This window comes from Streptomyces montanus (assembly GCF_005786655.1).
GTDB classification, from domain to species: Bacteria; Actinomycetota; Actinomycetes; order Streptomycetales; family Streptomycetaceae; genus Streptomyces; species Streptomyces sporangiiformans.
On the sequence record NZ_VBZC01000006.1, the window covers coordinates 1 to 112,210 of the forward strand.

At 70.1% G+C, this 112,210-nt stretch carries 108 protein-coding genes and 5 pseudogenes (1 of these 113 cut by a window edge); 47 read left to right on the plus strand and 66 right to left on the minus strand.

Annotation, left to right across the window (positions count from 1 at the left end):
* The 6 genes and pseudogenes from FE633_RS06425 to FE633_RS06450 all read right to left on the minus strand — a co-directional run.
* A pseudogene (locus FE633_RS06425) lies at positions 1-492 on the minus strand (beta-ketoacyl-[acyl-carrier-protein] synthase family protein); the annotation flags it as partial.
* Positions 482-802: an acyl carrier protein gene (locus FE633_RS06430; protein WP_138044128.1), complete on the minus strand. Its 321-nt coding sequence runs from the start codon at positions 800-802 to the stop codon at positions 482-484. The pseudogene FE633_RS06425 and the gene FE633_RS06430, both read right to left, overlap by 11 nt.
* Positions 799-1,074: an acyl carrier protein gene (locus FE633_RS06435; RefSeq protein ID WP_138044129.1), complete on the minus strand. Its 276-nt coding sequence runs from the start codon at positions 1,072-1,074 to the stop codon at positions 799-801. Before FE633_RS06435 ends, FE633_RS06430 begins: the two co-directional genes overlap by 4 nt.
* A 96-nt stretch (positions 1,075-1,170) precedes the next feature.
* Positions 1,171-2,580, minus strand: a complete 1,410-nt coding sequence (locus tag FE633_RS06440) for a class I adenylate-forming enzyme family protein (protein ID WP_138044130.1) — start codon at positions 2,578-2,580, stop codon at positions 1,171-1,173.
* Positions 2,580-3,806: a 3-dehydroquinate synthase II family protein gene (locus FE633_RS06445; RefSeq protein WP_138044131.1), complete on the minus strand. Its 1,227-nt coding sequence runs from the start codon at positions 3,804-3,806 to the stop codon at positions 2,580-2,582. Before FE633_RS06445 ends, FE633_RS06440 begins: the two co-directional genes overlap by 1 nt.
* On the minus strand, positions 3,803-4,639 hold the full coding sequence (locus FE633_RS06450; RefSeq protein ID WP_138044306.1) for a class I fructose-bisphosphate aldolase family protein: 837 nt from the start codon (positions 4,637-4,639) through the stop codon (positions 3,803-3,805). The genes FE633_RS06445 and FE633_RS06450 overlap by 4 nt, the downstream gene beginning before the upstream one ends.
* 593 nt (positions 4,640-5,232) lie before the next feature.
* Here FE633_RS06450 and FE633_RS06455 point away from each other — a divergent pair.
* Entirely contained in the window at positions 5,233-6,591 is a 1,359-nt protein-coding gene (locus FE633_RS06455; protein ID WP_138044132.1) for an MFS transporter, read from the plus strand.
* 166 nt (positions 6,592-6,757) lie between these two features.
* Here FE633_RS06455 and FE633_RS06460 read toward each other — a convergent pair whose 3' ends face one another.
* The 5 genes and pseudogenes from FE633_RS06460 to FE633_RS06480 all read right to left on the minus strand — a co-directional run bounded on the left by FE633_RS06460 (position 6,758) and on the right by FE633_RS06480 (position 9,604).
* The gene (locus FE633_RS06460) at positions 6,758-6,997 is read right to left on the minus strand and encodes a hypothetical protein (protein ID WP_138044133.1); all 240 of its coding nucleotides are present in this window, start codon (positions 6,995-6,997) and stop codon (positions 6,758-6,760) included.
* Between the two features lie 88 nt (positions 6,998-7,085).
* A complete protein-coding gene (locus tag FE633_RS06465) occupies positions 7,086-8,018 on the minus strand; it encodes a hypothetical protein (RefSeq protein ID WP_138044134.1) in 933 nt (310 codons plus the stop codon).
* Complete coding sequence (locus tag FE633_RS06470) at positions 8,015-8,524, minus strand: DUF6932 family protein (protein ID WP_246113462.1); 510 nt, start codon at positions 8,522-8,524, stop codon at positions 8,015-8,017. Before FE633_RS06470 ends, FE633_RS06465 begins: the two co-directional genes overlap by 4 nt.
* Positions 8,525-8,576: 52 nt before the next feature.
* A pseudogene (locus FE633_RS48110) lies at positions 8,577-8,906 on the minus strand (helix-turn-helix domain-containing protein); the annotation flags it as partial.
* A 143-nt stretch (positions 8,907-9,049) separates the two neighbouring features.
* A complete protein-coding gene (locus FE633_RS06480) occupies positions 9,050-9,604 on the minus strand; it encodes an ATP-binding protein (RefSeq protein ID WP_138044136.1) in 555 nt (184 codons plus the stop codon).
* A 154-nt stretch (positions 9,605-9,758) separates the two neighbouring features.
* On the opposite strand from FE633_RS06480, the gene FE633_RS06485 reads away from it, so the two are divergent.
* Positions 9,759-10,634, plus strand: coding sequence for a helix-turn-helix domain-containing protein (locus FE633_RS06485; protein WP_138044137.1), 876 nt, complete (start codon positions 9,759-9,761; stop codon positions 10,632-10,634).
* Complete coding sequence (locus FE633_RS06490) at positions 10,631-10,843, plus strand: DUF397 domain-containing protein (protein ID WP_138044138.1); 213 nt, start codon at positions 10,631-10,633, stop codon at positions 10,841-10,843. Before FE633_RS06485 ends, FE633_RS06490 begins: the two co-directional genes overlap by 4 nt.
* Here the strand turns inward: FE633_RS06490 and FE633_RS06495 are convergent.
* From FE633_RS06495 to FE633_RS06505, 3 genes are all read right to left on the minus strand, one after another.
* Complete coding sequence (locus tag FE633_RS06495; protein ID WP_138044139.1) at positions 10,830-11,651, minus strand: MerR family transcriptional regulator; 822 nt, start codon at positions 11,649-11,651, stop codon at positions 10,830-10,832. The genes FE633_RS06490 and FE633_RS06495 overlap by 14 nt on opposite strands.
* A gap of 116 nt (positions 11,652-11,767) precedes the next feature.
* Positions 11,768-13,483 carry a methionine--tRNA ligase gene (metG, locus tag FE633_RS06500; RefSeq protein ID WP_138044140.1) on the minus strand — a complete coding sequence of 572 codons (1,716 nt, stop codon included), beginning with the start codon at positions 13,481-13,483 and terminating at the stop codon, positions 11,768-11,770.
* Between the two features lie 192 nt (positions 13,484-13,675).
* Positions 13,676-15,232, minus strand: a complete 1,557-nt coding sequence (locus tag FE633_RS06505; RefSeq protein WP_138044141.1) for a VWA domain-containing protein — start codon at positions 15,230-15,232, stop codon at positions 13,676-13,678.
* A gap of 236 nt (positions 15,233-15,468) precedes the next feature.
* Between FE633_RS06505 and FE633_RS06510 the strand changes: the two genes are divergently transcribed.
* Complete coding sequence (locus FE633_RS06510; protein ID WP_138044142.1) at positions 15,469-17,550, plus strand: PhoX family protein; 2,082 nt, start codon at positions 15,469-15,471, stop codon at positions 17,548-17,550.
* Between the two features lie 31 nt (positions 17,551-17,581).
* On the opposite strand, the gene FE633_RS06515 is transcribed toward FE633_RS06510, so the two are convergent.
* Positions 17,582-18,541 (minus strand): LysR family transcriptional regulator, encoded by a 960-nt coding sequence (locus FE633_RS06515; RefSeq protein ID WP_138044143.1) that lies wholly within the window; start codon positions 18,539-18,541, stop codon positions 17,582-17,584.
* 250 nt (positions 18,542-18,791) lie between these two features.
* Between FE633_RS06515 and snpA the strand changes: the two genes are divergently transcribed.
* Complete coding sequence (gene snpA / locus FE633_RS06520; RefSeq protein WP_138044144.1) at positions 18,792-19,457, plus strand: snapalysin; 666 nt, start codon at positions 18,792-18,794, stop codon at positions 19,455-19,457.
* Between the two features lie 131 nt (positions 19,458-19,588).
* Here the strand turns inward: snpA and FE633_RS06525 are convergent, their stop codons facing one another.
* The 5 genes from FE633_RS06525 to FE633_RS06545 form a co-directional block, all read right to left on the minus strand.
* Positions 19,589-20,689: an endonuclease/exonuclease/phosphatase family protein gene (locus FE633_RS06525; RefSeq protein WP_138044145.1), complete on the minus strand. Its 1,101-nt coding sequence runs from the start codon at positions 20,687-20,689 to the stop codon at positions 19,589-19,591.
* 86 nt (positions 20,690-20,775) lie between these two features.
* Positions 20,776-21,402, minus strand: a complete 627-nt coding sequence (locus FE633_RS06530; RefSeq protein WP_138044146.1) for a hypothetical protein — start codon at positions 21,400-21,402, stop codon at positions 20,776-20,778.
* Positions 21,378-21,695 (minus strand): hypothetical protein, encoded by a 318-nt coding sequence (locus FE633_RS06535; protein ID WP_138044147.1) that lies wholly within the window; start codon positions 21,693-21,695, stop codon positions 21,378-21,380. The genes FE633_RS06530 and FE633_RS06535 overlap by 25 nt, the downstream gene beginning before the upstream one ends.
* Positions 21,696-21,711: 16 nt before the next feature.
* Positions 21,712-22,050 carry a hypothetical protein gene (locus FE633_RS06540; protein ID WP_138044148.1) on the minus strand — a complete coding sequence of 113 codons (339 nt, stop codon included), beginning with the start codon at positions 22,048-22,050 and terminating at the stop codon, positions 21,712-21,714.
* A 318-nt stretch (positions 22,051-22,368) separates the two neighbouring features.
* The gene (locus tag FE633_RS06545; protein ID WP_138044149.1) at positions 22,369-23,157 is read right to left on the minus strand and encodes an alpha/beta fold hydrolase; all 789 of its coding nucleotides are present in this window, start codon (positions 23,155-23,157) and stop codon (positions 22,369-22,371) included.
* A gap of 78 nt (positions 23,158-23,235) precedes the next feature.
* On the opposite strand from FE633_RS06545, the gene FE633_RS06550 reads away from it, so the two are divergent.
* Positions 23,236-24,780, plus strand: a complete 1,545-nt coding sequence (locus FE633_RS06550; RefSeq protein WP_138044150.1) for an aminotransferase-like domain-containing protein — start codon at positions 23,236-23,238, stop codon at positions 24,778-24,780.
* Here FE633_RS06550 and FE633_RS06555 read toward each other — a convergent pair.
* The 6 genes from FE633_RS06555 to FE633_RS06580 all read right to left on the minus strand — a co-directional run bounded on the left by FE633_RS06555 (position 24,695) and on the right by FE633_RS06580 (position 29,933).
* Positions 24,695-25,579: a hypothetical protein gene (locus FE633_RS06555; RefSeq protein ID WP_246113463.1), complete on the minus strand. Its 885-nt coding sequence runs from the start codon at positions 25,577-25,579 to the stop codon at positions 24,695-24,697. The two genes, FE633_RS06550 and FE633_RS06555, sit on opposite strands and share 86 nt — an antisense overlap.
* Before the next feature lie 124 nt (positions 25,580-25,703).
* Complete coding sequence (locus tag FE633_RS06560; RefSeq protein WP_138044152.1) at positions 25,704-26,564, minus strand: ABC transporter permease; 861 nt, start codon at positions 26,562-26,564, stop codon at positions 25,704-25,706.
* Positions 26,561-27,568 (minus strand): ATP-binding cassette domain-containing protein, encoded by a 1,008-nt coding sequence (locus FE633_RS06565; RefSeq protein ID WP_138044153.1) that lies wholly within the window; start codon positions 27,566-27,568, stop codon positions 26,561-26,563. Before FE633_RS06565 ends, FE633_RS06560 begins: the two co-directional genes overlap by 4 nt.
* A 379-nt stretch (positions 27,569-27,947) precedes the next feature.
* Positions 27,948-28,361 carry a hypothetical protein gene (locus FE633_RS06570; RefSeq protein ID WP_246113464.1) on the minus strand — a complete coding sequence of 138 codons (414 nt, stop codon included), beginning with the start codon at positions 28,359-28,361 and terminating at the stop codon, positions 27,948-27,950.
* Between the two features lie 124 nt (positions 28,362-28,485).
* The gene (locus FE633_RS06575) at positions 28,486-29,094 is read right to left on the minus strand and encodes a hypothetical protein (RefSeq protein WP_138044154.1); all 609 of its coding nucleotides are present in this window, start codon (positions 29,092-29,094) and stop codon (positions 28,486-28,488) included.
* A 95-nt stretch (positions 29,095-29,189) separates the two neighbouring features.
* Positions 29,190-29,933, minus strand: coding sequence for a response regulator transcription factor (locus tag FE633_RS06580; RefSeq protein WP_171059832.1), 744 nt, complete (start codon positions 29,931-29,933; stop codon positions 29,190-29,192).
* A gap of 199 nt (positions 29,934-30,132) precedes the next feature.
* Here FE633_RS06580 and FE633_RS06585 point away from each other — a divergent pair, with 199 nt between their 5' ends.
* Complete coding sequence (locus FE633_RS06585) at positions 30,133-31,233, plus strand: hypothetical protein (protein WP_138044155.1); 1,101 nt, start codon at positions 30,133-30,135, stop codon at positions 31,231-31,233.
* On the opposite strand, the gene FE633_RS06590 is transcribed toward FE633_RS06585, so the two are convergent.
* The 6 genes from FE633_RS06590 to FE633_RS47035 form a co-directional block, all read right to left on the minus strand.
* Positions 31,205-31,636 (minus strand): hypothetical protein, encoded by a 432-nt coding sequence (locus FE633_RS06590; protein ID WP_246113465.1) that lies wholly within the window; start codon positions 31,634-31,636, stop codon positions 31,205-31,207. The two genes, FE633_RS06585 and FE633_RS06590, sit on opposite strands and share 29 nt — an antisense overlap.
* A 17-nt stretch (positions 31,637-31,653) precedes the next feature.
* Positions 31,654-36,156: an RHS repeat-associated core domain-containing protein gene (locus FE633_RS06595; RefSeq protein WP_138044157.1), complete on the minus strand. Its 4,503-nt coding sequence runs from the start codon at positions 36,154-36,156 to the stop codon at positions 31,654-31,656.
* 94 nt (positions 36,157-36,250) lie between these two features.
* Positions 36,251-37,492, minus strand: coding sequence for an amidohydrolase (locus FE633_RS06600; protein ID WP_138044158.1), 1,242 nt, complete (start codon positions 37,490-37,492; stop codon positions 36,251-36,253).
* A 48-nt stretch (positions 37,493-37,540) separates the two neighbouring features.
* Positions 37,541-38,041 carry a cupin domain-containing protein gene (locus FE633_RS06605; protein ID WP_138044159.1) on the minus strand — a complete coding sequence of 167 codons (501 nt, stop codon included), beginning with the start codon at positions 38,039-38,041 and terminating at the stop codon, positions 37,541-37,543.
* A gap of 124 nt (positions 38,042-38,165) precedes the next feature.
* On the minus strand, positions 38,166-38,783 hold the full coding sequence (locus tag FE633_RS06610) for a dihydrofolate reductase family protein (RefSeq protein WP_138044160.1): 618 nt from the start codon (positions 38,781-38,783) through the stop codon (positions 38,166-38,168).
* Between the two features lie 159 nt (positions 38,784-38,942).
* A complete protein-coding gene (locus FE633_RS47035; protein WP_171059833.1) occupies positions 38,943-39,116 on the minus strand; it encodes a hypothetical protein in 174 nt (57 codons plus the stop codon).
* Positions 39,117-39,315: 199 nt separating this feature from the next.
* Between FE633_RS47035 and FE633_RS06615 the strand changes: the two genes are divergently transcribed.
* The 6 genes from FE633_RS06615 (at position 39,316) to nicT (ending at position 45,372) form a co-directional block, all read left to right on the plus strand.
* A complete protein-coding gene (locus FE633_RS06615) occupies positions 39,316-40,659 on the plus strand; it encodes a helix-turn-helix domain-containing protein (protein ID WP_138044161.1) in 1,344 nt (447 codons plus the stop codon).
* Positions 40,660-40,863: 204 nt separating this feature from the next.
* A complete protein-coding gene (locus tag FE633_RS06620) occupies positions 40,864-41,871 on the plus strand; it encodes a permease (protein ID WP_246113466.1) in 1,008 nt (335 codons plus the stop codon).
* Between the two features lie 20 nt (positions 41,872-41,891).
* Entirely contained in the window at positions 41,892-42,674 is a 783-nt protein-coding gene (locus FE633_RS06625) for a TIGR03943 family putative permease subunit (protein ID WP_425473157.1), read from the plus strand.
* A gap of 168 nt (positions 42,675-42,842) precedes the next feature.
* Positions 42,843-43,352 (plus strand): SigE family RNA polymerase sigma factor, encoded by a 510-nt coding sequence (locus tag FE633_RS06630; RefSeq protein WP_138044163.1) that lies wholly within the window; start codon positions 42,843-42,845, stop codon positions 43,350-43,352.
* 79 nt (positions 43,353-43,431) lie between these two features.
* Positions 43,432-44,178 (plus strand): L,D-transpeptidase, encoded by a 747-nt coding sequence (locus FE633_RS06635; protein WP_138044164.1) that lies wholly within the window; start codon positions 43,432-43,434, stop codon positions 44,176-44,178.
* Positions 44,179-44,295: 117 nt separating this feature from the next.
* On the plus strand, positions 44,296-45,372 hold the full coding sequence (gene nicT / locus FE633_RS06640; protein WP_138044165.1) for a Nickel transporter NicT: 1,077 nt from the start codon (positions 44,296-44,298) through the stop codon (positions 45,370-45,372).
* Here the strand turns inward: nicT and FE633_RS06645 are convergent.
* Positions 45,353-45,787, minus strand: a complete 435-nt coding sequence (locus tag FE633_RS06645) for a luciferase domain-containing protein (protein ID WP_171059834.1) — start codon at positions 45,785-45,787, stop codon at positions 45,353-45,355. The genes nicT and FE633_RS06645 overlap by 20 nt on opposite strands.
* Positions 45,788-46,019: 232 nt before the next feature.
* On the opposite strand from FE633_RS06645, the gene FE633_RS06650 reads away from it, so the two are divergent.
* Entirely contained in the window at positions 46,020-46,421 is a 402-nt protein-coding gene (locus FE633_RS06650) for a YybH family protein (protein ID WP_138044166.1), read from the plus strand.
* Positions 46,422-46,462: 41 nt separating this feature from the next.
* On the opposite strand, the gene FE633_RS06655 is transcribed toward FE633_RS06650, so the two are convergent.
* The 3 genes from FE633_RS06655 to FE633_RS06665 all read right to left on the minus strand — a co-directional run bounded on the left by FE633_RS06655 (position 46,463) and on the right by FE633_RS06665 (position 48,718).
* Complete coding sequence (locus FE633_RS06655) at positions 46,463-46,876, minus strand: ArsR/SmtB family transcription factor (protein ID WP_246113467.1); 414 nt, start codon at positions 46,874-46,876, stop codon at positions 46,463-46,465.
* Positions 46,877-46,937: 61 nt separating this feature from the next.
* A complete protein-coding gene (locus FE633_RS06660) occupies positions 46,938-47,882 on the minus strand; it encodes a C45 family autoproteolytic acyltransferase/hydrolase (RefSeq protein WP_138044167.1) in 945 nt (314 codons plus the stop codon).
* 131 nt (positions 47,883-48,013) lie between these two features.
* Positions 48,014-48,718, minus strand: coding sequence for a response regulator transcription factor (locus tag FE633_RS06665; protein WP_138044168.1), 705 nt, complete (start codon positions 48,716-48,718; stop codon positions 48,014-48,016).
* Positions 48,719-48,886: 168 nt separating this feature from the next.
* On the opposite strand from FE633_RS06665, the gene FE633_RS06670 reads away from it, so the two are divergent.
* The 4 genes from FE633_RS06670 to FE633_RS06685 all read left to right on the plus strand — a co-directional run bounded on the left by FE633_RS06670 (position 48,887) and on the right by FE633_RS06685 (position 52,979).
* Positions 48,887-49,402, plus strand: a complete 516-nt coding sequence (locus tag FE633_RS06670; protein ID WP_138044169.1) for a hypothetical protein — start codon at positions 48,887-48,889, stop codon at positions 49,400-49,402.
* Between the two features lie 174 nt (positions 49,403-49,576).
* On the plus strand, positions 49,577-50,992 hold the full coding sequence (locus tag FE633_RS06675) for a flotillin family protein (protein ID WP_138044170.1): 1,416 nt from the start codon (positions 49,577-49,579) through the stop codon (positions 50,990-50,992).
* A 246-nt stretch (positions 50,993-51,238) separates the two neighbouring features.
* Positions 51,239-51,724, plus strand: coding sequence for a cation:proton antiporter regulatory subunit (locus tag FE633_RS06680; RefSeq protein ID WP_138044171.1), 486 nt, complete (start codon positions 51,239-51,241; stop codon positions 51,722-51,724).
* Positions 51,725-51,731: 7 nt separating this feature from the next.
* Positions 51,732-52,979, plus strand: coding sequence for a cation:proton antiporter (locus FE633_RS06685; RefSeq protein WP_138044172.1), 1,248 nt, complete (start codon positions 51,732-51,734; stop codon positions 52,977-52,979).
* A 22-nt stretch (positions 52,980-53,001) separates the two neighbouring features.
* Here FE633_RS06685 and FE633_RS06690 read toward each other — a convergent pair whose 3' ends face one another.
* A complete protein-coding gene (locus tag FE633_RS06690) occupies positions 53,002-54,249 on the minus strand; it encodes an RNA-guided endonuclease InsQ/TnpB family protein (RefSeq protein ID WP_138044311.1) in 1,248 nt (415 codons plus the stop codon).
* Between the two features lie 75 nt (positions 54,250-54,324).
* Between FE633_RS06690 and tnpA the strand changes: the two are divergent.
* Together tnpA and FE633_RS06700 are read left to right on the plus strand one after the other, a co-directional pair.
* A pseudogene (gene tnpA / locus FE633_RS49695) lies at positions 54,325-54,631 on the plus strand (IS200/IS605 family transposase); the annotation flags it as partial.
* A 215-nt stretch (positions 54,632-54,846) separates the two neighbouring features.
* Positions 54,847-55,914, plus strand: a complete 1,068-nt coding sequence (locus FE633_RS06700; RefSeq protein ID WP_138044173.1) for an FkbM family methyltransferase — start codon at positions 54,847-54,849, stop codon at positions 55,912-55,914.
* A 583-nt stretch (positions 55,915-56,497) separates the two neighbouring features.
* Here the strand turns inward: FE633_RS06700 and FE633_RS06705 are convergent.
* Together FE633_RS06705 and FE633_RS06710 are read right to left on the minus strand one after the other, a co-directional pair.
* Entirely contained in the window at positions 56,498-57,709 is a 1,212-nt protein-coding gene (locus FE633_RS06705; protein WP_138044174.1) for a CaiB/BaiF CoA transferase family protein, read from the minus strand.
* A 93-nt stretch (positions 57,710-57,802) separates the two neighbouring features.
* On the minus strand, positions 57,803-58,318 hold the full coding sequence (locus FE633_RS06710) for a MarR family winged helix-turn-helix transcriptional regulator (protein WP_138044175.1): 516 nt from the start codon (positions 58,316-58,318) through the stop codon (positions 57,803-57,805).
* A 149-nt stretch (positions 58,319-58,467) separates the two neighbouring features.
* Between FE633_RS06710 and FE633_RS06715 the strand changes: the two genes are divergently transcribed.
* The 3 genes from FE633_RS06715 to FE633_RS06725 all read left to right on the plus strand — a co-directional run bounded on the left by FE633_RS06715 (position 58,468) and on the right by FE633_RS06725 (position 61,847).
* Entirely contained in the window at positions 58,468-58,983 is a 516-nt protein-coding gene (locus FE633_RS06715) for a YceI family protein (protein ID WP_138044176.1), read from the plus strand.
* A gap of 193 nt (positions 58,984-59,176) precedes the next feature.
* Positions 59,177-60,019 carry a hypothetical protein gene (locus FE633_RS06720; protein ID WP_138044177.1) on the plus strand — a complete coding sequence of 281 codons (843 nt, stop codon included), beginning with the start codon at positions 59,177-59,179 and terminating at the stop codon, positions 60,017-60,019.
* Between the two features lie 334 nt (positions 60,020-60,353).
* Entirely contained in the window at positions 60,354-61,847 is a 1,494-nt protein-coding gene (locus FE633_RS06725) for a hypothetical protein (RefSeq protein WP_246113468.1), read from the plus strand.
* 23 nt (positions 61,848-61,870) lie between these two features.
* On the opposite strand, the gene FE633_RS06730 is transcribed toward FE633_RS06725, so the two are convergent.
* Positions 61,871-62,281, minus strand: a complete 411-nt coding sequence (locus FE633_RS06730; RefSeq protein ID WP_138044178.1) for an arsenate reductase ArsC — start codon at positions 62,279-62,281, stop codon at positions 61,871-61,873.
* Between the two features lie 58 nt (positions 62,282-62,339).
* Between FE633_RS06730 and FE633_RS06735 the strand changes: the two genes are divergently transcribed.
* Both FE633_RS06735 and FE633_RS06740 read left to right on the plus strand, forming a co-directional pair.
* Positions 62,340-62,648, plus strand: coding sequence for an ArsR/SmtB family transcription factor (locus FE633_RS06735; RefSeq protein WP_138044179.1), 309 nt, complete (start codon positions 62,340-62,342; stop codon positions 62,646-62,648).
* Positions 62,645-63,412 carry an aquaporin gene (locus FE633_RS06740; RefSeq protein ID WP_138044180.1) on the plus strand — a complete coding sequence of 256 codons (768 nt, stop codon included), beginning with the start codon at positions 62,645-62,647 and terminating at the stop codon, positions 63,410-63,412. Before FE633_RS06735 ends, FE633_RS06740 begins: the two co-directional genes overlap by 4 nt.
* Before the next feature lie 131 nt (positions 63,413-63,543).
* Here FE633_RS06740 and FE633_RS06745 read toward each other — a convergent pair whose 3' ends face one another.
* From FE633_RS06745 to FE633_RS47040, 4 genes are all read right to left on the minus strand, one after another.
* The gene (locus FE633_RS06745) at positions 63,544-65,949 is read right to left on the minus strand and encodes an MFS transporter (RefSeq protein WP_138044181.1); all 2,406 of its coding nucleotides are present in this window, start codon (positions 65,947-65,949) and stop codon (positions 63,544-63,546) included.
* Between the two features lie 645 nt (positions 65,950-66,594).
* A complete protein-coding gene (locus FE633_RS06750; RefSeq protein WP_138044182.1) occupies positions 66,595-68,841 on the minus strand; it encodes an MMPL family transporter in 2,247 nt (748 codons plus the stop codon).
* Between the two features lie 209 nt (positions 68,842-69,050).
* Positions 69,051-69,443, minus strand: coding sequence for a VOC family protein (locus FE633_RS06755; RefSeq protein WP_138044183.1), 393 nt, complete (start codon positions 69,441-69,443; stop codon positions 69,051-69,053).
* A gap of 84 nt (positions 69,444-69,527) precedes the next feature.
* Entirely contained in the window at positions 69,528-69,689 is a 162-nt protein-coding gene (locus FE633_RS47040; RefSeq protein WP_171059835.1) for a hypothetical protein, read from the minus strand.
* 100 nt (positions 69,690-69,789) lie between these two features.
* Here FE633_RS47040 and FE633_RS06760 point away from each other — a divergent pair, with 100 nt between their 5' ends.
* The gene (locus FE633_RS06760) at positions 69,790-70,467 is read left to right on the plus strand and encodes a TetR/AcrR family transcriptional regulator (protein ID WP_138044184.1); all 678 of its coding nucleotides are present in this window, start codon (positions 69,790-69,792) and stop codon (positions 70,465-70,467) included.
* A 116-nt stretch (positions 70,468-70,583) separates the two neighbouring features.
* Positions 70,584-71,942 (plus strand): hypothetical protein, encoded by a 1,359-nt coding sequence (locus FE633_RS06765; protein ID WP_246113469.1) that lies wholly within the window; start codon positions 70,584-70,586, stop codon positions 71,940-71,942.
* Positions 71,943-71,998: 56 nt separating this feature from the next.
* Here FE633_RS06765 and FE633_RS06770 read toward each other — a convergent pair whose 3' ends face one another.
* Positions 71,999-72,463 (minus strand): potassium channel family protein, encoded by a 465-nt coding sequence (locus FE633_RS06770; RefSeq protein WP_138044314.1) that lies wholly within the window; start codon positions 72,461-72,463, stop codon positions 71,999-72,001.
* Between the two features lie 360 nt (positions 72,464-72,823).
* Here FE633_RS06770 and FE633_RS06775 point away from each other — a divergent pair, with 360 nt between their 5' ends.
* On the plus strand, positions 72,824-73,261 hold the full coding sequence (locus FE633_RS06775; protein ID WP_171059836.1) for a DUF7144 family membrane protein: 438 nt from the start codon (positions 72,824-72,826) through the stop codon (positions 73,259-73,261).
* Between the two features lie 18 nt (positions 73,262-73,279).
* On the opposite strand, the gene FE633_RS06780 is transcribed toward FE633_RS06775, so the two are convergent.
* Positions 73,280-73,915, minus strand: a complete 636-nt coding sequence (locus FE633_RS06780; RefSeq protein ID WP_171059837.1) for a TetR/AcrR family transcriptional regulator — start codon at positions 73,913-73,915, stop codon at positions 73,280-73,282.
* A 75-nt stretch (positions 73,916-73,990) separates the two neighbouring features.
* Between FE633_RS06780 and FE633_RS06785 the strand changes: the two genes are divergently transcribed.
* Positions 73,991-75,844 carry an ABC transporter ATP-binding protein gene (locus tag FE633_RS06785; RefSeq protein WP_246113470.1) on the plus strand — a complete coding sequence of 618 codons (1,854 nt, stop codon included), beginning with the start codon at positions 73,991-73,993 and terminating at the stop codon, positions 75,842-75,844.
* Between the two features lie 49 nt (positions 75,845-75,893).
* On the opposite strand, the gene FE633_RS06790 is transcribed toward FE633_RS06785, so the two are convergent.
* The 5 genes from FE633_RS06790 to FE633_RS06810 all read right to left on the minus strand — a co-directional run bounded on the left by FE633_RS06790 (position 75,894) and on the right by FE633_RS06810 (position 80,184).
* Positions 75,894-76,688, minus strand: coding sequence for an SCO2400 family protein (locus FE633_RS06790; RefSeq protein WP_138044185.1), 795 nt, complete (start codon positions 76,686-76,688; stop codon positions 75,894-75,896).
* Positions 76,689-76,953: 265 nt separating this feature from the next.
* Complete coding sequence (locus FE633_RS06795; RefSeq protein WP_138044186.1) at positions 76,954-77,298, minus strand: helix-turn-helix domain-containing protein; 345 nt, start codon at positions 77,296-77,298, stop codon at positions 76,954-76,956.
* Positions 77,299-77,732: 434 nt separating this feature from the next.
* Positions 77,733-78,047 carry an SCO5918 family protein gene (locus FE633_RS06800; RefSeq protein WP_138044187.1) on the minus strand — a complete coding sequence of 105 codons (315 nt, stop codon included), beginning with the start codon at positions 78,045-78,047 and terminating at the stop codon, positions 77,733-77,735.
* Positions 78,048-78,125: 78 nt separating this feature from the next.
* On the minus strand, positions 78,126-79,661 hold the full coding sequence (locus FE633_RS06805; protein ID WP_138044188.1) for a DEAD/DEAH box helicase: 1,536 nt from the start codon (positions 79,659-79,661) through the stop codon (positions 78,126-78,128).
* Positions 79,662-79,980: 319 nt separating this feature from the next.
* Positions 79,981-80,184 (minus strand): cold-shock protein, encoded by a 204-nt coding sequence (locus FE633_RS06810; protein WP_138044189.1) that lies wholly within the window; start codon positions 80,182-80,184, stop codon positions 79,981-79,983.
* 808 nt (positions 80,185-80,992) lie between these two features.
* On the opposite strand from FE633_RS06810, the gene FE633_RS06815 reads away from it, so the two are divergent.
* Both FE633_RS06815 and FE633_RS06820 read left to right on the plus strand, forming a co-directional pair.
* Positions 80,993-81,829, plus strand: coding sequence for a LuxR C-terminal-related transcriptional regulator (locus FE633_RS06815; RefSeq protein WP_138044318.1), 837 nt, complete (start codon positions 80,993-80,995; stop codon positions 81,827-81,829).
* A gap of 337 nt (positions 81,830-82,166) precedes the next feature.
* Positions 82,167-82,772, plus strand: a complete 606-nt coding sequence (locus tag FE633_RS06820; protein WP_138044190.1) for a TIGR03086 family metal-binding protein — start codon at positions 82,167-82,169, stop codon at positions 82,770-82,772.
* A gap of 246 nt (positions 82,773-83,018) precedes the next feature.
* On the opposite strand, the gene FE633_RS06825 is transcribed toward FE633_RS06820, so the two are convergent.
* Positions 83,019-83,897 (minus strand): helix-turn-helix transcriptional regulator, encoded by an 879-nt coding sequence (locus tag FE633_RS06825; RefSeq protein WP_138044191.1) that lies wholly within the window; start codon positions 83,895-83,897, stop codon positions 83,019-83,021.
* A 102-nt stretch (positions 83,898-83,999) separates the two neighbouring features.
* Here FE633_RS06825 and FE633_RS06830 point away from each other — a divergent pair, with 102 nt between their 5' ends.
* Positions 84,000-84,695: an SDR family NAD(P)-dependent oxidoreductase gene (locus FE633_RS06830; protein ID WP_138044192.1), complete on the plus strand. Its 696-nt coding sequence runs from the start codon at positions 84,000-84,002 to the stop codon at positions 84,693-84,695.
* Between the two features lie 244 nt (positions 84,696-84,939).
* Here the strand turns inward: FE633_RS06830 and FE633_RS06835 are convergent, their stop codons facing one another.
* The 5 genes from FE633_RS06835 to FE633_RS06850 form a co-directional block, all read right to left on the minus strand.
* Positions 84,940-86,178 carry a sensor histidine kinase gene (locus FE633_RS06835; protein ID WP_138044193.1) on the minus strand — a complete coding sequence of 413 codons (1,239 nt, stop codon included), beginning with the start codon at positions 86,176-86,178 and terminating at the stop codon, positions 84,940-84,942.
* Between the two features lie 169 nt (positions 86,179-86,347).
* Complete coding sequence (locus FE633_RS06840; protein ID WP_138044319.1) at positions 86,348-87,397, minus strand: zinc-dependent alcohol dehydrogenase; 1,050 nt, start codon at positions 87,395-87,397, stop codon at positions 86,348-86,350.
* Positions 87,398-87,512: 115 nt separating this feature from the next.
* Positions 87,513-88,052: a GtrA domain-containing protein gene (locus tag FE633_RS06845; RefSeq protein WP_246113471.1), complete on the minus strand. Its 540-nt coding sequence runs from the start codon at positions 88,050-88,052 to the stop codon at positions 87,513-87,515.
* 152 nt (positions 88,053-88,204) lie between these two features.
* Complete coding sequence (locus FE633_RS47045) at positions 88,205-88,375, minus strand: hypothetical protein (protein WP_171059838.1); 171 nt, start codon at positions 88,373-88,375, stop codon at positions 88,205-88,207.
* A 36-nt stretch (positions 88,376-88,411) separates the two neighbouring features.
* Positions 88,412-88,768 (minus strand): PRC-barrel domain-containing protein, encoded by a 357-nt coding sequence (locus FE633_RS06850; RefSeq protein WP_138044194.1) that lies wholly within the window; start codon positions 88,766-88,768, stop codon positions 88,412-88,414.
* A gap of 181 nt (positions 88,769-88,949) precedes the next feature.
* Here FE633_RS06850 and FE633_RS06855 point away from each other — a divergent pair.
* From FE633_RS06855 to FE633_RS06865, 3 genes and pseudogenes are all read left to right on the plus strand, one after another.
* A pseudogene (locus FE633_RS06855) lies at positions 88,950-89,141 on the plus strand (hypothetical protein); the annotation flags it as partial.
* Positions 89,138-89,566 (plus strand): annotated as a pseudogene (locus FE633_RS06860) (PIN domain-containing protein); the annotation flags it as partial. The pseudogenes FE633_RS06855 and FE633_RS06860, both read left to right, overlap by 4 nt.
* A gap of 182 nt (positions 89,567-89,748) precedes the next feature.
* Entirely contained in the window at positions 89,749-91,245 is a 1,497-nt protein-coding gene (locus FE633_RS06865; protein WP_138044196.1) for an FG-GAP-like repeat-containing protein, read from the plus strand.
* 55 nt (positions 91,246-91,300) lie between these two features.
* On the opposite strand, the gene tgmB is transcribed toward FE633_RS06865, so the two are convergent.
* Positions 91,301-92,257, minus strand: a complete 957-nt coding sequence (gene tgmB / locus FE633_RS06870; RefSeq protein WP_138044197.1) for an ATP-grasp ribosomal peptide maturase — start codon at positions 92,255-92,257, stop codon at positions 91,301-91,303.
* A 14-nt stretch (positions 92,258-92,271) separates the two neighbouring features.
* On the minus strand, positions 92,272-92,463 hold the full coding sequence (gene tgmA, locus FE633_RS06875; protein ID WP_138044198.1) for a putative ATP-grasp-modified RiPP: 192 nt from the start codon (positions 92,461-92,463) through the stop codon (positions 92,272-92,274).
* A 501-nt stretch (positions 92,464-92,964) separates the two neighbouring features.
* On the opposite strand from tgmA, the gene FE633_RS06880 reads away from it, so the two are divergent.
* The gene (locus FE633_RS06880) at positions 92,965-94,497 is read left to right on the plus strand and encodes a glycosyl hydrolase family 28 protein (RefSeq protein ID WP_138044199.1); all 1,533 of its coding nucleotides are present in this window, start codon (positions 92,965-92,967) and stop codon (positions 94,495-94,497) included.
* A 54-nt stretch (positions 94,498-94,551) separates the two neighbouring features.
* Positions 94,552-94,923, plus strand: coding sequence for a DUF952 domain-containing protein (locus FE633_RS06885; protein WP_138044200.1), 372 nt, complete (start codon positions 94,552-94,554; stop codon positions 94,921-94,923).
* Positions 94,924-95,031: 108 nt separating this feature from the next.
* On the opposite strand, the gene FE633_RS06890 is transcribed toward FE633_RS06885, so the two are convergent.
* The 3 genes from FE633_RS06890 to FE633_RS06900 form a co-directional block, all read right to left on the minus strand.
* Positions 95,032-95,463: a DUF7144 family membrane protein gene (locus FE633_RS06890; RefSeq protein ID WP_138044201.1), complete on the minus strand. Its 432-nt coding sequence runs from the start codon at positions 95,461-95,463 to the stop codon at positions 95,032-95,034.
* 40 nt (positions 95,464-95,503) lie between these two features.
* Positions 95,504-95,974, minus strand: coding sequence for an SHOCT domain-containing protein (locus FE633_RS06895; RefSeq protein ID WP_138044202.1), 471 nt, complete (start codon positions 95,972-95,974; stop codon positions 95,504-95,506).
* Between the two features lie 133 nt (positions 95,975-96,107).
* On the minus strand, positions 96,108-96,740 hold the full coding sequence (locus FE633_RS06900; RefSeq protein WP_138044203.1) for an HdeD family acid-resistance protein: 633 nt from the start codon (positions 96,738-96,740) through the stop codon (positions 96,108-96,110).
* 230 nt (positions 96,741-96,970) lie between these two features.
* Here FE633_RS06900 and FE633_RS06905 point away from each other — a divergent pair, with 230 nt between their 5' ends.
* The 3 genes from FE633_RS06905 to FE633_RS06915 all read left to right on the plus strand — a co-directional run bounded on the left by FE633_RS06905 (position 96,971) and on the right by FE633_RS06915 (position 99,427).
* Complete coding sequence (locus tag FE633_RS06905; RefSeq protein WP_138044204.1) at positions 96,971-97,588, plus strand: GAP family protein; 618 nt, start codon at positions 96,971-96,973, stop codon at positions 97,586-97,588.
* A 79-nt stretch (positions 97,589-97,667) separates the two neighbouring features.
* Positions 97,668-99,053, plus strand: a complete 1,386-nt coding sequence (locus tag FE633_RS06910; protein ID WP_138044205.1) for a hypothetical protein — start codon at positions 97,668-97,670, stop codon at positions 99,051-99,053.
* A gap of 35 nt (positions 99,054-99,088) precedes the next feature.
* Complete coding sequence (locus FE633_RS06915; RefSeq protein WP_138044206.1) at positions 99,089-99,427, plus strand: carboxymuconolactone decarboxylase family protein; 339 nt, start codon at positions 99,089-99,091, stop codon at positions 99,425-99,427.
* A 101-nt stretch (positions 99,428-99,528) separates the two neighbouring features.
* Here the strand turns inward: FE633_RS06915 and FE633_RS06920 are convergent, their stop codons facing one another.
* The gene (locus FE633_RS06920) at positions 99,529-99,726 is read right to left on the minus strand and encodes a hypothetical protein (protein ID WP_138044207.1); all 198 of its coding nucleotides are present in this window, start codon (positions 99,724-99,726) and stop codon (positions 99,529-99,531) included.
* A 146-nt stretch (positions 99,727-99,872) separates the two neighbouring features.
* The gene (locus FE633_RS06925) at positions 99,873-102,590 is read right to left on the minus strand and encodes a winged helix-turn-helix domain-containing protein (RefSeq protein ID WP_138044321.1); all 2,718 of its coding nucleotides are present in this window, start codon (positions 102,588-102,590) and stop codon (positions 99,873-99,875) included.
* A gap of 283 nt (positions 102,591-102,873) precedes the next feature.
* Here FE633_RS06925 and FE633_RS06930 point away from each other — a divergent pair, with 283 nt between their 5' ends.
* From FE633_RS06930 to FE633_RS06940, 3 genes are all read left to right on the plus strand, one after another.
* A complete protein-coding gene (locus FE633_RS06930; RefSeq protein ID WP_138044208.1) occupies positions 102,874-103,716 on the plus strand; it encodes a PP2C family protein-serine/threonine phosphatase in 843 nt (280 codons plus the stop codon).
* 70 nt (positions 103,717-103,786) lie between these two features.
* Complete coding sequence (locus FE633_RS06935) at positions 103,787-104,791, plus strand: MASE1 domain-containing protein (protein ID WP_138044209.1); 1,005 nt, start codon at positions 103,787-103,789, stop codon at positions 104,789-104,791.
* A 127-nt stretch (positions 104,792-104,918) separates the two neighbouring features.
* Entirely contained in the window at positions 104,919-105,479 is a 561-nt protein-coding gene (locus FE633_RS06940; RefSeq protein ID WP_138044210.1) for an NAD(P)H-dependent oxidoreductase, read from the plus strand.
* A gap of 134 nt (positions 105,480-105,613) precedes the next feature.
* On the opposite strand, the gene FE633_RS06945 is transcribed toward FE633_RS06940, so the two are convergent.
* Entirely contained in the window at positions 105,614-106,237 is a 624-nt protein-coding gene (locus FE633_RS06945; protein ID WP_138044211.1) for a hypothetical protein, read from the minus strand.
* Positions 106,238-107,546: 1,309 nt separating this feature from the next.
* On the opposite strand from FE633_RS06945, the gene FE633_RS06950 reads away from it, so the two are divergent.
* The 3 genes from FE633_RS06950 (at position 107,547) to FE633_RS06965 (ending at position 109,875) form a co-directional block, all read left to right on the plus strand.
* Entirely contained in the window at positions 107,547-107,927 is a 381-nt protein-coding gene (locus FE633_RS06950) for an STAS domain-containing protein (RefSeq protein WP_138044212.1), read from the plus strand.
* A gap of 56 nt (positions 107,928-107,983) precedes the next feature.
* Positions 107,984-108,583: a GNAT family N-acetyltransferase gene (locus FE633_RS06955; protein ID WP_246113472.1), complete on the plus strand. Its 600-nt coding sequence runs from the start codon at positions 107,984-107,986 to the stop codon at positions 108,581-108,583.
* A 575-nt stretch (positions 108,584-109,158) separates the two neighbouring features.
* On the plus strand, positions 109,159-109,875 hold the full coding sequence (locus FE633_RS06965; RefSeq protein WP_138044213.1) for a GAF and ANTAR domain-containing protein: 717 nt from the start codon (positions 109,159-109,161) through the stop codon (positions 109,873-109,875).
* 262 nt (positions 109,876-110,137) lie between these two features.
* Here FE633_RS06965 and FE633_RS06970 read toward each other — a convergent pair whose 3' ends face one another.
* Positions 110,138-110,716, minus strand: a complete 579-nt coding sequence (locus FE633_RS06970) for an AMIN-like domain-containing (lipo)protein (protein WP_138044323.1) — start codon at positions 110,714-110,716, stop codon at positions 110,138-110,140.
* A 226-nt stretch (positions 110,717-110,942) separates the two neighbouring features.
* Between FE633_RS06970 and FE633_RS06975 the strand changes: the two genes are divergently transcribed.
* On the plus strand, positions 110,943-112,210 hold the 5' portion of the coding sequence (locus tag FE633_RS06975) for a serine/threonine-protein kinase (protein ID WP_138044214.1). The gene runs 433 nt beyond the window's last position; 1,268 of the gene's 1,701 nt are visible here — the first part of the coding sequence; its start codon is at positions 110,943-110,945; its stop codon lies off the right edge, out of view.

Below are 112,210 nucleotides of genomic sequence, written 5' to 3' on the forward strand. Positions count from 1 at the left end.
GAGCCGCCCGGCCAGCACCTCGGTGAGCCGCGCGGGCACGGCGTCGGCGGTCCGCGCGGGCACGGCGTCCGCGGGCCGCTCCGCCGCCGCCTCTGTTGCGTCCGCCGCGCCTGTTGCGCTCGCCGCGTCGGCGGCCCGCCAGTAGCGGGTGATGCTGGTGCTGTCGCCCGCGATGCCGAGCAGGACCGCCGTACCGCCGCCTGCCGTACCGCTGCCCGGCGTACCGCCGCGCTCCGTGTCCGAGGGCAGGCCGGCCATGTCGACGGCTTCCGCCCCGCACTGGGCGAGCGCGTGGCGCAGCGCCCAGTCCTCGACCGCGTCGGGCCCGTCCGGGGCGGCGGCCGCCATCGGCGTACGGTACGGGCCGGTGTCGAACCTCGTGGTGGCCGTGAACGAGGGGGTTCCGGTGAAGACCCCGCGCCGCAGGGCCCCGGCGCCCGTGCCGAAAGCGGTGCGTACACCGAATCCGGTCACCGTCACCTCACCGCTCATCGCCGGCGCCCCCTTCCGCCCGGTCCGCCTGGGCGGCGCGCAGGAACTCGGTGAGCCGCCGGAGCGAGGTCAGCCCGGCGATGTCCTCGTCGGTGGGCTCCACGACCAGGCCGTGGCGCTCCTCCAGCGTGTGCAGCAGCCACACCAACCCGAGGGAGTCCAGCACCAGTTCGGCGTCCTCGCCGAGGTCGTCGGGCACCCCCGGGAAGATCTTGCGGTCCGACAGCAGCTCGCGCACGGTGTCGGTGGTGAGGGGTGCCGGCGCGGGAGTACGGCCGGCCGTGTCGCTCGCTGTGGCTCCCGTGCTCATGCCTTCGCACCGCGCCGGACCACCTCGGCGACGAGTCCGCCGAGGGTCAGGGAGGCCAGGGGCTCGATGTCGGTATCCGGTATCTCCACGCCGAACCGCGTCTCCAGCCGCAGAGTGAGCTCGATCAGGCTCAGTGAGTCCAGCTCCAGCCCGCTGACCGTCACCGGGCTCTCGTCCGTGATGCCGTCACGGCTCATCAGGATGTTCATCTCGTCGATGACCGTGGTCAGGACGAACTCGCGAATCTCGTCTTCCAGGGTTGACGTACTCATGAAAGGAAATCTCCTGTGAAAGGGGCATGCGAAGGGGAGAGGAGAAGGGGGAGGGAGAGGAGAAGGGAGGGGGACGAGGGGGACAGACCGCCCGGGCTACCGACCGCCCGCCGCGGCCGCCTGTATCGCGGCCGCCTGAGTCGCCGCCGCCCGCAGCGGGGCCGCCTGGCGCAGCAGCTTCCCGTTGGACGTGCGGGGCAGGGACTCCATCAGCCGGATCACCCGCGGCAGCTTGTAGTCGGCCAGCCGCTCCCGGCACCAGCGCAGCAGCTCCTCGGCGGACGGGCACTCGCCCTCGGCGGCCACCACGACATACGCCTCGGTCACGTCCTCGTGGACGAGGACCGCCTGCTCGACCGCCGGATGCCCGCGCAGCACGTTCTCGACCTCGGTGAGATCCACCTTGAGGCCGCCGATCACGACGAGGGAGTCGGCGCGGCCGTGCACCCGGACCGCCCCGGTGTCGTCCACCGTGGCCCGGTCCCGGGTGTGCAGCCAGCCGTCCGCGTACTGGGTGCCGCCCGAGTCGAAGAGATACGGCGACTCCTCCAGCGCGACGTCCAGTTCGCCCTTGTGCTCCCGTACGACCACTCCCGGTGCGGCCGGGCCGACCGAAGGACGGAGCGCGCCGCCGGCGTCCATGGCGACCACACCGGTCTCCGTGGTCCCGTAGGACTCGCCGACCGGCACGCCGTACCGTTCGGCGAACCGCGCCGCGACGTCCGGGGGCATCATCTCGCCGCCCGACACCGCGACCCGCAGCTCGGGCAGTTCGGGGGGATCGATGGCGGCGGCGAGCAGTTCGTAGTGCATCGGCACCCCGAACAGGGCGGTGATCCGGTGGTCCACCGCGGTCCGCAGGATGTCGCGGGCCGAGACGCGGGGCGCGAAGACCACGGAGACACCGGCCGCCAGCGAGTGCAGCAGCCCGCCGATCAGACCGAAGCTGTGCGCCGTCGAACTGAGCAGCAGCACCCGGTCGCCCTCGCCGGGCATGCCGGGGATCAGGGTGAACCGTTCCACCTCGGCGGCGAGCGACCGGGCGGTCCTGCCGATCACTTTCGGCCGCCCCGTGGAGCCCGAGCTGAACTGGACCAGCCGGTGGTCGGTGGTGGCCGGGGCGCCGGTTCTGCGGCACTCGGTGACGACCTCGTACTCGGGCTGGAAACCGAACGCCGCCCGGACATTGGAACCGGCCCGGACCATGAACTGCGGTCGGCAGGAGGCGCAGAGCGCCTCCACCTCGGCCGGTTTGAGCCGGAAGTCGAAGAGCATCACCTGGGCGCCGAGCCGCCACAGCGCGAGCAGCACCTCGACCTGGGTGAAGCTGGGCGGAGTGCGCAGGCCCACGGTGCTGCCCGGACCGATGCCGAATCCGGCGAACACCTCGGCCTGCTTGCCGACCCGTTCCCGCAACTCTCCCCGGGTGATGGTCTCCTGGCGGTGCGTCAGATAGGGAAGTTCGTCGTCCCGCCCGTCGAACAGCGCCTGGACCAGGGTGTCCATCAGACCTCCTTGCAGAACTCGCCGATCGGCAGGCCCACATGGCGCTTGTCCGTGGCCAGATAGCCGAGCAGCTCGTCGCCGGTCTGCAGTTCGGTGACGTTGAGGACCTTCCCGCCCGGCCCGAGCACGCGTACGTGCCAGTCGTCCTGCACGGTCAGACTGACCAGCTGTCCGTCCTCGGCGTGCGTGCGGATCTCAAGGAGCGGCCGGGACTCGAGTTTCGCCCGGCCGACCACGACCCGCCGGGTGCGGCCGTCGGCGCCGACCGCCAGCAGGGCGGTTCCGGAGCCGACCTCGCTCAGGTAGCTGGTGCGGTTCTCGGGTCCGAGCGTGTACGAGTGCAGGGCACCGGCGTTGACCCGGAACGGCCGGGTCGGCATGTACGGCAGCGGGTGGGTCTCGCTGCAGCAGAGTATGAACCCGGAGGAGTACGAGCCGACGAGGATGCCCTCGTCCTCCTCGAAGTGCGAGCAGGTGTCCACGCAGACCCGGTCGCCGAGACCGACGTGCCGGATGCTCTCCACGGTCAGTGTGGACAGCTCCAGTTGGGGTGTGGTGGCTTCCAGCAGCCGTGCCAGCGCGAACACTTCGTCGGCGCTGCGGGGTGCGTACAGGATGCCGTCCGAGCCGCGCTCAAGCACGTCGAAGACGATGGCCGCCTCTTCCAGGTCGGCGACGACGGTCACCAGCTTGCCCTCGGCGGACTCGGCCGCGGCGAGCACGATCTCCAGAGGGATCTTGGTCGGGTCGGCGAAGTGGATGACGGTGTACGGCAGCACCATGGCGCCCCCGTACGACAGCCGCAGGGTGCGGTCGTCCCGTACGTCGATGAAGCCGGCGGCGGGTGTGCCACCGGCGGCGGCACGGTTGTCCGCGGCGAGGGCGTCCAGCTCCTCCTGGGTGGTGAACTTCCGCAGAAGCAGGTCGATTCCGGCGTCGGCCGGGGACTTGGCGCCGGCCGCGGACTTGCCTTCCTTGGCGTCCTTGCCGTCCTTGGCTTCCTTGCCCTCCCTCGCTTCCCTGGCCTCCTTGTCGCCGGGCTTCTGTGCGGTGCCCGTGGCCGGGCCGCCGGGGGCCAGTACCCGGGTGAGGGTCGGGGGCAGCGTCCCGAGCAGTTCGGCATCGGTGGCCAGCACCCCGGCCATCCGGGTGTGGACAGCCGCGTCCACCACCGCCTGGAGCTGCGGCCTGGGGACTTCACGGAGATCGATCCATGCGAATCTCATGCGATACCTGCCACGATCGTCGAGTACTGAGCCATGTCATCGGTCATTCCGTTGGTGCTGTTGGTGCTTTTGCCGCTGTCGCCGTGCACGACCTCGGAGAGCCGGGACACCAGCGAGGCGGGTGAGGGGTCCGAGAAGATCCGGCGCCCGATGGCAAGCCCCCGGCAGCCGGCGGACATCGCGGCGGTTCCGTACTCGATGAGGTCGGAGCCGTCCGGCGGGCCTCCGGCCGCCAGGATGGGGATGGGGCTGTGCGCCACCACCTCGGCCATGCGCTCCAGCGGCAGGGCGACGGAGGTCTTCACCATGTCGGCGCCCAGGTCCGCGGCGACGTTGACCAGGTGCGCGAGGAGGGCGGGATCGTGCGGGTCCTCGATCCGGGGGCCCCGGGGGTAGACCATCGCGATCAGCGGCATGCCCCACGCGTCGCAGGAGCGGGCCACCGCCCCCAGATCGGCGAGCTGTTGCCCCTCGGTGTCCGATCCGATGTTCACATGGACGCTGACCGCGTCCGCGCCGAGCCGCAGCGCCTCCTCGACATCGCCGACGAGCACCTTGGCGTTGACATCGGCGGAGCAGGCGGTGCTGGCGCTGAGGTGCATCACGAGGGCGCAGCTCTTGAGGATGTCCGGTGCCAGGGCGCGGGCACGTCCCTTGTGGACGATGATCCCGTCGGCCCCGCCGGCCACGAGCGCTCGCACCAGATCGTCCCACTGGCCGGGCGGGACGATGGGGCCGTCCGAGACGCTGTGGTCGAGTGGCACGAGCAGGTGCCTGTCGTCACCCGCCAATGACAGTCGTCTCAAACGAAATAGCTTGCCAGTTTTCAGCATGGAAAATGCGCCTTCCCAGCCCAAAGGGCTGCGTGGCAAAGGTCCGGCAGCGACTTCTGGTGAACATTTCGGAATGTCGAACAGCACCACCCCGTGTGGGTCCCCGTGTCCGAAAAGCGATGGTCGTAGAACTTTCAAATTCGTCTACGCGTCAGCATTTCGTGCGTGATTACGGTTGGCAAGGCGTGATCACCCGCAAATTTTTATGTCGTCCCTTGCATGATTATTGACAGCGAATCGACAGGAATGACGGGGTTGACGGCGTCGAACGGTGATGTTCGTGGGGGGTTATGCGGTAAATGGCGAGGTGGCGTGTGCGGTGTGCTCTATGTGTATTGAGGCGATCTGTCCCTGTCCATAGCCGCATCAAGTGCTTTATTGCTGTTGCTCGTGTAACCAGGTGCTTATTGTTTCGCCGGCCTGTGCGGCCGCGTTCGGTTTATCGGACGAGGTCAACCGACGCTTCTTCCTTGTCGAAAACGAATTTCCGGGTTTAGGGTGACAGGCGCACTCCGGTTCCTGTTACATGCGTGGCCGTCCCCAAGCTGGCCCCGGACCCGTTCGGTCCCGGGCGTACCGGAAGTGAACCCCCCATGCCTGATTCACCGTCCAAGACCGTGCCCGAGACCGTCGGCTCCAGACCGGCCGCGTCACCACCGCCGGAAGCGAAGAGCAAGGCGCCGCGGGTCGCCGTGGCGAGCCTGGTCGGCACCACGATCGAGTACTACGACTTCGCCGTGTACGGCACCGCCTCCGCGCTCGTCCTCGGTCCCGCCTTCTTCCCCTCCGGCAACGCCACCGTCTCCTCCCTGGCGGCGTTCCTCACCTTCGCCGCGGCCTTCCTGGCCCGGCCGCTCGGTGTCGTCCTGTTCGGGACGATCGGTGACCGGCTGGGCCGCCGGCAGGCCCTGGTCATCTCCCTCTTACTGATGGGCGTGGCAACGGTGGGCGTCGGACTGCTGCCGACGTACGAAACCGCCGGACTCCTCGCTCCCGTACTGCTGGTGACGCTCCGTCTGCTGCAGGGCGTGAGCATGGGGGGCGAGTGGGGCGGGGCGGTGCTGCTCGCCACCGAGCACGCGCCGCCCGGACGCCGCGCGCTGTACGCGTCGATCCCGAACGCCGGCCCTTCGCTCGGCTTCCTTCTCTCCACCGCCGTCATCCTGCCCACCCTCAACATCGCGGGCCGGGACGGCTTCACGGACGGCGCCTGGCGGATCCCGTTCCTGCTCAGCGCGGTGCTCGTGGTGATCGGCCTGTGGGTGCGTGCGACGGTCTCCGAGTCGCCGGTGTTCAGCTCAGCGGCGCGCCGTACGGCACAGGCGCCGACACCGGTGTCCCGCTTCCCGCTCGGCACGCTGGTCAAGGAGTACCCGGGCCGGCTGCTGCTCGGCATCGGAGCGGCGATCGGCGGCTCGGCCGTCTACTACCTGACGATCGTCTACAGCCTCTCGTACGCACCGAAGGCGCTCGGCATCCCCCAGAACACGATGCTCACCGCCGCGAGCATCGGCGCGGCGGCCGGAATCGCCGTCACCCTCCCGGTCGCGCATCTGGCCGACCGGATCGGCCGCCGCCCGCTGATGCTGACCGGAGCTGCCGGCTCCGTCCTGTGGGCGGTACCCATGTACGCCTCCCTGAGCTCGCGCAACGCCGTACTGATCACAGGGGCGTACACCGTCGGGCTCATGTTGCTCGCGCTGATGTTCTCTCCGGCGGCGGCCTTCCTCGCGGAGCTCTTCCCCGCCCGGCTGCGCTACACCGGTGCCTCCGCGGCGTTCATCCTGGCCAACACGCTCGGTGGCGGCTTCGCCCCGTCCATCGCCACCTGGCTGAACAGCCGGTGGGAATCGCCGCTGGTGCTCGGCTTCTACACCGGCAGCCTCTGCTTGCTGAGCCTCCTGTGCCTGCTGGCCCTACCGGAGACGCGCGACGACGAGTTCGACATCTGAGGGTTGGTGTTTCCTTGGGCAACCGCGGGCTCGGAGCGGGCTGGAGTCCGACGCTCTCCGCCGGACTCCAGCCCGCGGGGAAGCAATCACTCACCCAGGTGTGGCGCAACGCCAGGTCGCTGCCCTCAGAAAGACGGGCCGGCAGTCCCGCCTTTCCCGGCAGCGGCTATTCGTTCCGGATGACCTCTACGGCGGAGGTGGCGGTGAGGGCGCGAATGAGCCAGGTGCGCAGGATGTCGGGGTCGAGGCAGTGGCTGATCCGCTGGCTGACGAAAAAGGGGACCTCGATGCCGCGGTGCTCCAAGACGATCATGATGGATTCGACGCGGACTTCGTGACGGCCTTGGTTACGGACCGACTCCAGGTTCTCCTGCAGGGCGTGCACCGTGAAAAAGGAGGCGTCCATGGCTGCGGCTACTCGCTTTCGAAGAGAGAGATGTGCACCGTCGGCCCGATGGCCAGGAGCGACCGGTCGGGGCGCGTGGTGGGCGCGTCTACGGTTCGAGGGGAAGCGACGTCTGTTGCGCCGCCGGGCCCAGATAGGTGTACTCGGCGGACCGGGCGATGCCCATGGAATCCAGCTGCTGCCGGAACCGGACGCGGAAGTGGACGTTGTCCCCCAAGCCGGGGCGCATGCGCAGCAGTTCCTCGGGATCCTCGAAGCGGACATCGTAGGCAGGCGCGTTCTTCGCGGTGCCCGTCTTCACTTTCACCAAGCCGCTCTCCCGCAGCTCGGTGACCCTGCCGGAGATGGTGATCTCCTGGTCGCGGTCCCTTGTCTCCCGGAGCCGCTTCACATAGCGCCTGCCCCGCTCGGTCAGCCGGGCGCGGCGCAACCCACCTTCGGCGTCGTACCAGGTCACTCCGAGGTTCAGTTCGTATCGGCTCAGCGCCCGGGACACCGCTTCGATCGCGTCGAAGAGCTTCACCCATTCGCGGATGTCGCGCTCCGATTCCAGAGCGTCGAGCAGTGTGGTGAGAGTGCCGAGCCTCGTGGCAGCGGCCGATGTGGCAGGGACGTCCAGGCCGTCGGGTTCGGCTGAGTCGACGGGAACGGTGACGGGTCGTGCGTGCACGACGGTACTGCCGGCGGAGATGCCGGTGAGTTCCAGCTGTACCGGAGTACCTGCAGCCACGGAGACCATGTGCTCCACGGGTTCGAGCAGCGCGTCACCCCACTCGAAGCGGAGAGCACCGCCGGCAGTGGCCGGTCCGGTCAATCGGAGCTGGAGTTCCTCTTCGAGCCGGGCGTCCGGAGCGTACTCGCGTGCCGCTGCCAGGCGGCTCGCGCGGTGTTCAGCCTCGATCTCCTCGTCGTCCCGGTCCTCGGTGCCCAATGCGTCGAGCAGCCGCGCGGCACGCTCCGTTTCGGCGGGGTCGTCCCCCAGGAGCGCGCGCCTGTCCTCGCGCCAGCTGTCGCCGGTCACAGTCGCACCTCCAGATAACCGCGTGCCGGGGCGGCACTCTCTTCGGACGGTGAGCGGTCGTTCTGATCGCGCAGCCGGCAGCGCTGCCACCAGTCATCCCACACACCCCGTTGTGTGAAGTATGTCCGTTCATCGAGAGTGAAGCGGTCTGTCTCGAAGATATGCGCAACGGGTTGGTACCCGATGCGAAGCGGCGAGACGCCGAACTTCTCTTTCATTCTGGCCCGGCTCTGGAAGGCGGTGGTCAGCCACTTCGAGCCCGGCTTTCCACGTATGGCACGTTCGGCGCGCGTGTCGATCAGGAGTGTGGCGTCGATGTTCCCGGGGTCGAGTTTGGTGCTGACGAAGCTGCCGCCGAGCCACAGCCTGTGGATCAGGGGAAGGCCTCCGAGGGCTCCCGCGTAGGTGTCCTCAAGCGTGAGGAAGGGGTCGAGATAGTTGTGGAGGCCGTCCCACAACTCTGTGCGAGTTGAGGAGTCCTCGAACTCGGTGGCACTGACCAGCATCTCCTCTGCCTCGTCGAAAGAGATGGAGTACCGGCCCAGCGGAAGAAAGGGTGCGGCGCAGGTAGCCGTGGGTCTCCAGTTCGCGCAGGGCGGCGGCGATACGGGTCGGGCCTTCGGGGAAGCGGGCGGCGAGGGTCTTGATGTCGGCGCGGGCGCCGGTGGGGAGCGACTGGATGTGGACGGCGAGTCCGATGGCCAGTCCGGACAGCTCCGGGTGCTGGGCGAGATGGTTGCCGATCACCGTGAAGCGGGTGGTGTGGCGGGAGTTGTCGTGGATGACGCCGCCCGGGTGAGTGTTCGCACGGGCGGCCTGGCGCGGGTGGTTTTTGCCCGTGGTACGGGTCTGGGCGTGCGGGTGCACGCTAGGGTTCTGCGTATCCATCGGGAAGCCTCTTCTTCCTCGGTGGTCAGGCCCTCGCTTTGGGATTGCAGTCCCGGCGGGGGCCGTCGCATGTCTGCGGTTGTGTGGGCCGCGCTGAGCGTAGAGCAGCCAACCTGTCCCGAAGCCAGCCGAGTTGGTGATGTTCACTCGCCCGAGTGAGCGTGCGCCGTGGGCGGGAGGGGTGGGGCTTGGTGAGGGGTCTTTCCCTCTCGTGGTTCTTTGGGAAGAGCGCCAGGCCCACCGGAACACACGGCGTCAGGCTCCGGTGGGTGCGGTGCCAGGTCGAGTTCGGCCCATACGGTTTTGCGAGGGACGGGGCCCAGTTCGACGCCCCAGCGGTCCGCGAGAGCCTCGACGAGGAGCAGGCCGCGTCCGGACTCGGTGTCGGGGGACGCCGGTCGGTGACACGGGAGGTCGTCACCGCGTGTGTCCGTCACCTCGATGCGGAGGGTCTCGCTGCTGGCCAGGAGGGCGAGGCGGAAGTCCCGCCCGGGGAGGCGGCCGTGGCTGGCGGCGTTCGCGGCGAGCTCGGCGACCAGCTGCTCGGCGGCCTCGGTGACGCCGTACGGCAGGTCCCAGTTGCGCAGCCACTCTGTGCCGAGGAGCCGGGCGAGACGGGCGCCGCGTGGCGTAGGCGACAGCAGGACGCTGAAGTGACGGGTCGGAGTGTCGAGTTGGGTGGACTTTTCCTTGTTCACGTCACTGAGCGTGGCGGTGCGTGCTTACCGTGAACAGTGACGACGCCGATGCGTACGGAGACTGTCCGGAGCTTGTCCACTGTTGTCCGGGCTGTCGGAACCGGCCGTAGGAGTACGGGCGTTGCGGCACGGACGTACGACGGAGGGGTGCGGGATGTCGGTGGACGGCGAGGTACGACGGCTCAAGAGCGAGGCGGACGAGCCGGGTTGGGAGGTGGACCCGGACGACGACTGGGGCGTGGCGGTCGTCGCGACTGTGGGGCGACAGCTGAAGTTGCGGCGGGAGGCGGCGGGCATGCGCGCCGCCGAGTTCGGGGCGGCGGTGGGGTACGGGGAGGACCTCGTCTACAAGATCGAGGGAGGCAAGCGGATTCCCCGGGCCGAGTATCTGGACAACGTGGACGAGGTGTTGGGGGCGGGTGGGTTGCTCTCGGCGATGAAGGAGGATGTGGCGAAGGTCCGGTATCCGAAGAAGGTTCGGGATCTGGCGCAGATGGAGGCCAAGGCGGTCGAGATCGGCGTGTACGAGTGCATCAGCGTCAACGGCCTGTTGCAGACCCCTGAGCACGCGCGAGCCTTGTTCGAGGTGTGGCAGCCCGCGTATTCGCAGGACGACTTGGAGCGCGTGTTGGCTGCTCGCATGGCCCGGCAGTCCGTCTTCGAGCGATCACCAGCGCCTTCGCTCAGCTTCGTACAGGAAGAGGCGACGCTACGACGCCGTGTTGGAGGCACAATGGTGTGGCGTCAGCAGCTCGAACGTCTGCTGGAGGTGGGCCGGTTGCGCAACGTCACGCTTCAGGTGATGCCGACGAGCGGCGGAGCTCACCCAGGACTCAGTGGAAGGATCGAGGTCCTCAAGTTCGCTGACGGAACGGCTGTGGGGCGATCCGAAGGCGCCTACAACGGCCGCCCCACTTCCGATCTTAAGCAGCTCCGCATCCTTGAGCTGCGGTATGGCACCATCCGGGCTCAGGCTCTTCCACCGGGGGAGTCACTGGCCCTCATTGAGCAACTGCTTGGAGAATCATGATCCGCAAGGCTTCTGCCGGAGACTCCTCCGAGCTGAAGTGGTTCAAGAGCAGCTACAGCAGCGGCCCTGACGGCGACTCCTGCATCGAAGTCGCCAGCGCCCCCGGCACCGTCCACGTCCGCGACTCCAAGAACATAGGCGGCCCTGAACTCGCTCTGACGCCGGAGGCGTGGGCAGACTTCGTGGCGTATTCCGTCAGGCCTTGGTGACCGGGGCCTGCAATTCCGTCACCCACTCCTCGCGGTTCTCGGGGCACTCCAGGTTGATCTCCCGGGGATAGCCGGCCGATCGGTAGCCGTGGCCGTCGATCCAGCGGGCCAAGGCCTGGGCCGTGGGCAGCACGGTGTCCATCGAGCCGCGGTGGACGATCGTCGCGGCCTGCTCGATGGACGGCAGATCGAGTACGCGGACGTCACCGTCCTGGACAGGGGCCGAGACCTCCATGGCGGCATGGACGTGGATGGCGCCGCCGCCTTCCGGGGCGTCCTCGTAGTAGGCCACGCCGGGGCCCGACGGGGTGATACCGGCCGCTTCGAGGCGGCGGAACAACTCCTGGTAGAGAGGTCCGATGACAGGTCCGATGTCCTCCGGCTCGTAACTGGCGGCGGTCGCGGTCAGTTCCGCCACCCGGACAGCCGGGACCTGCTTGATGACGACGTCGTTCGTGGGCATGCGGCCCTCGCTTTCGATCGACCGGAGCCTTGCCTCGACCTGGATTAGACGTGCCGCCTCGGCGGCCATCGTGGCTTCCAGTTCGGCCCTCCGCAGCCGCAGCATGCCGCGCAGTTCCTCGGTACCGACCCTCTCGTCCACGATGTCCTGCACCTGCTGGAGGGTGAAACCGAGTTCTTTGAGTGCGATGACGCGGTTCAGGCGGGTGAGCTGAGCGGCCGAGTAGTACCGGTAGCCGGTCGTGGGGTCGACATGAGCCGGGCGCAGCAGTCCGGTCGCGTCATAGTGGCGCAGCATCCGGACCGAGACACGACCGTGTCGGGCGAAGTCTCCGATGGTGAACATGACGTCTCCGAGTTCAGCGCCTGACACCGTGTGAGGGTCAAGGCATCGGCAACGACGCAGGGGGCCCGGTCACGTCGTACGACGTCACCGGGCCCCGTGCACTGAACGTTCGTGAGTTACTCCGGCTCGCCGCCGAAGCGCTCCTTGTAGGCCGCCAGGTCGTCGTCCGTGATCTTGGCGAAGAGGACCGGGGGCACGGTGAAGGGCGTACCGGCCGGGACGGAGGACAGGGCGCGGGCCTCGTCCGCCGTGACCCAGGCCGCCGTGTCGTCCGTCAGCGTGAAGGCCGAGCGCATCGCCTTGGAGGAGGCCGGGATGAAGGGCTCCGACACCACCGAGTAGAGGTGGATCAGGTTCATCGCGGTGCGCAGGGTGAGGGCCGCGCCCTCGGGGTTCGTCTTGATCTCCAGCCAGGGGGCCTTCTCCTCCAGGTAGGAGTTGCCGGCCGACCACAGGGCGCGCAGCGCGGCCGCCGCCTTGCGGAACTGGATGGCCTCCATGTGCTCCTCGTACTCGGCGAGGAGACGGGCGATCTCCGCGCCCAGCTTCGCCTCCGCCTCGCCCGGCTCGCCGCCCGCCGGGACGTCGTCGCCGAAGCGCTTGCGCGAGAAGGACAGGACGCGGTTGACGAAGTTGCCGAGCGTGTCCGCCAGGTCCTTGTTCACCGTGGCGGTGAAGTGCTCCCAGGTGAAGGACGAGTCGTCGGACTCGGGGGCGTTGGCCATCATGAAGTAACGCCAGTAGTCGGCGGGCAGGATCTCCAGCGCGTCGTGCGTGAAGACACCGCGCTTCTGGGACGTGGAGAACTTGCCGCCGTAGTAGTTGAGCCAGTTGAAGGCCTTGATGACGTCGACCTTCTTCCACGGCGCCCGCGTGCCCAGCAGGGTCGCCGGGAACATCACGCTGTGGAAGGGCACGTTGTCCTTGCCCATGAACTGCGTGTAGTGGACGTCGGCGTCCGACTCCCACCACCACGAGCGCCAGTCCCGGTTCTCCGGGTCCTGGTCCGCCCACTCCTTCGTCGAGCCGATGTACTCGATCGGCGCGTCGAACCAGACGTAGAAGACCTTGCCCTCGGCGGCCAGATCCGGCCAGGTGTCGGCCGGCACCGGGACGCCCCAGTCCAAGTCTCGGGTGATCGCGCGGTCGTGCAGACCCTCGGTCAGCCACTTGCGGGCGATCGAGGAAGCGAGGATCGGCCAGTTGTCGGCGCGCTCGTCGACCCACGACTCGACCTCGCCGGCCAGCGCGGACTGGAGGAGGAAGAGGTGCTTGGTCTCGCGGATCTCCAGGTCGCTGCTGCCGCTGATCGCCGAGCGCGCGTCGATCAGGTCCGTCGGGTCCAGGACGCGCGTGCAGTTCTCGCACTGGTCGCCGCGGGCCTTGTCGTAGCCGCAGTGCGGGCACGTGCCGATGATGTAGCGGTCCGGCAGGAAGCGCCCGTCGGCATTCGAGTACACCTGGCGGATGGCCCGCTCCTCGATGAACCCGTTGGCCTTGAGCTCGCGCGCGATCTCCTGCGTGATGTCGCGGTTCTGCGGGGACGAGCTGCGGCCGAAGTAGTCGAAGGCCAGCTCGAAGCCGTCGTACACCGCCTTCTGCGCGTCGTGCGCCTGGGCGCAGAACTCGTCGACCGGGAGCCCCTGCTCCTTCGCGCCCAGCTCGGCCGGGGTGCCGTGTTCGTCCGTCGCGCAGATGTAGAGGACGTCGTGGCCGCGCTGGCGGAGGTACCGGGAGTACACGTCCGCCGGGAGCATGGACCCCACCATGTTGCCCAGGTGCTTGATCCCGTTGATGTACGGAAGGGCGCTGGTGATGAGGTGTCGAGCCATCGCGGGCTGCTCCCAAGTCGCTACGCGGGGTGACGGTTCTCTGGTGCTTCGACCGTCTACGAACCTTGAAATCGTAGCCGACTGGTATGGGCCGCCCGCTCCCCGTTTTTCGGGGTGAGAAGCGGGCGGCCCGGGGGTGGAGCGGGAGGTGCGCTCACGGGTGCCAGGTACCTACAGGTGCCTACCGGTGGCCTACGGGCGCCAGGCCGCCAGTACGCCCTCGTAGAACTCCTGGTCCGTCAGCTCTAGCGGGGTCGGGCCCGCGTGGAAGAAGGCCGTGTTCTCGGTCTTCAGCTTGCGGAGGTAGTCGAAGGCCTTGTTGTCGTGCTCTCCGAAGGCGACGAAGGAGAAGAAGACGCCCGGGTGGTTCTTCGCCGCGTCCGTGAGGGACTGGGTGGCCGGGGTCTTGGCGTCCGGGGCGCCGTCCGTCTGGAAGATCACGAGGGCGGGGGCCGTCGGGTCCTCCGACTTCTGCTGTTGCGCGATCACTTCCTGTACGGCCGCGTGGTAGCTCGTACGGCCCATGCGGCCGAGGGAGGCGTGCAGCTCGTCGATCTTGTTCTCGTGGTCGGTGAGGGTGAGCTCGCCGGTGCCGTCCAGCTCCGTGGAGAAGAAGACGACGTGGACGGTTGCCTTGGGGTCGAGGTGGGCGGCGAGGGCGAGGGACTGTTCGCCGATGGCCTGGGCGGAGCCGTCCTTGTAGTACGGGCGCATGGAGGCGGAGCGGTCCAGGACGAGGTAGACCTTGGCGCGGGCCTTGGTGAGGTCGTGCTTCTTGAGGGCTGTGGCGGCGGCGGTGTACGCCGTGGCGAGGGCGGGGGGCAGGTCGGCCCCGGGTCCGGCCTCGGCTTCGCCTTCGGCCGGGTTGTTTTTCCCGCCCGCACTACCCGTGCGGCTCTCGTCGTCGGGTGCGGGTGGCCCCTGTGGGGCCTCGGCGCCGTCGGCGGCCGCCGGCTCGTCCGCCTGCGCGGCGATGGGCTCGGGCGCGGGGGCGGGTTCCGGAGTCACCTCGGCGGCGACCGGCTCGGGCTCCACCACGGGCTCAGGCTTCGCCTCGGGCTCGGCGGCCGGGGCCTCGGCGGCGACCGGCTCGGGCTCCACGACCGGCTCCGGCTCCGGGACCACCTCGGCCACAGGCTCGGGCTCCACCACGGGCTCAGGCTTCGCCTCGGGCTCGGCGGCCGGGGCCTCGGCGGCGACCGGCTCGGGCTCCACGACCGGCTCCGGCTCCGGGACCACCTCGGCCACAGGCTCGGTCTCCACGACCGGCTCGGGCTCCGGCTCAGGAGCCACCTCGGCCGCAGGCTTGGCCTCCGGTTCCGGCTTCGCCTCCGGCTCCGGCTCCGGCTCGGGTTCCGGCTCCGGTGCCGCAGGCGTGCGCTCGGCCGCCTCCGCAGGCTTCGCCTCGGGCTCGGGTTCCGGCTGCTCCGCCGGAGGCGTCTGCTTCGGGACCGACACGTTGTCGAACGCCGCCGATACCAGGTCGTCCAGGCCGGACGCCTTGGTTTCGGCCGCCGGGGTCGAGGCCGAGGCCTCGGACTCGCGGACATCGGCCTCGGAGGCCGTGGCGGTCGTGGCGGTCGGTGCGGTCGCTGCCGAGGGTGCAGCCGGTGCCGCCGGTGCCGGTTCGGCGGCCGGTTCCGGTGCCGTCTCCTGACGTGCCTCCGGCACGACGGGCTCGGCACCCTCGGACGGACGCCCCTTGCGTGACTTTCCGAACGCGTTTCGCAGGAGGTCGAGAATGCCCATTGCGCAACCCTTCGCATGAGTTGGTTCCGTCAATCCCTGGCCAGGACGGATACGTAAGGTTAGCCGCCACGTTTGAAGATCTTCGTCAGGCCCGGACCTGGGACCGCACCCGGCGTCGGCGCCGACTCCAACTCCCCGTCGGATCCCTCGCGTTCACTCCTCGTTCACTCGGCGGCTGTGTCCCCGAGCCCGTCTGCCCCTAGCGTCACGCTCGATCCAGAAATAGGGGAGAGACCGTGCGCAACCTGCTGCCTCTGATCGGCTCGACCGGCTCGCACCCGGGCGGCCGTTCCGCGATGACCTGTCGATTCCGCTGTGGTGACGCCTGCTTTCACGAGGTGCCCAACACCAGCGCCAACGAGTACGTCGGCGACATCATCGCCGGTGCGCTCAGCCGCCGCTCCATGATGCGGGCCGCCGCCGTGGTGACGGTCACCGCCGCGGCAGGGGGTGCGGCCGTCGGCTCCGCCGCCGCGCAGGCCCCCGCTCAGACGACCGACGCGGTTCCGGCGGTTCCGGAGACGTACAAGAGCGGCAAGGGGGCGCGCGGTCTGCGGTTCACTCCGGTCGCGCCGAACACGGCCGATGCCGTGTCCGTTCCCGAGGGCTACGGCCAGAACGTGGTCATCCGCTGGGGCGAGCCCATCCTCCGCGGCGCCCCGGCCTTCGACCCGGACCAGCAGACCGCCAAGGCGCAGGCGGGCCAGTTCGGCTACAACAACGACTTCCTCGCCCTGATCCCGCTGCCGGGCGAGCGCGGCCGCCAGCTGCTGGTGGCGAACCACGAGTACACGGACGAGATCCTGATGTTCAAGGGATACGACGCCGCGAACCCGACGCGCGAGCAGGCCGAGATCGCCTGGGCGGCCCACGGCCTGTCCGTCGTCGTGGTGGAGGAGGAGCGGAAGAGCGGCAAGCTCACTGCCGTCCCGCGCCACCCCCTCAACCGCCGTGTCACCGCGACCACCGAGTTCCGGATCACCGGCCCGGCCGCCGGCTCCGACCTCCTCAAGACCTCCGCCGACCCGACCGGCACCAAGGTCCTCGGCACGCTCAACAACTGCGCGGGCGGCGAGACCCCCTGGGGCACCACGCTGCACGGCGAGGAGAACTTCAACCAGTACTTCGCCAACAGCAGCCGGGCGACGGACAAGCGGTACGGCATCGGCACCGGCGCCTCCGAGCGCAAGTGGGAGCGTTTCGACAAGCGGTTCGACGTGGCCCAGGAGCCGAACGAGGTCCACCGCTTCGGCTACGTCGTCGAGCTCGACCCGTACGACCCCACCTCCACTCCCCGCAAGCACACCGCTCTCGGCCGCTTCAAGCACGAGGGCGCGACCATCCGCCTCACGGCGGACGGCCGTCCCGTCGCCTACACCGGTGACGACGAGCGCTTCGACTACTTCTACAAGTTCGTCGGCAGCAAGCGGATGAAGACGGGCCACTCCCGGGCCGTACGCGAGCACAACCTCTCCCTCCTCGACGAGGGCACCCTCTACGTCGCCAAGCTGACCGGAGACTCTCCGGCCGCCGAGATCGACGGCACCGGGAAGCTCCCGTCCGACGGCGAGTTCGACGGCAGCGGCGAGTGGATTCCGCTGGCCACAGCCACCGCCGACGGCGCCGTCTCACACGTGGACGGTATGACGGCGGAGGAGGTCTTCGTCTTCACGCGGCTCGCCGGTGACAAGGTCGGCGCGACCAAGATGGACCGGCCCGAGGACATCCAGCCGTCCCCGCACACCGGCAAGGTCTACGTCGCCCTGACCAACAACAGCAACCGCGGTGTCGGTACGAACGCCAAGGCGGACGAGGCCAACCCGCGCAACGCCAACAAGCACGGCCACATCCTGGAGCTCACCGAGGGCCGCAACCGCCCGGAGAGCAAGACCTTCGGCTGGTCGCTGTTCCTCGTCGCGGGCGACCCGGCGGACCCGGCCACGTACTTCGCGGGCTTCCCGAAGGACAAGGTCAGCCCGATCTCCTGCCCGGACAACGTGAACTTCGACTCGTACGGCAACCTGTGGATCTCCACCGACGGCAACCAGCTCGGCTCGCACGACGGTCTGTTCGGCGTCGCGACGCGCGGCGAGCGGCGCGGTGAGCTGAAGCAGTTCCTGACCATGCCGAACGGTGCGGAGACCTGCGGTCCGATCGTCCAGGACCGCCGGGTCGTGGTCTCCGTCCAGCACCCGGGTGAGATCGACGGCGCGACCGTCGAGAAGCCCGCGAGTGCCTGGCCCGACGGGAAGGGCAAGATCGTCCGCCCGTCCGTGGTCGCGGTGTGGCGCAAGGACGGGTCCGACGTGGGCGTGTGAGGCGCGAGGCGTAAGCGGCGTCAGCCGTACGTCATGTGCTGACGTGTACGTACATGGGGGCGTCCCTCTCCGGAGGGGCGCCTCTCTTTTTCAGCCACTCCCGATAGCCGGGCGACTGCCGTGCCGTCTCCCAGTACGCCTCCTCCAGGTCCGGGTAGACGGAGTCCAGGTCCGCCTGCGTACGCGCCGCGAGGAGCAGGCGTACGCCGAGGGGGTCGCCCTGGATGCGGCGTACCGCCATCTCGGAACGGGACAGACAGGTCGGCTGGCAGACCGTGACGACCTCGCCGGTGGCGACGAGTGAGGCGGCGGTGTGGTAGTCGCCGTGCAGGATGCGGGGGCTGAGGCCGGCCGAGCGGAGCATCCGGTGGACGGCGTCCCACTCGCCGTCGACGGTCGGGTCGACCATCCAGCGGTCATGGGCCAGCTCGGCGAGGCGGACCACGGGGCGCGCGGCCGCCGGGTGGTCCGTCGGCAGTGAGACGAACTGGGGCTCCCGTTCGACCAGGACGCGCAGCCGCAACCCGTCCGGGATGCGCAGCGGGCTGCCCTCCACCTCGTGCACGAAGGCGATGTCGAGCTGGCCGTCGGCGAGCATGCGGAGCAGCGCGTTCGCGGAGACGTCCATCTGGAGGATCGGCTCCTGGCTGCGGGCGCGCAGGCGGCGCAGCCAGCCCGCGAGGGCCCGGCTCGCGGTGGAGCCGATGCGCAGCTGGGGTCCGTCCGCGGCGGCGGCCCTGGCCTCGGAGACCAGCGAGCGCATTTCGGCCACCAGGGGGCGGGCCCGGCCGAGGACGACGCGGCCGAGCGCGGTCGGGCGGCAGCCGGTGCGTTCACGGGTGAACAGCGCCCCGCCCAGCTCCTGTTCGATCCGGCGCAGCTGGGTGCTCAACGAAGGCTGGGCGACGCCGAGTTGGCGTGCGGCGCGGTGCAGGCTGCCGGTGTCGGCTATGGCGCACAGCGCACGGAGGTGCCTGACCTCAAGCTCCATGCGGTGAGCCTAGGACGGCCTGTCCGGCCACACCAGACGCACAAATCCCATCCGAAGTGGGCGAGTTGGTGCAGAGGAGCGACCGATTCCGACTGACCGGTAACCACGGACGGGCGGAGTGGTGCCTGACTGATGACCGATCTGTGCCCGAGTGATAGCCGCGTCCTATCGCCGGTTGCCATCATCACAGCCGCCGCACAGGCGTCGACACTCACCGATGACGACTTCACCCCCCACACGAGGAGTCATCATGCGACTGTCCCTGCCCAAGTCCCGGGCTGTGGTGTCGACCGCGATAGGTCTCGGCCTCGCGGCCGGCGCTTTCGGCGCGGTACCGGCCTCGGCCGCCCCAGCGGCTCCGGCCGCCGCTCCGGTGGCCGGCTACCACGGCTCGTCCGAGGAGGCCAAGGCCAACAAGGCGTTCTTCGAGGCCGTGCTGAAGTCCGTGGCCGAGAAGCGGGCCGCGAACCCGCGCGCCGCCGCGGTCACCGTCACCTACGACGCGTCCGACGCGCCCACCTTCAGCGCGCAGATAGCCCGTTCCACCGAGATCTGGAACGGCGCGGTGGCGAACGTGCAGCTCCAGTCGGGCTCCAACGCGGACTTCGAGTACCGCGAGGGCGACGACGCGCGCGGCTCGTACGCCTCCACGGACGGCCACGGCGGCGGCTACATCTTCCTCGACTACGCGCAGAACAAGGAGTACGACTCCAACCGCGTGACCGCCCACGAGACCGGCCATGTGCTCGGTCTGCCGGACCACTACGAGGGCCCGTGCAGCGAGCTCATGTCGGGCGGCGGCCCCGGCCCGTCCTGCACCAACGCGAACCCCGACGCCAGCGAGCGCTCCGAGGTCGAGCGGCTGTGGGCCAACGGTCTCGCGAAGGCCCTGCAGAAGGTGAACCAGGCCGGGTAGTTCCCGAAGTCCGAAGTCCGCAGTTCGAAGTCCGAAGTTCGAATCCGTGGTCCGTAGTCCTGGTTCGCCACGCGCCACCCCCCACTGACGTGGGCCGTCCCTCCTGCACAGGGGCGGCCCATGTCGCGTTCTCAGGTGCGTTCGTGGAGGGTCAGGTCCACGATGAGGGAGCGGTGGTCCGTGTTCTCGAGGTCCAGGAAGCGGGCGCTGTTGGCCGAGAAGTCCCGCGAGACGAGGACGTGGTCGATCTGGGCGCCCAGGGCCGGGGCCGTTCTGGCCGGCCAGCTCGGTGTGCGGGCGTGTCCGGCGAGGCGGGCGCCGTCGCGCAGGCCCGTGTCCAGGATGCGGCGGAACGCGGCGTGGTCCTGGGAGGCGTTGAAGTCGCCCGCGAGGATGGTGGGGCGGGTCCGGTCGGCGGCCGCGTAGTCGCGCAGCGCGCCGAGTTCCTTGCGCCAGTCGTCCAGGTGGGCCGGGAGCGGGGGCATGGGGTGGGCGAGTTGGAGGCGGATCTCGTTGCCCTTCACATCCGCTGTCGCGCCCGGCATCCCCATGGTGCCCTTCACGCCGGCGGCGGGCTTGAGGGGGTACCGGCTGAGGATGAGGGACCCGTCGGAGCCGTTGCCCGGCACGGCCTGCCGGTAGGGGTACGTGTCCTTCGCGCTCTCCGTGTCCTGCGCGTTTTGGGTGTCCTGCGTGTCCCGCGTGTCCCGCGTGTCCCGCGTGTCCCGCGTGTCCTGCGCGTCCTTCGGTCCGAAGGCCTGCCTCAGCTTGTCCGCGCAGAGTTCCTCGCACTCCTCGACGAAGACGAGGTCCGGGCGTTCGCTCCGGACGGCCTTGATCAGGTCATCGGTGGCCTGCCCGAACTCCACGTTCGACGTGAGCACGCGCAGTTCCACGAGTGGGGTGCCCTTCGCCTCGGCCGTCTTGCCGTACGGCTCGATGAACCAGGCGATCGCCGCGAGTGCGGCCACGGCCCAGACCAGTCCGAGGCGCCAGCGGGTGAGGGCGGCGAGGAGGAGGGCGGCTGTGGTGGGGGCGAGCAGCCAGGGCAGGAACGCGAGGAGTTGAGGTACGGGGGTGATGCCGTCGGTGTCGGCGATCCGGCACCCCACGACGGCGCTGACGCCGAGCAGCAGGAGCCCGGCGAACCAGGCGCCTCCCCTCTGGCCGGGGCGCCGGGTCGCCGGGTCGTCGTCGATCCACTCGTCCGTCTCTGCCGTAGCACTGCCCAAAGTCCATGCCTTCCGTTCACCCGGATCCTCCCTCAAAGACGGGGCAGGCGGTGGGACGGTTGCCGATCGACGGCGCCGACGACGCTTCAGGGATGGACCGCGGCGGCCTCGGCGGCCTTCTCCTCCGTCGCGCCGATACCCGCGTCGCTGCTCATGACGCGTATCAGCCGTCCGCCGGAATCCGTGTTCACGCCGGTCACGATCATGTCGACCACCCGCTCACCCTGCTGTCCGCCGATCTGCTCGGCTCCGTTGAGGCGTATCTCGGTCCTGCCCGACCGGAGGTCGGCCACCGAGACGTCATACGCCAGCGACGTCGAGTCATATCCCATGGTGAGACGAGGGCAGGCTTCCGCGGCTTCCCTCAGGTGGGACGAGAGGCTGCCCGGGTCCGGGACATCAGGGTGATCGATGGCCAAAAGATAGGACCCGGTTTTGGAATTACGGAATCCGAAGGAGCGCGCCTCGGCGCCGTCGGCCCTGTCGAGCAGGTCGAACAGGTCCTGGCATGCCGTCGGGCGAATGTCCCGGATTTGGGATTCCATACCGTCGACCACTGGCTCTTCGACCCACCCGGTCGCCTTCAATTCCTCGGCCATTGACCGTTTGGTGGATTCGGCTGATGCTGCGGAGCATCCCGCGACCGCAACCGAAACCGAAACCGCACAGAGCGACAGGGCGAGCGAAGTCAGTAACCTTTTATTGCCCGCCATACGGGTCCCAAGTACTCGGAGAATTCGGACTCTTCGCGCCGCGCGAGTTCGACCAGGTCAAGACTTCGGAGATCGCCGTCTCCGGTCGTCATGATCTCCCGCACTTCATCGGTCATCGGCAACTGCTCCGGTGAGAGCGACGCCGTGCCCGAGTCCTCCACTTCCTCCGGAGCGCGGAGGAAGTGGAGGACCAGTGCGGCCAACGCGACATCTCTGACTTCGAGTTCCACTGCGTCTCGAAGCCTGGCGACCTCCTGAGCTGTGACCATGAGGTCGCGCGCATCGGCCGTCATGTGTCTCATCGCGTTCCTAGTGGTGTCGTGTCAGCGTGCGGACCGGAGAGTAGTAGGTGGGAAGCGTCCATATGTTGCCGTGCTGCCCGAAGTGTGTGCCCTTGGTGCGGTACTTCCAGGTCCCCGGCCGCTTCAGGGTGTCGTCGTTCACGTGGATGCGGGGACCTGTGTTGTGGCTGACGATCGGGTCGCCGCGGTCCTTCCACGAGCCGTCGTAAATCTGAATGTGCGCCTGTGTGTTGGCGTCGTCCAGCTTGTCCGAGCAGTCGACCTGGACGAAACCCTTCACCGTCACGCTGTTCGGAGCCCAAGGCGTTCCGACCCGCTTCACCCACGAGCAAGTGATGTGGTGCATCGGGCCGACCTCGTCGGCCGAAGCCACCGGTGCCGGTCCCAAAAGGACGACGCCTAGAGCGAGCGGCGAAAGCAGCGCGGCAGATCTCTTCCATGCACGCATGAATGTGTTCCCCGTTTCCCCGTTTCGAGACGAGGGGAATGGTCGCGCCCCTGGCCGGGCGGGCCCCTCGTTGACTCGCGAGCTTATGGCCAGTTCTCGACGGTCACAAGCGATTACCGAAATTCGCAGATGATCGGCAGGTGAACAAAATGAGGCCAAAAATGAAACGGGGCTCGCGATCCGCCCCGCTCGCCCCGGCTCGTCCCAACTCGGCTCTCAGGATGACGAGTCGGCCTGCTTCAAGAAGGCGGCCAGCGCCTCGTTGAACTCGTCCGGGCGTTCCAGGTTCGGCATATGGGCTGCCCGGGCGATGATCCGGAGCGTCGAGCCGGGGAGTGCCTCGTGCATGGCCCGTGCGTCCGACACCGGGGTGTAGGCGTCGTCCTCGCCGACCACGACCAGGGAAGGGACCCCGACCCGGGTCAGGAGATCGCGGTAGTCGGGGCGTTCCGCGCGGCCGCGGAGGGCGGCGGCCGCGCCCTCGGGGGGCGTGCCGGTCATCATGCGGTGGACGTGCGCGGCCACGTCGGCATCGGCGTACGGCGCGACCATCTTGTGGAGGACCTCGTCCGCGTACCCCCGCATGCCTTCCCGAAGGAGCCGGTCCGCCATCTCGCCCCGGGACTTCTTGCCGGCCGGGGTCTCCGGGGCGGGGAAGGTGTCGGCCAGGATCAGGCCGTGGATGCGCTCCGGGAACTGGCGGTAGCACTCCATGACGATCTGGCCGCCCATCGACAGCCCGCCGAGGATGAAGCGGTCCACGCCCAGGCTGTCCAGGAGGGCCGCGATGTCCTCGGCGAACGTGGAGAGCGGGGTCACCCCCGGGACGACCGGCGACGCGCCGTAGCCGCGCAGGTCAGGGGTGATCACCCGGCGGGCCGGGGAGAAGGCGGCCATCTGGGGCACCCACATCGTGTGGTCGAAGGGGTGGCCATGGATCAGGACAAGAGGCAGGGGCGTTGAGGCTTTCGTGCCTTTGTCCTCGTATGCGAGGAAGGGTGCCATGAGTGGACACTAAAGTGACTCGGCTCCTCGGTGCAATAAAATCTTTGCCCTCGGTGCAATGCAAGGAGAGATGTTCGCGTGGAGGACTATCGGCGGATCGCCGACCGGCTGGCCGAGGAGATCCTCTCCGGGCGGCTCAAGCCCGGTGAACGCCTGCCGCCGCAGCGCGTGTTCGCGCGACGGCGCCGTATCGCCGGGTCCACGGCCGGGCGCGTGTACGCGGAGTTGGTGCGGCGCGGGCTGGTGGTCGGCGAGGTCGGGCGGGGGACGTTCGTACGGGCGTCGCCCGTGCCGTCGGGGCGGGCCCTGGCGGAGGCGGGGGCCGAAGGAGAGGGAGAGGGCGAGGACGGGCTTGCCGAGCCCCGTATCAATCTGGAGCTCAACTATCCCGTCGCGGAGGGGCAGTCCGAACTGCTCGCAGCGGGGCTCGCGCCGCTGCTGCGGCCCGATGTGCTGGCGGAGGCCACGCGTACGGCTCCCGCCACCGGCACGGCCGCCGCGCGCGAGGCGGTCGCCGGGCTGCTGGGCGGTCCGGGGTGGCGGCCCGCCCCGGAGCGGCTTCTCTTCGCGGGCAACGCGCGCCAGGCCATCGCCGGCGTGCTCGCCGCGATCGTACGGCCGGGAGGCCGGGTGGGCGTCGAGGCGCTGACGTATCCGCTGGTCAAGGAGATCGCGCGGCGGATCGGGGTCACACTCGTACCGCTCCCGATGGATGGGGAGGGGGTGAAGCCCGCTGCCGTGGTCGCCGCCCATCGTGCGGCGCCGCTGTCCGCCGTGTACGTCCAGCCGACCCTCCACAATCCCACCTCCGTGACCATGGGGGACGGGAGACGGCGCGAACTGGCGGGGGTGGTGCGGGCGTTGGACCTGCCCGTCGTCGAGGACCGGATCTGGTCCTTTCTGCGGGACGGCAAGGAGGGCCCCACCCCCTTCGCTTCCTACGCTCCCGAGCGCACGTTTCTCGTCGACGGCCTGTCCAAGCGGGTCGCCCCCGGGCTCACCGTCGGTTTCCTCGTCGTGCCGAAGGGGCGGGTGGACGCGGTCGCCGAGGCCCTGCGCTCCGGGGGCTGGACCGCGGGGCGGTTCGCGTTGGAGGCCGCTGTGCGGTGGATCGGGGACGGAACCGTCGAGAGGCTCGTCGCGGCCAAGCGGGCGGACGCGCACGCGCGGCAGCGGGTCGTCGAGGAGTGGCTGGGCGAGTTCGCCGTACGGGCCGATCCGTACGCGTACTACGTCTGGTGGGAGCTGCCGCAGCCGTGGCGCGCGGACACGTTCGCGGCGGCGGCAGCGGCGCGCGGGGTCGCGGTCACGCCGGGTCCGGCGTTCGCCGTGGAACCGAGGCGCAGGGCGGGCTCGGGAAGAAGCTGCCCGCCCATGTCCCCGCCCATGTCCCCACCCTTGTCACCACCGTCACCGCCCCTGTCTCCGCCCATCTCCCCACCCCTGTCCCCCGGCGCGGAGCCCCCGGGAGACCGGCCCTTGTCCCCGCGCACGGCGACCCCGGGAGACCGCCCCTCCGTGTCCCCGGCGGACGCCGTCAGGCTTGGGCTCGCGTCTGTTCCGGTGCCGGAGCTGAGGGTGGCCCTGCGGATCCTCCGCGATGTCGCACGTAGCGGCCCATGAGCCATGTCGTCGCCGCCACCGTGAGGCCCAGCGCGAGGATGACCCAGGTCGCCGTACGGAGCGTGGACGTGAGGGCGTCGTAGACCGCGCCCGCCGCGGTGCGGGAGACGTGCGGCGGGAGGTCGCCGAGGGCCAGCTCGCGGCCGACCGCGGTCGCCAGCGCGAGCAGCGCGGCGCCCAGGGCCAGGCCCAGCGCCGTCGCCATGACGGCCCGGCGGCGGCGTACCGCGAGAAGGATGCCGCCGACGGCCAGCGCGACCGCCGCGACCGGGAGCCAGAAACCCGTGATCTCCAGCACGTCGAACCCTTTCCGGAGCGTGGCGACTTCCCGGGCCTCGATGACCGTGATCTTGGCGCGCGCGACGGGGATGCTGTGCGCCAGCGGCACGTGGTCGTCGGCCAGCCGGTCCTTGAGCCGCTCGGTGAGGGGGGCCAGGTCGAGGGTGACGGCGGTATCGCGGTCGCCGCGCAGGGCGCGCAGTACGGCGTCGTGGGTGGCGCGGTTCGCGGAGTCCCAGGCGGTGCGGAAGGCCGGCGTGCCGGTGAAGGACCGCACCGCCTTGCGCACGAAGACGCGGACCTCGTCCTCGAGGGGCCCGGCCTCGACCTCCGACATGATCCCGTCGGTGACCGTGTCCGTGACCGCGCGCCGCACGTCGGGCCCGGCGGCGAGGGGTCCCATCGTGGCGACGTACCGCCCGGTGTCGCCGATCTCGTACGTCGCCCACGCCGAGAGCCCGCCGAGCGGCAGGAGGAGGCAGCCGAGGACGATCAGCACCGCCGAGAGGACTTTCCGCACCCTTCCAGCAGGAGCCCCGGCCGCGCGCTCCGCCAGCGGAGGACGGCCGGGGTGACTGCATCCGGACGTGGATTACGTTCTTCCGGGGGGCGAGCAGGCGGTGCGGAGCCGCGCCGCCTGGCGCCTACTTGCGGTTGTAGAGCCGCATCGTCACCGGGCCGAAGACCGCCACGAACAGCCCGGCCCAGCCCAGCGACCACGCGATCTCCCCGCCCGGCCAGGAGCCGGCCATCAGGTCGCGGACCGCCGAGGCGACATGCGTGACCGGGTTGTTGTTGACGAAGGCCTGGAGCCAGCCCGGCATTGTCTCGGGGCGGACGAAGATGTCGCTGAGGAAGGTCAGCGGGAACAGCACCATCATGCTGACGCTCATCACGGCCTTTTCCGTGCGCAGCAGCAGACCGAGCATCGTCCACACCCAGGAGAAGGCGAAGCAGAAGACGATCAGCAGCGCCACGCCCGCCACGACTCCCGAGAAGCCGCCGTCCGGACGGAAGCCCATGATCAGGCCGACCGTGAGCATCACGATCGACGCGATCGTGTAGCGCAGGGCGTCACCGAGCAGATAGCCGACCATCGTCGACGGGCGCCAGATGGGGAGGGAGCGGAAGCGGTCGAAGACGCCCTTCTCGATGTCGATGTTGACCGCGAGGCCCGTGTACATCGTGATCATGGTGACGGACATGACGAGGATGCCGGGCAGCAGGTACTGGATGTACTCGCGCGGCGAGCCCGCGAGGGCGCCACCGAACAGGTACGTGTACATCAGCACCATCATGATCGGGAACGCCGTCACATCGAAGAGCTGTTCGGGTACGTGCTTGATCTTGAGCATCGCCCGCCAGCCGAACGTCAGGGACGTCCGCAGCGCGTTCGGGCGGGGCGGCCGCTCCCGGGAGACGAGCAGCTCGGCCAGGCTTTCGGTGCGGACCGGGGCGAGCTCGCCGGTCTCCCTGGTCTCCGTGGTCGGCGTCGCGGTGCTCATGCCGTGGCCTCCTTCGCCTGCTCGTGCTCGGTCGTGCTGCCGGTGAGGGCCAGGAACACCTCGTCCAGACTCGGCTGTCCCAGCGAGAAGTTGTCGACGGTGATGCCCGCGTGGGCGAGTTCGGCGAGAGCGCGGGAGGCCTTCTCGGACGCGCCCTGGCTGTTCGCCACTCCGTTGCCCACCCGGGCCGTGAGGGCCACCGGGTCCGCTTCCAGCTGTACGTCTGCGTCCAGGGTCTGCCGGAGCAGCCGCTCGGCCTCGGGGCGCCGGTGCGCGTCCCGCAGCCGTACGTGCACGGCGCCCGCGCCGACCGAGGCCTTCAACTCGCCCTTGGTGCCCTCGGCGATGACCCTGCCGTTGTCGATGACGGCGATCCGGGATGCCAACTGGTCGGCCTCGTCGAGGTACTGGGTCGTGAGCAGGACCGTCGTGCCCTGGGCGACGACCGCTCGTACGATCTCCCAGACCTGGTTGCGGCTGCGCGGGTCCAGGCCCGTCGTCGGCTCGTCCAGGAACAGCAGGTCCGGGGTGTTGAGGATGGACGCGGCGATGTCGATACGGCGCCGCATACCGCCCGAGTAGTTCTTCACCTGGCGGCCCGCCGCGTCCGACAGGCCGAAGGCGTCGAGGAGCTGGGCCGCGCGGTCGTACGAGGCCTTCTTGGCGTGGCCCGTCAGGCGGGCCAGCAGGACGAGGTTCTCGGTGCCGGTCAGGTCCTCGTCGACCGAGGCGTACTGCCCGGTGAGGCTGACCCGGCTGCGGACCGCGTCCGCCTCGCGCACGACGTCATGACCGAAGACGTGGGCCTCGCCGCCGTCGGGGCGCAGCAGGGTCGCCAGCATGCGCACGGTGGTGGTCTTGCCCGCGCCGTTCGGCCCGAGCAGGCCGTACACCGTGCCGGCCTCGATCCGCAGGTCCACGCCGTCGACGGCGCGGTTGTCGCCGAAGGTCTTCACCAGGCCTGCGGTCTCGATGGCCGGTCCGGCCAGATGTTCGCTTTTCATGTCCGCCCCATCCAGTCCTTGCGAATGCTTGTGCGACGTCGCTGTGCGGTAGCTCGGATTCGGTGCGAGCTGGCTGAGAGGTAGACCCCGGCCGGGGAGCAAACTCATCGTAGGTTTCGGCGGCGGCCGCGTCCTGGGCTTTTTGTCCTAGTTCTGTGGTCGCTGCGGCCGCGGCTCCCGCCTCCAGTGGAGGGTTCACCCGAACGGGTGTTTCCTGGTTCTGGGGGCACAGGTCGATCATCCCGGGAGGGAGCGGGCAGGCCCGGACGGGGAACCGTGGGTGAACCGGGTCGCCCGCACGAACCTGAGGCCCCGGCTTGGGAGAGCCGGGGCCTCAGGCATGCCGCGCGGGCGCCGCTGGACGCTCGCCCCGGCGCGGTCAGTCCTCCGTCGTGTAGAGCCGGTAGAACACGGCCCCGAACACCGCCGCCGCGACCACGCACGCGATGACCGAGGACTTGAGGACGCTCTCGCCGGTGAGGCTGTAGAGGAAGCCGAGGGAGATGCCCGCGAACGCCGCCCACGCGCAGGCGCGCGGCTCACGGCGCAGGCGCGGGCCGATCACGCGCAGACCGAGGTAGACCGCGATGAAGGCGATCCCCGACACCACGCCCAGCAGGACGTTCCAGCCGGTGATGGGGCCCGAGTCGCGTCCGATCGCACAGGCCCACAGCCCGTAGACGACGCCGCCGAGTACGGGTGCCGCGAGCCGCAGGGGGCTGACGTGCGGCCGTCCGGTGCTCGGTCGCGGGGCGCGGGGGAGTTCGCGTCGTGCGGGTGCCGCTTGAGCCATGAGAGCACTCCTCTCTCCTCGCCCCTGCCTCCAGGGCACACCTGGGGGCCCCGGCCGGCAAGTCGGGGTGCGGCCGGGCCCGCCGGCGGTCGCGGCGGACGCCGCGACCGCCGTGCCGCGTGTCTCAGCAGCCGCCGGAGCCCACGGCGCGCTCGCGGAACACCGGGCTCTCGCCGTACGTGTTGTCGGGGTCGATGCCGGTCATCGTCACGTCGTTGACGTACCAGATGTAGTGGCCGTAGAAGCGCTCGCCGAAGTTGAGCTGGTAGTAGCCGTGCGCCTTGACCTTGTGCGCCCGGTGGGTGAGCCAGCCCTTCTTGCGCGGGGCGATCCACAGGCTCTCGGTGCGCGACTCGGTGTGGGACTTCTCCCAGGTCTTGCCGGTGGCGCTGCTGAATCCGGCGGTGAAGGCCTCGAAGGCCCCGCCGAACTCGATGGTCTGCGTCGTCGAGGTGCCGGTCGTCGTGGTGTCCGACCACGTCTTGGAGATGTTCTGGTCGACGCTGGTGCAGTTGAAGGCGTCGGAGGTGACGCGCTGCTCGGGGCCGAGATACTTGTCGACCGACTCGACGTGGAACTCGCACCTGTCCGTGCCGTTGTTGCACTTCTCGAGGAGCTGGGCGACGGTCGGACTCTCCTCGGCCATGGCGGTGCCGGGGGTGGCGACGACGGCGGCGGCCAGGACGACCGCGGAGCCGAGGGCGGCGGCGACTTTGTTCCTTAAGGACGACATGCGCTCAGTAAATCGAGCGCGGATCCGGAATCGCTCCGAACAACATCAGGATTTCCTCAGGGTTCCTCACTCTGCGGGGGTGGCGTCGACGGCGTTCAGTCCGCGCACAGCAGATAGCCCACACCCCGGACGGTCCGTATGAGCGACTGGCCCCGGTCGTCCAGCTTCCGGCGCAGGTAGTAGACGCCGGTGTCCACGATGCCGGAGCTCTCGTCGCGGTGGTTCCAGACGCGTTCCTGGATCTGGGCGCGGGACAGCACCCGGCCGGAGTTCTCCATCAGATAGCGCAGCAGGGCGAACTCGGTGGGGGTGAGCCGGACGGGCTTCCCGTCCGCCCAGACCTGGTGCGCGTCGGGGTCGAGCCGTATACGCCCGGCGCTCAAGTGGCGGCGCTGCACGGGCCGTTCGGCGGTGCGGCGCAGCAGGGCACGGACCCGGGCCGCCACCTCCTTCAGTTCGAACGGCTTGGTGACGAAGTCGTCGCCGCCCAGATCGAGTCCGCGCACCCGGTCGTCGACGTCGCTGCGGCCGGTGATGAACAGCACCGGCACGGTGAGGCCCCGTTGGCGCAGGGTCCGGCAGACCTCGAAGCCGTCGACGTCGGGGAGGTTGACGTCGAGCAGTACGAGATCGGGGGCGCGGCGCGTGACGGCCCGGAGGGCCTGCCGGCCGGTGGCGGCGCAGGTCACCTCGAAGCCGAGGAATTCCATGGCCATCGTGAGCATGCCACGGACCCCGTCTTCGTCGTCCACCACGAGGAGATGGGCGGCGGAGGGGGTGGTGTCGGTGGTGGGGGCGTCGGCAGCGGTGGCGGGGGTGTGGGGGACAGGGTGGGTCATGTCCTGTTCCTTTGCTGACCTTCTGATACCTCAAGTACCTCATGCGTCACAGGCACACCCATGGTCACACGTACCGACAGGTAGGGGGTGGGCTTTCGGCGGGCTCCGTTCGCACGCCCGGGGGCATCCCGTGACCCCGCTTTGCACGCGCAGCGGTTACGGTGCTGCAGTGGCGAACGATGGGGAGGGGGCGGGAACGATGCCTGGAACCGTGCTGTTGCTCGCGGCTTCGCCGGTGGGCAAGGGATGTCTCGTGGACGCGGCATCGGTGCTTCCCGTGCTCGCGGCGGTGGCGCCCGCCGTGCTCTCCGGGGCGGACACCGCGAACGTGGTCGAACTGGCAGACCCGTTGGAGCCCCAGGCGGTCCTGACGCGGCTGCGCGCCGCGGCGACGGCCCCCGGCCCGCTCACGGTCTTCCTCACCGGCCAGCTCCAACTCGACCGCCGCCAGCGGCTTCCGCACCTGGCGCTGGCCCGTACGACCCCGTCGACCGTCCGCTACACCGGTTTCCCCTGGCACTGGATCCGCGAGGAGCTGCGGCTGCGCGCGCCGGGCGGCACCACGGTGTTCGTCGACCTGCACGCCGACGCGGAGACGTGGCAGCACCTGGGCACCCAGCCGCTCGACGTCGGGCCGGGGGTCCGGCTGTACGGCCGGATCGCACCGCCTCCGCCGAGACGTACGGTCGCGACACCGACGTATATGAAGTCCCTCGCCACGATCCTGCGCAGCGGCCACCGTCCGCCGCCGGCGCAGCTTCATCATCAGGCGCTCACGCGGGCGATCGGTGAGGAACCGCGAAGCGCACAGCGGGACTTGGTGCTGGCGGTCGATCCGGTGGTGTCCACGCCGGCCGACCCCCATGCCGGGATCACCGCCGCCGTCCAGGCAGGGCGGCACGACGAGGCGTCCGCGCTGGCCGCGCAGTGGGAGCAGGCCGCGTTGCGTACGTTCGGGCCGGGCAGTGACGAGGTCATTCACTGGATGGAAGTACGAGCGGACCTGGCCATGTTCGCCGGCGACGCCGTACGCAGCTGCCGGACCTGGCTGACGGTGGCCGACGTACGGCTCCGCGCGGGCCAGGCGCCCGACGCCCCCGCCGTCGAGGCGGCCGTCGACCGGGCCCACCACCAGTGGGGCCGCGTCACCGACGCGGGCCTGGCCCGCGAACTGGGCTCCGCCCTGGCCGAGTTGCGCGCCCGCGTGCCGGGCCGCCGCGCGGGCGCGCTCCAGGACGTCCACACGCGGCTGGCGCGGCTGGCGGGATCCGTCAGTCCAGTTGGTCCAGGAATCTCCTGAACTCGGCCAGCGACTGCTCCAGATCCGTTCGGCCCGCGTCGTCGGCCGGGAGCTCGCCCAGGTGGGTCCGCGCGAATTCCTCGGCGGCGTCGAAGACCGCCGCGGCGACATCTTCGGCGGACGACCGGTCCACGGGCGATCCCTGGTGGCTCGTGGAGATCGTCCCGCGCTTCTCGCGCCTGAAGTCCAGCGAGAACGACGAGTCGACGGCCGAGGACGCGTAGGTGCGGGCCCGACCGGAGAGAAACCGCCGCAGGCCGTCCAGGAGCAAGGTCACGGACAGGTAGATCATCATGGCCTGGTCGGGGGTGTGGTCCCGGGAGCTCGCCTGCCCCTCGCTGCCCGAGACGTCCACGTGCCCCAGGTCGAAACCGGACGGCGGCGGAAGTTCGTTCGCGTCCACAGAGAACCTGAACTCCATTAAACGAAACTCTTTCCCACGGGGAAGAACGTGATGATGTTGTTCGAGTCGTGCGAGTCGACGGTAACGCTGAAGCGGCCCCTCATCCCGTTGACCTTCGTTCTCATCTCGTACGTCTGAATCCGCTTGCTCGGATCGGAGATCCTGGTCCCCTTCTTGACGATCTTCGCCGCGGCCTCGTGCACCTGGGCACGGGTCGTCGTGGGCGGGAGCATGTCGGCGTGCTTCGTCGACGGGTTGGTCCCCGTGATGTGCCTGCCCTCGATATGGATCCAGCCCTTCTTCAGGTCGCCGTCGTCCAGACGGGGCGGCTTGCGGCACAGGGCAAGCCCGAAGGGGTCGATCCACACGGTGGGGTTGGGCGTGTACCAGCCCGGGTTCGGTCCGCCGCCGAGGCCGAGCGGGTCCAGACTGCAGTAGCGGCCGAGGGCCGGGTCGTAGTAGCGGAAGTAGTTGTAGTGCAGTCCGGTCTCGTCGTCGCGGTACTGCCCGGGAAAGCGCAGGGGGCAGTCGGTCTCACCGCCGGGCGTGGGGGCGGGGGCGGAGGACGGAACGCCCCAGAGTGTCGTGCGGAGCCGCCAGCCCGTCCGCCCGTCCGGGGCGATCAGTTCGGTGGGGGCGCCGACGAGGTCCGTGACGATGGCGTAGAAGCGGGCGTCGATCTCATCCTGGGCCGTGTCGGCCGTGACCTGCCGCTCGGTCTGGGCGACGGGTCGGCCGGTCTCCGACGACCAGTCCCAGCTGACGACGCGGCCGTCGAGGGAACTCGTCTGTTCCGCGAGATCGGTGCCGTCCCAGGTGAAGTCGGTCTGGGCGGTCACTGTGCCGTCGTCGCCGAGCAGCTGCTTCGCGATACGCCTGCCGAACGGGTCGTAGAGGTAGCGCCAGTGGCGGCCGTCCGGAGTGATCACCTCGCGGAGCTGGTCCTGGTCGTTCCAGTGATAGCGCCAGGTGCGCGATCCGCCCGACAGCGACTTGCTGCCGCGCCGGGTGATCCTGCCCTGCGCGTCGTGCTCGTACGTGGTCCGGCCGGCCTGCCGAACGCCCAGCGGGCCGTAGCTTCGGCCCCCCATCGCATCAGCGGCGTCCGCACCGGCGACGACGGCATCAGCGGCGTCGGACCGGGCCGCGGGCGAGGCCGGCCAGGTGGTGTGAGTGAGGTCGCCGGCCGCGTCGTAGGCGTACTGCTCGGTCCAGGACTCGGCATGGACCGCGGTGACGCGGGCGGCGGCATCGAGTTCGAGCCGCCGGTGGCCCGCCACGTTGTCGGCGATCTCGGTGGGGTGGTCGTCCGCGCGGTAGGTGTACTGGCGACGGAGGGCGGACTGCTCGGGAACGCCCGTGAGGGCCTGTGCGACCAGGCGGTGATCGCCGTCCCAGCCCTGAGTCAGGACCGCGGCTCCGACACGGAGTTCCGTCTCCCGGCCGGCCCCGTCATAGCCCATCGACAGCAGCTGACCCGCGGTGCGCAGCAGTGTCGGCCGGTCGTTGGCGTCGTACTCCCAGGTACTCAGTGCGCCGGTCGGGGTGCGCCGGTGGGTGCGCCGGCCGAGGGCGTCGTAAGCGCTGTGCAGCGTACGGCCGTTGCAGGTCTCCTCGGTGATCCGGCCCATCGCGTCGTAGGCGCGGATCACGACGGCGTCGGGGTTCTCCGCCCGGACCGGCCGGCCGAGCGCGTCATAGGCGAACCTGGCCACCGCGTCCTCGTCGCGCTGCTCGACGATGTTGCCGAGCGCGTCGCGGAGGTAGTGGGTGGTCTGTCCCAGTGCGTTCGTGCGTGCGGCGAGCTGGTTCGCCGCGTCGTACACGTAGGTGAGTACGCGGCCGGAGAAGTCCGTCTCCCGCACGGTGTTGCCCACCGCGTCGTACTCATAGCGCCACGTGCGCCCCCGTGCGTCGGTCACACTGGTCAGCCGCAGCTCTGTGTCATGACCGAACTCGACTCGGGTGCCGTCGGGACGCGTACAGGCCGCGAGCAGGTCGAAGTGCGTGTACTCGAACCGGGTGACTGCGCCGGCCGCGTCCCGGTGTTCCGTCTCGTTGCCCTCGGCGTCATGGGCCCATCGCTCGGTCGCGCCGCTGGGAGTGGTGCGCCACGCCATCTGCCCTTCCGGCGTCCAGCCGAACCGGGTGACACCGGTGGTCGAGTCGGTGACCGAAGCGAGTCGTCCGAAGGCGTTGTAGGTGAACCGGGTGGTGGCGCCGAGAGCGTCGAGGGCCACCGTCGGCCGGCCGAGGGAGTCGTGCTCATAGCGGCGCGTGTGCCCGAGGGCGTCCGTGGCGGCGGTCGCCCGTCCGGCGCTGTCGTAGACGCGCCTGGTGACGGCGCCGGACGGGTCCGTGACGGACAGCAGGTTGCCCTTCCCGTCGTAGCCGAACCGCCATTGGCCCTCGTCGGCCTCGGTGATCCGTACGGGAAGGCGTAGTTCGTTGTACTCCGCGCTGATCCGCAGGCCGTCGGGGCGGATCACCGCGCTGAGGTTGCCGTCCGCGTCGTACGCGTAGCCGGTCGTGCGGCCCAGGGCGTCGGTCTGCGACAGCATGCGGTCGAAGGCGTCCCACTCGGTCGTGGTGACATGGCCGAGGGCGTCGGTCTCGCTGGTGATCCGGAAGTCGCCGTTGTACCGGTAGGCCGTGGTGTGGCCGAGCGAGTCGGTGTGGATCGTCGTGCCGCCCGCGGTGTCGTATTCGAAGGTTCCGTTGTGGAAGCCCTCGGATCCGACGGTCCGCACACAGCGGCCCGCCGAGTCGTACACGTACTGGTAGTGCGTCCCCTTGCGGTCCTGCCACGCGACGATGCGGTGGTGGTCGTCGTACGAGAGCCGCAGCGGCTGTCCGGAGGAGTTGTAGATCTCGGAGAGGTTGCCGCGGCTGTCGTATCCGTACCGCACCACCACCGGCTCCGCGGGGTCGCTCACCAGCCGCAGAGCCGTGACGCGGCCGTTCGTCACCTCGACTCCGACGCGGTAACCGCCTTCGTGCACGACCGCGCGCGGTGTTCCGTCCGGGTGGTACTCGAACGTGATCGCGTTGTCGTTGCGGTCGGTGATCGCGGCCAGAGGCAGCTCGGCCGCCGGCCGCTCGGGCAGCGACCGGAAACGGAGCGTCTCACCGGTTTCCGGACGGAGCACCGTCATGGAGCCGTCCGGTGCGCCGGACCACTCCAGCGGCCAGCGCGGACCCATCACGGGCATCACCGGAAGGCCCGGCTCGGGGACGGGGTAGTGCAGCACCATCCCGTCCTCGGTGATCAGCCGAATGCCGTCGGCGTCGAGAAGAAGCCGCTGATCCAGTACGGAGCTCCACGACGGTCCGAACCACCGCCCGCCACGGAACGACGAGACGTGGTGCCGCTCGATGACCAGAGGCAGCGCACCGGCGAGTTCCACGTCCACGGCCGAGGCGACCATCTCGCCGGTCACCACATCGATCGGGTCGCTCTTGCACCGCCGCTCGGCCATCTTCTGCGCCTGCTGACGGAGCTTGTTCATGCCGCCCTTGGCCGCCTTGGCCATGCCCTTGAGCCCGGTCTTGCCGAGCGCCTTCAGCCCCTTGGCGAGGCCGCCGAGGCTGGTCAGGCCCTTCATGCCCGGGATGCAGTCAAGGGCAGCGAACGCCACATCCCATAGCGAGGCTTGTCCCTTGGCGTATTTGTTGAGGGTGTCGGCGAGGACGACGAGCGCGGCGATGAGGACGATGGCGCCGAGGATCGGCCCGCCGATGATCATCGCGATGACGCCCAGGACGGCGACGACGACCTTGCAGACCGCGACGATGGTGTCCCAGTTGTCGGAGACCCAGTCCCCGACCTCCTCGTACCACTTGCGGTTCTGGATACCGGCGTCGGAGGCTTCGTCGAGTTTGCGTTTCGCCTCGCCGGCGGCGTCCTCGCGCATCTGGCGGGCGTCGGCGGCCATCTTCTTCGCCGCGTCCAGGGCACTTTGGGCCGAGTTGACGTCGGACTGCGCGGAGGTCTGAGCGGACTCCGCGTTCTGCGCGTCCCTCGTCGCGGCGCGGACCTTGTCCTCGTCCGGCTTCGGGACGTCCTTGCCCGCGTCCTTGTCCTCCTTGTACTTGTCGGCTTCCTTGGTCGCTCGGCTCACCCAGGAATCGGCCGTGGAGAGACGGGACTTGGCGGAGGACAGATCGGCCTGCGCCTCGCGGCCCTTGGCGAGGGCCTTGTCGGCGAGGGCCTGGGCGCGCTCCAGCTTGGGCCAGTACGCCGCCAAAGCGTCACCGGCGAGGTCGTAGGACTTCTTGAGCTTCTTCAGGTTCTTCGGAACGCCGGAGAACTCGTCCTGGAAGACCTCGGCGGTCTTGCCCACCCACGTCAGGACGGCCTCCTCCTCCGCCATCCCCTTCACCAGCCGCAGCGCGTCCTGCACGTCGTCGGCGAAGTCATGCAGGCTCTTCGCCAACGACCGCACCCGGTCCGGATCCCCCGGCGTCGGATCCTTCTCCAGATCCAGGACATGCCAGTCCGTCGGCCGATAACCCGCCATCACGCAACCCCCGTCACGTACTGCACTCGCGAACATCCCTGTACAGAAGGCAAGTTAGTGGGTGCACACGGAACACGGGAAGGTCACACAGGGCTCACCGCACCGACAGCATCTCCAGCGCACCTGAGACCAGCGTCCGCACCCCCGGCCCCACCGTTGCCAAGTCGGGGGCGAACTGTGGGCTGTGGTTGCTGGGCACCGCCGCGAGTTGCTGCATCAGGTCGCCGCCGGCGGCCGCGTCCCATACCTCGGCGGGGGTGCTCGTCACGAACCAGTACGAGTACGGGAGGCCGCCCTCGGCGAGGAGGGGGAAGTCCTCGCTGCCCATCACCGGGCCGAAGTCGAGGACCGCGCCCGCGCCGAAGACCTCGCCGTGGACGGCGGCGACGCGGCGGTCGGTGTCCATGTCGTTCACGGTGACCGGGAAGCTGCTGCCCACGGTGACCGTGGGCTCGCGGGGGCAGCCCGCCGCCGTGCACTCGCCCGCGGCGATACGGCGGATCGCGGCGAGCATCCGGTCGCGTACGTCTGCGGACTGCGTACGGAGGTTGAGGGCGATGTGCGCCTCGGACGGGATGATGTTGTGCCGGGTGCCCGCCTCGATCTTCCCGACCGTGAGCACGGCGGGCTCGCGGGCCGCCAACTCCCGTGAGACGACGGTCTGCAGACGCGTCACGATGTACGCGGCCGTCACCACCGGGTCGACCGTTGCCTCCGGCCGGGACCCGTGACCGCCCACCCCGTGCACGACGATGTCGACGTCCGTCGAGGCGGACATGATCAGCCCCGGCGAGTGGGCGTACAGACCGGTCGGGCCGGGCGCCGCGTGCTGGGCGAGCAGGACGTCCGGGCGCGGGAAACGCTCGTACAGCCCGTCGTTGACCATCGCGGCCGCGCCCTCGCCGGTCTCCTCGGCGGGCTGGCCCACGACGAGCAGCGTGCCGGACCAGCTGTCGCGGCCGGCGGCCAGCGCGGAGGCCGCGCCGGTCAGCCAGGTGACGTGCAGGTCGTGACCGCAGGCGTGCATGACGCCGGGCGTCTCGGAGGCGTACGGCAGCCCGGTCTCCTCGGCGACCGGCAACGCGTCCATGTCGCCGCGCAGCAGTACGGCCGGCCCCTCGCCGTTGCGCAGCACACCGACCACACCGGTGCCGCCGACGCCCTCGGCCGTCTCGTACCCGGCCGCGTGCAGGCCCTCGGCGAGCTTCGCGGCCGTGCGGTACTCGCTCTTGGACAGCTCCGGGTGGCGGTGCAGATCCCGGTAGAAGTCCTCCAGCGCGGGGAGCGGGAGGTCGGCGGTGAGGTCCAGCGCGGTGCGGGCGGCGGAAGAGGTCACGGGTCGCAGCGTACGGGGTGGTTGCGGGATCGGGGGCCGGAGCGGGCGTCACTCTCCGGGGGCGTCCATCATGTCGAGGAAGTAGCTGTCGTGGCGGATCTGGAAGGCCTTGAGGTCCTCGCGGTCGCGTTGGGCGAACTCCGCGATCCGCTCGAAGTACTCCTCGCGCGGGGCGCCCGGTGAGAAGAGCATCAGCATGGACAGCGGTTCGTCGGTGTCGTTCTTGAAGGCGTGCAGGCCGCCGACGGGTACGTACAGGAAGTCGCCCTGTCGGCCGGTGATCCAGCGCTCGCCGTCGTACAGCTGCACCTCGCCCGACAGGACGTAGAAGGACTCGGAGATCGTTCGGTGGAAGTGCGTGCGGGCGCCGGGAGCCTTCGGGCCCATGTCGACCTTGTAGAGGCCGAACTCGCCGCCGGTGGAGGCGTGGCCGGCGAGGTAGTGCGTGGCGCCGGAGGCGGAGACGACGTCCGGTTCGGTGTCGGCGGACCTGAACACCGCGTTGATCTCGCCCTTGTCACCGAGATAGCGCGGCTCCGGGTACGACATGGCGGGACTCCTTCGCGAGACGGTGATCCACAGTTATTCCCACCATGACTCTTGGAGCCGCTTCCGGCATCGGACTGGAGAACCAGACGTCATCGGCCTTCAGGCCCGTACGGCGGTACGAGGCCTACGCTTCGGCCCCGTACGTCCCGTACTCCGGCAGGCCCGCCGACTCGTAGATGTGCACCGCCAGTCCGCCCGGCGTCGTCTCGTTGCTCAGGAGCCGCAGGCCCGCCGGGGCGCCGCCGTCCGGGAACAGGCGCCGGCCGTGGCCCACGACCACCGGGGCGATCACCAGGCGCAACGTGTCGATCAGACCGGCGGCCAGGAGCGACTGGGCCAGCTGGGCGCTGCCGTGGATCTGCAGCTCCCGGCCGGGCTGTCGCTTCAGTTCGGCGACCTGGGCGGGGACGTCCTGGGACAGGATCGTGGTCGGGTTCCAGTCCGCCTTGGTCAGGCTGTGGGAGGCCACGTACTTCGGCAGGCCGTTCAGGATGCCGGCGAACGGGTTGTCCGGGTCGGTGATCTTCGGCCAGTCCCGAGCGAAGTTCACGTAGGTACGGCGGCCGAACAGGAACGCGTCCGCCTCGCCGAGCCAGGTGGCGGCCAGCCGCTCGAACTCCTCGTCCAGGTGCGGCACGAACCAGCCTCCCCGGGTGAACCCGTCGCTGGTGTCCTCGTCGGGGGAGCCGGGGCCCTGGGAGACGCCGTCCAGCGTCAGGAACTCCGTCAGGGTCAGCTTCATCGCGCACCACTCTCTCTTTCGGTGGACCGGGGGACGTGGCCGTCCCATCCCCTCCCCCTGGAGACACCATGGCGCTCGGAAACTCATCGGTGCGAGTGCCACCCGATTGCCGCCGATCGTGTCGGCGGACATTCGCCCACTCGCCCTCGTTCACGACCGTCAGGGCTGCGGTCCTGCCGCCCCCGCGCTGATCAGTGCCGCGCAGGCGATGACCGCGGCGCACAGGGCCGTGACGTAGCGGGCCGTGAGGTGGCGGGCCGTGAGGTGGCGAGAGAGGTGGCGGGCCGTGAGGTGGCGGGGCGAGAGGTAGCGCGCGGAAATACGTCGGAACACGGCGACACCTCGCATCGTCAGCGTCGTATTAAGTGTGCGTAATCGTGGGTTTAACGCGCCGCTTAACGTAGGGCGTCTCGCGCGCCGGGGCAAGGGGGGTGGCGGCACGTGGAAGGTTTCTTCCAGGTGTGAACTGCCCTGTCGTCAAAGGAAGTTGGATAGGGCACGGAATAGGTCGACTTGCTGGCATGCTGGGGCCATGGCCGAGCGTGACGACCCGGGGATCATCGGGCGCAGGGTGCAGCAGTTGCGTACGGAACGCGGGCTGACGCAGAAACAGTTGGCGGAAGGCGCGTACACCCCCGCGTACGTCTCCACGCTCGAGGCGGGGCGCGTACGGCCGTCGGAGGAGGCGTTGCGGCACATCGCCGCGCGGCTCGGTGTGGCGTACGAGGAGCTGGCCACCGGGCGGCCCGCCCACCTCGCCACGGATCTGCGGCTGCGGCTCACGGACGCGCAGCGCACGCTCGCGACGGGCGGGGCGGAGACGGCGGCCGGGCAGTACGCCGCGCTGCTGGCGGAGGCGGAGGCGCACGGACTCGACGACGAGTGTGCGACCGCGCTGCTGGGGCTGGGCGAATGCGCCCTGGAGTCCGGGGACCTGGTGGCCGGGCGGTTGCGGTTCGAGGAGGCGGAGAAGCGGCTCGCGGACAAGCCCTTGCCGAGTCGGGTACCCGCCCTGAGGGGACGGGCGGTCGCTCATTATCTGGCCGGCGAACTCCGTTACGCCTGCTACCTGTTGGAGTCCGCCCTCGACGAACTCAACCGGACCGGGCTGCACGATCCGAGCGCTCTGGTGCTTCTCTACGCAAGCGTGATCGGGCCGTACATGGACATGGGGGCGCACGCGCGGGCCGCCCAGGCCGCGGAGTTCGCCCTCGCGCTGGCTCCGCAGGTGCAGGATCCGGCGCTGGTGGCCCGTATGCACCGGTCCGTCGCCCGGACGCTGCTGGCCGAGGGGCGGGTCACGGAGGCGGACGCGTCCCTGGGGAAGGCGGCGGAGCTGTACCGGCAGCTTCAGATCAGTACGGAGCTGGCCAACTGCCACTGGATGCGCGGTTATTTGTACGCCCAGAACGGCGAACTGGAGCGGGCCGAGAACGAGTTGCGCGAGGCCCAGGCGATCCTGGCCGACAAGCGGGCGACGCTCTACACCAGTCAGGTCGTGGTGGAGCTCGCGGACGTTCTGCACCGGCGGGGGAAGTCGGAGGAGGCCTCGGGGCTGCTCCATGACGTGCTCGGGGATCTGAGTTCGGAGCGGGGTGCCGTCCACTCGGCGGCGGCTCACCGGCTGCTCGGGATCATCGCCGAGGACGCGCGGGACACGGAGACGGCTGAGGAGCACTACGTCCGGGCGATGAGTCTGCTGGAGCGGGCCGGGGCGGCGGGAGATCTGGCCGACCTGTGCCGCATGCTGGGCGACTTGCTGCGGCGGACGGGGCGGGTGGAGGCGGCGTTGGACGCGTACCGCACGGGGCTGGGGCATCGGACGACTCCGGGAACCACGACGCTGGGGCCGGCGCCGGCGCATCCGCCGTTGTGAGGGGTGCGGGTTGCATCCGTAGCCCGGGCCAGCAGTCATCAGCCCGTCCGGCGTTTGAGGACGAGGCCGTCAGGCCGATACGGGGGTCCAGGGGCTGGCCCCCGGAAGCGGGGTCTGGGGCGGAGCCCCAGAAGGATGGGACGGGTAGGGGCGGCGGGGGCGAAAAACCGCCGTGGCCCTCACCCGCCGGTTAGCCTGCAGCGCGTGGAGAACCGAGAAAGTCTGGCCGACGGGGCGCGATGGGTCGCCCGCGCGTCGGTGTACGTCGTGGTCGGCGGCATCGCCCTGATCACGATCACCACCGTCGCCTCCGTCCTGGGCCCGATGCTCGCGATCGACGTCGCGACGCCCGCGATGGCCGCGTGGTGGACCGTGTTCACGGCGGTCGCGGTGCAGGGCATCCCCTTCCTGCTGCTGGGAACGGTGGTGTCGGCGGCCATCGGGGCGTTCGTACCGGAGCGGGTCTTCAGCCGCGTACTGCCCCGCCGGCCGGCGCTCGCCGTCCCGGTGGCGGGGGCGGCAGGGGTCGTGCTGCCGGGGTGCGAGTGCGCGTCCGTGCCCGTGGCCGACAGCCTGATGCGGCGCGGCGTCACGCCGGCGGCCGCGCTGGCTTTTCTGTTGTCCGCACCCGCCATCAATCCCGTCGTACTCGTCGCCACCTCCATCGCCTTTCCAGGAAACCCGGCCATGGTCGGCGCCCGGCTCGTCGCCTCGCTCGCCACCGCCGTGGTGATGGGGTGGCTATGGGTCCGGTTCGGGAAGGAGGAGTGGCTGCCCCGGCGGCGTACGGGCGGCAAGAGGGGCTCCCCGAGAGGGTGGCGCGGGTTCCGGGACGGACTCCAGCACGACTTTCTGCACGCCGGCGGCTTTCTCGTGCTGGGCGCGGCCGCCGCGGCGACGTTCAACATCCTCGTCCCCAGGTCCGTGCTCGACGTCTTCACCGGGTCGCCCTGGATGTCGGTGCTGCTGCTCGCCGTACTCGCCGTCGTGCTGTGCGTCTGCTCCGAGGCCGACGCCTTTGTCGCGGCCTCGCTGACGGGCTTCTCCCCCACCGCGCGGCTCGCCTTCATGGTGGTCGGGCCGATGGTGGACCTGAAACTCTTCGCTCTCCAGGCGGGAACCTTCGGCCGTGCCTTCGCCGTACGGTTCTCGTCCGTGACCTGGGTGGTGGCCGTGGCGAGCAGTGTGCTGACGGGGTGGTGGCTCCTGTGAGGCAGCCCGTGCGACCGCGTCTGCGTCTGCGCATGCAGGAGGTGCTGCTGCTCCTCTGCGGGGCGGCGCTCCTGAGGATCTCGCTCTTCAGCGAGCTGTATCTGCGGTACGTGAAGGAGGGGTTGCGGCCGTATCTGATCACCTCGGGAGTACTGCTGGTCGTGCTCGGGCTGCTGAGCATGGCCAGGCGTGAGGACGCCGAACACAAGGACGCCGAACGCAAGGACGCCGAACGCAAGGACACTGAACACGAAGACTCCGATGATCACGGCCACGATCACACCCGAGGCCCCCGCATCGCCTGGCTCCTCGCGGCGCCCGCCCTCGCCCTCCTCCTCTTCCCTCCCCCCGCCCTGGGCTCGTACAGCGCCGACCGCGAGGAGGCGAAGGCCGCGGCACAGGGCGTCGGCACCTTCCCCGGGCTCCCGCCCGGCCCGGCCGAGGACCCCGTCGACCTCACCCTGGGCGCGTTCGCGTCCCGCGCCCAGTGGGACAGCGGCGCGTCCATGAAGGGGCGAACCCTCCGGCTCACCGGTTTCGTGACGCGGGACAGCGACGGCGAGGGCAAAGGCAACGGCACCTGGTACGTCGCCCGTCTGCTCGTCTCCTGCTGCGCCGCCGACGCCCAGGCCCTGAAGGTCCGGATCCGCGGCGCCGAAGCCCCCGCCGCCGACACCTGGGTGACCGTCACCGGCACCTGGCACCCCACAGGCAAACCCGGCTCGAACGAGGCCCGCCCGGTCCTCGACGCCACCTCGGTGCGACACGTGAAGCAGCCATCGAACCCGTACGAGAAGCGCTGAGCGTCCCGCATCGGCACGTACGGGCCAGCACTTTGAACGCCGTACCTCTGAACCCCGTCCTCATGGGTGGCCCACGGTCTTGTGCTTCGATGTACGCGACGTACAGGACCAGTACGCATGGCGGAGGCACCCGGGTGGCACGGGCTTCCGCGGACTTCGGCGGGGGGCATGACCGAGGAAGAGTTCGACGCGTTCTACGCTGCCGCGTTCCCGCGGCTGACCGGGCAGCTCTACGCCTTCACCGGGGACCACGGTGAGGCGCAGGACGTCGTCCAGGAGGCGTTCGTACGCGCCTGGGACCGGCGGCGCGAGTTCCTGGCCGACGGGGCTCCCGAGGCGTGGATCCGCACCGTGGCGATGCGGCTCGCGGTGAGCCGCTGGCGGCGGGCGCGGCGTTGGCTGGAACTCGTGCGCCGCAATCCGCCGCCGGAGCACACGCCCGGACCGGGTCCGGAGCGCACCGCGCTCGTCGAGGGGCTGCGCACGCTGCCCGAGACACAGCGCAGGGCTGTCGTTCTGCACCATCTGTGCGACCTGAGTGTTGAGCAGGTAGCCTCCGAGACCGGTGCGCCCGTGGGCACAGTCAAGGCCCGCCTGTCCCGTGGCCGGGCCGCGCTGGCGCGGTGGTTGAGCGCGGACGACGAACTGGGTGAGAGGGAGGACGACTGTGTCCGATGAACCCACACCCGGGTCCGGGCCCGCCATACCCGGGGCCTTGCCCGGCACGCCTCGTTCCTTGCCCGGCACGTCTGGTTCCTTGTCCGCCACGCCCGGGTCCCTGCCCCGCGAGCCCGCGCCCAGCGAGCGCGCCGGGGCCGACCGCTCCGAACTGGCCGCCGCGCTCCACGAGTTGACCCGCGCCCACGAGGTCGCCGCCCACGAGATCGCCGCACCCGTCCACGGCGCGGAGATCCGCCGCCGCGCGGTACGCCGCCGACGGCGCCGTCATGTCTCGCTGGCGGCGGTCGGGGCGAGTGGCCTGGCGGCCGTGTCCCTGGTTCTGACCATGGCCTTCACCGGCGAGGATCACGGCCACTCCACTCCGCCCGCCGCGACGTACAGCGCGTCCAAGCCGCCGCGCGCCGATCCAGGGCTCGCCTTTCGCGGGCGCGCGGCCGCCACGGTCGACCTCTCCCGGCGCGAACTGACCTTCGCGGGCCGCATCCTGCCCATCTCCTCGGGCACGGCCGAGGCGCCCACCCCGACGGGCCGTATGACGGTCACCGCCAAGTACAAGGTGAGGGCGCTGCCCGCCGACTCGGGCGACAAGGCCGGCTCGGGACGGTACGAGGCGAAGACCCCGTGGGTGATCCAGCTCCGCAGCTCCCAGAACCGTACGAACTACATCGTCGCCCTCACCGTCGACCAGAAGGCGCCCGGCCACTACGACAGCACGACGGGCTGGATCGGGCTGCGCCGCACCGATGCGCAGTGGCTGTACCAGCGCCTGGACCGGGGCGCGGTGGTGGCGGTGGTGAGGGCGGCGGCGCCGACACCGTCCTAGACCAAGATCTGGACTGAGCTTTACTGCGACAAAGTTGCAGGTGCGGGCTGTTGGCATGAGGGTGCTTTCATGTCCAATGGTTCTCCTTGGCAGCGTGTACGTGGATCGATGAGCCGGATGAGCCGGAGAGAGTGGGGCCGGGTCGGCGGCATGGCCGCTGTCATCGTCGCGCTGCACGTCGTCGGCTGGTTCACGCTCGTCGTCCTCGTGACCCCCGAGCACTACAGCGTCGGGACGAGGTCCTTCGGGATCGGGATCGGCGTGACCGCGTACACCCTGGGCCTGCGGCACGCCTTCGACGCGGACCACATCGCCGCCATCGACAACACGACCCGGAAGCTGATGGGCGAGAGGCAGCGGCCGCTGTCGGTCGGCTTCTGGTTCTCGCTCGGGCACTCCAGCGTCGTGTTCGGGCTGGCGTTCCTGCTGTCGCTGGGCGTCAAGGCGCTCGCCGGGCCCGTCGCGGACGACGGCTCCGCACTGAACAGCACCACGGAGCTGATCGGCACGACCGTGTCAGGGACCTTCCTGTACGTCATCGCCGCGATCAACCTCCTTGTCCTCGCCGGGATCTGGAAGGTCTTCCGGCGGATGCGGCACGGCCACTTCGACGAGGCCGCGCTGGAGGAGCACCTGAACAACCGCGGCTTCATGAACCGGCTCCTGGGCCGCGTCACGAAGTCGGTCACCAAGCCGTGGCACATGTATCCGCTGGGCCTGCTCTTCGGGCTCGGCTTCGAGACCGCTACGGAGGTCGCGCTGCTGGTGCTCGCCGGGTCGGGGGCCGCGTCCGGGCTGCCCTGGTACGCGATCCTGTGCCTGCCCGTGCTGTTCGCGGCCGGGATGTCGCTGCTCGACACGATCGACGGGTCGTTCATGAACTTCGCGTACGGATGGGCCTTCTCCCAGCCCGTACGGAAGGTCTACTACAACCTTGTCATCACCGGCCTGTCCGTCGCCGTCGCCCTCCTCATCGGCACCGCCGAGCTTCTCGGCCTGCTCGCCGAGGAGTTCGGCTTGCGCGGGATGTTCTGGGACTGGGTCGGCGGGCTCGATCTGAATGCCGTCGGGTTCGTGATCGTGGGGCTGTTCGTCCTCACCTGGGTGATCGCCCTGGTGGTGTGGAAGGTCGGGCGGATCGAGGAGAAGTGGGCGGCGGGGCGCCCGGTCGGCGTCAGTGGCCGTGCGGCATGAGCCGGTCCACCACGCGCCGTGCCGCTCCCGGTCGCGGACGGGGGATCGTCGGCCGGGCCGCCGGCCGTTCCCAGTCGCACGGCGGTGACGGGCGCCGGGGCCGCACCGCACCGTGCTCCTTCAGTGCGACGCTCACGAGGCCCAGCAGGAGCTGGACGTCCGCGTCGCAGTCGAGGAGGACGGTGATCCAGGCGGCACCGGGACGCACGCGGATGGCGCTGCTGTGGAGGAGCTGGGGGAGCAGGCGTTCGATCGCTGTGCGGGTGAGGTAGAGATCGGCGGAATCGTCGGAGTGGAAATGGACGATCTCGTGTCCCGACGAAGCGAAGGCATGCCCAACAGTGCACTTGGGCGGGCCACTTACCAGGTTCGGCCAGCTCTCCAGGAGAGCCATGGCGCGATGGGCCGCGTTCATAACCCCATCCTTGCGTACCGGTCACCTGGCGGACTACCCCTGTCCATTTCTCACTCGTCACGTGCCAGGTGCCCCTTGCCACTCGTACCTCACCCGAGCCCGGTTCACGCGTCCGTGAGCACCTCCGTGTTCTTGCGGGCGGTCAAGAACTCGGGTGGCGACGACTTCCGGCGTGCGGTGGAGTCCTAAGAGTGAAGGCCGCGAAGGAGAAGAAGAAGGAGGAGGTCCTGTCGTGAAGGAAGACGAGGAGCGGATCCGGGAACTGATCGAGCGGTGGGCCGCGGCCGTACACGCCGGGGACCTGGACACCGTCGTGGCCGACCATGCGGACGACATCGTGATGTTCGACGTGCCGCCGCCGCAGAACGGCGTCCGCGGCATCGAGGACTACCGCGCCACCTGGCCGCCCTTCTTCGAGTGGCAGGCCAAAGGCGCCTGTTTCGACATCGTCTCCCTCGACATCACGGCGGGCGCGGACGTCGCCCACGCCCACGCCCTGCTCCGCTGCGGCACCCCCGACGAACTCTCCGCCCACCCCGAGACCCGCCTCCGCCTCACCCTCGGCCTGCGCAAGGAAGCGGGCCGGTGGGTCGTGACCCATGAGCACCACTCGTTCCCGTCCGTGGACGGGTAGGGCGGCAGCGGGCTCGTTGATCAGCAGATCGGGGATCGGGGCTACCGCGCGGTGAGCAGCTGCCCCATCGCGGCCAGTACGCCCGGCTCGACGCGGTAGTAGACCCAGGTGCCGCGGCGCTCGGAGGTGAGGAGGCCGGCCGCCTTGAGCTTTTTCAGGTGGTGGGAGACGGTCGGCTGGGAGACGCCGACGTCGGAGATGTCGCACACGCAGGCCTCGCCGCCCTCGTGCGAGGCGACCAGTGAGAAGAGTCGCAGCCGGACCGGGTCGCCGAGCGCCTTGAACATCGCCGCGGTGCGCTCGGCCTCCCCGGCGGTCAGGGGCCGCTCGGTCAGCGGCGGGCAGCACGGGGCCGCGGGCTCGTCCAGAACCGGCAGCACCGTTCCGGCCGCCGGGGCCAGTCGATCCGCCGGGTCCCTCCGGTCCCTCAGATCCACACCGCTCGAATTCGACATGCGTCTATGTTGACATCTGTCGATGTAATGCGGCAAGCTCCGCGGCCCGCCCAGGAGGGCCTCAGGCCGTCTCGCCGATCGTCACCGTGCGCGTGCCAGGGGTGAAGGCCGCGAAGGAGTGTTCCCAGCTCTCGGCGGGCCAGTGGTAGGTCACGCGCCCCTCCGAGGGGCGGTAGGCGGCGGTGTAGACGGTGCCCATGCCCTTGTCGTACGCGGACTGGTACAGCGGGGGCTTCAGCATCGCGGGGACATCCACGCCCGCCGTCCGGACGGCGGCCAGGCGCTCCTGGGTCCGGGTGAACTGTTCCTGCTCGTCGGGGACCGGCAGGTGCTGGTGGTTGGTGGCACAGGCGTCCGGTGCCTCGGTCAGCGGGATGTCGGGGCCGACGAAGACGGTCACGGCACGCTCGGCGTCGACGAGGGTGACGTTCTGGGGGATGCCGATCGGTATCGGGCGCAGCTTGTCGACCGCCTCGTCGACCGTCTCGCAGGTCTCCAGCAGATAGCGCAGTACGACGAGGATGGCGAAGCCGGGGCCGTGGACGAACCGTCCGCCGAAGGTGAGCGAGACGGCGAGGCCCGCGTCGTTCATTCCGTCCAGCAGGCCCCATCCGGCGTCCTGCATGCCGATCACGGGCCGGAGGAAGTGGGAGGAGACGATGGTGCCTTCGCAGTCGTCGGGGTCGAAGTCGTAGTTCCGCAGCAGCGTGCCGTCGCCGCCGGTCTGGGAGCAGCCCGCGAAGAACGGCCGCAGGGCCGTGAGGGTGAGGAAGGTTTCGCCTCCGGGCCGGTCGAGTTGGCCGGCGAGCCGGTCGAGCACCGGGACCAGTTCCGGCATATGGGTCTCGAACAGCTTCCGGGCTCTGGTCGCTCCTTCGGGGGTCCGGCTCTCCTCGGTCATCCAGCCCTCGGCGAGCGGCCACATGGACTGCGTATGAGCGGCCCAGCTCCCGTCGGTGCCGTCGCCGACTTCGATGGCACGGAAGGTCTTCTGCTGCTGGGGCACGGTTGCCGCTCCCTCGGTGGGGTGGACGGGGTGGGGTGGGCAGCAACTTATCGAATTTCAGTACGAATTAACCAGGGTGCGGATCCCGGTAGAACGGGGCGCGTCACGAAATCGGTGTCACGAAATCGGTGTCACGCGGTCGGCGTCGCGTTCCCCGTTTGCCAGGCCCAGGCCGCGATTTCGACGCGGTTCCGGGCGGCCAGCTTGAGTTGGACGCTGGCGAGGTGGGTCTTGACGGTGGACAGGGAGACGTACAGATCGGCGGCGATCTCCGCGTTGGTGCGACCGAGGGCGACCAGGCGGACGACGTCCAGCTCGCGGTCGGTGAGCGGCTCTTGGGGCTGTGCCGGCGTAGGCGCCGGGGGCGCCGAGGTGGTCGTCGGGGCCGTCACGTGCTTGAGGAGCCTGACCGTGACGGAGGGGGACACCAGGGAGTCGCCGGCCGCGGCGGCGCGAACCGCCTCCGCGAGCAGAGTGGGGCCGGAGTCCTTCAGGAGGAAGCCGCAGGCGCCACCGCGCAGGGCTCCGTAGACGTACTCGTCGAGGTCGAAGGTGGTGACCACGACGACCCGCATGGGGTCCGGGACGTCCGGGCCCGCCAGCAGCCGGGTCGCCGCCAGGCCGTCCAGCTTCGGCATGCGGATGTCGAGCAGGCACACGTCCGGCCTGACCTCGCGGGCCAGCGCCACCGCCTGTTCCCCGTCCGCCGCCTCGGCGACCACGGTGATGTCCGGTTGTGCGTCCAGGAAGAAACGGAAGCCGGTGCGGACCATGTCCTGGTCGTCGGCGATGAGGACGCGGATGGGGTGGTCGCGTTCGCGTTCGCGGTCGGTCATGGGCTGATCCTGCCGTAAGTACCCGAGCGTGAGCGTCGGGTCGGTCGGTACCCCTGGCTCATCGCTCCTGGCCGAATACTGCCGGAGAACGGCAATGTGTGAGAACTTACGCACCTGAAGGACGCCGGTCGGCGGGGGCCATCGGCGCACACGGGGGAGGTTGGCCGGATGACTGTGTTTCTCGGTCTCGGCATCGGGGGGCTCGTTCTGCTGGTCCTGGCGCTCGTCTTCGACGGCGTGCTCGAAGGGCTCTTCGACGGGGTCGGTGTTCTGGACGCCCTCTTCGACGGGCTGCTGTCGCTGCCGGTCATCGCCGGGTTCGTGTCGATGCTCGGTTTCGGCGGCGCGCTCGTCCTGGGGACGACCGGGCTCGGGACCGGCCCCGCCCTTGCCGCGGGCGTCGGCGCGGGTGCCGGGGCGGGCTGGCTGACCTGGAAGTTCAGCCGGGCCCTGATGCGGGACGAGCCCGCCACCACCCCGCGCGGTGAGGACCTGGTCGGCTCCTCGGGCTCCGTGGTCACCGCGATCCCGGCCGACGGCTACGGCGAGGTGCTGGTCTACCTCGCTGGCCAGCCGGTGAAGTACGCGGCCAAGAGCGCCGTTCCGGTGGCGCGGGGCGCCGAGATCTGGGTCGAGGAAAACCTGTCGCCGACGTCGGTGGCGGTCCGCCCCGTCCAGCGCTGACCCGCGGCCGTATCGCCGCACACCAATTCGTAAACGATCGGCTTCGTAACGACCGGCTTCGCAGCGGTCGCTTTCGTAGCGATCGGCCACGCGTCAGGCGTGCCGATCCACCTGTTCACCGCACATCATTCGCGCTGATCCGCCGTCCGGGGGGATGGCAAAAGGGAAGTCATCATGAGTCCAGTCCTCATAGCCGTCGTGGGAGTCGTCGTCCTCGTCGTGCTGCTCGCACTCGTCGTCGTCACCCGTTACAAGGTGGCCGGCCCGAGCGAGGCGTTCATCGTCACCGGCCGGCGGGGCAAGAAGGCCACCGACCCGTCGACGGGCCGGGTGTTCACCGACAACAGCGGGCAGAAGGTCGTGGTCGGCGGCGGCGTGTTCGTCGTGCCGTTCGTGCAGCAGAAGTTCACGCTCGACCTGTCCTCGCGGCACATCCCCATCGCGGTGCGCGGCGCGGTCACGCTGCGCGGCGTCAAGGCGAACCTCGAAGGCGTCGCCATCGTCAAGGTCGGCGGCACCGAGGACTCCATCCGCGCCGCCGCCCAGCGGTTCCTGATGCAGCAGGACGGCATCGTCGGCTTCACCCAGGAGGTGCTCTCCGGCGCGCTGCGCTCCATCGTCGGCCGGATGTCGGTGGAGGACATCATCCGTGACCGTGCCGCGTTCGCCGGGCAGGTCGCGGAGGAGGCCGAGGCGAGCCTGTCCGGGCAGGGCCTGGTGCTCGACGCCTTCCAGATCCAGGACATCACCACCGAGGGCTCCTACCTGGAGGACCTGGGCCGGCCGGAGGCCGCGCGGGCCAAGCAGGAGGCGGACATCGCGGAGGCGGTGGCCCGGCGCGCCGCCGAGCAGGCGCGGCTGAAGGCGGAGGAGGAGATCGCGATCGCGCAGCGGACCTTCGCCCTCAAGACGGCGGAGATCAAGGCCGAGACGGACGAGGCGGCGGCCCGTGCCGCGGCCGCCGGCCCGCTGGCCGAGGCGGCGCGCCGCCAGGAGGTCCTGACCGAGCAGGAGAAGGTCGCCGCACGGCAGGCCGCGCTGACCGACCGCGAGCTGGACACCAAGGTCCGCAAGCCCGCCGACGCCGCCCGCTACCAGGCCGAGCAGGAGGCCGAGGCGCGTCGGATCGCCCTGGTCAAGGAGGCCGAGGCGGATGCCCAGCGGGCCCGGCTGACCGGTGAGGGCGAGAAGGCCCACCGTGCCGCGCTCGCGGACGCGGTCCGCATCGAGGGCGAGGCGGAGGCCGCCGCGATCGGTGCGAAGGGTGCCGCCGAGGCGGAGGCCATGCGGAAGAAGGCGGACGCGTTCTCCCAGTACGGCGACGCGGCCGTGCTTCAGATGCTGGTCGAGGTGTTGCCGCAGGTCGTCGCCAAGGCGTCCGAGCCGCTCAGCGCGGTCGACAAGATGACGGTGATCTCGACGGACGGCGCGAGCCAGCTGTCACGTACCGTCGCCGACAACGTCGCCCAGGGCGTCGAACTCCTCAGCTCCACCACGGGAGTCGACATCGCCGAGCTGCTGAAGGGCATCACCGGGGGCAAGCCGGCCGCACCCGCGCAGCCCAACGGGCAGATAGAGGTGACCGGCTGACGCGGTGCGCACCTCGCACCGTGCACCCCGCACCGCGCGGCGGGGCGTCCGCCACCTGACGCCCCGTCGTCCCGTCGTCCGGCCGTCCCGTCGTCCCGTCGTCCGGCCGTCCCGTCGTCCGGCGGTCCCGCCGAATCCGACCTGCCCCGACACCCACGGCACCGGACGCCGAACCCGATGCGTACGGTGCGTACGGTTGATGGGGAAAGCAGCCGTACGCATGGGACATCGGACAGGGGAACAGTCATGGGTACTCCACGCCTGAGCAGTACGCCGTTGCCGGGGATAGGGGTGCGTTACGACCTGACGACGCGTGAGCAGCGCCGCCTGTCGGTGGTCGCGCACCGCGACGGCGGGAGGACGCTGAGCGCGTACCGCACGGACGACCCGGACGCCTGCGACCTGTCCGTGCGGCTCACGCCGAACGAGGCGGCGGCGGTCATCGACGCCCTGCTGCCCGCCCATCACAGCCCGAACCTGCTCTCCACCACCGAGCTGGGCCTGGTGGCGGAGCGGATCCAGCTGGCCTCCACCGCGTACTGGAACGGGCGGCTGCTGGGCGAGACCCGGATGCGTACCGAGACCGGCGTATCGATCGTGGCCGTGCTGCGCCGTGCGGAGGCCATCCCCTCCCCCGGACCCGACTTCCGGCTGGCCGGCGGGGACACCCTGATCGTGATCGGCACCCGGGAGGGCGTGGAGGCGGCAGCGGCGATACTCGGACGGGAGTGAGCGGTCGGTGCACTCCTCCGCTGTCTTCCTGATCGAGTTCGGCGCCATCATCCTGAGCCTCGGGCTGTTGGGCCGCTTGGCCGGACGCCTCCGGTTCTCCCCCATTCCCCTCTACCTGCTCGCCGGTCTCGCCTTCGGGGAAGGCGGGCTGCTGCCGATGGGCGCCAGCGAGGAGTTCGTCGCGATCGGCGCCGAGATCGGCGTCATCCTGCTGCTGCTCATGCTCGGCCTGGAGTACACGGCCAGCGACCTGGTCTCCAACCTCAAGACCCAGTACCCGGCCGGACTCGTCGACGCCGCCCTGAACGCCCTGCCGGGCGCGGCCATGGCACTGCTGCTCGGCTGGGGGCCGGTGGCCGCGGTGGTCCTGGCCGGCGTCACCTGGATCTCCTCCTCCGGCGTCATCGCCAAGGTCCTCGGCGACCTGGGCCGGCTCGGCAACCGCGAGACGCCGGTGGTTCTGAGCATCCTGGTCCTGGAAGACCTCTCCATGGCGGTGTACCTGCCGATCATCACCGCGCTGCTGGCCGGGACCGGCCTGGCGGCGGGCAGCGTCACCCTGGCCGTCGCGCTCGGTGCGGCGGGGCTGGTGCTGGTGCTCGCGGCGCGCTACGGCCGCCACATCTCCCGTTTCGTCTCCAGCGACGACCCCGAGAAGCTGCTGCTGGTGGTGCTGGGACTGACCCTGCTGGTCGCCGGGCTCGCCCAGCAACTCCAGGTCTCGGCGGCCGTCGGCGCGTTCCTGGTCGGCATCGCCCTGTCCGGCGAGGTCGCCGAAGGCGCGCACAATCTGCTGGCTCCGCTGCGGGATCTGTTCGCCGCCGTGTTCTTCGTCTTCTTCGGCCTGCACACCGACCCCTCCAGCATTCCCCCGGTGATCCTGCCCGCGCTCGCCCTGGCGCTCGTCACGGCCGGCACGAAGATCGCGACCGGGTACTGGGCCGCCCGCCGTGCCGGGATCTCGGCCAAGGGCCGCTGGCGGGCGGGCGGCACGCTGGTCGCGCGCGGCGAGTTCTCCATCGTCATCGCCGGGCTGGCCGTCACCTCCGGCATCGAACCGTCCCTCGGGCCCCTGGCCACGGCGTACGTCCTGATCCTGGTCGTCCTCGGTCCGCTCACCGCCCGCTACACCGAACCCCTGGCCATCCGCCTGGCCATCCGCCTGACCGCCGCGCGGCGCGGCAGGCAGCCCGCACCGGCACCGGCCGAGTCCGAGGACGCGGCGGAGCCGGCGGCCGGCGGGCCTCGTGCATGAGCGTGTTGACGTGCTCCCTGGCCTAAAGTCCAGGGATTCCGGCCTGGGTCGTCTGACCCTTCCGGGGGCTTCCTGCTTCAACGCGCTGTGCCGGGACTTTCGTCCTGGTCTTACCGGCGCTCCACGAGGCGTTTAGCGTCTCCGCCCGTCCGGCGGCGACGATACGGCGTCCTTCGAAGAGGACGTTGCGTGCTGCGTTGTGGTCGCGGTCGTGCACGGTGCCGCACTCGCCGCACGTCCACTCCCGGACGTGCAGGGGCTTGGGGCCGTCCCGGACTCCGCAGGCCGAGCAGACCTGAGAGGACGGGAAAGCGCGGTCCACCTTGGCGAAGGTGCGGCCGTGCCTGACCGCCTTGTACTCCAGCATGCCGACGAACGCGGACCATCCCGCGTCGTGCACGGACTTGGCGAGCCGGGTACGGCCAAGACCGGACACCGCGAGGTCTTCCACATACACCGCTTGGTTGTCGCGCATGATCTGCGTGGAAGCCTTGTGGTGCCAGTCCCGGCGCCGGTTGGCCACCTTGGCATGCTGGCGTGCGACCTTGATACGGGCCTGGGCCCGGTTCTTCGATCCCTTGGCCTTGCGGGACAGCTCCCGCTGAAGGCGCTTGAGTTTCTTCTCCGCCCGGCGCAGGAAGCGGGGGCTGTCGATCTTCCGGCCGTCGGACAGGACCGCGAAGGCGGACAGGCCGAGGTCGATACCGCACTCCGCCTGCACCTCGGGGAGGATGTCCGGCCCGGTGTCCACGACGAAGCTGAGGAAGTACCGGCCGCAGTTGTCCTTGATGACGGTCAGGGACGTGGGCGCGGCCGGTAGCCGGCGGGACCACTTGACCTTGAGGTTGCCGACCTTGGCCACGTACACCGTGCCGTTGTCCTGGAGGGCAAAGGCGTTGGCGTTGAGGCGGATCGACTGCCGGGTGTCCTTCTTCGACTTGTACCGGGGCGGCCCCACCTTCCGGCCCCGCCGCCTGCCCCTGAGGCTGTCGAAGAAGCTCTTGTAGGCGGTGTCGAGGTCCCGGAGGGACTGTTGCAGGACGACCGCCGACACGTCGGCGAGCCAGGCCCGTTCCTCGGTGCGCTTGGCCTGGGTGATGCGCAGCCGGGACAAGTCCGCCGACTTCACATACGGCAGCCCCGCCGCGTGTGCTTCCTTGCGGTCGCGCAGGCAGTCGTTCCACACCACGCGGGCGCACCCGAACGCGCTCGCCAGCGCACGGCGCTGGGTGGGATCCGGGTAGGCACGGTAGTTGTAGCGCAGCTGCACATCGACCACCGTATGGATGCTTCGTGGCCGCTCGCGGCAAAAGATCACATCCCACTGGAATTGCGCACGATCTGAGCAAGTGTGTTCGAGGACTTCGAGGCGGAGCTGAAGGAGCTCACCGGCAAACGCGACCACGTCCACCTCCTGATCAGCCACCCACCCAAGATCGCCGTCTCCAAGCTGGTCAACAGCCTCAAGAGCGTCTTGGCCCGCCGGATACGGCTGGCGGCACCTCCCGGCCGAAGGCTGAGGGAGAGTTCACCGGCCGCACCAACCGCGCCATCATGCACGGGCACCTGTGGTTCCCTCGTATTTCTCCGCATCGTGCGGCGGAGCACCGTTGACGATCGTCCCCCAGTACATCAAGCAGCAAAAACGTCCGCTCCAGCCTGCAGGTCAGAGCAATCCTGAGATGCGGTTCATCCTCGGCGTGAACGCCGGGGCTTTCCCGCAAGATCGCAGGTAAGAGGAAGGGATGAGGACGGGATGAGGATGGGTTTGGTCGCCGCGACAACCCCATCCTTATGAACAGAAAGTTATGGAATCAGTTCAACGAGGCCACGGCGCGGTCCGGGGTATGCGTGTAAGGCTGTCTGGATGCAGACCCTTTACCGACGACTGCTCAAGCTGCTGCCCAAGTTGGGGATGCAGGTGCTCGATCTTGGTCCGGGAGACGCGCTGGTTTCCCGGCGTGGTGGCCGTACCCGGCTCCCTGTGGGGCAGGGGGCGGATCTCCTGGCCCGCCGCAACAGCGGTTACGCGGTGACTCAGGTGGGCGAGGACACCTGGGTGATCGCCCGCGATCGGCCCGCGGGTGCGAAGGCCAAGGCCAAGGCAAAGTCCAAGCCCCAGGCGAAGGTCCCGGCCCAGGTCCAGGTCCAGGCGAAGGCCGCGGGGGCGTGGGAGAGCGTGCGGCTCGGCGACACCGGGGCGCACCTCTTGCTCGACCCGCAGGCTTCGGCCGGTGACGAGCGCGTGTTCCAGCTGGCTGCCGCCGAGTATCTGTGTGCCCATCATGTGACCGCGCTGCTGGACAAGTACGAGGTGAACTGCGTCTTCGACGTGGGCGCCAACGCCGGGCAGTACGGCAGCCGGTTGCGCCGGCTCGGCTACACCGGCCGAATCGTTTCCTTCGAGCCCACCTCCGCGGCGTTCGCCAAACTGCAGAAGAAGGCGGCGAACGATCCCGACTGGTGGGTGTTCAACTTCGGGCTCGGCCGTGAGGACGCCACGCTGGACATCCACGTGGACTGGAACTCCATGAACTCCCTGCTCCCTCCGACCGATTACGGCCGGGGCCGCTACAAGCGGTTCGCGAAGTCGAACACGGAGCAGATCGAGATTCGCCGCCTCGAAGCGGTGATGGAGGAGGCGCTGGACGGCCTCGCCGATCCCCGGCCCTACCTGAAGATGGACACCCAGGGGTACGACCTCGAGGTGTTCGGGGGCGCGGGGAAGCGGATCGACGAGTTCGTGGGCATGCAGTCGGAGGTCGCCCTCCTCCAGCTCTACGAGGGCAGCCCCCGCATGCACGAGGCCGTCGCCGTGTACGAGGACAGCGGCTTCGAGATCACGGGGATGTACCCGGTGACACGCGAACCGGCCACGGGGCGTGTGGTGGAGTTCGACTGCGTCATGATGCGCGCGACTGCCTCCGGCGGTTGACCGGGGTGCCTCCGGCGGTTGGGCGGGGGCGCCTGCTGCTGGGTGGTGGGTCGGGGTCGTGCGCCGGTACGTCCGCGGGGTGCCTCCGGCGGTTGGGCGGGGGCGCCTGCTGCTGGGTGGTGGGTCGGGGTCGTGCGCCGGTACGTCCGCCCGTCGCCGCGGGGGCATACGGCCCGGAGTTGGTAAGTAGGTGCGGGTCTCCTGAGACAAGCTGTAAGCGACGGGCGATGACGCACCGGCACACGACCCCTCCCGCCGGTGGGCGACTGCGGCCGGGCGCCCCGATCCCGCCCCGGGCGTGCCCCTTCAGGGGCACGGTGCGACTGCGGCTGAGGGGGGCGCCCCTTCAGGGGCGCGGGGAACTGCGCGACCAGCCACGGCCGGCCCGCAGTCGAGGTACGACACCCACCCACCCCCGCCCCTTCCCGCGTGTGGGCGCCGCTTTTAGGGGCGCGGGGAACTGCGCGACCAGCCACGGCCGGCCCGCAGTCGAAGTGTGACCGGGGGGTCTGGGGGCGGAGCCCCCTGTTTCGGGAAGGGGTGGGGTTGGGGGAGGGAAAACCCGGCCACGACTGCCGGTGGTTCAGATGACGCCGGAGGCCCGAAGGGCCTCGATGTCCGCCGCTCGGTGCCCCAGCCCGGCCAGGATGGCCTCGGTGTGTTCGCCCACGGCGGGTACGGCGTCCATACGCGGACCCGCCCCCGCAAGGTCGACCGGCGGCACCAGCGCCGGCACGGCCGCACCCCCGGGGATCCCCACGTCCTGCCAGCGGCCCCGCGCATCGAGCACGGGATGCGCGAGGAACTCCTCGACATCGTTGACCCCGGCGTTGGCGATGCCCGCGCCGTCCAGCACCTTCATCACCTCCGCACTGTCCGAGCAGCGGAACCGCTCGGCCACGATCGCGTCGAGCTCCTCGCGGTGCGCCACGCGGTCGCTCCCGGTGGCGAAGCGCGGATCGTCGACCAGCTCCGGGCGCCGCAGGAAGCGTTCGCACAGGGCGGCCCATTCGCGTTCGTTCTGGATGGAGAACAGCACGTCCTTGCCGTCGGCGGCGGTGTAGGCGCCGTAGGGGGCGATGGTGGCGTGCTGGGTGCCGATGCGTGGGGGCTGCATACCGCCGTGGCGGGTGTAGTAGGCGGGCTGGCTCATCCACTCGGCCAGTGCCTCGAAGAGGGAGACCTCGACGGCGCGGGCGACACCGGTGGTGGCGCGGGTGTAGAGGGCGGTGAGGATGCCGGAGTAGGCGTACATGCCCGCGGCGATGTCGGCGATGGACACCCCGGTACGGGCCGGGCCGTGTGCGTTGCCGGTCAGCGACACCAGGCCGGTCTGGCACTGGACGAGCAGGTCGTAGGCCTTACGGTCGGCCCACGGCCCGCTGGTGCCGTAGCCGGAGATGGTGCAGCAGATCAGGGACGGGTGCCGGTCGGCGAGGGCGGGCGCGTCCAGGCCCAGCCGGGCGGCGGCGCCGGGAGCGAGGTTCTGCACGAACACGTCGGCGCCGCCCAGCAGTTGCTCCAGCACGGCCCGGCCCGCGTCCGACTTCAGGTCGAGGGTGAGGGATTCCTTGGAGCGGTTGAGCCACACGAAATAGCTGGACTGGCCGTGCACGGTGGTGTCGTACCGGCGTGCGAAGTCGCCCTCTCCCGGGCGCTCCACCTTGATGACCCGCGCGCCGAGGTCGGCCAGCTGCCGCGTGGCGAAGGGAGCCGCCACCGCCTGCTCGACACTGACGACGGTGACACCGGACAGCGGCAGCCGTCCCGTCGGTTCCTCGGGGTGCTCGGGCATGCGGTGACCTCCTGATGTCCTGCGGCTCGGCCGTCTGGGGCACTCATGACCATCATGGGCACGCATCATCATCATGGGCGCTCATGGGCAGGGTTAAAGCTCGGGGTCCGGTGTCCCCGGCAGCAGGTCGCGCAGCGCTTCGCGTTGGTGAGGGCCGAGTGTTCGGGCGATGGCGTCGGTGACGGCGTCCGCCAGGGGGGCCGAGGCGTCGCCCAGGAGCCGCCGTGCCTTGTCGGTAAGCGTCACCTCGATACCGCGCTTGTCGCCGCAGACCGACTTCCGGGAGACCAGGCCGGCGTGCTGGAGGCAGGCGACCTGATAGGTCAGCCGGGTCTTGGGGCGGCCCAGCAACTCCGCGATCCGTGTCATCCGCAGACCGGCCCCGGGCTGGTCGGCCAGCAGACACAGGACGAGGAACTCGTCGTGCGAGATCCCGAGCGAGTCCTTGACGCGGGCACGCAGCTGCTGCTCGACGGCCCCGGCCGCGGCCAGCAGATGCATCCAGGCCCGCAACTCGGCCGGCAGCAGCCCGCTCTCGCCCGATGGATCGCATCCGGGACCCGATGGATCGTGTCCGGGCAGCTCGGCGGGGTCGGGAAGGTCGGCCATGATGCCCCAGTCTACCGGTTGTCCATATTTGGATAACGGGCTAGCGTATGGCTATCCAATTTTGAACAACTCGGTGACCACCACAGAACTGCTGCAGCTCGTTCCTTCCTTTCTCCCTGTCCACACCCCCATCCCTCAGGAGCACACTCATGTCCGTCGCAGTCGAAACCGGCCTTTGGCAGCTCGACGCCGCTCTCTCCACCGTCGCCGTCCGGCACAAGACGATGTGGGGCATGGTCACCGTGAACGGCACGTTCACGTCCGTCACCGGCGACGGCGAAGTCGACGCCGACGGCACTGCCCGCGGCACGCTCACCCTCGACGCCGCCTCCCTGGACACCAAGCACGCGAAGCGCGACAAGCATCTGCGCTCCGCCGACTTCTTCGACGTGGACCGGCACCCCGACATCACCTTCGCCGTCCGCAGCGCCGTGCCGGGCGCCGGCGACACGGTCGACGTCTCCGGGCAGCTGACCGTGCGCGGCATCAGCCGCCCGCAGTCCTTCACCGCGCGCATCACCGGCTCGGAGGCCGGCACGGTCACTCTGGCCGCGGAACTGACCGTCGACCGGGCCGAGTTCGGCATGGGCTGGAACCAGCTGGGCATGATGCGCGGCCTGGCCACGGTCACCGCCACCCTCCGCTTCACCCGCGCGACGGCCTGACCGGCGAAAACGCACACCGGAAGCGCCCGTCGCCCTGCCCCCGGCCGGTTGGCCGGAAGTCGACGCCCGGCAGGGCCTCGTACGCAGAGCAGGCAACCTTTGCCGGTGGGGTCGGCGACCTGGGAAGGAACCCCCGTCCCCATAGGGGCCCGTTCCGCACCCGGGACCCCGTCCCCCACCGGGAGGAGCCACCATGCGCAAGTACCTTGCGCGTCTGCTCACCGTCCTGGCCGTGCTCGTCGCGGCGACCGGCACGCTGGCGCCCCGTACGGAGGCCGCCGAGCAGTGGAACCCGCCGGCCAACCTGGTGCAGCCGCTGAACGAAGTGTGGAGGCACGTCGAGTCGACCTACCCCGACCTCTACGGATTCCGTAACTACGGCTGGGACCAGGTCATGGCCAACAAGGGGAGCGTCAACTACTGCGTCCGCTGGGAGTCCGACGCCCCCGTGAGCGCCGCGCTGCGCGACCGGATCCACGCCGCGCTGAAGAAGCAGTTCGGCAAGTGGATGGCGGCCATGGTGGACAACGGCACGGGCCACAACTCCTGGCCGTACACCAACGTGGCGGTCAATATCGTCGGCTGGGCGGTGAAGAACCGCTCGACGCTCCAGTGGACCGACAACTCCGTCGACATCTACACCGGCCTCCTGGACGGTGGCGGCGCCCCGCAGTGCGCCCCGGACTGCGGCCGCTTCTTCCACCAGGACGGCAACTACTCGAAGTGCCCCGGCGGCGTGGCCCGCCACTACGACCAGTCCCTCTGGCTGACCAAGGGCTTCCAGGGCGGCGCCGGCGGCGACTGGGGCCAGCGCGTCGGCCAGGAGTACTTCACCGGCGCCTTGAACCAGGAGAACATCCACATCTATCTGCACGAGGTCGGCCACACCTTCGGCCTGGACGACTTCTACGACTGGACGCCGACCGGTCAGTGCTGCTTCCTCATGAACGCGGGCAGCGCCGCGCAGATCACCGAGTTCGACAAATGGATGTTCCGCGACTTCTGGCGCCATGTGAAAAGCCGGTACGGCCTCTGAGGCTCCGGCTCTGACACATCCGGCTCTGACACATCGGCTTCGGTCGTCCGCCGAGCGGCCGACCGTCGTCGGAGTGAACCGCTCGACCCCGCGGCCCGCGGCCGCCCTGCTCCCGGTCCCGGCCGGAGGCAGGGCGGGCCGCGGGCCGCATGCGTCTTCCGGGTCTTCGCGCGGCGACTCCGATGCTCCTCCGAACTGCTCCGACTCCTCCGTCTGGCGCTCTGCCTCGTGCCGCATACCTGGGTGGTACGGGGTAATTTGTCCATGTTTTTGTCTGATTTTCACCTTCGATCTGCAGGGCGTGGGCCGAAGGGTGAAGGGCGAAGGGTGGACGATGCCGAGGACCTTGAACGTCCCGCTCGTCGGCGTCGAGGGGCGCGGCCTGCTGGTGGCGGGCCGTACGTCGGGGCGCACCGGCGGCCAGGGGTGGCTGGCACTCGTGGCGGGTGCCTTCGTGGTGGCGCAGTTGGTCCTGGTACGCCCTGGTATGGGGCTCGGCTGGGACGAGACGGTGTACGTCAGCCAGGTCAGTACCCAGGCTCCGGCGTCGTTCTTCAGTGCGCCGCGCGCCCGCGGCGTCTCCCTGCTGGCCGCGCCCATCACCTCGTGGTCGTCGTCCACGGAGCTGTTGCGGGTCTATCTGGCACTGCTGTCCGGGCTCGGACTGTTTCTGGCGTTGCGTGTCTGGCGCGGGCTGTTCCCCGTTCGGGTGCTGGTGCCGGCGGGCGCGCTGTTCGCGACGCTGTGGGTGACCCTGTTCTACGGCCCGCAGGCCATGCCCAACTACTGGGTCGCGATCGGCGCCCTGGCGTGCGTCGGTTACTTCCTGCACGCTCGCGCGGACCGCTTCGACCTGGTGGCGCTGTGGGGCGTGGGGGTGAGCGCGGCGCTGATCGCCTGGATGCGGCCCACGGACGCGGTCTATGTCACCCTGCCGCTGCTGGCTCTGCCGCTGTGCGTCCGTCGCCGGGGCCGCTGGCGGCTGTGGGGGGCGCTCGTCGCGGGGCTGGTGGCCGGGGCGGGTGAGTGGGTCGTCGAGGCGTACGTCAGCTACGGCGGCCTGGCGCAGCGACTGGCCGACGCCTCCCGGATCCAGGGCGGACTGGGATGGCACTTCGCCGTCGACGACCAGGCGCGCAGCCTGGCCGGGGACACGCTGTGCCGCCCGTGCGGCGGGGCGATGCCGCCCTTGCCGGTGATGGTCTGGTGGTTCGTCCTCCCCCTGGTCGCCGCTCTCGGACTGGTGGTCGCCGTCCGGGCCCGGCGGACGGCCGGCACGCTGCTGCCCATCGCCTGCGCCGCGACGGCGGCCTTCCCCTATCTGTTCCTGATCGGATACGCCGCGCCTCGCTTCCTGCTGCCCACCTACGCGCTGTTGTCGATCCCCGTCGCCGACGCGTTCATCCACCTGGTCACCACCCCGAACCGAGTGCGGCGGCAGGTTGTCGTGCCGCTCGTGGCGCTCGCTCTCGCCGCGCATCTCGCGGTGCAGTACGTGGTGTTGGAGCGCACCGTGGACCGCAGCACCGCCGCCCGCAAGGGCTGGACCCGTACGGCGGCCGAACTGCACCGGCTCGGCGTACGGCCGCCCTGCCTGCTGACGGGGTACGAGGCCCTGCCGGTCGCCTTCTACGCCGGGTGTTCTTCCGGGCAGACCAACGGTCCCAACGCCAACACCACCCGGGCGGACATCGAACGGACCGCCCGACGGCTGCCGGTCGCCACCCTGACCACACTGGGCGGACAGCCGCCCGCGTACGCCCGGACGTGGCTGCCCCATCGGATCGGGGAGCGGCGGATCTTTGTGGCGCCGGGGCAGGTGCCCTGATCAAGCCGGGCAGGTCCTGGGGCCTAAGGCCTCTCGGGGGCGAGCTCCTCGATCAGGCCCTCGACCAGCTTCCTGATCTCGTCGCGGATCGGGCGGACCGCCTCGACGCCCTGGCCGGCCGGGTCCTCCAGCTGCCAGTCCAGGTAGCGCTTGCCCGGGAAGACGGGGCAGGTGTCGCCGCAGCCCATGGTCACGCAGACGTCCGACTCCCTGACCGCGTCCACGGTCAGGACCTTCGGGCTCTCGTGGGTGATGTCGATGCCCACCTCGCGCATCGCCTCGACGGCGGCCGGGTTGACCTGGTCGGCCGGTGCCGAGCCCGCCGAGCGGACCTCGACGCGGTCGCCGGCCAGGTGGCTCAGCCATGCGGCGGCCATCTGGGAACGGCCGGCGTTGTGGACGCAGACGAAGAGCACGGAGGGCTTGTCGGGCATGAGAGATCCCATCAGTACTCGATGATGTCAGTAACCGCTGATGTGAGAGTATCAGTCCATGATGACGTCAGCCGACACTGATCTGATCCGGGTGCTGGGCGACCCCCTCAGGCTCCGGATCGTGACCCTGCTCGCCCGCGAGACGCTGTGCACCACCCACCTCGTGGAGGAGACCGGCGCTCGGCAGACCAACCTCTCCAACCACTTGCGCGTGTTGCGCGAGGCCGGGTTCGTCGAGACCGAGCCGTGCGGCCGGTTCACGTACTACAAGCTGTGTCCGGACGTCATCGACCGGCTGGCCGGCCAGTTCGCCGACCTCGCCGAGTCCGCTCGTACCACCGCCGGCAACAAGAGGGCCTGCCCATGACCCGCACCGAAGCACTCGCGATCACCGAGGAGTCCCGGCCCGCGCCGGGGGCCACTCCGCCCCGCGCGCCCCTGGTCGCCCGGGCCGCCGCCGAACTGGTCGGTACCGCGGGCCTGGTGGCGGTCGTCGTCGGCTCCGGCATCCAGGCCACCGAGCTGACCCAGGACGTCGGCCTGCAGCTGCTGGCCAACTCCCTGGCCACCGTCTTCGGTCTCGGCGTCCTGATCACCCTGCTCGGCCCGGTCTCCGGCGCGCACTTCAACCCCGCCGTGACCCTGGCCGAGTGGTGGACCGCGCGGCGCGGCGGCGCCGGAGTCACCGCGCGAGAGGCGGCCGTGTACGTGCCCGCCCAGGTCGTCGGCGCGATCGTGGGGGCGGTCCTGGCGAACGCGATGTTCGGCGAGCCGCTGGTGAAGTGGTCCGGGCACGAGCGTTCGGCGGGGCATCTGCTGCTCGGCGAGGTCGTTGCCACCGCCGGCCTCATCCTGCTGATCTTCGGCCTGGCCCGCACGGACCGCCTGCGGTTCGCACCCGTGGCCGTCGCCTCCTACATCGGCGCCGCCTACTGGTTCACCTCGTCCACCTCGTTCGCCAACCCGGCGGTGACGATCGGCCGTGCCTTCAGCGACACCTTCGCGGGCATCGCGCCGGGTTCGGTCGCGGCGTTCATCGGCGCCCAGATCCTGGGCGCCGTGCTGGGCCTGGCGCTGGTGGCGCTCATCTTCATGCCCGTCCGGGCAGCACCCGTCCCTGACTCCGTCTAGGTCGCCGCCGGCCCTCGGTCACAACTGCGGCAGCGTCCCGTGGTCTTGCGCGCCGGAGGCCCTTCCTCCCGCCGGCCCGCGGACGCTGTCCCGCCGCTCAGGGCGCCGTCCGGGGGCCGGGGCTCGGTGGACTACTCGCCGGGGTGGGTGAGTTCGATGTCGTGATCGTCGATCCCACCGCCGGGGACGGTCACACCGGTCGCCTTCGGCGGGTAGCCGGTCGCCATGACCGTGTACTCCCCGCTGTCCAGGTCGGAGAAGGCGTACGCCCCGTCGTGGCCGGTCGTCGTCGTGGCGACCACGTTGCCCGCCGCGTCGACCAGCGTGACCCGCGCGTCGCTCAGCGGCAGGCCCGCCCCGCGGACCCTGCCGCGCACATGGGCCCCGGCCCGGAGCTCGACCTCCACCCGCGTGACACCGGCGCCGCCGACCTCGACGGGCCGGGCCAGAGGACGGTGCTTGGGGGAGTTGACCGCGAGGGTCACCGTGCCCGGCACCAGGTCGGAGAAGGCGAACTCACCCAGGGCGTCGGTCTGGCCGGTGGCCAGAACGTCGCCGCGTACGTCGGTCACGATGACCACGGCCCCGGTGACCGGCGCCCCGCTGTCCGCGGACCGCACCGCACCGGTCAGGCCGCTCGTGCCGCTCAGCAGGATGTCGTACGTCAGTGGCGCGTCGGCGACGACGACCGTGGACGCCTGCGGCTGGAAGCCGTCCGCGGCGGCGATCAGGACGTACGAACCGGCGCCCGGCGCGTCCACGCCGTACGAGCCGTCGCCGTGCGCGACCGACCGGCCCAGCTGCTGCCCTTCGAGCGAGATCAGCGTCACCGCGGCCCCGCCCACGGGCGTGCTCTCCGCACCGCGAACGTAACCGGTGACCGGTGTCCCGCCACCGGCGAACCCGCTCGTCCCATGGCGCTCGGCCGCCGTCACGGAGGCCGCCACCGGCTCCGGGCGGGCCCGGCCGGACTGCGGGGCGGCGACCGACGAGGCCGACACCTCCTGCTTCTCCTCCTTCTTCTCCTCCTGCCCGGCGGCGGTCACGGCCGGTGCGGCGGCGGCCTCGGCCGGGGACGTGGACGGCTCCCCGGACTCGGTCGCCGCCGAGGCGGCCGCGAGCGGGCGCTGGCGCGGAATGAAGGCGGCGACCACGAAGGCGAGGAGCGCCGCGCCCGCACCGATGGCCAGCACGGTGCGGAAGCCGTCCTTGGAGGGCAGGGCGATCGTGCCGAAGCGGGTGGTCATCTGGGCGAGGATGACGCCGGCGACCGCGCTGGCGGTCGACGTGCCGATGGACCGCATCAGGGTGTTGAGGCTGTTGGCGGCACCCGTCTCGGACGGGGGCACGGCGCCCATGATGAGCGAGGGCATCGCACCGTAGGTGAAGCCGATGCCGGCGCCGATGATGCAGGAGACCGTCACGAAGTGCCAGACCTCGTCCATCAGCACGATGTTCAGGCCGTAGCCGGCGGCCACGATCAGGGCGCCGATCATCAGGGTCACCTTCGGACCCTTGGCCTTCGAGACGGCGGCGGAGACCGGGGCCGTGGCCATCATCACCAGGCCGGAAGGCGCCATGACCAGGCCTGCGACGAGCAGCGACTTGCCCAGTCCGTAACCGGTCGCTTCAGGCAACTGCAGGAGCTGCGGAAGGACGAGCGACATCGCGAACATGCCGAAGCCGAGCGCGATCGACGCCAGGTTGGTGACCAGCACCTGACGGCGCGCGGTGGTCCTCAGGTCGACCAGTGGCTCCTTGATCCGCAGCTCCCACCAGCCCCACACCAGCAGGACGATGACGGACGCCGCGAACAGGCCGAGGGTCGTGTTGCTGCTCCAGCCCCAGTCGGCTCCCTTGGAGATCGCCAGCAGCAGGCACACCAGCCCCGCCGCCATGCCCGCGGCGCCCACCAGGTCGAAGCGGCCACCGGTACGCACCTTGGACTCCGGCACGAGGGCCAGTACGCACAGGAAGGCGAGGGCGCCCAGGCCGGCCGAGGCCCAGAACAGCATGTGCCAGTCGAAGTTGTCGGCGATGAGCGCGGCGGCCGGCAGGCCCAGGGCGCCGCCCACGCCGAGTGAGGCGCTCATCAGCGCGGTGGCGGAGCCGAGCCGTTCGGCGGGCAGCTCGTCGCGCATGATGCTGATGCCGAGTGGGATGACACCGGACGCCAGACCCTGTAGCGCGCGCCCGACGATCATGGGCGTCAGTGACTCGCTGAGGGCGGCCGTGACCGACCCGGCCACCAGCATGACGAGGCTGACCAGGAGCATGCGGCGCTTGCCGTACATGTCTCCCAGCCGGCCCATGACCGGGGTGGCGACGGCGGCGGCGAGCAGCGTGGCGGTGACGGCCCAGGCGGTGTCCGACGCCGGGGCGTTCAGGAGCTGGGGGAGCTCCGGGACCAGCGGGATCACCAGGGTCTGCATCAGCGCGACCACGATCCCGCCGAAGGCGAGGACCGCCACGACGGTGTTCGTCCGCGGCGGGCCGGACGTCCCGGTGCCGTCGGGTCGGGCGTGTGCGTGGGACATGGTCGAGCCTCCGTGTGGGCGGGCAGGTCTGTGCGACTCAGCCAAAGGTAAGTTAGTTGATTAAGTTAAGCAAGTCCCGGCCGTGAAGGGCGAAGGTTCGGAGGGTGAAGGTTCGGAGGGGGAGGTGCTGTCAGGGGGGCGGGAGCCGCCGCCAGGTGGGGCCGGCCGTGGGCGCCGATTCAACACGATGCGGACAGGGCCGCCCAGGGGCTTCTCAGGGCGTCGTCCTTGTCGTCGCGTCGGATCGCATCGAGTGCGTCGGGTGCATCGGGTGCGTGGGATTCCTGGGTGCTCCCGGGCCCGGGGGAACGGGCCCGGGAGCTTGTGCGCCGTTCCCCGTCCCCACGGGCTCGGCGCGGCGGGACCGCTGCCGCTTCTCAGCGGTCCCGGTCTGTGGGCCACGGCTGTCGGTGCCGTGAGCCTGGGCGGAGGTGCGTGTCGACGGTGGCGGCGGGGCGCATCACGAGGCGCCGAGGGCGTGCAGGACGGCGTCGGCCATGCCGCGTTCGCCGCGTTCGTTGGGGTGGACGGGTGCGCGTTGGTGGTACGGGGTGGTACGTGGTGGTACGTGGTGCGCGGTCCTCCGCGGGCCCGGGCGGCAGCGGCAGCCCAGGCCCGCGGTGGCGGGCGGTGGCGGGCGGTGGCCTAGGAGCGGACCGGTACGGGATCCGAGGCGGGCTCCGAGCCGGGGTCCTGAGAGGGCTCGGGCAGGTCGGCCGGGGGTGCGGTGGCGGAGGCCCGGTGGCTCAGGGCCTCTCCCTCGACATCGACGCGGGGCAGCAGCCGGGCCAGCCAGCGGGGCAGGTACCAGGCCTTGTCGCCGAGCAGGGCGAGGATCGCGGGCACGATCGCCATGCGGACCACGAAGGCGTCGAACAGGACCGCGATGGCGAGGCCGAAGCCGATCATCTTGATCATGGACTCGCCGGCGCCGATGAACCCGGAGAAGACCGCCATCATGATCAGCGCGGCGGCGACCACGACCCGGGCGCTGTGGCGGAAGCCGGTGACGATCGCCTGGCCGGGCCGGTCCCCGTGGACGTACGCCTCCCGCATCCGGGAGACCAGGAAGACCTCGTAGTCCATGGCGAGACCGAAGACGATACCCACCAGGAAGATCGGCATCAGGCTCATGATCGGGCCGGTCTGCTCCACGCCGAGGAGTTCGGCGCCGTGGCCCTGCTGGAAGACCAGGACGACCGCGCCGAGGGCCGCGAGGACCGAGAGCAGGAAGCCGAGTGCTGCCTTCAGCGGCACCAGGATCGAGCGGAAGACCAGCAGCAGGAGCACGACGGCCAGGCCGACCACGACCGCGAGGTAGGGGATCAGCGCGCTCTGGACCTTCTGGGCCACGTCGATGTTGACGGCGGTGGTGCCGGTGACCGAGAAGGTCGCTCCGGTGGTGGACTCCATCGCCGGGCGTTCGTCACGGATGGCGGTGACCAGGTCCTTGGTCTTCTCGTCGGTGGGGCTGGTGGCCGGGACGGCGGAGAAGACGGCGGTGTCACCCGCCGGGTTGAACCGGGCCGGCGAGACGGAGACGACCCCCTCGGTGGCGCCGATCTTCTTGGTGATCGAGTCGACGGCGGCCTTGGGGTCCTCGGCGTCCTTGGCATCGACGACGATGGCGAGGGGCCCGTTGAAGCCGGGGCCGAAGCCTTCGGCGAGGGCGTCGTACGCGCGGCGCTCGGTCGTCGAGGTGGGCTTGGCCTCGTTGCCGGGCATGCCCAGCTGGAGGTTCGTCATCGGCAGGGCGATCACTCCGAGGCCCGCGATGCCGGCGAGGAGCACGGGGACGGGGCGGCGCAGGACGAAACGGGCCCAGCGGCTGCCTCCGTTGTTCTCGTCACCCTCCTTGATCCGTCCGCTCCTGCGGGCGGCGCGTGACAGTACGGCGTTGGGCCAGAAGCCGAGCAGGGCCGGGACCATGGTCAGCGAGACGAGGACGGCGACGACGACCGCGCCCGCGGCGGCCAGACCCATCTTGGTGAGCATCGGGATGCCGACCACCGACAGTCCGGCGAGCGCGATGACGACGGTCAGCCCGGCGAACACGACCGCCGAACCGGCGGTGCCGGCGGCGAGGCCCGCCGCCTCCTGCGGTGTGTGGCCGTTGGCGCGTTCCTCGCGGTAGCGGGAGACGACGAACAGGGCGTAGTCGATGCCGCAGGCGAGTCCGAGCATGGTGGCCAGCGTGCCGGTCGTCGAGGAGAGGCCGAAGGTGCTGGACAGGGCCAGGATGGAGGCCATGCTGACGCCGACGCCGAGGACGGCGATCAGCAGCGGGAGGCCGGCGGCGGCCAGTGAACCGAAGGTGATCAGCAGGACGACGGCCGCGATGGCGATGCCGATCGCCTCGGCCGCGCCGCCCGCCGAGGGCTGGGTGGCCAGCGCGTCCCCGCCGACCTCGACGGTCAGACCCGCGTCACGGGCCTCGTCGATGGCGTGCTCCAGATGGGTCTTGTCGGCGTCGGTGAGATCGTCGGCCTTCACCTTGTAGGTGACGGTCGCGTACGCGATCGTGCCGTCCTTGCTCACCGCCTTCGCCTGGAACGGGTCCACCGCATTGGAGACCTGGGACCCGTCGCCCGCCTCGTCCACGAGCTTCTCGATCACCGCCCGGTTCTCGGTGGCGGTGACCTTCTGCCCGTCCGGGGCGACGAAGACGAGCTGGGCACTCGCACCGTCGGCCGCGGAGCCGGGGAAGCGCTCCTCCATCAGGTCGAACGCCTTCTGGGACTCGATACCGGGCATCGTGAACCCGTCGTCGCCCGCCGCGGGCGCTTTGGCCGCGCCGAAGCCGACGGCGGCCAGCACCGCAACCCACAGCAAGGCGACGGGCCAGCGCCGCCGGAAGGCCAGACGGCCCAGTCGATACAGGAAGGTAGCCATGACGGAGGTCTCCACATCTGTGGTCTCGGGGACGCCCCAAGACTCCCGAGACCGGACCCTCCGCGTCGTCGTGCGCCTGCCGACAATCCCGGCTACTGAGAACGCAGTACGTCGCCTTGTGCGCGTAGTACCGACGACGCCCTGTGGCCTTGCCGTCTCGCCCGTGAGGAGTACCTGGCTCCGTCCGGGCGGCGCATGGTTCCAGCGGGTCAGGCGTCGTCCGACGCGGTCCACTCGACGAACTGGACGACGACTCCGTTGGGGTCGGTGACCTGGAACAGGCGTTCTCCCCAGGGCTCTTCGCGCAGGGGCATCGTGATGTCGACGCCTTCGGAGCGCAGGCGTTTCTCCTCGGCTTCGAGGCCGGCGTCCAGGGTGAAGGCGAGGATCAGGCCGCGGGCGTGCTGGTCGCGCTGGTCCGGGGGCAGGACGTCGATGCCCCGCCGGAGCAGGACGATGTCGACGGCGGCGTCGTCACGGGTGAGGGAGGCGAATCCGTCGGCCGCGGCCTGCTCCCGGTAGCCGAGGTGCTCGGTGAAGAAGGTGCGCGAGGCGGCGACGTCTTCGACCGTGAGGGAGACGGTGGAGGCGGTGATCCTCAAAGGGGGTTCCTTTCCAGGCTGGCGGGCGGGGCGATGGCTGGGCGATGTCGCGTCCTGCGGAGCTCGGCGTGTGCCGGGCGGCCGTCAGCGGGCGCCACGCCGTGGAATACCGCGGCGTGCGTGGAGGGCCGGCTGCGGGAAGCGCGTGGCGCGGGCCTGCGATGGGCGCCATGCGTCGCGGCGGCGGCGCGGGAGCGCGTCGAGGGTCGGGCCGGACTGGGACTTGTTGAGGTCGAGCCTTCGCATGCACTACTTCCCTTCGGGGTAATTTTGCGTCGGTAGTAACTTTATCTCCAGGCGCTCCGTGCTGTAAACATATTTTTACTACGGAGGTAAGATTCTCCTCATGGAGACCGAGACGAACGCCGCAGCGGGCGCCACGACAGCGAGCGCCGACGCGCCGCTGGGCCTGCGAGAAGCCAAGAAGCAGGAGACGCGACAGCTGATCTCCGACCACGCGACGCGGCTGTTCATCGAGCAGGGATTCGAGAACACGACCATCGCCGAGATCGCCGCGGCCGCCCGCGTCGCGAAGAAGACGGTGACCAACTACTTCGCGCGCAAAGAGGACCTGGCCCTCGACCACCAGGACGAGTTCAGCGCCACACTGGCGCGCGCCGTGGCCGCCCGCCGCCCCGGCGAGTCCGCCCTCGCGGCGCTTCGCCGCGCCTTCGAGGCCGCCGTCGCGGCGCAGGACCCGGTCGCGGGATTCGCCGGCCCCGACTTCTCCCGCATGATCACCGACAGCCCCACCCTGTCGACGTGCCTGCGCAGCCTGCACGACCGGCGCGAACAGGCGCTGGCCGAGGCACTCGCCGAGGCCGTCGGCGCGCAGCCGGACGACATCACCGTCCGCACGGCCGCCGGGCTGCTCGGCGCCGTGCACCGCGTCCTGTTCCAACGCATCCAGGACCTGACCCTGGCCGGACACACCAACGACGAGATCGCCAAGACCGTCGCGAAGGAAGCGGCTCGCGCCTTCGACCTTCTCGAACCGGCCCTCAACGACTACGCGATCGCCTGAGACGCGGTTGGCCAACCGCTCCGAGGCCACGAGCCGGCGGGGAACCGTACTGCCGGATTCTGCGTGATGTCCTGACGTGCTGTCGGCTGGTGATGGGCGGACTGGAGGGGGACCCGGTGCGGGTACGAGTACGGGTGCGGGCGATGGTGAGCGTGGCGGTGTCGGCCTCCGTGGCGCTGGTGGCGTGCGGTCCGGACGAGCCGAAGGAGTACACGGGCGCGGAGCCTTCGCAGGCGTCCGCGGCCGCGGCCGCCCGGTTCGCGCCGCTGGTGCGGCTCGCCAAGAAGGAGTCGGTGATGCCGATGGACGCGACGCGATTCATCGGGCGGTCCGTGCTGCGCTTCGACCACGATGGTGGCTTCTGCCGTGACGAGGAGCCGGTGGCTGACCCGGTCGACCCACGGCGGTTGGGCCTGCGTACCACCGACCCCTACCATCACCAGGACGTGGAGCTGGGGAAACCGTCGTCGAAGCCCATGTCCTGCCCCGGGCACGGGGGCCAGGTACACGCCGCGACCGAGGTCGGCGCCGGTTTCTATCTCGACCCGCCGACGGAGGTGCGGAAGGGCGAAGGCCCCGGCGCGCCGGTCTACTGGGAGCACCACAAGCACAAGACCGACCCGGCGCGCACGGCGTACGTGTACTGGTTCTTCTACCCGTACAACAAACTGTCCCCGGGCAACAGGCACGAGGGCGACTGGGAGCGCGTCGCGGTCCAGTTGCGCGACGGCAAGCCGGAGGCGGTGACGTTCGCCAAGCACGGCAACAATCCCTGCAGCGTGAAGTGGTCGGACCTGAAAACGAGCGACGGGCATCCGACGGTGTACTCGGCGCGTGGTTCACACGGTTCCTACCCGACCACTGGATACCACCGGGTGCTCGCCACGTTCGACCGGACCACCGAGGGCGGCGTCGAGTGGCACACGTGGGACCACGTCCGTCCCGTCGACCGCGAGCCCTGGTGGGGGTACGCCGGGTGGTGGGGCGCGCAGGCACACGTGAACGGGTTCAACGGGCCGATGGGCCCGTACCCGAAGCGTCAACTCCCAGGCGTATTCACCGACGACCCTTGCGGGCCTGCCGAAAACAAGCCGCCGGCGGATCCGTCCGGGGAACAGCCCGTGCCCAGGACGAAGGAGGGGGCGATCCAGCGGTACGAGCAGTACCTCCACGCCTTGGGCCGGGAGGACATCGACACGGTGTGCGAGGTGGCCGGGCCTGCGGCGAAGAAGGCGCAGGACCAGGGGTTCGGTCCGTGCAAGTCGACGTACGCCGTCGTCTTCCAGATGATCTCGCCCGCGCAGAAGAAGGCTCTGCAGACGGCGACGGTCGACCCGCAGCGCGTCGTCGTGCGCACGCCGGACAAGGTCGAGATGCCGGTCGAGGCGGTCAGGTCCTCCGCCACCTTCTCCGAGAGCGACCTCGGCAGCTACACCCTGGAGTACCTCAAGGGCAGTTGGTACATCACCGACTGAAGCCCGCGCGACGCGCCGTGCGCACGTCACCCGGCCGCACCGCCCGGGGCCTGCGATCAACCCCTTCCCTGCCGGTCGCGTTGCCGGCTGCGGATCACCTGATTGCGTACATGGCGGGTCAGCGCGGTGGCGGCGGCGGTGAGGAACACGAAGCTGTAGAGGACCTGTACGACCGTGACCACCCGTGCCGCCTGTCCTTCCGGGGTGATGTCCCCGCCGACGGTGGCGAGCGTGACCGTGGTGTAGTACAGGGCGTCCGTCCGTGTCGCGAGGCCCCTGAACTCGCCGGGCTGCTTGGCGAGTGAGTAGTAGCCGGCTGAGAAGACGAGAACGGACAGGCACATCAGGAGCGGGATGACCACTCCCGGGCGGGCCTGCGGGCGGTTCACGAGGACGTCCCGGACCTGCCGGAGGAGCAGGAGGGCCACGAGAAGCAGCGCGAGGCCGAACACGGTCCAGCTCAGGGCGGGACGGTGGGGTCCCAGGGGGTCGAGCGGGAGCAGGAAGTACCCGGCGACCATGGCCGCCACGAGGCCGCCCTGGATCAGCCAGGGCCGCGTGACCTGCCATGGCGTAGGGGGGAAGGGGCGGTCGTCCGGCCCGGCCTCCCGCCCCGTCACGGCGAGATCCCGCGGGCTCGCGCCTGGGCCATGGGTTCCTCCACAGGTCGCCCCTACGTTGCCCCCAACCCCCTCCAGGCCTCCGGGCCTCCAGTGAAGGGCCGCCGTCCCGCCCGCGCACGCCGGGCCGGAGGGCCCTGGTGGGACGGCGCCGGCGCCGCTCACCCGAACGGCCGCACACGGATGGCGGTGCGGTCGGCCCGGGCCGAAGCTCGAAACCCGTGCGCGGACGACGTACGGGACGACGAACGGGAGTCCCTCATGACCCGTGCGATACAGCAGCCCCGGACCCGCCCCTCCACGTCCCCCGGCTGGGTGACGGGCGGCGTCGTCTTCGCGGGCGTCCTCATGCTCTGCAACGGCGTACTGGCCGTGCTCCAGGGCATCGCCGCGATCGCCGACGATGACAACGTGTACGGCGGTGTCGGCGACTACGTCTACCGGATCGGCCTCACCGGATGGGGCTGGATCCACCTGGTCATCGGTGTCTGCGTCGCGCTCACCGGAGCGGGCGTCCTCAGGGGCGCCGACTGGGCACGGTACGTCGGCATCCTCTTCGCCTCGCTGAGCCTGGTCGCCCAGTTCCTGTTCCTGCCGTACGCCCCGGTCTGGTCGGTGATCATGATCGCGATCGACTTGTTCGTGATCTGGGCCCTCGCCATGTACCGGCCGGGCACGGGCCGCGTGGCCGAGTTCTGAACCGGCGAACTCCCCACGTCAGGGGGCGACGGCCTTCCTGAGCGTGCGCAGGCACAGGGTCAGGGCGGCGTGCTTGGGCGCTCCATGGCTGCGGGCGTGCTCCCAGGCCGAGTACAGCAGGGACCACAGCACGTTCTGGACCCACTCGGCACTCATCTCGGGGTCGAGGGTGCCCTCCGCGCGGCCGCGGTCGACGAGGCGCAGGAGCGCGCTGTCGGCGGCGGTCTCCTCCTCCCAGCCGTCCCAGCTCATGAACTGCGGCACGTCGAACATCAGCGTGAGGCGGTCGCCGAGTTCGAAGAACTCCTGGCAGAGGCGCTCCAGGGCGTTCGAGGCCGGGCCGTCGTCGAGCCGGGCGCGCTCGGTCGCCGCCGCGACCCTGTCCAGGATGTCCGCGCCGATGGCCGCCAGCAGATCGGACCGTTCGGGGAAATAGCGGTGGACGGTGGTGCGTCCCACCCCGGCGGCCGCCGCGACATCGCCCAGCGACGCGGTCTGGTCGGTGGAGAGGAGGGCGACGGCGGCGTCGAGGATCGCGCGCCGCGTCCGCGCGCGCGTCCCGCTCTCGGCCACCGCGGGTTCGGTCACCACGGTCTTGCTCACCGCGGTCTCGGTCACCGCGGTCTCGGTGGCCGACGCGCTGTCGTCTCCCATGGGCATACGGTACCCCGCCGTACCTGACTGAAATTCGCTTGCCCCTTGTGGAACATTGATGTTCCACTCGGAGACATGGTCGTTCCCAAGACATCCTCGCAGGACGAGACGTTGCCCCGGCTGCGGATCCTGTGGTCGTTCGCCCGGCCGCACCGGCGCGCGCTGGTCCGGGCCCTGCTCCTGGCCCTGGCGGGATCGGCGCTGGGGCTGGCCACGCCGATGGTCACGAAGTGGGTGCTCGACGCGCTGGGCGGATCGTCATCGCTGAGCCGTCCCGTGGGCGGCCTCCTGGTCCTGCTCGTGGTCGGCAGTGTCGTCTCGTACCGGCAGTGGACCCTGCTCGGATCACTGGGGGAGCGCGTGGTCCTGGAGGCCCGCGAGTCGATGGTGCGGCGTTTCCTGCGGGCCACCGTGCCCGCCGTCACCCGGCGCCCGACCGGCGAGCTCGTCACCCGCGTCACCTCGGACACGGTGCTGCTGCGCGAGGCCGCCACCGGCGCTCTGGTCGGCCTGCTCAACGGGACGGTCATGCTGCTGGGAACCCTCGTCCTGATGGGCGTCCTGGACATCGTGCTGCTCGGCACCACCATGGCCGCGGTGGTGCTGATCGGCGTGCTGTTCGCGGTCCTGATGCCCGGGATCGCCACGGCTCAGCGGCAGGCACAGGAGCACATCGGGCTGCTCGGCGGCGTGCTGGAGGGCACGCTGCGCGCCATCCGGACCGTGAAGGTGAGCCGCGCCGAGGACCGTACGGCCGAGCGGATCGTGGCCGACGCGCGCGCGTCGGCCGAGTACGGGGTCCGCGCGATCCGCCGCGAGGCGCTGGCCTGGACGATCGCGGGGTCCGGCATACAGCTGGCGATCATCGCGATCCTGGGAGTGGGGGCCTGGCGGGTCGGCGAGGGGCACCTGGAGGTGTCCAGCCTGATCGCCTTCCTGCTGTACGCGTTCGGACTCATGGAACCGATCGGCGAGCTCAGCCAGAACGTCACCGCGCTGCAAGGCGGCATCGCCGCCGCGGAACGCATCCGGCAGACCGACGACTTGCAGACCGAGGACCTGCAGACCGAGGACCTCGCCCGCCCGGCACCCGCGGGAGCCGGCCCGAGAGGCCGGGACGACGTGCCCGTACTGCAGCTGCGCGAGGTCACCGCGGCGTACGGCCCGGACGCCGAACCGGCGGTCCAGGGCATCGAACTGGCCGTCCCCCGGCGCGGGCACACCGCGATCGTCGGGCCGTCCGGAGCGGGCAAGACGACCCTCTTCTCCCTGATCCTGCGCTTCCTGGAGCCGACGAAGGGCGAACTGCTCGTGGACGGCCGCCCGTACCGCGACCACACCCACGACGAGATCCGGGCCCGACTGGCGTACGTGGAGCAGGACACCCCGATCGTGCCCGGGACCATCCGCGACAACCTGCTGCTCTCCCGCCCGGACGCGACGGACGAGGAACTGCGCCGGGTCCTGCGCGACGTCCGGCTGGCAGAGAAGGTCGACGCCCTCGACGACGGCCTCGACACCTCTCTGTCCACCACGACCGTGTCGGGCGGCGAACGCCAGCGCATCGCCCTGGCCCGTGCCCTGTTGCGTACTCCCGACGTGCTGCTCCTGGACGAGGCGACCGCCCAGCTCGACGGGCTGACCGAGGCCGCCGTCCAGGACTGTGTCCGCTCCCGCGCCGGCACCGGTGCCGTGGTCACCATCGCTCACCGGCTGTCGACCGTGATCGACGCGGACACCATCGTGGTGATGGAGGCGGGCCGCATCCGCACCCGGGGCAGCCACGAGGAACTGCTGGCGACGGACGCCCTGTACCGCGAGCTGGTGGAGGCCCTGCGCATCGCAGCGGACACCGCAGCGGACACCGCTCCGGACCCGGAGGCCGTCTGCGCGACACCCGGGGGACAAGGTCCGGCGTCCGTACGGTGACCGTGCCGCCGCACGATCTGATCGACGCCCCGTAGGAGATGTGGGCCGGTCAGCCGCCGCCGAGGCACACCACGAGCAGACAGAGCTCCGGCGGCTGCGGGGTCGATGTCGGTGTCGGTGTGGGGCTCGTCTGAGACGTTCCCGAGTCCGAGCCGTTGCTGTTGTCGGCCGGGGGTGCGGGCGTCTGCTCCTCCGTCTCCGGCGCGGTGTCGGAGCGGTCGGGCTCTGTTCCACCGGAGGACCCGGAGGTCGTCTGGGCCGGCGGGGTCGACTTCGGCGCCGGACGGGGAGCGGCGGCCGCGTCCGGCGCAGCCTTCGTCGGCGTGGCGGGCCGGGCCTGCCGACGCGGAGGGCTGGCCGCGCGCGACGGCGCGGAGGGAGTGCGCGAGGACCGCTGAGTGTCGGGTCGTGGCGACGACGGAAGGATGAGGTCCGGCGTCTGCTCCTCCGGGCCGCCCGTGCCCGAGCGCTCCGGCGCGGTGGCCGCCTGCGCCTGGTCGGTGGACTGACGGTCCATCGTGGAGATGGTCAGACCGCCCCCGACGATCGCGACGGCGGTCGCCATCACGGCCCGGCGCTTGTTCTTCTTCCAGCGGGCCAACTGGCGCCGCCGCGCCGCGCGTCCTCCTTGCGGTGCGGCTTGGCCGCCGAACGGGCCGGTGTGGGAGGCGTCGTACGCGCCGGCCTCGGCCATGTCACCGGGAGAGCCGTCGTGCGCCCCGACCGGGGCCGGGTGGTTACGGCCGTCGGCGGCGGACGGGTCGATGTCCGGAGCGTAGGCGCCGCACCCGGGACACACCAGGGCGCCGTTGAGATGCCGACGGCACGAGGAGCAGTAGTCCATCTGTCGTCTTCCTGAGTTGACTGCGCCGACTCCCGCCCCGGCCGTAGCCTGATCACGTTGGCATATGGAATCGAACTTTCAGCCACGCTAACGAGGCTCTTGAAAGGCTTCGTGGAGTCCCTGTGAGACTCCTGCACAGATCCTCTGAACCTCGCATAGGCCTGTGCGCCCGGGGGACGCTCAGGCGGATCTGCCGCCTCGCGGGCTTCGAGCCGACCGGCCCGGGCCCACGCGCCCAGTCACAATGAGTCGGAATCAGCCAGAATCAGCCAGAACTGGAACGGTCGGACGCTTCGTTCGCGGCGCGGCGGTACTCGGCGTTGATGCGCTGCGCCTCCTCCAGCTGGTCCTCAAGGATGACGATGCGGCAAGCGGCCTCGATCGGGGTGCCCTTGTCGACGAGCTCGCGGGCGCGAGCGGCGATCCGCAGCTGGTAGCGGGAGTACCGGCGGTGCCCGCCCTCCGAGCGGAGCGGAGTGATCAGACGGGCCTCACCGATGGCGCGGAGGAACCCCGGGGTGGTGCCGAGCATCTCGGCGGCCCGGCCCATCGTGTACGCGGGGTAGTCGTCGTCGTCCAAACGACCGCTGAGCGGAGTATCTGCTGTCATGTCACCTCGTTGTGCAACGCGTCGAGGGGCCCTGGTGCCGTATGGCACCAGGGCCCCGAAGGAAATTGAACACCATCTGTCGGCCCTACTGCTGTGCCGACCTTCTGTTTCCGCTGCCCGGCCCGGTAGAGGGGCGGGGATGCGGGGATCGCGGCTGCTTGACCGGGGACCACCTTCCATTCCGGGGTCTTGCGGTACCCGGGCCGAATGTTTCTCGGGCCGGGCGATCCTGATGGCGTCTGCTCCCTCCGTTCTGTCCGTTCTTCGACCTTGTCTACGAGAAGAACCTTAACTACACCGCAGAGCAATGTCTACTCTGGCGAGAGTAGATTTTGAGCTACCCGGGGCATAAGTATCTTGTTAAGAACATACGAAGGCCCTGCCGACGCGCGTCGGCAGGGCCTTCGTATGTTCGTGTCGGCTTTCGCCGGACCTCATGTCTCCAAGGAGTCCGGGCTGCCCAGCAGCGCCGACGCGTTCTGCAACGGAGTGAGGGCGCGCACGGGTGCGGCCTCATGGCCGCTTCGGCAGGTGAAGCCGAGGCGGGCCATGGCCCGGGTGACTTCCCTGCTGGTGAAGTCGCGGCGGTCCTGTCGGGTGATGACTTCGCCCACTTGCTTGACGGGGTAGTGACGGCGGCCGATGATCACGGACTCACCCGTGATCATCTCGGGCTTGACACCCTTCATCGAGGCCACCACTCCGCTCTTGGAGAGGTCGAACGGAAACCGGGCGATGACGCAGCGCATGATGCCTCGCAGGGGGAAGGAGGAGAACGTGCCGACCAGGGCGATGTGGATCAGCTGGAGAGAGCGGTCGCGCAGGCTCTAGGTGTTTCGGCCCGCAGAGGTGGAGGAGGACTGCCGCCGCGTCGAGCGGCGCGCCGCCTCACCGGTGGGCCGGCCCCGGTCGGTGCGGCCGCGGCTGCCCCGGGACGAAGAAGAGGTGCCGCGGCGGGGGCGTTCCACGACCGGCACGGTGATGGTGACCGGGACACCCGAGGGGGCCTGGGCGCCGGTGATGCGACTCAACTCCGCCTCGCCCGAACGCACTTGGGTGGTCTGCGCCATGACGCCGGCCGAAGTCATCAGTCGGCTCATGCCGCGCCGCTGGTCGGGTGTCACCAGGGTGACGACGCTGCCGGACTCGCCGGCCCGTGCGGTGCGCCCGCCACGGTGCAGGTAGTCCTTGGGGTCACTGGGCGGATCCACGTTCACGACCAGGTCGAGGTTGTCGATGTGGATACCGCGCGCCGCGACATTGGTCGCCACCAGCACCGTCACATGCCCGGTCTTGAACTGGGCCAGGGTTCGCGTGCGCTGCGGCTGGGACCTGCCGCCGTGCAGGGCCGCGGCACGGACGCCGCTGTTCAGCAGGTGCTTGGTCAGCCGGTCCACCGCGTGCTTGGTGTCCAGGAACATGAGCACCCGGCCGTCTCGCGCCGCGATCTCGGTGGTCGTCTGATGTTTGTCCGCCCCGTGCACATGGAGTACGTGGTGCTCCATCGTGGTGACCGCACCGGCGGACGGGTCGACGGAGTGGACCACCGGGTCGGTCAGGTAGCGGCGGACCAGCAGGTCGACGTTGCGGTCCAGGGTGGCCGAGAAGAGCATCCGCTGCCCCTCGGACCGCACTTGGTCGAGCAGCGCGGTGACCTGGGGCATAAAGCCCATGTCGGTCATTTGATCGGCCTCGTCGAGGACGGTGATGCCGACCTGGTTCAGCCGGCAGTCGCCACGGTCGATGAGGTCCTTGAGCCGGCCCGGTGTCGCGACGACGACCTCCGCCCCGCCCCGCAGCGCGCCCGCCTGCCTGCCGATCGACATCCCGCCGACCACGGTGGCCAGCCGCAGCTTCACGGCGCGGGCATACGGAGTGAGCGCGTCGGTGACCTGCTGGGCGAGCTCGCGGGTGGGCACGAGGACGAGGGCCAGCGGCTGCCGTGGCTCGGCGCGCCGACCGGCCGTACGGGCCAGCAGCGCAAGGCCGAAGGCGAGGGTCTTGCCCGAACCGGTGCGTCCCCGGCCGAGTACGTCGCGGCCCGCGAGAGAGTTCGGCAGGGTCGCCGCCTGGATCGGGAAAGGTACGGAGACGCCCTCGCGGCCGAGCGCGGTCAGCAACGGCGCAGGCATGGCGAGATCGGCGAACGCCTCGACGGCGGGCAATGCCGGGGTGATCGTCTTCGGCAGCGCGAACTCGCCTTGTGCACCGGCCTGTCGACGTCCGTAACGCTCCGGACGGCTCGGACCGCCCGAACGACTCGGGCGGCCGGTGGCGGGAGCTCCGAAACGGCTGTCGCGCCGTCCGCCGGAACCTCCGGTGCGAGAGCGGGCGAAGCGATCGTTTGTGCGATTGCGGTTCATGCGGAACCTTCCTTGATAGGGCACGTACCAAGGAATTCCCGCTGTGAATTCGCTGCGCGGAGAATCGCAAGAACGAGCCGAGGTGATGAGGGGCCGAATGAGATCGGCAAAAATGCCCACGGGATGCGCCGCCGAGGAGAATGACTCGATCCTGGCAGTAAGGCTGAGCATTCCGTTCGGGAGGCTCTGGAGAGTTTCATCCGGAGCACGGGGCAGGGTATTTCCCGTAAAAAAATGGGGCAGCCCTGAGAGTCCTGAAATGACGCGAGCTGGGGCCCGCACCCAAGGTGCGGGCCCCAGCTGCGAAGTGAACGCTGTATCAGGCGGGGACGATGTTCTCGGCCGTCGGGCCCTTCTGGCCCTGGGCGATGTCGAAGTTCACCTTCTGGCCCTCCTGCAGCTCCCGGAAGCCCTGGGCGGCGATGTTCGAGTAGTGCGCGAAGACGTCGGCGCCGCCGCCCTCCTGCTCGATGAAGCCGAATCCCTTTTCCGCGTTGAACCACTTCACTGTGCCAGTAGCCATTTTGAATCTCCTTCGGGGCGTGTTCGGAGTTCGCCCTGTGCGGACTCCGCGTCGCCGTGATGATCACCCCGCCGGAAATGAGATCCGGAGATACAAAAAGAGCTCCACCGTTACATGAAACCGGTGGGGGCACTTGCAAGTTTTCGGGAACCACAACTGCAACTGGGATCAACAGTAGCACGGCACGGTCGGGAAGCTGCAATAAATGAATCTGCTCAGCCTGTCAAGCAAGGAACCTTCACTGCGTGCTGCGTCGATATTTCATTTCGCGACGACAGATATTGGCTCGCCCGGATCGCACGTTTCTGTCGGAGCTTCTCCTGGTGGCGGCCCAACACCGCGACGGTGGCACCCAGTTCGCCGAAGCGCGGAGGTCCGACGTTCGGCGCCCTCATGTGACCCAGACCATAAAGGAAACGGTGTCGTTTCGATAGCGGCAGGGCTACGCTGTCGCTGTCCAAGGTGAACGAAACGGTTTCGTTCAGAAAGGGGGCCGCGATGACCGGGCACCCGACCCTGCGCACCCCCCAGCTCCATGACGCGATGGTCTTACCCCTGGCAACCGTTGCGGCGGGTCCCGCCCCGGGGCTGACGCGTACGACACCCCGCGTCTGACACGTACGCCCACGCCTCCGGCCACACGCCCCTCCCCTGACTCCGCTGTCGAGTCTTCGCCCCCAGCCTCCCCCCCCGCGCGATCGCTCCGTCGTCGGTTCCGTACGGAGCCATGTACGGAGCCCCGCGCGGCGTCCTCGGTGAGGACGCCGGTACCGCGCCCCCCACACCCACCCACAGGAAGAACACCGGCATGACCACCGTCCTCGTCGTCAACGACCAGCCCCTGCAACGCCGTGGACTCCGCATGCTCCTGGCCGCTCAGCCCGACCTGACCGTTGTCGGGGAAGCGGCCACCGGGGCCGAAGCGGTCCGCATGAGCGCCGAACTCCTCCCCGACGTCGTCCTGATGGACGGCCGCATACCCGACGAGGACGGCACCGAGATCATCCGCCGCGTCACACGGTCCGACGCCCTTGCCCGAGTTCCCGACCCCGACCCCGCTCGATCAGGACACGCCGCGCGCGTCCTGATCCTGACCACCACCAGCCACGACGAGTACGCCTGCACCGCCCTGCGCGCCGGAGCCGGTGGCTTCCTCCCCCAGGACGCCACCCCCGGCGAACTGACCGCGGCCATCCACACAGTGGCCGCCGGCGACGCCGTCCTCACTCCCGGCCTGACCCGCAGGCTCATCGACGTGGTCCGAGCGCGCCCCGCCCGGCCTCCCACGCCGCAACACCGGCTCGACGCCCTCACCGAGCGCGAACGCGACGTGCTCACCGGCGTCGCCTCCGGCTGGTCCAACACCGAGATCGCCGAGAGGCTGTCCATCGCCCCGACCACCGTCAAGTCCCACATCACCAGGATCCTCACCAAGATCGGTGCGCGGGCCCGCGTCCAGGCCGTTGTCTTCGCCTACGAGTCCGGCCTGGTGCGGCGGCACGACTCCGATCCGCCGCCGTCCCGCGCGGCGACCATCGCGGCTGTGCGGAAGCAGACGCCGACGACGCCGCCGACGCGGACGAAGACGGTGACTCGCCTGCGTGCGTCCGAACCCTTCTCTGTCGAGTTCAGCATGTTGACGTGAAACGGCCGACCCGTCAGCTCAACCGATGAGCGGGCTGCGGCGTTCGACGGAACCCGGTTTCGCCCCCGCCGCCCCTTGCCTCGCCGAACGATCGGTCTGTACGACGCCGGCCGGCGGAAACCGCAACGACGTCACGCAGCTGATGCCCCTGCTCGACAGGTTCCGGCCGTGGCCGGACTCGTCGGCCGGCCCCGGCGCAGGCCGGACAGCCGTTGCGCCTGGTACTGGCAGTCCTCTCGTCGCGGAGGGCACTGGTTCTCCTGTCGTCACGGGCCGAGAGTGGACGCATGACAACAACATTCATCACTGTGAGGGCACCACGAAAGGGGGCTCTCCGATGAGCGATGGCATGGTCTCCAGCGGTTGGGACGTCCTGGACGCCTCCCACGAAGCACTGCGCACGGCGGTCCGCGCCGTCCCCGCCGACGGCTGGCACCTGCCGACGCCCTGCGCGGGCTGGACCGTTGCCCAGGTCTTCCAGCACGCCGTCGGCGACCAGATCGGCTACGCCGCCGCGCTGACCGGTGAACCCGGCCCCGACTTCAACCCGTTCGACCCGTCGGGCGAGATGGAGGGGGTGGACCCGGCGGTGTTCCTGGAGGACGCCCTGGCACGAGCGGCGAGGGCGTGGGCGGGGGTCGACCGGGACGCCGCCGAGGTGCCCACGCCGGTGCCGCCGCACAAGATGTCCCCGTGGTCCGGCTCGGCGGCGTGCGGGCTGGACGCAGCGGTCCACGCCTGGGACATCGCCGTGGCGACGGGCCGGCCGTCGCCGCTCACACCCGAGCTGGCCCGCCCCCTCCTCAAGGTCGCCAGGGAGATCGTCGAGCCGCTGCGCCCCCGCGGCGCGTACGTCGCCGCCCTGGTCCCCGAGCAGGGCGACGACGACGTGGCGGTCCTCCTGCGTTACCTCGGCCGCGACCCCCGCTGGAGCGCCTCGTAGGAGCTGTCCGGTCGATCACGTTGCCGCGACGGTGACTGCGGCGGAGGGACCTGATGAGTGCAGCAGAGGTGCCTGCACTCGCCAGAGCGCGAGACCACCGCAGGCGCCTCGCCGGTATCGGGCCGGCCACCGCCAATCAACCGCGTCGGTCGCGTCGGCGCACGTCCATGATGAGAGCCGTGAGCGGTCGTTTTCACTGACGGACCTGACCTCTGCTTGCTGGACGAGATCCGCCCGGCCCGATCGTTACGGCGTAGAGAACAGACCGGGCCCCGGAGGCGAGGAGCCCTCGGCGCGGACGCCGTTGGTGACCCGCAGGAACTCCAGCCTTTCCGCATCGGCGGAACCCGCGGCCACCGTGTAGACCACGAGTCGGATGTCGCAGCCTGGGACGGTGAGCACGTCGCAGTCGCAGATCACCTCACCCACCTGGGGGTGTACCACGGTCTTGCGGGCCGAGACGTGCGGGCCGACCGTGCCCTCGTCCCACAGACGGGCGAACTCCGCGCTGGTCGAACGCAGTTCCTCGACGAGGTCGGTCAGGCCGCGGTCGCGGGGGTAGTCGATGAGAGCTGTGCGCAGGTCGGCGACGAGGGCAAGTTTCAGGGCGTCGTCGTCCTGGAGCACGGGCCAGGACGCGAGCCGGCTGGGCCCTGTGGCGAAGACCGCTCGTGCCAGGTTGCGCTCGTCGTGTGTCCGTGCGCTGGGGTCGCCCATCAGTACTGACCATGCGGGGGTCCAGGACAGCAAGGTCCAGTCGGCGCTGAACACGCCCACGGGGAACTCCCCGAGGCGGGCCAGCATCCGTTGGACCCCGGCCGGAACATGCGTGGAGACCGTTCCCTCCTGGGGAGGCAGGAGGCCGGCCAGCCGGTAGGCGTGATCGCGCTCCATCGGCTGCAGTTGCAGTGCCCTGGTCAGGCTCGCGACGACCTGCGCCGATGGGCTTTTGGCGCGGCCCTGTTCCAGGCGGACCACGTAGTCGACCGACAGCCCGGCGAGTTCGGCCAGTTCCTCGCGGCGCAGCCCCACCGCACGTCGTCCGGGCCGTGAGGTCAGTCCGACGTCGGCGGGAGAAAGGCGGTCGCGCCAGCGGTGCAGTGCCGTGCCCAGTGTCTCGTCCACTCGGCCATTGTGTCCGCCGGGCCGTCGTCGTGCCTGGTACTGGCTGTCCTACCGTCACGGAGAGCACTGGTTGTCCTCTCGTCACGGGCCGAGAGTGGACGCATGACCACAACATTCATCACCGGAGCCAACAAGTCCCTCGGGTATGAGACCGCCCGCCGCTTGATCGAGGCCGGCCACAGCGTCCTCATCGGTGCGCGTGATCCGGAGCGCGGCCGGTCGGCCGCCGACGCACTCGGTGCCCGTTTCGTCCAGATCGATGTGACGGATGACGCGTCGGTGGCTGCGGCCGCCGCCGATATCGAGGCCCGCGAGGGCGGCATCGACGTCCTGATCAACAACGCAGGCGTCTTCGGGACGCACAGCCCCGCCGACCAGATCACGGCCGCTGACGCCAGTGAGGTGTTCGAGGTCAATGTCGTCGGGATCGTCCGGGTGACGCACGCGTTCCTGCCTTTGCTGCGCAAGTCCGCGAGCCCGGTCATCGTCAATGTGTCCAGCGGTATGGGATCGTTCGCGGCCACCCACGACGCAGAGCGCGTCGAGTCGAGGAACCTCGCGCCGCTCTACACGGCGTCGAAGGCTGCCGTGACCATGCTGACCACGCAGTACGCGAAGTCCTGGCCGGACGTGAAGGTGAACGCGGCCGACCCGGGCTACACCGCGACCGACTTCAACGGGCACAGCGGCCCGCAGACAGTGACCGAGGGGACCGACGCGATCGTCGAACTCGCCGCCATCGGGGCGGACGGACCGACGGGAACCTTCCGCGACCGTCACGGTGAGATGGCCTGGTGATCCACCCCTGAATTCGGGCGTGCCCGGTACGGACGAGGGTTCCAGAGTGGCGAACTCGTGCCGAGATCCTTCATCTCGCCGGGCATGGCCCCCAGAGTCGTCTTGGTTTGTTGGGCTGGATGATGGCGTGTGCGGCAGACTCAACGGCCTTGGAGACCGGGACTCAGCTGCGCAGCCCGATGAGCAGAGCTGCGGTGGTCAGCACAGCCTGAACGAGACGTCAGCACAGGGAGGGCCACGAGGGTCACGCCACGGGGCAGTGCAATGGGACGCGGAGATCCGTGGCGCCGTGGGGCTCCTCGGGCGGAACGGGAGGCAGTGGCAGTTCGGCGACGACTTCGAATCCGCCTCGGGGACGGGGGCCCGCATGGAGGCGCCCGCCGACCGAGACGGCGCGCTCACGCATGCCGATGAGGCCGTAACCCCCGCTGACGAAACGGGAGTCGGCCGGAGCCCGGGTTCCGCCGTTGGCGACCGTGAGGCTCAGCCGGTCGCGGGAGAAGGTGAGCCGCACCTCGGCCGTGCCGGTGCAGGCGTGCTTGGTGACGTTGGTGAGCGCCTCCTGCACGATGCGGTACGCCGTGAGATCCGCACCGGCGGAGAGCGGGCGCGGTGCACCCACGGTGGTGACGGTGACCCTGAGTCCGGCGCCGTGGAAGGAGGCGGCCAGATCGGGGAGCGAAGCGAGGCCCGGGGCGGGGCAAGCGGGCTGCTCCGTGTCGTCCGCCTGACGCAACAGCCCGACGGTCGCCTTGAGTTCGCGCAGCGCTGATGCGGTGGTCTCGGTGAGGCAGGCGGCGGTCGCCTCCGCCTGCTCGGGCCGGGCGGGCAGGTACCGGGCGACGGCACCGGCCTGGAGGTTGGCCAGGACGAGGTGGTGCGCGACGACGTCGTGCAGGTCCCGGGCGATGCGCATGCGCTCCTCGGCGACCCGGCGCCGTGCCTCTTCCTCCCGGGTCCGCTCGGCGTGCTCGGCGCGCGCCCGCACGGCCTCCAGGCAGGCCCGCTGCAGTCGGCTCGCGGTGCCGAGCGAGGTGGCCAGCAACAGCCAGGCAGGACTGAACAGTTGGAGGACGAGCGGTTCGTCGCCGGGGCCGGCGGCCAGCTCCGTCGCCACCAGAAGGGCGATGGCGGCGCAGGCGAAGGAGTTCGCCGTTCTGCGACGGGTGCGTGCGGCCAGGGAATGGAGCGCGACCATGAGCGGCGCCGGCAGCAGAACGGTGAGGAAGTACCCGAGCGCGGCCATGCCCGCGCCGCAGACAGTGGTCACCACCACCGTCGTACGGGGCCGGTCGCGGCGCCACACCAACGCGACGCACGAGGCGCCCGCCAGCAGGACGCCGGGCCACCACGGGACGCCCGGATCACGGCCCGGGAGGCTGAACACGCTGCCCGGGACGGAACACACGAAGACCGCGGCGGCCACGGCGGAGTCGACGGCACGCGGGTGGTTGCGCAGCAGTTGCTGCGGGCTGCTGGTCATGGCATGGGGATTCCTGTACGCGGGGGCGAAGGGGGACGCGGTCGAGGGGAGGTTGAGGGGACGGGTGGTGACGTGAGGGGCGGTGAGGGGAGGGCGAGTGGGCCGCCGCGGGTTCTTCTGCCGCCGACGGGGGCGGGGGCGTCCGTCGGCGGCAGAAGAACCCGCGTGCTCAGTCCTCGGTGTCGAAGCTGACGACGACCTTCTCCGCCGCGCCCGGAGTGAGCGTCAGCTCGAAGGCCCGGTGGACGTCGGAGAACGGGACGCGGTGGCTGATCAGCTTGGCGAAACGCTCGTGGTGCTCGACGAGTTCGGGCGTGACCTCGAAGATCTCAGTGGGGTAGCCCTGGGAGGCGATGAGGGTCAGCTCGCTGCGGAGCATGCCGCCGAGGTCGATGTCGTCGGACTTCTTCTGCACGGCGACCATGACCAGCTTCGCGCCCCACTTCGCGGCGTTGACGGTGGTGTTGAAGACGACCGGGACGCCGGCGGCGTCGATGTAGATGTCGGTGCCGGGGCGCGGCTGGCCGAGCGCGTTGGCGGCCTGGCCGTGCCACTCGGTCAGCCGGGCGGTGACGTCCTCGGTTGCGGAGTTGATGACGGCGTCCGCACCGACAGCCAGCGCCTTCTCCAGACGCGAGGGAATGACGTCGGCGACGACGACGTGCTCGACGCCACGCAGCTTGAGCCAGATCGCGGCGCCGAGACCGATGGGCCCGGCACCGAAGACGACGACCTTGTCGCCCGGCCCCGCCTCGGAGCGGTTGACGCAGTGCCGGGCGACCGCCATCGGCTCGTTGAGTGAGGCGACCTCGAAGGGCACGGTGTCGGGGAAGACGGCGACGCTCTTGCCGACCTCGGCGTTCTCGACGAGCAGGTACTCGCTCATGCCGCCGTACTTGCCGCCGCAGCCGATGATGCCGCTCGGGGCGTCCTGCGGGTTGATCACCACGCGGTCGCCGGCCTTCAGGCCCGTGACCTCGGCGCCGGTCTCGACGATCTCGCCGGCGGGTTCGTGGCCGAGCGGTACGGGGACGATGTCGCCGCCCGCGTGGGCCTGGGCCGGCATGCCGCCCATGTGCAGGAAGGTGACGTCGGTGCCGCAGATGCCGCACGCTCGGATTCTGACCAGGGCGTCCTTCGGACCGGGTACGGGTCGCTCGACGTCGACGACCTCGACCTTGTGCACGCCGGCGGTCTGGACGGACTTCATCGTGGCCATGTTCATGGGCTCGCTCTCTCCCTCGAAGGGATGCTCGTGGCTGTGCTCATTGCTTGACTTAGGCAAGCAGAATTGTGTTACTTAAGTCAAGCAATCTTTTGGTGAACTGAACCGGCTATGCCGGTGCGGGCGCCAGGATGGACAAGGGGGCCGTCCCGCTCGCCTGCTGACGGACTCGGGTCGGGCTCTTCGTCCGTATCGGCGCTGTGGTGCGGTTGCCGCCGGTGGCGAAGACGAACAGGCGCAGGACGAGGAAGCGGCCGATGCCCGCGAGGCCGGAGGCGCCGAGGTAGACGATCTGCTCGGTGAGCATCCCGGGCGACGGCTGCACCATGTGCAGGATGAGCATCGCGGCGGTGGTCACGGCATAGGCGGCTGTCGCCGAGCCCGCGGACTGCCAGTGCCGGCGCCATCCCGCGCGCTGCCCGGTTCCGAAGGTGAAGCGGGAGTGCAGTTCCGTGCAGAGGAGAGTGGAGCCGACGGTGATCAGGGCGTTGGCCGCCGTCCAGGGCATCAGTCCGGCGAGTAGCGCCACAGCACCGCTGGAGAGGAGTCCGATACCGCCGCCGCACAGCACGAACCGGGCGAAGGAGGCGAGCGGGCCGGGAGCGGTGGGGTCCGCCGGGTTCGCAGAGGTCCGGGTGCTGGTGTCCATGGCGGTCTCCATCCGCTTCATGTGCTGCGCGGGCAAGATTTGCTTAACTCAGGCAACCATAATCAGATTGCTTGAGTTAGGCAAGTTAATTTCGGCCATGCGCGGACCACTGTGATCGATTGGTGCGGCGATTCACCTCTTCCTGCCCGGTGTCAGCGGAGAGGGCAGCGCTTGGCGCGCCGGAATCCGCGCATCCCAGCGAAGGCCACATCGACCGCGAAGACCGCGATACCGATGGCCAGCAGATAACCCAGGCCGTCCGCTGCCACGCCGATGATTCCCAGCGCGACAGCCGCGAGGACGAGCAGGAGGAAGAGCGCCATCACCCGAACCTCCTCGTGCTGCCTGCGTATGGACGGTCAGCGCCGCGCGAGTTGGCGTTCGCCCTTGGCGCCCGGCTGGTATGCCATGCCGTAGTGCCGGAAGATCGCTTCTTCCTGCTCGGCGGGCAGTACATCGTCCGTCCCGATCGACGGGGCGCCCTGTACGTGTCCCTTGGTGTAGGAGACCTTGACGTAGCCCGGACCAAGGACTGCCTCGTCGAGGGGGACGAAGACCAGCCGGTGGCGGGTGGGTAGCCCGGTCCGGACGGTGGCCACGGCCGGTTCGTCGGTGGTCGTGTCCACATAGACGGCTTCGAGCATGCCGATCTTGTGCTGCTTCGAGTCCACCACGTCACGGTTGCGCCACTCACGAATGTCGGCTGAATGGATCACGTCCTGCTCCCTGTCTGTGCGCAGGTGGTACGCCGACCTCGGCGTACCCGTGCCGGGGCCGCCCTTCCGGGCCATGGCTCGTGAAAGGGCACTCACCCACTTGTCATCGTATGACCGAAATGGGCTACTGGCATCGGGCGTTCTTCCGGCGATACGGCCCTTGGTTCCGGTGTCCGGAGGCGGCACGGTGGCGGCTGAGATCATCCGGCAGGGGATCCATCTCGCGGCCATGGCGAACCGAGTCTGGGACGAGCCGTTGTTCTCGCGGACCTTCGAAGGGCCGGGGCATACGGTGTCTCAGGCCGAGGTCCGCGACGCGGTGGCTGACGCGGTTCGCCGCGAGGCCGATGCCGGTCCCGGAACCGCGGCGTGATCATCGTCATCGCCGGCACCTCCGGCCTCCTGGCCGCCCTGGACTCCACCCATCCGGAACACGAAGCCGCGAACGAGGCGATTCTGGCCGCGGGACTCCTGGTCATGTCCCCTCTCCTGCTCGCCGAACTCGACCACGTCGCCACCCGTGAACTGGGCCGTGAGGCCGCCGTCAGCGCCGTCGACGACATCCGGCACTGGATGCGCCGAGGCCGTATCTCCGTACCGGAAATCACGGAAGACCACCTTGGCGCCGCCCAGTCCGTTCGGGTTCGTTACGGTGCGCTGGAACTCGATCTCGCCGACGCGGTGAACGTGGCCCTCGCCTCCGACTACGACACGGATGCGATCCTCACGCTCGACCACCGCGATTTTCGTGCCGTACGTCCGTTGGGCCGTCACAAGGCGTTTCGGGTGTTGCCCGACACAGAGGACTTGGCCGGCTGCCGATCCGCGAGGAGAGGCAGGCACTCGCTGAGTCGCCACGTGCCCGACACCTCCTCTTCAGCCCCGTACAACCATTCGTCCACCACGCATGTCGTACGTCACCGAAGCCTCGAACCCGGGAGTTGAACCCGGCGCCGGCTTCTGGAGACGGGAGCCCCACCTTGCGCGTACGTACCCTGGCCGTTGCCACGACGGTCGCCCTCACTGCCGTCCTTGCCGCCGCAGGGCTCGGCGCCCCCGCCGCCGTCGCGGCGACCCCCTCCGGCCTGGCGGGCGACTTCAACGGTGACGGCTATCCGGACCTGGCGGTGGGCGTGCCGTCCGCGCAGGTCGGCGACCAGGCCAAGGCCGGCTATGTGAACGTCGTGTGGGGCGGCCCGGACGGCCCGGGCACGGACAGCTCCGTGCGGATCAGCCAGGCCACGAGTGGGGTGCCGGGCACCCCCGAGGCGGGTGATCTCTTCGGGTCCGCGGTCGCCGCCGCGGACGTCGACGGCGACGGCTACGCCGACCTGGTTGTGGGCGCCTCCAGCGAGTCCCTCTCCTCCGACAAGTACGCGGAACAAGGCACGGTCACCGTGCTGCGCGGATCCGCCTCCGGCTTCACCGGCGGCGGCTACACGGTCGCGCGGGGCGACACCGAGCTCTCCCGGATCGGCCGGGTGATCGCCGCCGGGGATGTGAACGGCGACGGCCGCGCCGACCTGGCGCTCACCCGCGACGCCGATGAGCACGGAGGCGCCGTGCTGCGTCCCGGCCCGCTCACCGCGGGCTCCCCGGACACCCTGACCGGGGAGATCGCCGGGGCGGACCTCGGCCGCGTGAACGCCCTGGCCACCGGTGACTTCGACGGAGACGGCGACGACGACCTCGCGCTCTCCGCCAGCGCGACGGAGACCAGGTTCACCCGGGTCTACCGCTGGCAGGACGGCGCCCCGGTGCAGCTGTGGAGTGCCACGGCCTCCGCCGCCTCCCTCGCCGCCGCCGACTTCGACGCGGACGGCACGGACGACCTGGTCCTCGGCTACTGCTACCCCAACTACGAGGCCGACACCCCGGACTGCGCGGACTACTCCACGGGCCGTGCCGAGGTGTTCAAGGGCGGGCTGGTGCGGGTGGCGTACGGCTCGAAGTCCGACGGTTTCGGCGCCCGTACCCAGGACATCCACCAGGACACCCCGGGCATCGCGGGCACCGCCGAGTCCGAGGACCGCCTCGGCGCCGCGGTCGCCGCGGGCGACATCGACGGCGACGGCCACGCCGACCTCGCCATCGGCGACCCGAACGAGGCGGTCGGCTCGCAGCAGAACGCCGGCATGGTGGTCGCCGTACGCGGCACCTCCACCGGCCTGCTGACCTCCGGCGGTACGGCGACGAGCTTCGGCTTCACGCAGAACACCGCCGGTGTCGCGGGCACCGCGGAGTGGGGCGACCGGTTCGGCGCATCGGTCCGTCTGCAGGACTACGACGCGGACGGCCACGCGGACCTCGCGGCGGGCGCTCCCGGTGAGAACTCCGCCAAGGGCGGTGTCTGGCTTCTCCCGGGCACGGCGCAGGGACCGACGGCGACGGGCTCCCCGGCCCTGACGCCGAGGAGTCTGGGGCTGCCGTCGTCGACGAGCGCGTTGGAGTACGGGCTGGTGATCGGGCGCGGCTAGGTTCTGGGCCAGGTTCGCTGCCGCTGCCGCTGTCCGGACAGGTCGGTGACGCGGCTCACCAGTGGCTCCCGGTGACACGGCGGTCCGTCTTGCGTGGTGACAGCCACCGGGCGACCGCCTCCGAGATCGGCTGCCCGGTCTCCAGCTCGACGAAGCCGAACTGGCCGCCCTGGTTGCACTCCAGGAACCACCAGATGCCGTCCTCGTCCTCGGCGAAGTCGAAGGCGGCGTACGCCAGTCCGGCGAGGGCGACGTACTCGTGCACCGACTTGCCGATGCGTTCGGGCACCGAGACCGCCTCCCAGGTGTGCTCGGTGTCGCCGTAGCGGCCGTCGACCTGGCCGGGCTCGGCCGTCTTCCGCGCGGCGAACAGCCGGCTGCCGACACAGGTCAGACGAATGTCGGCACGCTTGGGTATGTACCGCTGCAGCAGCGCGGGACCGGCCGCAACGGCGGAGAAGTCCGTGCCGGGTCCGATCAGGGTGGTGGGCAGGGACAGCGCGGGGTCATCACGCGGCGGTCCCGAGGCGGACTTCACCACCACGCTCCGGTGCTCCTCGGTGAACTGCTGTGCCACGCGTGGGGCGGTGGTGAAGACGGTGGGCGGCACCGCGAAGCCGCTGAGATGAGCGACCCTCAACTGCCATGGTTTCAGGCGGGCCTGTTCGGCGTTGCGCGGATGGTTCATCCATCGTGTGGAGGCGGAATGGAGCGTTCCGAACAGCGCCTGACCCGTCTCGGCGGTCAGCCATGGTGAGGGGTGTGCCGCGTGCGCGGCCGGTTCGCCGGGCCTGCGCACCCAGACGGAGCGCAGGCCTCCCATGCTGAGCACATGCCCGTTCACCGACAGGTGGCCGTCGAAGTCGCCGTGCGCGTATTCGGCGGACAGCACGGCCTTGCCCGGCAGATCGGCGGGGTCCAGCCGCATCACGGGTATCCCCGTCGCGTGCAGCCTGGTCACCACCATGTCGGCGGTCACGTCCTCCTCGGACGTGAGGATCAGTACGGTCATGCGGGTACCGGTCGTCAGTCGTCGAAGTGTGTCTGGGAGCCGGCGGTGGACGTCGTCGTGCCGACCGCAAGAAGGAGGTCCCGGTCACTGACGGCCGGGCGGCCGTTGGGAAGCACGTTCAGTTGACGCGACGTGTCGAAGCGGTACGGCATCACCACGGTCGGAAGCCCTTTGGGGAGTGTGTAGTTGAGGGTGAACGGTCGCACTGGTCGCACTCGAAACCTCCAGGGTCGCACGTTGACGGCATACAGCCCCTTACGCGTCCTTTGCGTAAGGAAGTCATCAGTTCTCGCCACATTGGCGCCGGATCCGTCACATTCACTGACGTGTTCTTCGCATCGTTCGCATCATCTGCATCACCGTCCTCACAAAAAACACATCGGATGAGGCGTCAAAGTCGTCACAGTGGGTACCGACCGTGACTGCTGCCTCACTTCGGGGTCGCCTCCGCGGCCCCTTTCACGGCGGAAGTGGCGGCCGTTCCAGGCAAGTCGGGCTTGTGGTGTCTTACGCCCGGCGTCGAGCCGCGGTCGGCCGGCCGCCGACGGGCATGCCGCTCCCAGCCCCTGAAGTTTCGAAAACCAGACTTGCCCTTGACGCGGATTTCCGCGCGGCCACAAGATCGGCCCGCCTTCATACGCGCCGCAGCGGGCCCTTCACCTCCGGCCGCAGATGGCCGCCCGCCCACGTCCCGTCAAGGAGTCACCATGAGCTCGTCCCTGTCCCGGCGAAACACCCTCCAGGCCGCGGGAGCCCTCGCTGTCGCCGGCTTGGCCGGCGGCGTCGCGGGCTCCCCGCAGGCCGCCGCCGCCACGGCGGAGGACGGCACCACCGGAGACATCGTTGTCAGGCACCCGACTCTTCCGCAGGTGCCCCTCAACAACTCCTTCACCGTCAAGGTCCGGCCGCTCGGCGGTACATGGCAGAGACTCGACGTCTACCTGGCCAAGCTCGCGCTGATCGACCCCACCACCGGCAGCAACAAGGCCCAGAGCTCCTCCTGGGCCGCCTTCGACTTCTCCGGCACCGTCGAGGTCGAGGTCACCTACAACCCGGGCGGGGTTGAGAAGGTCCGCATCCGTCCGGACTCGTACGGCATCACCCCCGAGGTGCTGGGCAGCACCGCGCGCTTCACGCTGGACCGGCCCCGCAACCTCGTCGTCCAGGTCAACGACAAGATCTTCGACTGTCTGCACCTGCTCGCGAACCCGGTCGAGCAGGACCCGCCCGCCGAGGGCGACAAGAACGTCATGTACTTCGGGCCCGGTCTGCACACCCACCCCGACCGGACGCTGAAGGTGCCCAGCGGCACCACCGTCTACCTGGCGCCCGGCGCCGTCCTCACCTCCGGCGTGATCTTCGAGGGGGTGGAGAACTCCCGGCTGATCGGCCGCGGCGTGGTCTACGACACCCCCGGCGGCGCCGTCTTCATCCGCAAGTGCGAGAACGTCACGATCGACGGCATCACGATCCTCAACCCCCGGTACGAGAACATCAGGGTCGCCGAATCCCAGAACCTCAAGATCAAGAACCTGCGCGCCTTCAGCCACCAGGGCTGGGGCGACGGCATCCAGCTCTACTGCTCCGAGAACGTCACGATCGACGGCTGCTTCCTGCGCACGTCCGACGACTCCATCGCCCTCTACACCCACCGCTGGGACTTCTACGGCGACACCCGCAACATCACCGTCAAGAACTGCACCCTCTGGGCCGACGTCGCCCACCCGATCAACATCGGCGTGCACGGCAACCCGGACCCCGACGCCCCCGAGATGCTGGAGAACCTGCGCTACGAGAACATCGACATCCTCGACCACCGCGAGCCGCAGGTGCTCTACCAGGGCGCCATCGCCTTCATGGTCGGCGACGGCAACCTCGTCCGGGACGTCACGTTCGACAACATCCGCGTGGAGGACTTCCGCTGGGGCCAGCTCATCCACATGCGGGTCACCAACAACCCGAAGTGGAACACGGCGGCCGGCCGCGGCATCGAGTCCGTCTACGTCAAGGACCTCAGCTACAACGGCAAGAACGCCGATCTGTCGCTGGTGATGGGCCTCGACGCCGATCGCCTCGTCAAGGACGTCACCTTCGAGAACCTCCGCGTCAACGGCAAGGTGATCGCCGACAGCACGGGCAAGCCGAAGTGGTACCTGGCCTCGGACGGCGTGCCCATGTTCGTCAACGAGTACGTGCGGAACCTCCGTTTCCTCACCACCGAGGAGGCCGCGGCCCTGTGACCGCCCACGGAATCCAGGACCTGCGCGGCGGCACGGCTGCTGTATAACCGGCTCATGCTCTATCACGTCGTGCCGCTCGGTGAGTGGAACGCCAGTCCCGAACAGCCGTACGCACCCGCTTCCCTCGCGGAGGACGGTTTCGTCCACTGCTCCCCGGACGAGGCGACCACGCTGGCCGTCGTCAACGCGTTCTACCGCACCGCTCCCAGGCCACTGCTGGCGCTGCTCCTCGACGAGGACCGGCTCACCGCGACGTGCGCCTGGGAGGCGGCGGCGCCCGCTCCGCCGCCCGGGGTCGACGGGAGCACCTTGTTCCCGCACATATTCGGACCCGTAAACCGTGACGCGGTCGAGCGCGTCCTGCAGGTCCGATGGGACGACGACGGCCGGGCGACGGGACTTGAGGACGTCGAGGACGCCGGCTGACTGGGGCGTGGACGCCGAGAACGAACGGCGGCGGCGAGACGCCGGTCCGACGGTGTCGGACCGGCGTCTCGCGTTCCCGCCGTGTCATCCCACCCGTTGGCCTCTCTCTCAGCGCTCGAACGAGGCGAAGGAGCCGTCGCGCTTGACCACGCACAGGGCCCAGATGATGAACCCCGAGATCGCGATCATCACGACCGACCAGATCGGGTAGTACGGCAGGGAGAGGAAGTTGGCGATGAGGATGAACCCCGCGATGATCACGCCGGCGACGCGCGCCCACAATGAGGTCGTCATCAGTCCGAGGCTGACGAGTACGGCGACGATGCCCAGGGCCAGGTGGAGCCAGCCCCAGCCGGTCGTGTCGAACTCGAAGACGTAATTGCGCGTCGCAAGGAAGACATCGTCCTCGGCGATTCCCATGATGCCCCGGAAGATGGCGAGAGCGCCGCCGAGCATGAGCATCACGGCCGCGAAGGCCGTCAGGCCGCCGGCCCATTCCTGCCTCGCCGCGTGCGCTTGCCGTGGGTGTGTCGTGGTCATCTTGCTGCCTCGTTTCGTGTTGTCCGGAACTTCGACGTGCTCAGTGACCGGAGGTGGAAGAGGTGTCGGCACCCGAGCGCCCCGCCGGACCGTGGCCCGTCAGGACGAGCTCCTTGGCCCTGCGGAACTCCTCGTCCGTGATGTCGCCACGGGCGCGGATCTCGGACAGCCTGGTGAGTTCGTCGACGCTGCTGGGCCGGCTCTCACCGGCCGCGGCCTCCCTGACGTAGGCGTTGAACGCCTCCTGCTGTGCGCGCGCCTGTGCCGCTTCCCGGCGGCCCATGTTCTTGCCGCGCGCGACCACGTAGATGAAGGCGCCCAGGAAGGGCAGGACGAGGACGAAGACCAGCCAGCCGGCTTTCGCCCAACCGCTCAGATCATCGTCACGGAAGATGTCGAGGATGATGCGGAAGAGCAGGATGAACCACATGATCCCCAGGAAGAACCAGAGCAGGGTCCAGAAGGCGCTCAGCAGCGGATAGTCGTACGCGAAGTACATCTGCTCGCTCATGTCCGTCCTCCGTCCCGGGCTCTGGCCCGGCAGCCGTTTCGTGCCGCCTTCAGCGTGCCCACGGCAAGGACCGGGCGGCCTCACCCGACGAGGGTGAGTGTGCGGGGCGCGGGATCCCCCCGGTCGACGCAGGTCAGCTGTGTGTCCTTCGGAGCGCGGCCCGCCACGCGAGGGCGACCGCCGCCTCGGCCAGGCCGAGCAGCACGAGCCACAGGCCCAGGAGCCGGGTCAGCGCGCGGGCCGACTCGGCCGGCAGGGCGAGCACCACGATCCCCGCGACGATGCCGAGCACAGCGACGCACAGCACGACGCCGCGGTGCGGCAGGTCCTTGGCGGCGAGTGCCGTGTAGAGGGTGAGGACGCCGGACACGAGCCAGACCACCCCGACGATCAGCGAGAGCGCGGCGATGGTCTGCAGCGGGTTCCGCAGGCACAGCACCCCGGCCAGGATGTAGAGCACGGCCAGGAGCAGGCCCGGGAGCCGTTCGCCGTGCCCTTCCCTGGCGAAGACGGCCACGAACCGGAACGCCCCGGTCACCAGCAGGTACAGGCCGATGAGGACCGCCAGGACGTGCAGGGTCTCGTCCGGCCAGACCAGTACGAGGACGCCCGGCACCAGCGTCACGACCGCCGAGCCCAGGATCCAGGTCCATGAACGGCCGAGTCGTGCCAGCACTTCCGCGGGGTCGGTCACCGGGCCGGGGGCGGCCCCGTCCGGCACGTGTTCCGGTCCGCCACCCGATGCCGGACCACGCGACATGGTCATGGCTCCTCCTCGCGCGATCGAGTACGGGGACCCCACCGCTCCAGAGTCCCGCCCGTCGCCGGCCGCCGGGTCACCCTCGACGGGTGATCCCTCCGCACCACCGTGGCGGTGGGACGGGGCGGACCACACCCGGTGCGGGGCGGACGTACACCGCCGGGGCCGAAGAGCCGGCCCCTGTTCACCCGTTGCGGAGGATGCCTGCCCTCACCGGCCGACGGATGGTGGGGCCCATGGATGGTCTGCAGATTCTTCCGCTCGCCGTCACCATGATGCTGGGGCCCCAGATCATGTCGGCGATCATCTTTGTGACCACGCCGCAGGCGGTGCGCGTCTCCCTGGGATTCCTGGCCGGCGTGGCACTCGCCACCACAGCGGGTACGGCGATCATGCTGGGGCTCGCCACACTGCTCGACCTGGGCGACTCCTCCGACAACGGCTCGGCCGGAAAGATCATCCAGTACGTGCTGGTCGGCCTGCTGGCGGCCGGCGCACTCAAGAACTGGCTGGGCCGAGCGACGGCCGAGCCGCCGAAGTGGCTGACCACGCTGATGGCGGCGGACCCGCGAAAGGCGTTCAAGGTCGGTCTGCTGGTCATCCTGGTGATGCCGTCGGACATCATGATCATGATGACCGTCGGGGTCAACCTGGCACAGCACGACGCGTCCTTCGCCGAGGCTCTGCCTTTCATCGCGCTCACGGTTCTCGTGGCCGCGCTGCCGCTGCTGATCACCCTTCTGTTCCACAAGCGGGCCGAAGCCGCGATGCCCCGGATCCGGGACTGGATGAACTCCCACAGCTGGCTGGTCAACATCATCGTCTGCGTGATCTTCATCCTGCTCATCCTCTGAACGGCAGAGCCCGCCCGGTCCCTCCCGCGGCGCCGATCGAGCCACCGGGGCCCGGGGACCTGCGCGAAGGGAGCAATTCATGGAGCCATCCGGCACGACCGGCCCCGAAGGCCCCCGGCGCTCCGAGGACGACCGTCCCTTGAACGCGGAGGAGCGGGCGGAGTACGAGCGTCTGCGCCGCCATGCGCACACCCGCCACCGCCGTCTGCGCTATGCCGGCGCGTCCGTCCTTCTCCTGCTGGCCTTCATCCTCGCGCCCCTCGCCGTGGTCGCCGCCTGGATCGACTCCGAGATCACCGACACCGACCGGTACGTCGAAACCGTCGCGCCCCTCGCCAAGAAGCCGGCGGTCCAGAACCTGGTGACCGACCGGGTGACGGACCGTGTGGTCGACAACATCGACACCAAGAAAGTCACCGACGCTCTCGCCGATGCCCTGGCTCGCAACGGCGTTCCTTCCGCCATCGTGGACCAGGCGGAAGCGCTCGACGGCGTCCTGAAGACCGGGGTGACCACCGTCGTGCACGACGTGGTGAACAAGGTCGTCACCAGCGACGAGTTCGCCCAGGCATGGGAGATCGCCAACCGCCGCGCACATGCCGCCGTGCTGAACGTCCTCACCGGTGAGGGAGGCAGCGCCGTCGAGGCCAAGGGCGACGCCATCACCCTGAACATCGGGACCGTGATCGACGAGGTGAAGCACCGGCTGGTCGACGCCGGTTTCGACAAAGCGGCGGACATCCCCGACGTCGACAAGTCCGTCGTACTGGTGCAGGTCGACAAGCTGAACGAGGCCCAGGACGCGGCGCGACTGCTGGACATTCTCGGAGTCTGGTTGCCCGTGCTGGTGGTGGCGCTCGTCGCCCTGGCCGTGGGGGCGGCACCGTCGCACCGGAGAGCGCTGATGACCGCGGGCATCGGAGTCGGCGTGATGATGGTGGTGCTGCTCGTGGGCCTGGCTGTCATGCGCCGCGTCTATCTGGACTCGGTGCCCTCCGCCGCCCAGTCGGAGGGCGCGGCCGCCGTCATCTACGACGAGTTGGTGCGGTTCTTGAAGGACAGCACCGTCACGATGCTCGTCATCGCGGTGTTCGTCGTGATCGCCGCCTATCTGTACGGTCCGGGACGTGTCGCCCGCGCCCTGCGCTCCGTCACCGTGCGCGGCACCGAAGCCTCCGGACACCTCCTCGCGCGGGCGGGACTGCGGACGGGAGGCACGGGCCGGTGGCTGGACCGCCATCGCGGCTGGACGACGGGCATCGTCATCGGGCTGGCGGTTCTGACCCTGTTCCTGTGGAACTACCCCACCGCGGGCTCGGTGGCCCTGGTCGTCGGGCTGGCCGTCGTCGTCCTGCTCATCCTGGGTGTCCTCGCCGCCGCAAGAACGGCACCCGAACCGGCCACGGCCGCCGCCAGGCCCCCTCCTGACACCGGGCCCTCTTCCGACACCGAAACCCCCTCCTGACATCGACACCACCTCCCTAGGAAGGAACCGCAGAAATGGCTGACGACAAGACCGCAACACAGACAATGAAGGCTCTCGCCGACGCCGATGCCCCCGTGTTCGAGACCCTCGCCCAGATGCAGCTCGACACCTTCGAGCGGTCGGGCCTGGACCCGGAGACCTACCTGCTGGCGCGCATCGCGGCTCTCGTGGCCACGGACGCGGCTCCCGCCTCCTACCTGCTCAATGTCGGTGCGGCCGCCGCAGCGGGCGTGCCCGTGGAGAAGGTGCAGGGGACGCTGGTCGCGATAGCCCCCGTGGTCGGCAGTGCTCGCGTCGTATCAGCGGCGGGCAAGATCGTCGACGCGTTCGACCTGGTGGAGGAAGAAGGCTGACCGACTCGGTTCCCGCACCCTCGGCACGACGACAGGCGCTCCGCCGGATGACGGCGGAGCGCCTCTGAGCGGTCCTTACACGTTCACGTTCACGTTCACCGTCACTCCGGCAGCTGTCGCATCTCCACGACGCGCAGTCCCAGCGACTGGCAGCGCTCCAGCAGCCCGTACAGATGCGCCTCGTCCACCACAGGGCCGAACAGGACCGTCTGGCCGGATATCACCACGTGGCCCAGCTCAGGGAAGGCCTTGGCCAGCGTGTCCGACAGATGTCCGTCGACGCGGATCTCGTAGCGCATGAGCGGTTCTCCCACGGGCGGCCTCGGGACAGGCGGACGGCGCCCTACCCTGCGATCGTCCGCCCTCGGTGCCTCCGCGGGCCTCACCCGGTACAGGTGACCCGTCGCCCGGCACCCGGACCACCTGGGTCAATGCCGCCGCGCGTTCACAGCAGACGGAGGTCGCGCGCGCGGCGCACCGCGTCGCTGCGCCGGTTCACCGCCAGCTTCCGGTAGACGCTCTTGAGGTGGGTCTTCACCGTGTTCACCGACACGTAGAGGTCGGCGGCGATCTCCTCCGTGGACATCATCCGGGCCAGCCGCTCCAGAACGTCGCGCTCGCGCCCGCTCAGCTCCGCCGCGACGAGCGGCGAGGGCTGCGCCTCGGGCCGGGGCGACTCGCCGCCTCGCCGCTCACCGTCTCGCGACTCACCGCGTCGCGACGCACCGGGCGTGAGCCAGCCCGAGGCCAGCTCCTGGAGCGGTGCCGTGGCCAACAGAGGCCGGAGCCACGCCCGGGCATCGAGGAACGGACGCCGCAACCGCTCGCGCCGGGCGTCGAGGAGCGCCTGCGCGACGAGCTTGCGGGCGGTGTCGGCGTCTCCCGCCCCGTCCGCGGCCTGAGCCCTCACCAGCGCTGCCCGGACGGTCACCGCCGGACCGGTCCGGCCGTCGGTGTGGATGCTGTCGAGCAGGTCGTTCGCCGCCGCGGGACGGCCTGCGGCGAGCTGGATCCGCGCGGCCTCCACGGCGCAACCCGGCTGGTGGTCGCACACGCCCTGGAGCACCTCGGCGGCCCTCTCCGGCCGACCTTCGGCCAGGTGGGCGGCGGAGGCGACCAGCGCTTCATGGCTCGCCGCCCAGGGTGAGGTCACGGCGGCGGAGACGGCGGGGTCCGCCGCCTCGACGGCAGCTCGTGTGCGGCCCTTGACCAACAGGAGGCGGGCCGTGGTGATGGCCCGTCCCGCCGCCATCACCGGATCGTGCGTACCCGAGGGGAGGTCGGCCGTCTCGTCGAGGAGGACTTGGGCCCGGCCCAGTTCGTGGCGGTCGACGGCCACGGCGGCCAGGACCAGCCGCCCGATGGCGGAGCCGCACGGCTGGGGCAGGCCGAGCCGCTCCGCCTCGGACACCGCCGCCAGGGCCTTGCGCTCCGCCCTGCCGAGCCAGCCGTTCAGATAGTCGATCAGCGCCAGGTGCCCCATCGACTCCTCCCGGGGGAGCACGGTGGAGGCTCCACCGGGAGTGCCGGCCGCCACGGACAGGGCAGCGCGCGCGTCGTCGAAACGCCCGGCCCACAGGCGCGTGGAGCCGAGATGGGTCAGCAGGAGTGCGGTGAGTTCCGGGTGCTTCTCCAGGAGGTGCGCGGGGACTTGCTGCCGCAGTTCATCGGCTGCCTCGGCGGCCTTTTCGGCCCGTTCGGGAGAACCGGTCAGCCGGGCGGCCAGCGCCTCCAGCAGCGCACAGCTCAGCCGGGCGGCGGCCGGGCCGGGCGCCCGGTCGTGCGCCGGGCCGGGGGAGTCGTCGGCCAGACGCTCCTCGGCGTGGTGCAGGTGGGCCAGGCCGCGGTCGAGGTCGCACCGGGACAGATCGCGGGCCGCCCGTACGAGGTCCGTCGCCAGGCCCGTGGCCTCGGGCCCCATGCGGGAGAACAACTGGTCCAGGTCGTCCGAGCGCAGTCCGGTGAAGAGCTGTCCGATCGCCAGGTCGTCGACCAGGGCACCGGCGGTGAAAGCCCATTCGCCCGCGGCGGCGCCGTGGGCGAGTGTCTCCGGCAGAGTTCCGTGACGCCGCAGCCACCGCGCGGCCCGCAGGTGGAGTTCCGGCTCCAGCCCGGGCAGGCGCACCCGCAGATGGGCCCGGAGTATCTCGCCGAACAGCGGGTGGAGCCGGTACCACGCGTGCCCGAGGTGCTCGACGAACGCGTTCTCGCGGTGCAGCCCGACGAGCAGGGCCTCGGCATCCGTCCGGTGGGTCAGCGCGTTCGCCAGATCGGGACAGAAGCGCTCCAGGACGCTGACGCGCAGCAGGAGGTCCTGTGTCTCCTCCGTCTGCCGCTTGAGCACCTCGGCCAGCAGGAAGTCGGCGACCGTACTCCGGTCCGCCTCGAACTCCTTCAGGTAGAGCTCCGGGTCGGCGCTCTCCTGCGCGGCCAGGGCGCACAGACGCAGGCCGGCCGCCCAGCCCCGGGTGCGGTCCACCAGTGCGCCCGCGGCATGGACCGGAAGGCTCAGACCGTGCAGCTCCAGCAGCGCGACGGCCTCCTCGGGGGTGAAGGCCAGTTCCGCGGCGCGGATCTCCGTCAGCTCGCCGGCCGCCCGGTAACGGTGCAGCGGCAGCAGCGGTTCGGTGCGGGTGACGAGGACCAGGCGCAGGCCCCGACCGGCGTGGCGCAGGACGAACTCCAGCTGCTCCGCGATCTCCGGGGCGGTCACGCGGTCGTACTCGTCGAGTACGACGACCACGGGCTCGTCACGATCGTTCAGAGCGGCGGCGAGCGCCGCCAGCAGCTTGCGGTCCACTCGGGTCGCGTCCGCCGGAAACCCGACCGCGCCGGGTGCCTGCGCACCGCAGGCGCGCAGGGACTGGAGGACGTAGGCCCAGAACACACTGGGTCGCCGGTCGCCCACCTCGACGGTGAGCCAGGCGACCGACTGCCTCAGGCCGGCGGCCCAGTCGGCGGCCAGCAGGGTCTTGCCCGCGCCGGCCGCGCCGTTGACCAGTGTCAACGGCGTCTGCAGAGCCTGGTCCAGGTGGTGGACCAGCCGCTGCCGCCGCAGAAAGGTGGTGGGCCTCGTCGGCAGGACAATCCGTGTACGCAGAAACGGGTCACCCAGGGGATCGGCGCACGGAACAACGGGATCGGCCGGATCGGCCGGAATGATCGGCCCTTGAGCGTTCTCGCCGTTCTCGCCGTTCTCGCCGTTCTCATGGGTCTCGTCGGTCTCGGCCACGGCGCTCACCGCCACAGTCCGTAAGGGTCAGGTCATGGGCAGCGCTTCCTCACTCAGCATCCCAGCCTTCCCGCACATGCGCGCGGCGCTCGGGTGCCACCCCCAGGTGACCCGCTCCTCGGCGGCCTGACCATCAGGAGGATCTTTCCGTAACTGGCGTACCTTGAATTCATGACATATGGCGCATCTCCGAAAATTCCCGGAGTGTTATGCCATGACTCGCCGCCGCACCGTATCGTCCATGGACCCCGGAGATCTCCTGCACACGCTGGGGGATCTGACCGGCCGGATTCTGGACCGGATCGAGTTCCAGCAGGCCCGCGTGGAACTCGCCGCCGCGCTGCAGCGCCAGGTCCTGGCCGCCGAGCTGCCGGTCCTGCCCCGCCTGCAGGTGGCGGGACGGTACGCGCCCGCGCGGGCCGGGCTGGACATCGGGGGCGACTGGTACGACGGCTTCCTCATGCCGGACGGCTCGGTGGGATTCACGATCGGAGATGTGCAGGGCCACGATGTCGAGGCCGCGGCTCTCATGGGGCAGGTACGCACCTGTCTGCGCGCCGTCGCGATCGCCACCACGGACCCGGGGGAGGTACTCCGGCGCACCAACGACCTGCTCGTCTCCATGGACTCCGGGCTGTTCGTGACCTGTTCGTTCCTGCGCTTCGACCCGGTCACGAGCGAGCTTGCGGATGCCCGCGCCGGGCACGTCCCCGCCGTCTGGGCCACGGCCGACGGCCGCTGCGACATCATCCTGAACGACGGCGGTCTGCCGCTGGGCATCAACGCCGGCGAGAGCTACCCGTCGACGCGCCGGCTGCTGACCGACGTGTGCGCGTTCGTGCTGCTCACCGATGGCGTGGTGGAAGGCCCCAGCTACCCGATCGAGGAAGGGCTCGGGCGGGTGGTCGAGCTGGTCGGCGGCGCCTGTAGCACCGAGCCGGACGAGCTGGCCGCGCGGATAATCAAGGTGGCGGACTTCACCGGCCACAGCGATGACGCTGCGGTCCTCGTCCTTCGTTACGGGGGGCTCCCGGAGCAGCGGCAGGGCGGAGGGTGAGCGGCATGCGCGGCCTGTACGACACCGGTGCGGCACGCCTCGCCCGGCATGACCGCCGGGGCAGGCGGGGATGACCGATGCGTCGCGCCGTGGGCGGCTCCAGCTGTACGCCGCCGAGGGCCTGCGCATGGCGGCCGTCGCGGCCGTTTACTACGTCACCGCCAAGATCGGGCTGGAGCAGCAACTGGTGCGAGGGCAGGTCACGCCGTTCTGGCCGCCCACCGGCATCGCTCTCGTCGTCCTGATGCTGTGGGGCCTTCGTACGTGGCCGGGCATCGCTCTCGGGGCGTTCCTGGTGAACGTGGCGCTCGGGCCGTCGATCCTCCCCGTGCTCGCCATCACGGTCGGCAACACGCTCGCCCCGGTCTGCGCCTGCCTTCTCCTGCGGCGTGTGGGATTCCGTATCGCTCTCGACCGGCTGCAGGACGCTCTGGCGCTGGTCTTCCTCGGGGCCCTGGGCGGGATGGTGATCAGCGCGACGGTCGGCACGGGAGTCCTGGTGGCCTCCGGTGCGCTGACGGCCCACGATTTCTGGCCGACCTGGTCGGTGTGGTGGACGGGCGACGCGATGGGGGTCCTGGTCATCGCCCCGTTCCTGCTGGCCGTGCGCACCGCCGAGTGGCCGCGCGGCGCGCCTGTCCTCCGCTGGGCCGAGGCGGTGGCCCTGCTGGGCGGCACGGCGGCGGCCTCCGCGGTGGCCACCCGCAGCTCGCTCAACCTTCTCTTCCTCGTCGTCCCCTTCGTGATCTGGGCGGCCTTCCGCTTCCAGCTGGTCGGCGCCGCCCCCTGTGTGCTGATCGCCTCCGTGATCGCCATCGACGCGGGTGCTGACGGGGCGGGTCCGTTCTCCGGTCACGATCTCCTCGCCAAGATGGTCATCCTGCAGGCCTTCAACGGCACCGTGTCCCTGACGGCCCTGCTGCTCTCGGCGATCATCACCGAGCGGAACCACACTCTCCGGGAGATCGAAGAGGTCGTCGAGCGCCTGACGGAAGCGCTGTCCCGGCTCGCACCGGACGAGACGCTGAATCAGTGGCCCTCCTCCGCGCCGGAGGGACGAAGTCACCGGGAGTAGCAGGCGGGGTGACGGTATCGCCCCCTCATGCTAACGATGGCGCAATGATTGCGAAAGCCTGCCTCTTGGCGCCTTAATGCTACGTGCTATCGTTAGCATAATTAGCTTCCATCCTCAGGAGTTCCCCATGTCTGTGCGCATCCTGGCGCTCGTCGGCAGCCTTCGTACCGGATCAACGAACCGTCAGCTCGCCGAGGCCGCGGTCAAGCACGCTCCCGACGGGGTGGACATCGAGCTGTTCGAAGGGCTGGCCGACGTGCCCTTCTACAACGAGGACATCGACACCGAGGCGAGTCTTCCGGCCGGCGCCGTGAGTCTGCGCGCGGCGGCCGACCGGGCCGGTGCCTTCCTGCTCTTCTCGCCCGAGTACAACGGCACCGTTCCGGCCACGCTGAAGAACGCGATCGACTGGCTGTCCCGCCCGTACGGCGGCGGCGCCCTCTCCGGCAAGCCGGTCGCCGTCGTCGGCACCGCGTTCGGCCGGTACGGCGGCGTGTGGGCGCAGGACGACGCGCGCAAGGCAGCCGGTATAGCCGGCGGCGCCGTCCTCGAGGACGCCAAACTGTCCATCCCCGGCTCCCTGAACCGCTTCGCCGACACCCACCCCGCCGACGACGCCGAGGTCGTCACCGGACTGACCGAGGTCATCCGTCGGCTGACCGCCCAGGCCGCCCCTGCCACGGCCTGACCGCTTCGCGTGCCGTCGCGCACACGAGGGTGGACCAGGCAGCAGACACCTGGTGATCGCGCTGCGGTGTGCCGCCGGAGCCCGAGGGGCACAGGGTCATCGGCCGGGGCCTCGTCTGCCGGGGCGCCGCGGGATCATCGCAGCGGCCTGCGGATCCACACCTCCCGGGCAGCTGTGTCCCGGTCGTCACCAGCACCGTCACCGGCACCGTCACCGGAATTCCAACCGGAACCAACGTCTGAAGCGACTCGAGGGCCGAGTCCGCCGAGTTTCGACCATCCCCAGGCGTGCAAGGTCTCCTCCGCCGCGGTCTTCCGGTCGCCTTCGCCGGGCCGGTCCACGGCCGCGACGACCAGATCGGCGTCGAGGCGGGCCAGCAACCGCTCGCCGAGGCGGGTCGCGATGCCGCGGCGCCGTTGGGACGGCAGCACCATCAGTTCGGCCAGCAGGAAGGTCCGGCCCGAGGCCGTGAGTTCCTCAATCTCCGCCGGCAACTCGTCCCGGAAGCCCGACCACCACTCGCCGGTACGAGCCACGCGGAACCCGTAGGCGCAGCCGACCAAACCGGCCGCGTCGGCGACCACCATGTCGAAGTCGGTGCGCTGCACATGCCGCTCGAACCGGTTCAGAAAGCTCTGGCGGTCACGGTATTCGGCACCCGCGGCACCGCGGTACGCCGTGACATGGACGTCCGCGACGACGCCCCGCTGCTGCTCGGCCTGCCAACGGGACAGTCTGCGCAAGTACACGTCTGTCATACGAGCCTCCCCCGGCCGTGGGACGAACACCCCCGGATTCGGCATGGTGACAGCACGAGCCGACGAGGTAAACCGGGCGTCAGGACAGGGGGGCGACCGAGTGTCGGGATCAGGGGTGTGGCGCCAGGTCACTGGCAGCAGGAGCGGGGCTTCGGGCCGGGAGCGGCGGCTGCCCGCGATGCGGGTTGCTCGGCCACGCACGGAGTCGAACAGGTCGGTGAGCGAGGGAAGTTCGCGCATCGCCTCAGGCCGAGCCGGGGGGCGAGATACCGAGTCCGGCGGTCGGCCTCGGACGAAAGGCGGTGATCGACGGGCGCGTTCATGTCGCGAACCCTTGTCTCCGGGCCGGGGCGAAGCGGTCCGGTGCTGTCGTTCGCCGAGAACGACACCGGCGGAGGGCCGACGTCGAAGAGTCCCCGGTGATGCCACCGTACGCCGGCCGCGGCACCAATGGCCGGACGGCCGCGCCACATTGAGCCACCCCCCGATGCCTTCCTGGACTGGAGCATCCGCAGCCGCGCTGACAGCAGTAGCCGCAGCAGTGCCGTCAGCAGCACCCGCACATTGATGCCCGCGGACTGTCCATACGTGCCCCGTTGGCCTACGCTCGGGTGAGTCAGGCGCTTTGCGAGCCTGAGCACGGTTCCGAAGTCACCATCACCGACTTCCCGCGCCCCCAGTCCTCGGGCGTAACGCCGAGGCCACAGCCTCCGACACCACCCCCGTATTCCGGCCGCCTCTGCGCGGCCGTGCCCATGCCACATGTCCCAATCGGACCTCGCCGCAGTGCACTCGATCGAGCGTGCCGCCGCAGCCCGATGAGGGGCCCATGCCCTGGAACCGCCGACTTGGGGGCCGGCGCGTCAGGGCCGCGTGGTCGCCGCCGGTGGGCGCACCACCGGCGGCGACCACGACGCTGCAAGAGGATGGCGGGCGTGCGGGCGCCGGGTGCAGTCCGGCTCGTCGTCGTGCGCGCGTCGCACGCCTGGTGCTCACCCGGGCTGCCCGGCAGGCCCCGTCTCCCGCCACTCGGCGGACCGATTCGCCGACTATGCTGCTGGTGTGGGCGTCCCAGACCTCGGCGGCACACCAGCAGTCGCACACGATGCCTGCGGAGAGCGGACCTGCGGTCCGGTCGCCGGACGCATTCCCCGGGAAGAACGGCCCGGACACCACTGACGGGAACTCAGTCGGTCGGGACGCTCGTCCCCCATCACCCTGTGTGTATCCGCTTCGGTCATGTGCCACGTCAGGTCGGCAGTCCGCCGACGCGTGAGACTGTCCGGCGGGTTTCGTGAACCGAGGCGTCATGGCCCTTCCACAGCTGAACGTCTACCGGCTCGACCGGAACACCCGTGCTCTGATCACCCTGGCGGGAGAGATCGACCTGGCCACCGCGCCGCTGGTGCGGGCATCGCTGGCGGAGTGCCTGCGCGACGGCATCCGCGCCATCGATGTCGACCTCACCGCGGTCACCTTCTGCGACGCAAGCGGACTCAACGCCTTCCTTACGGCATCCAGGCTCGCCGACGAGTCCGGAACGACCCTGCAACTGCACTATCCACCACGGACGATGGCTCGCATCATCGAGATGACCGGATCCGGCTTCCTGCTCTTCCCGTTCCACGAGCCGCATGCCGCTGGGGGACCGTCGCATCCGATTCCCGCCGTCCCGGGTGGTGCGCTGTGACGGCATCGCCCCGGCGGGGGCAGCCGCCGCAGGGTGAAGGAAACGCGCCTTTCCGCATGGAGACAGTGCGCCTGCGCCGGCTGAACCGCTGGCAGGCCGAGGGCCTGCGGGAGGACCTGGCCGATCTGTACGTGGAGTCCTCCCGGGCGGAGTCCGGTGAGGAGTACCGGGGCAGGGAGGCATTTCTGCGGCGGCTCACCGGCGACATTCGGCGGCCTGGGTTCGCCCTGCTGATCGCGGAGGACACGGCGTTCGTGGGATGTGCCTTCGGATTCCCCGTTCGGCGCGAGGGGACATGGTGGCGGGGGTTCGACGGAACCCTGCCACAGAGCATCGAACAGCTCACAGTGTCGGGACATGTCTTCGCGATCACCGAGATCGTGGTGCACCCGCATGCGCAGAACCAGGACCTCGCCCGGCGGCTGCAGCAACGGCTGCTCGCCGACCAGCACGCCTCGCTCGGCGCCACGCTGGTGGATCAGGCCGACTCCGCAAGCCTTGACGCCTTCCTGTTCTGGGGGTGGCAGGACATCGGAGAGGTCCGCAGGCCGTCGGGCCCCGCGGTGCTGCGGGCCCTGGTCCTTCCCCTCGGACCGCGCACGGCGGCCCGGCCGGACGGGCTCGGCCACGACAACCGCACCCAACGGCACGACTGATGAACGCCGGGCGGTCGGCCCGTATCACGCTGCTGGTGGCCGAGCAGGCGGCCAGGCAGGGGGGCGCGGGTCGGCGTGGTGGACGTGTGCACTGCAGCGGTGGCCGCGCTGCCGATCGGCGGGGCCGGCGTGTCGGCGATGTCGGACATCATGGCCTGTCATCCCTTGTGCAGCACCGACGACGTCAGCGAACAGATGGAAGAGCTGCAGCTCACGCTCGGCGAGGGGCCGTGCATCGATGCCTTCGCGTTCGGCCTCGCGGTGCTGACGCCCGATCTGCGCACCGATGAAGTGCGAGCCCGCTGGCCCGTGTTCGCGATATCCGCAAGCCCTGGTACGGCTGCGTGCCTACGCCTACGCGTACGGACGCCGTCTCGCCGATGTCGCGGCCGACGTGGTGACCACCGGCTCCGCCTTCCCCCGGACCCGGACGCGGACCCGGACCCGGACCCGAACCCCGGGGCCGGAGCCCGGGAGAGCCGACGACGGGGACTGACGAGTGGCCACGTACCCCCAACCGCCCTGTACTTCCCGCTCCTTCCCGGCGAGACTGGTTCCGACAGAGGGTGTGCACCATGGATGAGCAGCTCCTCGCCAGGACATTCGTCGAGTTGGCCGACAACCTGGTCGCTGACTTCGACCTGATCGACTTCCTGCGCCTGCTGACCGACCGCTGCGTGAGCATGCTCGACGCGAGCGCGGCCGGCGTACTCCTTGCCGACCGGGACGGCGAGCTCCGTGTCATGGCCGCCTCCGACGAACAGGTGCGACTCCTGGAGCTCTTCCAGTTGCAGAGCGACGAAGGCCCCTGTCTGGAGTGCTTCCGCACGGGCGTACCTGTGACGGTGCCCGATCTGCGCACGCAGGCCGACCGGTGGCCGCACTTCGCCGAGGCAGCCCGCCTCTGTGGCTTCGGAGCGGTCCAGGCCCTGCCGATGCGCCTGCGGAACGAGGTCGTCGGCGCACTGAACCTCTTCCGCGCCGCCCCGGGCCCCTTCGACCCGGCCGCCACGCCCCTCGCCCAGGCCCTGGCCGACGTCGCCACCATCAGCCTGCTGCAGCAGCGCTCCGCGCACCGCAGCACCGCCCTCAACGAACAGCTCCAGACGGCCCTGAACAGCCGCGTACTGATCGAACAGGCCAAGGGAAAGCTCGCCGAACGCCAGGGCGTCGACATGGAACAGGCCTTCACCGCCCTGCGCGATTACGCACGCGCCCACAACCGCCGCCTCGCCGACCTGGCCCGCGCCTTCATCGAGGGCGCCGAAGCGCTCCAGGGCCTGAATACCTGACACAGGACAGCGCACTCGTCGAGTGGGACGAAGAGAAGACCAGCCGGTGGCGCTGCGCACCGCTGGTACAACGGCCCCGGCGCAAACACACCGGGGCCGCCCTTCCGGGCCATTGCACGTGAGAGTGCGCTGACCCACTTGCCATCGTATGACCGAAATGCTCTTCCGTCACGAGGGATTCTCGGGGACGAAGGTCCACGAGACCGGGATGGCAGGAATACGTCACCTGCGGCCGCCTCGCGATGTTCCTGGAGAGGTCCGGTCAGCGCCTGCTCGTCCAGCTGTGGGCCACATCCAGCACCAGGCGGTCGGGCAGCTGGATCACCCGGAACGGCAGCCGGGCGCGGACACCGAGACCGATCTGTGTCTCGCCCTCGAAGCTGCCGGCGAACCGGGTGTCCCTGAAGGTGCGGTATCCGCCGATGTCCACACCGGGCAGGGGGCGGGCCACCCGTCCCGGGTACGCGGGCGCGCCGCTTTCCGGCTCGTAACTCGGCGCGGCGACACGGATTTCGAGTACGGCCCCGCCGGCGACCGGGATGTAGCGACCCGAACCGTCCTGGTGGAGCCGGTCGACGTACCTGATGTAGTAGCCGATGTGACCGCCGCCGCCGGGGACGTCGAACACCATCCGGTCGAAGCAGTCGTGCCGGCCGGTCCTGATGTCCTCCAGTGGCACGGCGCCGGCGGCGACACCGCCCTTGGTGCCGCTGCCCCAGCCCGTCGGGCAGGTCGTGGCGCGTGAGGCGGCCGTCGGGGCCGCGCCCGCTGTGGTCGCCCCCGCCCCCAGTACGGTCCCCGCCAGGACGAGTGCCGCCGCTGCCGCTCCGATTCGTCGCATCATGTCCCCCTTGGTTGCGTAACGCTTCTGTTGGGTGAGATGAGCGGGTATGGCGGAAGGTTGTACCCGTTCCGGTTACGAGTTGGCTTCGTGGCATGCGGAGAAACACGGTTCGCCGCACCGCTGGCGCACCGCAACCGATGTGGCCGAAAATGTGTCCCCCAAAGCGTGACCCGAAGCTCCGGAGCGGGTGAGGTTCCGGCGGCTCGGCGGCCTGGGGGGGCAAATGAGCACATGGACAGTGCCCGGATACACCGAGTCGCTGGAGCTCGGATCAGGGGCAAGCGGGCGGGTCGTACTGGCCGTGCACGAGGAGACCGGCGTTGCGGTCGCGGTGAAGTACCTCAGCGAGTCACTGCGCACCCGGCCGGGCTTCGTGCACGACTTCAGGGCGGAGGCGCGGCTGCTCGGCGGGCTGGAGAGCCCGTACGTCGCCGTGCTGTACGAATACGTCGAGAGCCCGGACGGCGCCGCCATCGTGATGGAGCTGGTGGACGGTGTCTCGTTGCGGGCCCTGCTGGCCAGACAGGGCCCGCTCGATCCCGAGGCCGCGCTCGTGGTCCTCAAGGGATCGTTGCTCGGTCTGGCCGACGCGCACCGCATCGGCGTCGTCCACCGCGACTACAAGCCGGAGAACGTCCTGGTCGTGCCGGACGGATCGTCCAAGCTCGTCGACTTCGGGATCGCGGTGGACGCCGGCACCAGCGTCGGCATCGCGGGAACCCCTTCGTACATGGCCCCGGAGCAGTGGACCGGCGCGCCCGCCTCTCCCGCCGCCGACGTGTACGCGGCCACGGCCACGTTCTTCGAGTGCCTGACGGGCCACAAGCCGTACTCGGGTGACCATCTCGCCGAACTCGCGCTGCGGCACGTCGATGCGCCCATCCCCGTCGAAGAGATCCCCGAGGAGGTTCCCGAGGCGGTGCGGGAGCTGGTGCGGCGCGGTCTGGCCAAGAACCCGGACGAACGGCCCACACACGCCGAGGCGTTCGTCACGGAACTGGAGGCGGCGGCGGGCGTCTCGTACGGGCCCGACTGGGAGGAACGCGGCCGCGGACGGCTCGCCGCGCTGGTGGCACTGCTGCCGCTGCTGTTGCCCTCGGCCCGCGGCGCCCCGCGGACCACGACGGACACCGCACGCACGGTCCTGAGCCGGCAACCGGAACCCGTACCCGTACCTGAACCGGGCCACGGCTGGGCTCAGTCGTGGCGGCCCGGCCGCCTGGGGATGCTCGTGTCCGGTGCGGCCGTGATCCTGGGCGTCCTGCTGTCCTACGGCATCCAGCACATCCCGGGGGCGGCTCCGCAGCAGGCGGCGCAGGCCGTGGCCACCACCAGCGCCCAGCCCGGCGTGGAGCCGGACGGGCTCACCGCTCCGACGGCTCCGACCGCGTCGGGCGACTCGTCGGCGCCCCCGACGTCCACCGTGTCACCCAGCCCGTCGGACTCGGACTCGGGATCGGACTCGGGCCCGGTGACCGCCGGCACGGACGA

Coding starts and splice junctions, on each gene's coding strand:
- FE633_RS06580 (WP_171059832.1), bottom strand. CDS start 29,933: ATGACCCACCCTGTCCCCCACACCCCCGCCACCGCTGCCGACGCCCCC.
- FE633_RS06715 (WP_138044176.1), top strand. CDS start 58,468: ATGTCCGTCGCAGTCGAAACCGGCCTTTGGCAGCTCGACGCCGCTCTC.
- FE633_RS06955 (WP_246113472.1), top strand. CDS start 107,984: ATGGAGACAGTGCGCCTGCGCCGGCTGAACCGCTGGCAGGCCGAGGGC.
- FE633_RS06750 (WP_138044182.1), bottom strand. CDS start 68,841: ATGGCTACCTTCCTGTATCGACTGGGCCGTCTGGCCTTCCGGCGGCGC.
- FE633_RS06495 (WP_138044139.1), bottom strand. CDS start 11,651: ATGTTCACCATCGGAGACTTCGCCCGACACGGTCGTGTCTCGGTCCGG.
- FE633_RS06630 (WP_138044163.1), top strand. CDS start 42,843: ATGACCGAGGAAGAGTTCGACGCGTTCTACGCTGCCGCGTTCCCGCGG.
- FE633_RS06565 (WP_138044153.1), bottom strand. CDS start 27,568: ATGAAAAGCGAACATCTGGCCGGACCGGCCATCGAGACCGCAGGCCTG.
- FE633_RS06810 (WP_138044189.1), bottom strand. CDS start 80,184: ATGGCTACTGGCACAGTGAAGTGGTTCAACGCGGAAAAGGGATTCGGC.
- FE633_RS06545 (WP_138044149.1), bottom strand. CDS start 23,157: ATGGCACCCTTCCTCGCATACGAGGACAAAGGCACGAAAGCCTCAACG.
- FE633_RS06505 (WP_138044141.1), bottom strand. CDS start 15,232: ATGGGCATTCTCGACCTCCTGCGAAACGCGTTCGGAAAGTCACGCAAG.
- FE633_RS06895 (WP_138044202.1), bottom strand. CDS start 95,974: ATGAGCGAGCAGATGTACTTCGCGTACGACTATCCGCTGCTGAGCGCC.
- FE633_RS06450 (WP_138044306.1), bottom strand. CDS start 4,639: ATGCTGAAAACTGGCAAGCTATTTCGTTTGAGACGACTGTCATTGGCG.
- FE633_RS06815 (WP_138044318.1), top strand. CDS start 80,993: ATGACCACCGTCCTCGTCGTCAACGACCAGCCCCTGCAACGCCGTGGA.
- FE633_RS06595 (WP_138044157.1), bottom strand. CDS start 36,156: ATGGCGGGTTATCGGCCGACGGACTGGCATGTCCTGGATCTGGAGAAG.
- FE633_RS06830 (WP_138044192.1), top strand. CDS start 84,000: ATGACCACAACATTCATCACCGGAGCCAACAAGTCCCTCGGGTATGAG.
- FE633_RS06445 (WP_138044131.1), bottom strand. CDS start 3,806: ATGAGATTCGCATGGATCGATCTCCGTGAAGTCCCCAGGCCGCAGCTC.
- FE633_RS06575 (WP_138044154.1), bottom strand. CDS start 29,094: ATGTCGTCCTTAAGGAACAAAGTCGCCGCCGCCCTCGGCTCCGCGGTC.
- FE633_RS06610 (WP_138044160.1), bottom strand. CDS start 38,783: ATGAAGCTGACCCTGACGGAGTTCCTGACGCTGGACGGCGTCTCCCAG.
- FE633_RS06970 (WP_138044323.1), bottom strand. CDS start 110,716: ATGCGACGAATCGGAGCGGCAGCGGCGGCACTCGTCCTGGCGGGGACC.
- FE633_RS06945 (WP_138044211.1), bottom strand. CDS start 106,237: ATGACAGACGTGTACTTGCGCAGACTGTCCCGTTGGCAGGCCGAGCAG.
- FE633_RS06835 (WP_138044193.1), bottom strand. CDS start 86,178: ATGACCAGCAGCCCGCAGCAACTGCTGCGCAACCACCCGCGTGCCGTC.
- FE633_RS06820 (WP_138044190.1), top strand. CDS start 82,167: ATGAGCGATGGCATGGTCTCCAGCGGTTGGGACGTCCTGGACGCCTCC.
- FE633_RS06440 (WP_138044130.1), bottom strand. CDS start 2,580: ATGGACACCCTGGTCCAGGCGCTGTTCGACGGGCGGGACGACGAACTT.
- FE633_RS06490 (WP_138044138.1), top strand. CDS start 10,631: ATGATCCGCAAGGCTTCTGCCGGAGACTCCTCCGAGCTGAAGTGGTTC.
- FE633_RS06770 (WP_138044314.1), bottom strand. CDS start 72,463: ATGGTCGCCGGGTACTTCCTGCTCCCGCTCGACCCCCTGGGACCCCAC.
- FE633_RS06435 (WP_138044129.1), bottom strand. CDS start 1,074: ATGAGTACGTCAACCCTGGAAGACGAGATTCGCGAGTTCGTCCTGACC.
- FE633_RS06560 (WP_138044152.1), bottom strand. CDS start 26,564: ATGAGCACCGCGACGCCGACCACGGAGACCAGGGAGACCGGCGAGCTC.
- FE633_RS06485 (WP_138044137.1), top strand. CDS start 9,759: ATGTCGGTGGACGGCGAGGTACGACGGCTCAAGAGCGAGGCGGACGAG.
- FE633_RS06585 (WP_138044155.1), top strand. CDS start 30,133: ATGCCTGGAACCGTGCTGTTGCTCGCGGCTTCGCCGGTGGGCAAGGGA.
- FE633_RS06910 (WP_138044205.1), top strand. CDS start 97,668: ATGGAGCCATCCGGCACGACCGGCCCCGAAGGCCCCCGGCGCTCCGAG.
- FE633_RS06905 (WP_138044204.1), top strand. CDS start 96,971: ATGGATGGTCTGCAGATTCTTCCGCTCGCCGTCACCATGATGCTGGGG.
- FE633_RS06540 (WP_138044148.1), bottom strand. CDS start 22,050: ATGCACCACATCACTTGCTCGTGGGTGAAGCGGGTCGGAACGCCTTGG.
- FE633_RS06805 (WP_138044188.1), bottom strand. CDS start 79,661: ATGAACCGCAATCGCACAAACGATCGCTTCGCCCGCTCTCGCACCGGA.
- FE633_RS06430 (WP_138044128.1), bottom strand. CDS start 802: ATGAGCACGGGAGCCACAGCGAGCGACACGGCCGGCCGTACTCCCGCG.
- FE633_RS06710 (WP_138044175.1), bottom strand. CDS start 58,318: ATGGCCGACCTTCCCGACCCCGCCGAGCTGCCCGGACACGATCCATCG.
- FE633_RS06455 (WP_138044132.1), top strand. CDS start 5,233: ATGCCTGATTCACCGTCCAAGACCGTGCCCGAGACCGTCGGCTCCAGA.
- FE633_RS06780 (WP_171059837.1), bottom strand. CDS start 73,915: ATGGGAGACGACAGCGCGTCGGCCACCGAGACCGCGGTGACCGAGACC.
- FE633_RS06605 (WP_138044159.1), bottom strand. CDS start 38,041: ATGTCGTACCCGGAGCCGCGCTATCTCGGTGACAAGGGCGAGATCAAC.
- FE633_RS06745 (WP_138044181.1), bottom strand. CDS start 65,949: ATGTCCCACGCACACGCCCGACCCGACGGCACCGGGACGTCCGGCCCG.
- FE633_RS06725 (WP_246113468.1), top strand. CDS start 60,354: ATGCCGAGGACCTTGAACGTCCCGCTCGTCGGCGTCGAGGGGCGCGGC.
- FE633_RS06700 (WP_138044173.1), top strand. CDS start 54,847: ATGCAGACCCTTTACCGACGACTGCTCAAGCTGCTGCCCAAGTTGGGG.
- FE633_RS06785 (WP_246113470.1), top strand. CDS start 73,991: ATGGTCGTTCCCAAGACATCCTCGCAGGACGAGACGTTGCCCCGGCTG.
- FE633_RS06460 (WP_138044133.1), bottom strand. CDS start 6,997: ATGGACGCCTCCTTTTTCACGGTGCACGCCCTGCAGGAGAACCTGGAG.
- FE633_RS06915 (WP_138044206.1), top strand. CDS start 99,089: ATGGCTGACGACAAGACCGCAACACAGACAATGAAGGCTCTCGCCGAC.
- FE633_RS06530 (WP_138044146.1), bottom strand. CDS start 21,402: ATGGCGGGCAATAAAAGGTTACTGACTTCGCTCGCCCTGTCGCTCTGT.
- FE633_RS47045 (WP_171059838.1), bottom strand. CDS start 88,375: ATGGCGCTCTTCCTCCTGCTCGTCCTCGCGGCTGTCGCGCTGGGAATC.
- FE633_RS06645 (WP_171059834.1), bottom strand. CDS start 45,787: ATGAACGCGGCCCATCGCGCCATGGCTCTCCTGGAGAGCTGGCCGAAC.
- FE633_RS06885 (WP_138044200.1), top strand. CDS start 94,552: ATGCTCTATCACGTCGTGCCGCTCGGTGAGTGGAACGCCAGTCCCGAA.
- FE633_RS06535 (WP_138044147.1), bottom strand. CDS start 21,695: ATGACGGCCGATGCGCGCGACCTCATGGTCACAGCTCAGGAGGTCGCC.
- nicT (WP_138044165.1), top strand. CDS start 44,296: ATGAGCCGGAGAGAGTGGGGCCGGGTCGGCGGCATGGCCGCTGTCATC.
- FE633_RS06570 (WP_246113464.1), bottom strand. CDS start 28,361: ATGGCTCAAGCGGCACCCGCACGACGCGAACTCCCCCGCGCCCCGCGA.
- FE633_RS06740 (WP_138044180.1), top strand. CDS start 62,645: ATGACCCGCACCGAAGCACTCGCGATCACCGAGGAGTCCCGGCCCGCG.
- metG (WP_138044140.1), bottom strand. CDS start 13,483: ATGGCTCGACACCTCATCACCAGCGCCCTTCCGTACATCAACGGGATC.
- FE633_RS06705 (WP_138044174.1), bottom strand. CDS start 57,709: ATGCCCGAGCACCCCGAGGAACCGACGGGACGGCTGCCGCTGTCCGGT.
- FE633_RS06800 (WP_138044187.1), bottom strand. CDS start 78,047: ATGCGCTGCGTCATCGCCCGGTTTCCGTTCGACCTCTCCAAGAGCGGA.
- FE633_RS06920 (WP_138044207.1), bottom strand. CDS start 99,726: ATGCGCTACGAGATCCGCGTCGACGGACATCTGTCGGACACGCTGGCC.
- FE633_RS06775 (WP_171059836.1), top strand. CDS start 72,824: ATGACCCGTGCGATACAGCAGCCCCGGACCCGCCCCTCCACGTCCCCC.
- FE633_RS06935 (WP_138044209.1), top strand. CDS start 103,787: ATGACCGATGCGTCGCGCCGTGGGCGGCTCCAGCTGTACGCCGCCGAG.
- FE633_RS06720 (WP_138044177.1), top strand. CDS start 59,177: ATGCGCAAGTACCTTGCGCGTCTGCTCACCGTCCTGGCCGTGCTCGTC.
- FE633_RS06515 (WP_138044143.1), bottom strand. CDS start 18,541: ATGGAGCTTGAGGTCAGGCACCTCCGTGCGCTGTGCGCCATAGCCGAC.
- tgmB (WP_138044197.1), bottom strand. CDS start 92,257: ATGACCGTACTGATCCTCACGTCCGAGGAGGACGTGACCGCCGACATG.
- FE633_RS06615 (WP_138044161.1), top strand. CDS start 39,316: ATGGCCGAGCGTGACGACCCGGGGATCATCGGGCGCAGGGTGCAGCAG.
- FE633_RS06795 (WP_138044186.1), bottom strand. CDS start 77,298: ATGACAGCAGATACTCCGCTCAGCGGTCGTTTGGACGACGACGACTAC.
- FE633_RS47040 (WP_171059835.1), bottom strand. CDS start 69,689: ATGCGAAGGCTCGACCTCAACAAGTCCCAGTCCGGCCCGACCCTCGAC.
- FE633_RS06840 (WP_138044319.1), bottom strand. CDS start 87,397: ATGGCCACGATGAAGTCCGTCCAGACCGCCGGCGTGCACAAGGTCGAG.
- FE633_RS06890 (WP_138044201.1), bottom strand. CDS start 95,463: ATGACCACGACACACCCACGGCAAGCGCACGCGGCGAGGCAGGAATGG.
- FE633_RS06730 (WP_138044178.1), bottom strand. CDS start 62,281: ATGCCCGACAAGCCCTCCGTGCTCTTCGTCTGCGTCCACAACGCCGGC.
- FE633_RS06950 (WP_138044212.1), top strand. CDS start 107,547: ATGGCCCTTCCACAGCTGAACGTCTACCGGCTCGACCGGAACACCCGT.
- FE633_RS06965 (WP_138044213.1), top strand. CDS start 109,159: ATGGATGAGCAGCTCCTCGCCAGGACATTCGTCGAGTTGGCCGACAAC.
- FE633_RS06930 (WP_138044208.1), top strand. CDS start 102,874: ATGACTCGCCGCCGCACCGTATCGTCCATGGACCCCGGAGATCTCCTG.
- FE633_RS06655 (WP_246113467.1), bottom strand. CDS start 46,876: ATGTCGAATTCGAGCGGTGTGGATCTGAGGGACCGGAGGGACCCGGCG.
- FE633_RS06470 (WP_246113462.1), bottom strand. CDS start 8,524: ATGCTGGTCAGTGCCACCGAGTTCGAGGACTCCTCAACTCGCACAGAG.
- FE633_RS06680 (WP_138044171.1), top strand. CDS start 51,239: ATGGGTACTCCACGCCTGAGCAGTACGCCGTTGCCGGGGATAGGGGTG.
- FE633_RS06940 (WP_138044210.1), top strand. CDS start 104,919: ATGTCTGTGCGCATCCTGGCGCTCGTCGGCAGCCTTCGTACCGGATCA.
- snpA (WP_138044144.1), top strand. CDS start 18,792: ATGCGACTGTCCCTGCCCAAGTCCCGGGCTGTGGTGTCGACCGCGATA.
- FE633_RS06790 (WP_138044185.1), bottom strand. CDS start 76,688: ATGGACTACTGCTCCTCGTGCCGTCGGCATCTCAACGGCGCCCTGGTG.
- FE633_RS06760 (WP_138044184.1), top strand. CDS start 69,790: ATGGAGACCGAGACGAACGCCGCAGCGGGCGCCACGACAGCGAGCGCC.
- FE633_RS06880 (WP_138044199.1), top strand. CDS start 92,965: ATGAGCTCGTCCCTGTCCCGGCGAAACACCCTCCAGGCCGCGGGAGCC.
- FE633_RS06845 (WP_246113471.1), bottom strand. CDS start 88,052: ATGGACACCAGCACCCGGACCTCTGCGAACCCGGCGGACCCCACCGCT.
- FE633_RS06670 (WP_138044169.1), top strand. CDS start 48,887: ATGACTGTGTTTCTCGGTCTCGGCATCGGGGGGCTCGTTCTGCTGGTC.
- FE633_RS06675 (WP_138044170.1), top strand. CDS start 49,577: ATGAGTCCAGTCCTCATAGCCGTCGTGGGAGTCGTCGTCCTCGTCGTG.
- FE633_RS06900 (WP_138044203.1), bottom strand. CDS start 96,740: ATGACCATGTCGCGTGGTCCGGCATCGGGTGGCGGACCGGAACACGTG.
- FE633_RS06735 (WP_138044179.1), top strand. CDS start 62,340: ATGATGACGTCAGCCGACACTGATCTGATCCGGGTGCTGGGCGACCCC.
- FE633_RS06665 (WP_138044168.1), bottom strand. CDS start 48,718: ATGACCGACCGCGAACGCGAACGCGACCACCCCATCCGCGTCCTCATC.